Source organism: Demequina sp. NBRC 110056 (genome assembly GCF_002090155.1).
Classification (GTDB): Bacteria; Actinomycetota; Actinomycetes; order Actinomycetales; family Demequinaceae; genus Demequina.
In genome coordinates this window covers 114,013-224,621 of the sequence record NZ_BBRM01000004.1, presented here as the reverse complement: position 1 = coordinate 224,621, position 110,609 = coordinate 114,013, and the positions used below count along the sequence as shown (strand labels likewise).

At 70.4% G+C, this 110,609-nt stretch carries 119 protein-coding genes (2 of these 119 only partly in view); 91 read left to right on the top strand and 28 right to left on the bottom strand.

The features are described 5' to 3' along the window. Positions 1-618, bottom strand: partial view of an FHA domain-containing protein gene (locus B7K25_RS07440; protein ID WP_084105098.1) — the 5' portion only. It extends 591 nt beyond the left edge of the window; the window shows 618 of its 1,209 coding nt (coding positions 1-618); its start codon is at positions 616-618; its stop codon lies beyond the left edge, outside the window. Positions 619-870: 252 nt separating this feature from the next. On the opposite strand from B7K25_RS07440, the gene rpsL reads away from it, so the two are divergent. The 5 genes from rpsL (at position 871) to B7K25_RS07415 (ending at position 6,218) form a co-directional block, all read left to right on the top strand. Continuing rightward, complete coding sequence (gene rpsL / locus B7K25_RS07435; protein ID WP_061960979.1) at positions 871-1,245, top strand: 30S ribosomal protein S12; 375 nt, start codon at positions 871-873, stop codon at positions 1,243-1,245. Next, the gene (gene rpsG, locus B7K25_RS07430; RefSeq protein WP_084105097.1) at positions 1,245-1,715 is read left to right on the top strand and encodes a 30S ribosomal protein S7; all 471 of its coding nucleotides are present in this window, start codon (positions 1,245-1,247) and stop codon (positions 1,713-1,715) included. Before rpsL ends, rpsG begins: the two co-directional genes overlap by 1 nt. Before the next feature lie 38 nt (positions 1,716-1,753). Further along, a complete protein-coding gene (gene fusA / locus B7K25_RS07425; RefSeq protein ID WP_084105096.1) occupies positions 1,754-3,868 on the top strand; it encodes an elongation factor G in 2,115 nt (704 codons plus the stop codon). Positions 3,869-3,989: 121 nt separating this feature from the next. Next, positions 3,990-5,180, top strand: coding sequence for an elongation factor Tu (gene tuf / locus B7K25_RS07420; RefSeq protein WP_084105095.1), 1,191 nt, complete (start codon positions 3,990-3,992; stop codon positions 5,178-5,180). A 90-nt stretch (positions 5,181-5,270) separates the two neighbouring features. Further along, the gene (locus B7K25_RS07415; protein WP_144018919.1) at positions 5,271-6,218 is read left to right on the top strand and encodes a hypothetical protein; all 948 of its coding nucleotides are present in this window, start codon (positions 5,271-5,273) and stop codon (positions 6,216-6,218) included. A 2-nt stretch (positions 6,219-6,220) separates the two neighbouring features. Here B7K25_RS07415 and B7K25_RS07410 read toward each other — a convergent pair whose 3' ends face one another. Beyond that, positions 6,221-6,784 carry a hypothetical protein gene (locus tag B7K25_RS07410; protein WP_084105093.1) on the bottom strand — a complete coding sequence of 188 codons (564 nt, stop codon included), beginning with the start codon at positions 6,782-6,784 and terminating at the stop codon, positions 6,221-6,223. Between the two features lie 271 nt (positions 6,785-7,055). On the opposite strand from B7K25_RS07410, the gene rpsJ reads away from it, so the two are divergent. The 39 genes from rpsJ (at position 7,056) to B7K25_RS07215 (ending at position 30,167) form a co-directional block, all read left to right on the top strand. Next, complete coding sequence (gene rpsJ / locus B7K25_RS07405) at positions 7,056-7,364, top strand: 30S ribosomal protein S10 (RefSeq protein WP_042213186.1); 309 nt, start codon at positions 7,056-7,058, stop codon at positions 7,362-7,364. A 25-nt stretch (positions 7,365-7,389) separates the two neighbouring features. After that, positions 7,390-8,052, top strand: coding sequence for a 50S ribosomal protein L3 (gene rplC / locus B7K25_RS07400; RefSeq protein ID WP_084105092.1), 663 nt, complete (start codon positions 7,390-7,392; stop codon positions 8,050-8,052). Between the two features lie 4 nt (positions 8,053-8,056). Then, positions 8,057-8,743 (top strand): 50S ribosomal protein L4, encoded by a 687-nt coding sequence (rplD, locus tag B7K25_RS07395; RefSeq protein ID WP_084105091.1) that lies wholly within the window; start codon positions 8,057-8,059, stop codon positions 8,741-8,743. A 1-nt stretch (position 8,744) separates the two neighbouring features. Further along, complete coding sequence (gene rplW / locus B7K25_RS07390) at positions 8,745-9,050, top strand: 50S ribosomal protein L23 (protein WP_084105090.1); 306 nt, start codon at positions 8,745-8,747, stop codon at positions 9,048-9,050. Between the two features lie 17 nt (positions 9,051-9,067). After that, a complete protein-coding gene (gene rplB, locus B7K25_RS07385) occupies positions 9,068-9,904 on the top strand; it encodes a 50S ribosomal protein L2 (protein ID WP_084105089.1) in 837 nt (278 codons plus the stop codon). Between the two features lie 12 nt (positions 9,905-9,916). Further along, complete coding sequence (gene rpsS, locus B7K25_RS07380) at positions 9,917-10,195, top strand: 30S ribosomal protein S19 (protein ID WP_084105088.1); 279 nt, start codon at positions 9,917-9,919, stop codon at positions 10,193-10,195. A gap of 31 nt (positions 10,196-10,226) precedes the next feature. Further along, positions 10,227-10,592, top strand: a complete 366-nt coding sequence (gene rplV / locus B7K25_RS07375; RefSeq protein ID WP_084105087.1) for a 50S ribosomal protein L22 — start codon at positions 10,227-10,229, stop codon at positions 10,590-10,592. Then, entirely contained in the window at positions 10,592-11,410 is an 819-nt protein-coding gene (gene rpsC / locus B7K25_RS07370; RefSeq protein WP_084105086.1) for a 30S ribosomal protein S3, read from the top strand. Before rplV ends, rpsC begins: the two co-directional genes overlap by 1 nt. Positions 11,411-11,413: 3 nt before the next feature. Next, positions 11,414-11,833, top strand: a complete 420-nt coding sequence (gene rplP / locus B7K25_RS07365; RefSeq protein WP_084105085.1) for a 50S ribosomal protein L16 — start codon at positions 11,414-11,416, stop codon at positions 11,831-11,833. Beyond that, complete coding sequence (gene rpmC, locus B7K25_RS07360) at positions 11,833-12,075, top strand: 50S ribosomal protein L29 (RefSeq protein ID WP_084105084.1); 243 nt, start codon at positions 11,833-11,835, stop codon at positions 12,073-12,075. The genes rplP and rpmC overlap by 1 nt, the downstream gene beginning before the upstream one ends. 12 nt (positions 12,076-12,087) lie before the next feature. Continuing rightward, positions 12,088-12,375: a 30S ribosomal protein S17 gene (rpsQ, locus tag B7K25_RS07355; RefSeq protein WP_084105083.1), complete on the top strand. Its 288-nt coding sequence runs from the start codon at positions 12,088-12,090 to the stop codon at positions 12,373-12,375. Between the two features lie 60 nt (positions 12,376-12,435). Continuing rightward, a complete protein-coding gene (gene rplN, locus B7K25_RS07350; protein WP_084105082.1) occupies positions 12,436-12,807 on the top strand; it encodes a 50S ribosomal protein L14 in 372 nt (123 codons plus the stop codon). Continuing rightward, complete coding sequence (gene rplX, locus B7K25_RS07345; RefSeq protein WP_084105081.1) at positions 12,807-13,148, top strand: 50S ribosomal protein L24; 342 nt, start codon at positions 12,807-12,809, stop codon at positions 13,146-13,148. Before rplN ends, rplX begins: the two co-directional genes overlap by 1 nt. Next, positions 13,145-13,705, top strand: a complete 561-nt coding sequence (gene rplE / locus B7K25_RS07340; protein WP_084105080.1) for a 50S ribosomal protein L5 — start codon at positions 13,145-13,147, stop codon at positions 13,703-13,705. Before rplX ends, rplE begins: the two co-directional genes overlap by 4 nt. 3 nt (positions 13,706-13,708) lie before the next feature. Beyond that, a complete protein-coding gene (locus tag B7K25_RS07335) occupies positions 13,709-13,894 on the top strand; it encodes a type Z 30S ribosomal protein S14 (protein ID WP_084105079.1) in 186 nt (61 codons plus the stop codon). A 60-nt stretch (positions 13,895-13,954) separates the two neighbouring features. Then, positions 13,955-14,353 carry a 30S ribosomal protein S8 gene (rpsH, locus tag B7K25_RS07330; protein ID WP_084105078.1) on the top strand — a complete coding sequence of 133 codons (399 nt, stop codon included), beginning with the start codon at positions 13,955-13,957 and terminating at the stop codon, positions 14,351-14,353. Between the two features lie 16 nt (positions 14,354-14,369). Beyond that, on the top strand, positions 14,370-14,906 hold the full coding sequence (rplF, locus tag B7K25_RS07325; RefSeq protein ID WP_084105077.1) for a 50S ribosomal protein L6: 537 nt from the start codon (positions 14,370-14,372) through the stop codon (positions 14,904-14,906). A 3-nt stretch (positions 14,907-14,909) separates the two neighbouring features. Further along, positions 14,910-15,281 carry a 50S ribosomal protein L18 gene (gene rplR, locus B7K25_RS07320; protein ID WP_084105076.1) on the top strand — a complete coding sequence of 124 codons (372 nt, stop codon included), beginning with the start codon at positions 14,910-14,912 and terminating at the stop codon, positions 15,279-15,281. Positions 15,282-15,305: 24 nt separating this feature from the next. Next, positions 15,306-15,866, top strand: coding sequence for a 30S ribosomal protein S5 (gene rpsE, locus B7K25_RS07315; RefSeq protein WP_084038498.1), 561 nt, complete (start codon positions 15,306-15,308; stop codon positions 15,864-15,866). Beyond that, positions 15,866-16,048 (top strand): 50S ribosomal protein L30, encoded by a 183-nt coding sequence (gene rpmD, locus B7K25_RS07310; protein WP_084105075.1) that lies wholly within the window; start codon positions 15,866-15,868, stop codon positions 16,046-16,048. The genes rpsE and rpmD overlap by 1 nt, the downstream gene beginning before the upstream one ends. Further along, positions 16,048-16,740, top strand: a complete 693-nt coding sequence (gene rplO / locus B7K25_RS07305) for a 50S ribosomal protein L15 (protein WP_084105074.1) — start codon at positions 16,048-16,050, stop codon at positions 16,738-16,740. The genes rpmD and rplO overlap by 1 nt, the downstream gene beginning before the upstream one ends. 84 nt (positions 16,741-16,824) lie before the next feature. Next, a complete protein-coding gene (gene secY / locus B7K25_RS07300) occupies positions 16,825-18,120 on the top strand; it encodes a preprotein translocase subunit SecY (RefSeq protein WP_084105073.1) in 1,296 nt (431 codons plus the stop codon). Continuing rightward, entirely contained in the window at positions 18,120-18,686 is a 567-nt protein-coding gene (locus B7K25_RS07295) for an adenylate kinase (RefSeq protein ID WP_084105072.1), read from the top strand. Before secY ends, B7K25_RS07295 begins: the two co-directional genes overlap by 1 nt. Before the next feature lie 3 nt (positions 18,687-18,689). Next, complete coding sequence (gene map / locus B7K25_RS07290) at positions 18,690-19,499, top strand: type I methionyl aminopeptidase (RefSeq protein ID WP_084105071.1); 810 nt, start codon at positions 18,690-18,692, stop codon at positions 19,497-19,499. 214 nt (positions 19,500-19,713) lie between these two features. Next, on the top strand, positions 19,714-20,271 hold the full coding sequence (locus B7K25_RS07285) for a hypothetical protein (RefSeq protein ID WP_084105070.1): 558 nt from the start codon (positions 19,714-19,716) through the stop codon (positions 20,269-20,271). 107 nt (positions 20,272-20,378) lie between these two features. After that, positions 20,379-21,188 (top strand): hypothetical protein, encoded by an 810-nt coding sequence (locus B7K25_RS07280; protein WP_084105069.1) that lies wholly within the window; start codon positions 20,379-20,381, stop codon positions 21,186-21,188. A 144-nt stretch (positions 21,189-21,332) separates the two neighbouring features. Continuing rightward, positions 21,333-21,641 carry a hypothetical protein gene (locus B7K25_RS07275; RefSeq protein ID WP_084105068.1) on the top strand — a complete coding sequence of 103 codons (309 nt, stop codon included), beginning with the start codon at positions 21,333-21,335 and terminating at the stop codon, positions 21,639-21,641. Positions 21,642-21,748: 107 nt separating this feature from the next. Further along, complete coding sequence (infA, locus tag B7K25_RS07270; protein WP_061960952.1) at positions 21,749-21,970, top strand: translation initiation factor IF-1; 222 nt, start codon at positions 21,749-21,751, stop codon at positions 21,968-21,970. 52 nt (positions 21,971-22,022) lie between these two features. After that, positions 22,023-22,136: a 50S ribosomal protein L36 gene (rpmJ, locus tag B7K25_RS07265; RefSeq protein WP_061960951.1), complete on the top strand. Its 114-nt coding sequence runs from the start codon at positions 22,023-22,025 to the stop codon at positions 22,134-22,136. Between the two features lie 128 nt (positions 22,137-22,264). Then, complete coding sequence (gene rpsM / locus B7K25_RS07260; RefSeq protein WP_084105067.1) at positions 22,265-22,633, top strand: 30S ribosomal protein S13; 369 nt, start codon at positions 22,265-22,267, stop codon at positions 22,631-22,633. A 3-nt stretch (positions 22,634-22,636) separates the two neighbouring features. Then, positions 22,637-23,026, top strand: a complete 390-nt coding sequence (gene rpsK, locus B7K25_RS07255; protein WP_061963598.1) for a 30S ribosomal protein S11 — start codon at positions 22,637-22,639, stop codon at positions 23,024-23,026. A gap of 178 nt (positions 23,027-23,204) precedes the next feature. Further along, on the top strand, positions 23,205-24,194 hold the full coding sequence (locus B7K25_RS07250) for a DNA-directed RNA polymerase subunit alpha (protein ID WP_084105066.1): 990 nt from the start codon (positions 23,205-23,207) through the stop codon (positions 24,192-24,194). 18 nt (positions 24,195-24,212) lie between these two features. After that, positions 24,213-24,788, top strand: coding sequence for a 50S ribosomal protein L17 (gene rplQ, locus B7K25_RS07245; protein ID WP_084105065.1), 576 nt, complete (start codon positions 24,213-24,215; stop codon positions 24,786-24,788). A 57-nt stretch (positions 24,789-24,845) separates the two neighbouring features. After that, complete coding sequence (gene truA, locus B7K25_RS07240) at positions 24,846-25,727, top strand: tRNA pseudouridine(38-40) synthase TruA (RefSeq protein ID WP_084105064.1); 882 nt, start codon at positions 24,846-24,848, stop codon at positions 25,725-25,727. A gap of 164 nt (positions 25,728-25,891) precedes the next feature. Further along, on the top strand, positions 25,892-26,335 hold the full coding sequence (gene rplM / locus B7K25_RS07235; RefSeq protein WP_084105063.1) for a 50S ribosomal protein L13: 444 nt from the start codon (positions 25,892-25,894) through the stop codon (positions 26,333-26,335). Between the two features lie 20 nt (positions 26,336-26,355). Beyond that, positions 26,356-26,835, top strand: a complete 480-nt coding sequence (gene rpsI / locus B7K25_RS07230; RefSeq protein WP_084105062.1) for a 30S ribosomal protein S9 — start codon at positions 26,356-26,358, stop codon at positions 26,833-26,835. Positions 26,836-26,845: 10 nt separating this feature from the next. Further along, positions 26,846-28,207: a phosphoglucosamine mutase gene (gene glmM, locus B7K25_RS07225; RefSeq protein WP_084105061.1), complete on the top strand. Its 1,362-nt coding sequence runs from the start codon at positions 26,846-26,848 to the stop codon at positions 28,205-28,207. A 119-nt stretch (positions 28,208-28,326) separates the two neighbouring features. Next, positions 28,327-29,295, top strand: coding sequence for a DedA family protein (locus tag B7K25_RS07220; RefSeq protein WP_159450154.1), 969 nt, complete (start codon positions 28,327-28,329; stop codon positions 29,293-29,295). Continuing rightward, on the top strand, positions 29,292-30,167 hold the full coding sequence (locus tag B7K25_RS07215) for a bifunctional 2-polyprenyl-6-hydroxyphenol methylase/3-demethylubiquinol 3-O-methyltransferase UbiG (protein ID WP_234988116.1): 876 nt from the start codon (positions 29,292-29,294) through the stop codon (positions 30,165-30,167). The genes B7K25_RS07220 and B7K25_RS07215 overlap by 4 nt, the downstream gene beginning before the upstream one ends. Positions 30,168-30,178: 11 nt before the next feature. Here the strand turns inward: B7K25_RS07215 and coaA are convergent, their stop codons facing one another. Continuing rightward, entirely contained in the window at positions 30,179-31,153 is a 975-nt protein-coding gene (gene coaA, locus B7K25_RS07210; RefSeq protein ID WP_084105059.1) for a type I pantothenate kinase, read from the bottom strand. Positions 31,154-31,315: 162 nt separating this feature from the next. On the opposite strand from coaA, the gene glmS reads away from it, so the two are divergent. From glmS to rimI, 6 genes are read left to right on the top strand one after another with little or no spacing between them, the layout of a single operon-like run. Continuing rightward, a complete protein-coding gene (gene glmS, locus B7K25_RS07205) occupies positions 31,316-33,181 on the top strand; it encodes a glutamine--fructose-6-phosphate transaminase (isomerizing) (protein ID WP_084105058.1) in 1,866 nt (621 codons plus the stop codon). Between the two features lie 2 nt (positions 33,182-33,183). Continuing rightward, the gene (locus tag B7K25_RS07200) at positions 33,184-33,543 is read left to right on the top strand and encodes a holo-ACP synthase (RefSeq protein ID WP_084105057.1); all 360 of its coding nucleotides are present in this window, start codon (positions 33,184-33,186) and stop codon (positions 33,541-33,543) included. After that, on the top strand, positions 33,540-34,649 hold the full coding sequence (gene alr, locus B7K25_RS07195) for an alanine racemase (RefSeq protein WP_084105056.1): 1,110 nt from the start codon (positions 33,540-33,542) through the stop codon (positions 34,647-34,649). The genes B7K25_RS07200 and alr overlap by 4 nt, the downstream gene beginning before the upstream one ends. A 35-nt stretch (positions 34,650-34,684) precedes the next feature. Beyond that, on the top strand, positions 34,685-35,140 hold the full coding sequence (tsaE, locus tag B7K25_RS07190; protein WP_084105262.1) for a tRNA (adenosine(37)-N6)-threonylcarbamoyltransferase complex ATPase subunit type 1 TsaE: 456 nt from the start codon (positions 34,685-34,687) through the stop codon (positions 35,138-35,140). A 10-nt stretch (positions 35,141-35,150) separates the two neighbouring features. Then, positions 35,151-35,756 carry a tRNA (adenosine(37)-N6)-threonylcarbamoyltransferase complex dimerization subunit type 1 TsaB gene (tsaB, locus tag B7K25_RS07185; RefSeq protein WP_234988115.1) on the top strand — a complete coding sequence of 202 codons (606 nt, stop codon included), beginning with the start codon at positions 35,151-35,153 and terminating at the stop codon, positions 35,754-35,756. An 8-nt stretch (positions 35,757-35,764) separates the two neighbouring features. Beyond that, entirely contained in the window at positions 35,765-36,262 is a 498-nt protein-coding gene (rimI, locus tag B7K25_RS07180; protein WP_084105054.1) for a ribosomal protein S18-alanine N-acetyltransferase, read from the top strand. Positions 36,263-36,269: 7 nt separating this feature from the next. On the opposite strand, the gene B7K25_RS07175 is transcribed toward rimI, so the two are convergent. Together B7K25_RS07175 and B7K25_RS07170 are read right to left on the bottom strand one after the other, a co-directional pair. Beyond that, the gene (locus tag B7K25_RS07175; protein WP_234988114.1) at positions 36,270-36,644 is read right to left on the bottom strand and encodes a DUF3817 domain-containing protein; all 375 of its coding nucleotides are present in this window, start codon (positions 36,642-36,644) and stop codon (positions 36,270-36,272) included. Next, positions 36,641-37,246, bottom strand: a complete 606-nt coding sequence (locus tag B7K25_RS07170; protein ID WP_159450153.1) for a malonic semialdehyde reductase — start codon at positions 37,244-37,246, stop codon at positions 36,641-36,643. The genes B7K25_RS07175 and B7K25_RS07170 overlap by 4 nt, the downstream gene beginning before the upstream one ends. Before the next feature lie 56 nt (positions 37,247-37,302). Here B7K25_RS07170 and tsaD point away from each other — a divergent pair, with 56 nt between their 5' ends. Further along, positions 37,303-38,343, top strand: a complete 1,041-nt coding sequence (gene tsaD / locus B7K25_RS07165; RefSeq protein ID WP_234988113.1) for a tRNA (adenosine(37)-N6)-threonylcarbamoyltransferase complex transferase subunit TsaD — start codon at positions 37,303-37,305, stop codon at positions 38,341-38,343. A 22-nt stretch (positions 38,344-38,365) separates the two neighbouring features. Next, positions 38,366-39,988 carry a glycoside hydrolase family 3 N-terminal domain-containing protein gene (locus B7K25_RS07160; protein ID WP_144018917.1) on the top strand — a complete coding sequence of 541 codons (1,623 nt, stop codon included), beginning with the start codon at positions 38,366-38,368 and terminating at the stop codon, positions 39,986-39,988. On the opposite strand, the gene B7K25_RS07155 is transcribed toward B7K25_RS07160, so the two are convergent. Then, complete coding sequence (locus B7K25_RS07155) at positions 39,970-40,863, bottom strand: ArgP/LysG family DNA-binding transcriptional regulator (protein WP_084105051.1); 894 nt, start codon at positions 40,861-40,863, stop codon at positions 39,970-39,972. The genes B7K25_RS07160 and B7K25_RS07155 overlap by 19 nt on opposite strands. Before the next feature lie 71 nt (positions 40,864-40,934). On the opposite strand from B7K25_RS07155, the gene B7K25_RS07150 reads away from it, so the two are divergent. Together B7K25_RS07150 and B7K25_RS07145 are read left to right on the top strand one after the other, a co-directional pair. Next, positions 40,935-41,612: a LysE/ArgO family amino acid transporter gene (locus B7K25_RS07150; RefSeq protein WP_084105050.1), complete on the top strand. Its 678-nt coding sequence runs from the start codon at positions 40,935-40,937 to the stop codon at positions 41,610-41,612. Positions 41,613-41,652: 40 nt separating this feature from the next. Next, complete coding sequence (locus B7K25_RS07145) at positions 41,653-41,931, top strand: hypothetical protein (protein ID WP_084105049.1); 279 nt, start codon at positions 41,653-41,655, stop codon at positions 41,929-41,931. Positions 41,932-42,017: 86 nt separating this feature from the next. Here the strand turns inward: B7K25_RS07145 and B7K25_RS07140 are convergent, their stop codons facing one another. Then, on the bottom strand, positions 42,018-43,187 hold the full coding sequence (locus tag B7K25_RS07140) for an SAM-dependent methyltransferase (RefSeq protein ID WP_084105048.1): 1,170 nt from the start codon (positions 43,185-43,187) through the stop codon (positions 42,018-42,020). Between the two features lie 203 nt (positions 43,188-43,390). Here B7K25_RS07140 and groES point away from each other — a divergent pair, with 203 nt between their 5' ends. Beyond that, positions 43,391-43,684, top strand: coding sequence for a co-chaperone GroES (gene groES / locus B7K25_RS07135; RefSeq protein ID WP_084105047.1), 294 nt, complete (start codon positions 43,391-43,393; stop codon positions 43,682-43,684). A gap of 72 nt (positions 43,685-43,756) precedes the next feature. On the opposite strand, the gene B7K25_RS07130 is transcribed toward groES, so the two are convergent. Further along, positions 43,757-44,047: a WhiB family transcriptional regulator gene (locus B7K25_RS07130; protein ID WP_084105046.1), complete on the bottom strand. Its 291-nt coding sequence runs from the start codon at positions 44,045-44,047 to the stop codon at positions 43,757-43,759. Positions 44,048-44,303: 256 nt separating this feature from the next. Between B7K25_RS07130 and guaB the strand changes: the two genes are divergently transcribed. The 4 genes from guaB (at position 44,304) to B7K25_RS07115 (ending at position 49,343) form a co-directional block, all read left to right on the top strand. Beyond that, on the top strand, positions 44,304-45,812 hold the full coding sequence (guaB, locus tag B7K25_RS07125; protein WP_084105045.1) for an IMP dehydrogenase: 1,509 nt from the start codon (positions 44,304-44,306) through the stop codon (positions 45,810-45,812). A gap of 34 nt (positions 45,813-45,846) precedes the next feature. After that, entirely contained in the window at positions 45,847-46,596 is a 750-nt protein-coding gene (locus B7K25_RS07120; protein WP_084105044.1) for a TSUP family transporter, read from the top strand. A gap of 105 nt (positions 46,597-46,701) precedes the next feature. Continuing rightward, positions 46,702-47,883 carry a hypothetical protein gene (locus B7K25_RS13585; RefSeq protein ID WP_144018916.1) on the top strand — a complete coding sequence of 394 codons (1,182 nt, stop codon included), beginning with the start codon at positions 46,702-46,704 and terminating at the stop codon, positions 47,881-47,883. Beyond that, positions 47,847-49,343: a glycosyltransferase gene (locus tag B7K25_RS07115; protein WP_144018915.1), complete on the top strand. Its 1,497-nt coding sequence runs from the start codon at positions 47,847-47,849 to the stop codon at positions 49,341-49,343. The genes B7K25_RS13585 and B7K25_RS07115 overlap by 37 nt, the downstream gene beginning before the upstream one ends. 21 nt (positions 49,344-49,364) lie before the next feature. Here B7K25_RS07115 and B7K25_RS07110 read toward each other — a convergent pair whose 3' ends face one another. Together B7K25_RS07110 and B7K25_RS07105 are read right to left on the bottom strand one after the other, a co-directional pair. Then, positions 49,365-50,633 carry a Glu/Leu/Phe/Val dehydrogenase gene (locus tag B7K25_RS07110; protein WP_084105042.1) on the bottom strand — a complete coding sequence of 423 codons (1,269 nt, stop codon included), beginning with the start codon at positions 50,631-50,633 and terminating at the stop codon, positions 49,365-49,367. Positions 50,634-50,759: 126 nt separating this feature from the next. Further along, the gene (locus tag B7K25_RS07105) at positions 50,760-51,509 is read right to left on the bottom strand and encodes an exonuclease domain-containing protein (protein ID WP_084105041.1); all 750 of its coding nucleotides are present in this window, start codon (positions 51,507-51,509) and stop codon (positions 50,760-50,762) included. A gap of 87 nt (positions 51,510-51,596) precedes the next feature. On the opposite strand from B7K25_RS07105, the gene B7K25_RS07100 reads away from it, so the two are divergent. Then, complete coding sequence (locus tag B7K25_RS07100) at positions 51,597-52,721, top strand: GuaB3 family IMP dehydrogenase-related protein (protein ID WP_084105040.1); 1,125 nt, start codon at positions 51,597-51,599, stop codon at positions 52,719-52,721. A gap of 89 nt (positions 52,722-52,810) precedes the next feature. Here B7K25_RS07100 and B7K25_RS13950 read toward each other — a convergent pair whose 3' ends face one another. Beyond that, the gene (locus B7K25_RS13950; RefSeq protein WP_084105256.1) at positions 52,811-53,101 is read right to left on the bottom strand and encodes a hypothetical protein; all 291 of its coding nucleotides are present in this window, start codon (positions 53,099-53,101) and stop codon (positions 52,811-52,813) included. Between the two features lie 276 nt (positions 53,102-53,377). On the opposite strand from B7K25_RS13950, the gene B7K25_RS07090 reads away from it, so the two are divergent. Continuing rightward, positions 53,378-54,475 carry an alcohol dehydrogenase catalytic domain-containing protein gene (locus tag B7K25_RS07090; RefSeq protein ID WP_084105039.1) on the top strand — a complete coding sequence of 366 codons (1,098 nt, stop codon included), beginning with the start codon at positions 53,378-53,380 and terminating at the stop codon, positions 54,473-54,475. Positions 54,476-54,528: 53 nt separating this feature from the next. Here B7K25_RS07090 and B7K25_RS07085 read toward each other — a convergent pair whose 3' ends face one another. Then, positions 54,529-56,985 (bottom strand): phosphoketolase, encoded by a 2,457-nt coding sequence (locus B7K25_RS07085; protein ID WP_084105038.1) that lies wholly within the window; start codon positions 56,983-56,985, stop codon positions 54,529-54,531. A gap of 230 nt (positions 56,986-57,215) precedes the next feature. On the opposite strand from B7K25_RS07085, the gene B7K25_RS07080 reads away from it, so the two are divergent. The 4 genes from B7K25_RS07080 (at position 57,216) to B7K25_RS07065 (ending at position 61,001) form a co-directional block, all read left to right on the top strand. Then, positions 57,216-57,977 carry an SDR family NAD(P)-dependent oxidoreductase gene (locus B7K25_RS07080; RefSeq protein ID WP_084105037.1) on the top strand — a complete coding sequence of 254 codons (762 nt, stop codon included), beginning with the start codon at positions 57,216-57,218 and terminating at the stop codon, positions 57,975-57,977. Between the two features lie 10 nt (positions 57,978-57,987). Continuing rightward, entirely contained in the window at positions 57,988-58,830 is an 843-nt protein-coding gene (locus B7K25_RS07075) for a helix-turn-helix transcriptional regulator (protein WP_371328291.1), read from the top strand. Positions 58,831-58,923: 93 nt separating this feature from the next. Continuing rightward, complete coding sequence (locus tag B7K25_RS07070) at positions 58,924-59,823, top strand: ABC transporter ATP-binding protein (RefSeq protein ID WP_084105036.1); 900 nt, start codon at positions 58,924-58,926, stop codon at positions 59,821-59,823. After that, positions 59,820-61,001, top strand: a complete 1,182-nt coding sequence (locus B7K25_RS07065) for an ABC transporter permease (RefSeq protein WP_084105035.1) — start codon at positions 59,820-59,822, stop codon at positions 60,999-61,001. Before B7K25_RS07070 ends, B7K25_RS07065 begins: the two co-directional genes overlap by 4 nt. A 6-nt stretch (positions 61,002-61,007) precedes the next feature. Here the strand turns inward: B7K25_RS07065 and B7K25_RS07060 are convergent, their stop codons facing one another. Continuing rightward, on the bottom strand, positions 61,008-62,993 hold the full coding sequence (locus tag B7K25_RS07060; protein WP_084105034.1) for an ABC-F family ATP-binding cassette domain-containing protein: 1,986 nt from the start codon (positions 62,991-62,993) through the stop codon (positions 61,008-61,010). Positions 62,994-63,036: 43 nt separating this feature from the next. Between B7K25_RS07060 and B7K25_RS07055 the strand changes: the two genes are divergently transcribed. Beyond that, positions 63,037-63,726: a glutamine amidotransferase gene (locus B7K25_RS07055; RefSeq protein WP_084105033.1), complete on the top strand. Its 690-nt coding sequence runs from the start codon at positions 63,037-63,039 to the stop codon at positions 63,724-63,726. Positions 63,727-63,771: 45 nt separating this feature from the next. On the opposite strand, the gene B7K25_RS07050 is transcribed toward B7K25_RS07055, so the two are convergent. The 3 genes from B7K25_RS07050 to pta form a co-directional block, all read right to left on the bottom strand. Then, on the bottom strand, positions 63,772-64,566 hold the full coding sequence (locus B7K25_RS07050) for a hypothetical protein (protein WP_144018914.1): 795 nt from the start codon (positions 64,564-64,566) through the stop codon (positions 63,772-63,774). 176 nt (positions 64,567-64,742) lie between these two features. After that, positions 64,743-65,879: an acetate/propionate family kinase gene (locus B7K25_RS07045; RefSeq protein WP_084105031.1), complete on the bottom strand. Its 1,137-nt coding sequence runs from the start codon at positions 65,877-65,879 to the stop codon at positions 64,743-64,745. Positions 65,880-65,882: 3 nt separating this feature from the next. Next, complete coding sequence (gene pta / locus B7K25_RS07040) at positions 65,883-67,970, bottom strand: phosphate acetyltransferase (protein WP_084105252.1); 2,088 nt, start codon at positions 67,968-67,970, stop codon at positions 65,883-65,885. 230 nt (positions 67,971-68,200) lie between these two features. On the opposite strand from pta, the gene B7K25_RS07035 reads away from it, so the two are divergent. The 6 genes from B7K25_RS07035 (at position 68,201) to B7K25_RS07010 (ending at position 75,285) form a co-directional block, all read left to right on the top strand. Continuing rightward, positions 68,201-69,331 (top strand): GGDEF domain-containing protein, encoded by a 1,131-nt coding sequence (locus B7K25_RS07035; RefSeq protein ID WP_084105030.1) that lies wholly within the window; start codon positions 68,201-68,203, stop codon positions 69,329-69,331. Positions 69,332-69,530: 199 nt separating this feature from the next. Continuing rightward, positions 69,531-70,676, top strand: coding sequence for a diguanylate cyclase (locus B7K25_RS07030; protein WP_159450152.1), 1,146 nt, complete (start codon positions 69,531-69,533; stop codon positions 70,674-70,676). Further along, positions 70,673-71,515: an SURF1 family protein gene (locus B7K25_RS07025; RefSeq protein WP_144018913.1), complete on the top strand. Its 843-nt coding sequence runs from the start codon at positions 70,673-70,675 to the stop codon at positions 71,513-71,515. Before B7K25_RS07030 ends, B7K25_RS07025 begins: the two co-directional genes overlap by 4 nt. Further along, entirely contained in the window at positions 71,512-71,910 is a 399-nt protein-coding gene (locus tag B7K25_RS07020; protein ID WP_234988112.1) for a DUF3817 domain-containing protein, read from the top strand. Before B7K25_RS07025 ends, B7K25_RS07020 begins: the two co-directional genes overlap by 4 nt. Further along, positions 71,907-73,490 (top strand): glutamine-hydrolyzing GMP synthase, encoded by a 1,584-nt coding sequence (guaA, locus tag B7K25_RS07015; RefSeq protein WP_084105027.1) that lies wholly within the window; start codon positions 71,907-71,909, stop codon positions 73,488-73,490. The genes B7K25_RS07020 and guaA overlap by 4 nt, the downstream gene beginning before the upstream one ends. Positions 73,491-73,725: 235 nt before the next feature. Further along, positions 73,726-75,285 carry a stealth family protein gene (locus tag B7K25_RS07010; RefSeq protein ID WP_144018912.1) on the top strand — a complete coding sequence of 520 codons (1,560 nt, stop codon included), beginning with the start codon at positions 73,726-73,728 and terminating at the stop codon, positions 75,283-75,285. Positions 75,286-75,340: 55 nt separating this feature from the next. On the opposite strand, the gene B7K25_RS07005 is transcribed toward B7K25_RS07010, so the two are convergent. The 3 genes from B7K25_RS07005 to B7K25_RS06995 form a co-directional block, all read right to left on the bottom strand. Beyond that, a complete protein-coding gene (locus tag B7K25_RS07005; RefSeq protein ID WP_144018911.1) occupies positions 75,341-76,024 on the bottom strand; it encodes a hypothetical protein in 684 nt (227 codons plus the stop codon). Positions 76,025-76,105: 81 nt separating this feature from the next. Next, positions 76,106-76,651 (bottom strand): hypothetical protein, encoded by a 546-nt coding sequence (locus tag B7K25_RS07000; RefSeq protein WP_084105024.1) that lies wholly within the window; start codon positions 76,649-76,651, stop codon positions 76,106-76,108. Continuing rightward, positions 76,648-78,474 carry a PspC domain-containing protein gene (locus tag B7K25_RS06995; RefSeq protein WP_084105023.1) on the bottom strand — a complete coding sequence of 609 codons (1,827 nt, stop codon included), beginning with the start codon at positions 78,472-78,474 and terminating at the stop codon, positions 76,648-76,650. The genes B7K25_RS07000 and B7K25_RS06995 overlap by 4 nt, the downstream gene beginning before the upstream one ends. Before the next feature lie 194 nt (positions 78,475-78,668). Between B7K25_RS06995 and B7K25_RS06990 the strand changes: the two genes are divergently transcribed. From B7K25_RS06990 to B7K25_RS06965, 6 genes are all read left to right on the top strand, one after another. Then, entirely contained in the window at positions 78,669-79,691 is a 1,023-nt protein-coding gene (locus B7K25_RS06990) for a sensor histidine kinase (protein ID WP_084105022.1), read from the top strand. After that, the gene (locus B7K25_RS06985; RefSeq protein WP_084105021.1) at positions 79,688-80,338 is read left to right on the top strand and encodes a response regulator transcription factor; all 651 of its coding nucleotides are present in this window, start codon (positions 79,688-79,690) and stop codon (positions 80,336-80,338) included. Before B7K25_RS06990 ends, B7K25_RS06985 begins: the two co-directional genes overlap by 4 nt. Before the next feature lie 134 nt (positions 80,339-80,472). Further along, the gene (locus B7K25_RS06980) at positions 80,473-81,003 is read left to right on the top strand and encodes a hypothetical protein (protein ID WP_084105020.1); all 531 of its coding nucleotides are present in this window, start codon (positions 80,473-80,475) and stop codon (positions 81,001-81,003) included. Between the two features lie 75 nt (positions 81,004-81,078). After that, positions 81,079-81,498 carry a hypothetical protein gene (locus B7K25_RS06975; RefSeq protein WP_084105019.1) on the top strand — a complete coding sequence of 140 codons (420 nt, stop codon included), beginning with the start codon at positions 81,079-81,081 and terminating at the stop codon, positions 81,496-81,498. A 55-nt stretch (positions 81,499-81,553) separates the two neighbouring features. After that, complete coding sequence (locus B7K25_RS06970) at positions 81,554-83,935, top strand: UvrD-helicase domain-containing protein (RefSeq protein WP_084105018.1); 2,382 nt, start codon at positions 81,554-81,556, stop codon at positions 83,933-83,935. Between the two features lie 54 nt (positions 83,936-83,989). Further along, positions 83,990-84,628 (top strand): hypothetical protein, encoded by a 639-nt coding sequence (locus B7K25_RS06965; RefSeq protein WP_084105017.1) that lies wholly within the window; start codon positions 83,990-83,992, stop codon positions 84,626-84,628. A 12-nt stretch (positions 84,629-84,640) separates the two neighbouring features. On the opposite strand, the gene B7K25_RS06960 is transcribed toward B7K25_RS06965, so the two are convergent. Next, complete coding sequence (locus B7K25_RS06960; protein ID WP_084105016.1) at positions 84,641-86,086, bottom strand: hypothetical protein; 1,446 nt, start codon at positions 86,084-86,086, stop codon at positions 84,641-84,643. A 182-nt stretch (positions 86,087-86,268) separates the two neighbouring features. On the opposite strand from B7K25_RS06960, the gene B7K25_RS06955 reads away from it, so the two are divergent. Continuing rightward, a complete protein-coding gene (locus B7K25_RS06955; RefSeq protein WP_084105015.1) occupies positions 86,269-87,222 on the top strand; it encodes an L-lactate dehydrogenase in 954 nt (317 codons plus the stop codon). Positions 87,223-87,247: 25 nt separating this feature from the next. Here the strand turns inward: B7K25_RS06955 and B7K25_RS06950 are convergent, their stop codons facing one another. Both B7K25_RS06950 and B7K25_RS06945 read right to left on the bottom strand, forming a co-directional pair. Then, on the bottom strand, positions 87,248-87,682 hold the full coding sequence (locus B7K25_RS06950) for a DUF2510 domain-containing protein (protein WP_084105014.1): 435 nt from the start codon (positions 87,680-87,682) through the stop codon (positions 87,248-87,250). Positions 87,683-87,976: 294 nt separating this feature from the next. Beyond that, positions 87,977-90,166 carry an MMPL family transporter gene (locus B7K25_RS06945; protein ID WP_084105013.1) on the bottom strand — a complete coding sequence of 730 codons (2,190 nt, stop codon included), beginning with the start codon at positions 90,164-90,166 and terminating at the stop codon, positions 87,977-87,979. Positions 90,167-90,448: 282 nt separating this feature from the next. Here B7K25_RS06945 and B7K25_RS06940 point away from each other — a divergent pair, with 282 nt between their 5' ends. From B7K25_RS06940 to B7K25_RS06920, 5 genes are all read left to right on the top strand, one after another. Continuing rightward, positions 90,449-91,855 carry a sensor histidine kinase gene (locus B7K25_RS06940; protein ID WP_159450151.1) on the top strand — a complete coding sequence of 469 codons (1,407 nt, stop codon included), beginning with the start codon at positions 90,449-90,451 and terminating at the stop codon, positions 91,853-91,855. Beyond that, the gene (locus B7K25_RS06935) at positions 91,852-92,499 is read left to right on the top strand and encodes a response regulator transcription factor (RefSeq protein ID WP_084105011.1); all 648 of its coding nucleotides are present in this window, start codon (positions 91,852-91,854) and stop codon (positions 92,497-92,499) included. The genes B7K25_RS06940 and B7K25_RS06935 overlap by 4 nt, the downstream gene beginning before the upstream one ends. A gap of 213 nt (positions 92,500-92,712) precedes the next feature. Then, positions 92,713-93,915, top strand: a complete 1,203-nt coding sequence (gene sucC, locus B7K25_RS06930; RefSeq protein ID WP_255376132.1) for an ADP-forming succinate--CoA ligase subunit beta — start codon at positions 92,713-92,715, stop codon at positions 93,913-93,915. Between the two features lie 11 nt (positions 93,916-93,926). Then, positions 93,927-94,802, top strand: a complete 876-nt coding sequence (gene sucD, locus B7K25_RS06925; RefSeq protein ID WP_084105009.1) for a succinate--CoA ligase subunit alpha — start codon at positions 93,927-93,929, stop codon at positions 94,800-94,802. Positions 94,803-95,021: 219 nt separating this feature from the next. Next, positions 95,022-96,392 (top strand): DUF6350 family protein, encoded by a 1,371-nt coding sequence (locus B7K25_RS06920; RefSeq protein WP_084105008.1) that lies wholly within the window; start codon positions 95,022-95,024, stop codon positions 96,390-96,392. Positions 96,393-96,476: 84 nt separating this feature from the next. On the opposite strand, the gene B7K25_RS06915 is transcribed toward B7K25_RS06920, so the two are convergent. Further along, positions 96,477-97,043 (bottom strand): hypothetical protein, encoded by a 567-nt coding sequence (locus B7K25_RS06915; RefSeq protein WP_084105007.1) that lies wholly within the window; start codon positions 97,041-97,043, stop codon positions 96,477-96,479. Positions 97,044-97,093: 50 nt separating this feature from the next. On the opposite strand from B7K25_RS06915, the gene purN reads away from it, so the two are divergent. The 3 genes from purN to B7K25_RS06900 are packed head-to-tail and all read left to right on the top strand — an operon-like array spanning position 97,094 to position 99,566. Beyond that, entirely contained in the window at positions 97,094-97,732 is a 639-nt protein-coding gene (gene purN, locus B7K25_RS06910) for a phosphoribosylglycinamide formyltransferase (protein ID WP_084105006.1), read from the top strand. Beyond that, complete coding sequence (gene purH / locus B7K25_RS06905; RefSeq protein ID WP_084105005.1) at positions 97,678-99,288, top strand: bifunctional phosphoribosylaminoimidazolecarboxamide formyltransferase/IMP cyclohydrolase; 1,611 nt, start codon at positions 97,678-97,680, stop codon at positions 99,286-99,288. Before purN ends, purH begins: the two co-directional genes overlap by 55 nt. Before the next feature lie 11 nt (positions 99,289-99,299). Further along, positions 99,300-99,566: a hypothetical protein gene (locus B7K25_RS06900; protein ID WP_084105004.1), complete on the top strand. Its 267-nt coding sequence runs from the start codon at positions 99,300-99,302 to the stop codon at positions 99,564-99,566. Positions 99,567-99,714: 148 nt separating this feature from the next. Here B7K25_RS06900 and B7K25_RS06895 read toward each other — a convergent pair whose 3' ends face one another. The 3 genes from B7K25_RS06895 to B7K25_RS06885 all read right to left on the bottom strand — a co-directional run bounded on the left by B7K25_RS06895 (position 99,715) and on the right by B7K25_RS06885 (position 102,951). Next, the gene (locus B7K25_RS06895) at positions 99,715-100,581 is read right to left on the bottom strand and encodes an aquaporin (RefSeq protein WP_200807878.1); all 867 of its coding nucleotides are present in this window, start codon (positions 100,579-100,581) and stop codon (positions 99,715-99,717) included. A 124-nt stretch (positions 100,582-100,705) separates the two neighbouring features. Beyond that, on the bottom strand, positions 100,706-101,806 hold the full coding sequence (locus B7K25_RS06890) for an acyltransferase (RefSeq protein WP_084105003.1): 1,101 nt from the start codon (positions 101,804-101,806) through the stop codon (positions 100,706-100,708). A gap of 65 nt (positions 101,807-101,871) precedes the next feature. After that, complete coding sequence (locus B7K25_RS06885; protein ID WP_084105002.1) at positions 101,872-102,951, bottom strand: acyltransferase; 1,080 nt, start codon at positions 102,949-102,951, stop codon at positions 101,872-101,874. Positions 102,952-103,084: 133 nt separating this feature from the next. Here B7K25_RS06885 and B7K25_RS06880 point away from each other — a divergent pair, with 133 nt between their 5' ends. The 3 genes from B7K25_RS06880 to B7K25_RS06870 all read left to right on the top strand — a co-directional run bounded on the left by B7K25_RS06880 (position 103,085) and on the right by B7K25_RS06870 (position 106,513). Next, the gene (locus B7K25_RS06880) at positions 103,085-104,302 is read left to right on the top strand and encodes an NADP-dependent isocitrate dehydrogenase (RefSeq protein WP_084105001.1); all 1,218 of its coding nucleotides are present in this window, start codon (positions 103,085-103,087) and stop codon (positions 104,300-104,302) included. A gap of 15 nt (positions 104,303-104,317) precedes the next feature. Beyond that, on the top strand, positions 104,318-105,352 hold the full coding sequence (locus B7K25_RS06875; RefSeq protein WP_371328290.1) for a malate dehydrogenase: 1,035 nt from the start codon (positions 104,318-104,320) through the stop codon (positions 105,350-105,352). 147 nt (positions 105,353-105,499) lie between these two features. Continuing rightward, positions 105,500-106,513: a DUF563 domain-containing protein gene (locus tag B7K25_RS06870; RefSeq protein WP_159450150.1), complete on the top strand. Its 1,014-nt coding sequence runs from the start codon at positions 105,500-105,502 to the stop codon at positions 106,511-106,513. Positions 106,514-106,527: 14 nt separating this feature from the next. Here the strand turns inward: B7K25_RS06870 and B7K25_RS06865 are convergent, their stop codons facing one another. Further along, on the bottom strand, positions 106,528-107,532 hold the full coding sequence (locus tag B7K25_RS06865; RefSeq protein WP_084104998.1) for a GDP-L-fucose synthase: 1,005 nt from the start codon (positions 107,530-107,532) through the stop codon (positions 106,528-106,530). Positions 107,533-107,538: 6 nt separating this feature from the next. Next, positions 107,539-108,564, bottom strand: a complete 1,026-nt coding sequence (gmd, locus tag B7K25_RS06860; protein ID WP_200807876.1) for a GDP-mannose 4,6-dehydratase — start codon at positions 108,562-108,564, stop codon at positions 107,539-107,541. Positions 108,565-108,689: 125 nt separating this feature from the next. On the opposite strand from gmd, the gene B7K25_RS06855 reads away from it, so the two are divergent. Beyond that, positions 108,690-110,609 carry the 5' portion of a bifunctional glycosyltransferase family 2 protein/CDP-glycerol:glycerophosphate glycerophosphotransferase gene (locus B7K25_RS06855; protein ID WP_144018910.1) on the top strand. The gene runs 288 nt beyond the window's last position, so only the first 1,920 of its 2,208 coding nucleotides appear in the window; it begins with the start codon at positions 108,690-108,692; its stop codon lies beyond the right edge, outside the window.

The window sequence follows — 110,609 nt, the reverse complement described above, 5'->3', positions numbered from 1 at the left end:
CGCGTCTGCCGCGTCCGCAGCGCTCGCGGCGGCGTCGTCGCGAGGCGGCGCGGCCTTCGCGGGGCCGTGCCCGCCGGGAGCCGCGGCGCGCCCGCGCCGGCCGGTGCCGGGCTCGTCGGGCCGCGCGATGAGGGTGTCGTGGCTCGCCTCGGCGGCCTCCGCGTCCGCGCCGAGCGACATCGCGTCGAGGAAGATCGCGTTCGCGAGGACCGCCCCATGGCGCAGCGGAAGGCTGGCGGCCTCCGCCGGCACGTCGCTCAAGGCGAGGTGCAGCGTCTCCACGCCGTCCGCCTCGCCGGTCAGCAGCTCGTCGCCGTGGGGCCAGGTGAAGCGGGTCGTCGAGGCGCCGCCCATGTCGACCCGTACGTCGCCCCTCACCGAGACGTGGAACTCCTGGGTCCACGGGTCGACGATCTCGACCACGGCGAACCTGCTCGCGCCGTCCGCGGCTGACAGCCGCGCGATCGCGGCGGACGCCGACGCCGCAGGCGAGTCGAGGAGACGGTGCACGGCGCGCACGGTCTCCGCCGGCGCATCGGCGCTCAGCAGGACGAGGAAGCTGTCGGTGACGACGGCATATCCAGGGACGTCGGGTCCCCCGACGGCGTAGGCGAACACGCGGTCTACTATAGGGAGCGTCCCCACCGCGCGTGCAGGGCGGCGCGCGGGAGCCGCCGCGGCGAGCCCACCGCGGACCGCGGGGCGCTCTGCTTTGACGGAGCCGCGCCGTGCGGGTATCGTAGATATTCGTGCCCGCGCCGCCGGGCCCTCGTGCGTGCCCGTAGGGGCACGCGCCACACCAGTTCGACACGCCCGGGCGCGGGGGTCGGACCGCCACGAGTTTCGCAACACACAACAGACGGAGAAGTAGTGCCTACTATTCAGCAGCTGGTCAGGAAGGGCCGGCAGGACAAGCCGGGCAAGACCAAGACCCCGGCGCTCAAGTCGAGCCCCCAGCGTCGCGGTGTGTGCACCCGCGTCTACACCACCACCCCCAAGAAGCCGAACTCGGCGCTCCGCAAGGTCGCCCGTGTGCGCCTGTCGTCGGGCATCGAGGTCACGGCCTACATCCCGGGTGAGGGCCACAACCTCCAGGAGCACTCGATCGTGCTCGTCCGCGGCGGTCGTGTGAAGGACCTCCCCGGTGTCCGCTACAAGATCGTGCGCGGCTCGCTCGACACGCAGGGCGTGAAGGGCCGTCAGCAGGCTCGCAGCCGTTACGGCGCGAAGAGGGAGAAGAAGTAATGCCTCGCAAGGGACCGGCCCCCAAGCGGCCCATCATCAACGACCCGGTGTACGGCGCCCCCGTCGTCACCCAGCTGATCAACAAGGTGCTGCTCGACGGCAAGAAGTCGACCGCCGAGGCGATCGTCTACGGCGCCCTCGAGGGTGTCCGCGAGAAGTCCGGCCAGGACCCTGTGACCGTGCTCAAGCGCGCGCTCGACAACATCCGTCCCGCCCTCGAGGTCCGCAGCCGCCGTGTCGGTGGCGCGACCTACCAGGTGCCGGTCGACGTGCGTCCGACCCGCTCGACCACGCTCGCGCTGCGCTGGCTCGTCGACTTCTCGCGCGCCCGTCGTGAGAAGACCATGACCGAGCGCCTCATGAACGAGATCCTCGACGCTTCGAACGGCCTTGGCGCCGCGGTGAAGCGCCGTGAGGACATGCACAAGATGGCCGAGTCGAACAAGGCGTTCGCGCACTACCGCTGGTAGTCGCCGCCCGCTCGACGGAAACCCAAGGAGAACCACTCGTGGCACAGGACGTGCTCACGGACCTCACCAAGGTCCGCAACATCGGCATCATGGCCCACATCGATGCCGGCAAGACCACCACCACCGAGCGCATCCTGTTCTACACGGGTGTGAACTACAAGATCGGTGAGACCCACGACGGCGCGTCGACGACCGACTGGATGGAGCAGGAGCAGGAGCGCGGCATCACGATCACCTCGGCCGCGGTGACCTGCTTCTGGGACAAGAACCAGATCAACATCATCGACACCCCCGGTCACGTGGACTTCACGGTCGAGGTGGAGCGCTCGCTGCGCGTCCTCGACGGCGCGGTCGCGGTGTTCGACGGCAAGGAGGGCGTGGAGCCCCAGTCGGAGACCGTGTGGCGCCAGGCGGACAAGTACGACGTCCCCCGCATCTGCTTCGTCAACAAGATGGACAAGCTCGGCGCGGACTTCTACTTCACCGTCGACACCATCATCAACCGCCTCGGCGCCAAGCCGCTCGTCATCCAGCTGCCCATCGGCGCTGAGAACGACTTCGTGGGCATCGTCGACCTGGTCGAGATGAACGCGAAGGTGTGGCCCGGCGACGCCAAGGGCGACGTGACGATGGGTGCGACCTACGAGACCACCGAGATCCCGGCCGACCTTCAGGAGAAGGCCGAGGAGTACCGGGCTCAGCTGCTCGAGACCGTCGCCGAGTCGGACGACGACCTGCTCGAGAAGTACCTCGGCGGCGAGGAGCTGTCGCTGTCGGAGATCAAGGCCGCGATCCGCAAGATGACGATCGCCTCCGAGATCTACCCCGTGCTGTGCGGCTCGGCGTTCAAGAACCGCGGCGTGCAGCCGATGCTCGACGCGGTCATCGACTACCTGCCCGCGCCCGTCGACGTGCCTGCGATCAAGGGCCACGACGCCAACGACGAGACCATCGAGATCGAGCGCCACGCGGATGCCGAGGAGCCGTTCGCGGCCCTCGCGTTCAAGGTCGTCGCGCACCCGTTCTTCGGTCGCCTCACCTACGTTCGCGTGTACTCGGGTCACCTCGAGACCGGCGACCAGGTCATCAACTCGACCAAGGGCAAGAAGGAGCGCATCGGAAAGCTCTTCCAGATGCACGCCAACAAGGAGAACCCTGTCGAGACCATCCAGGCCGGCCACATCTACGCGGTCATCGGTCTGAAGGACACGACCACGGGTGACACCCTGTGCAACCCGAACCACCAGGTCGTCCTCGAGTCCATGACGTTCCCGGACCCGGTCATCGACGTGGCGATCGAGCCCAAGACCAAGGGTGACCAGGAGAAGCTGTCGACCGCGATCCAGAAGCTCGCCGAGGAGGACCCCACCTTCCGCGTGCGCCTGGACGAGGAGACCGGCCAGACCGTCATCGGCGGCATGGGCGAGCTCCACCTCGACATCCTCGTGGACCGCATGAAGCGCGAGTTCAAGGTCGACGCGAACGTCGGCAAGCCGCAGGTCGCGTACCGCGAGACCATCCGCAAGACGGTCGAGAAGTACGACTACACGCACAAGAAGCAGACCGGTGGCTCCGGCCAGTTCGCGAAGGTCCAGATCTCGCTCGAGGCTCTGCCTGCCGATTCCGAGGTCCAGTACGAGTTCTCGAACGCCGTCACCGGTGGCCGCGTGCCGCGTGAGTACATCCCGTCGGTCGACGCAGGTATCCAGAATGCGATGGAGCTGGGCATCCAGGCCGGCTACCCGGTCGTGGGTGTCAAGGCGACGCTGCTCGATGGTGCGTACCACGACGTCGACTCCTCGGAGATGGCGTTCAAGATCGCCGGCTCGATGGCCTTCAAGGAGGCCGCGCGCCTCGCGAAGCCCGTGCTGCTCGAGCCGATGATGGCCGTCGAGGTCCGCACGCCCGAGGAGTACATGGGCGACGTGATCGGCGACATCAACAGCCGCCGCGGCCAGATCCGCCAGATGACCGACGCGCAGGGCGTGAAGGTCGTCGACGCTCTGGTCCCGCTGTCGGAGATGTTCGGCTACGTCGGTGACCTGCGCTCGAAGACCTCGGGCCGCGCCGTCTACTCGATGTCGTTCGACAGCTACGCGGAGGTCCCGAAGGCGGTCGCCGACGAGATCATCGCGAAGACCCGGGGCGAGTAGTCCCCACCGGTTGAAAACAAGAAACAACAACGACCAGTAGGGATGAAGCCCCGAGTGGCCGCCGGCCACCCCACGGACTAGCATCTTTACCCGAGTCTCAAAAAATCAGGAGGAATCCCTCATGGCTAAGGCCAAGTTCGAGCGGAAGAAGCCGCACGTCAACATCGGCACCATCGGTCACGTCGACCACGGCAAGACGACGCTGACCGCTGCGATCTCGAAGGTCCTGCACGACCAGTACCCGGACCTCAACCCCTTCACGCCGTTCGAGGACATCGACAAGGCTCCGGAGGAGCGCGAGCGCGGTATCACCATCAACATCGCGCACATCGAGTACGAGACCGAGGCGCGCCACTACGCCCACGTCGACGCTCCGGGTCACGCCGACTACATCAAGAACATGATCACCGGTGCCGCCCAGATGGACGGCGCGATCCTGGTGGTCGCCGCGACCGACGGCCCCATGGCCCAGACGCGTGAGCACGTGCTGCTCGCCAAGCAGGTTGGCGTCCCCTACCTGCTGGTCGCGCTGAACAAGTCGGACATGGTCGACGACGAGGAGATCCTCGAGCTCGTCGAGGTCGAGGTCCGTGACCTCCTGTCCTCGCAGGGCTTCGACGGCGACAACGCTCCCGTCATCCAGGTCTCGGCGCTCAAGGCGCTCGAGGGCGACGAGAAGTGGGCGCAGTCCGTCAAGGACCTCATGACCGCTGTCGACGAGAACGTGCCGGAGCCCGTCCGCGACATGGACAAGCCCTTCCTCATGCCGATCGAGGACGTCTTCACGATCACCGGTCGTGGCACCGTCGTCACCGGCAAGGTCGAGCGCGGCAAGCTCGCGATCAACTCGGAGGTCGAGATCCTCGGCATCCGCGAGCCGCAGAAGACCACCGTCACCGGTATCGAGATGTTCCACAAGCAGATGGACGAGGCGTGGGCCGGCGAGAACTGTGGCCTCCTGCTCCGCGGTACCAAGCGTGAGGACGTCGAGCGCGGCCAGGTCGTGGTTGCCCCCGGCACCACCACCCCGCACACCTCGTTCGAGGGCAAGTGCTACATCCTCAACAAGGACGAGGGTGGCCGCCACAACCCCTTCTACACGAACTACCGTCCGCAGTTCTACATCCGCACCACGGACGTGACCGGCGTCATCTCGCTGCCCGAGGGCACCGACATGGTGATGCCCGGTGACACCACCGAGATGACGGTCGAGCTCATCCAGCCCATCGCCCTCGAGGAGGGCCAGGGCTTCGCGATCCGCGAGGGTGGCCGCACCGTTGGTTCCGGCACCGTCACCAAGATCCTGAAGTAAGGAACCTCTTCCTTCGCGCGAGCGGGGGTCCGGCCTCGGCCGGACCCCCGCTTTCGCTTTCCCCCTCTGAGGCGCTGGTAGCCTGACGCGGTGCCAGCCATCCCCGACCGCGTCCTACGCGTGGCGCGTTCCGTCGCGTTGTGGGATCCCCATCACGACGTCCAGCACGCTGCGCTGCTCAGCGGCTCCGGCCGGTCCGGCACCACCTGGCTGCTCGAGGCCTACTCGCGAGCCGGGCGTCTGCGCCCCATCTTCGAGCCGATCCGCCCCGACCTCGATCCACGTTTCGAGGGGCTGCGCCCCGGGCGGTACGTTCCTGCGGACGCGGCGCACCTGCCGGGGGAGCAGGCGGTGCTCGAGGTCCTGACGGGCCGCTACCGGCACCCGTGGGCCGACCAACAGGCCACGCTGAACCCGTTCCTGCGCTACCGCGGACGCCTGATCAAGGAGATCCGCTTCCCCACCTGGGCAGGCTGGCTGGCTCGCCGCCACCCTGACGTGCCCATCGTCCACGTGATCCGGCACCCGCTCGCGACCCTGTCCAGCCAGTCGGTGCTGGGCTGGTCGCCGGAGCGCTTCCACTACATGCTCAGCCAGGAGGCCCTGGTCGACGGGCTGCTGGGCGACGTGCCGCTGAGGAGCCTGCCGATCGACGACGCCTCGACGGCGCTCGTGGCGAGATGGGCCGTCGAGAACACCGTCGCCGCCCGCACGTACGGTGGCGAGCGGTCGGCGCTCGTCAGCTACGACCGGGCGGTCGCGGATCCGCGCGAGCTCCACGCGGGGGCGGCACAACTGGGGATCGAGCCGTCGTCGCTGCGCGACCTCGACAGGCCGTCGAGCATGACGCACGCGAAGGGCGCGAACGCGCACGCGTCGAAGGACCCGCTCGCCTGGGTCGCGCGCATCAGCGACGAGCAACGTGCGGCCGCCGCACAGGTGCTCGACGCGTTCGAGATGCGCGCACCCTTCCTCGACACCGGCGAGGTCGACGGCGGCGCGCTCCAGGCCTGGTGGTCAGCCCAGGCACAGCGCTAGGGTCACGTCCACCCCTCGCCCTCGTCGGGAGGCGTGACGAGGATCGCCACGGTGCGATCGTGACCGCCGATGACGGTCGTGCTCGCCGCCTCCAGCCCGGCGGCGAGCGGTACGACCGCGGCGACCACCGCATCGGCCGTCTGCCCCGGAGCGAGCCGCGCGTGCGCGACGACTCCACCCTCGTGCTCGGTGATGCCCACGAGCGAGAGGCCGCCATAGGTCCATCGGTCGTCGACGAACCGACCGAGGCCGGCGTTGACGCACGAGTCCTCCCACCGCCACCGCAGGCCGGCGGCCAGCGCCCGAGCGCGGGCGGAGGTCACGACGACAGGCACCGGATCGTGCTCGCGCGGCGTCCACGGCGACACCGTCGTCCCTCGTAGACGAAGGGAGAGTGCCGTCACGGCGCCCGCCGCGACGATCCCCAGCACCGGATGCAGGACCCAGCCGACGCCCACCACCACGGCCGTCGCGACGCCTGCCGCGAGCGGGCGTCGCCACGCCCGGACCTCGTCCCCACGGGTGCGGGGGGCCGATGCAGGGGCCACGATGGTCTCGAACGTCACGGTGTCTCCTCCCGCGCCGCGTCAGTGGGGTGACGCAGGCGCGATCCCACGATAGCCTGGAGCGGTTGGTGCCGCCCGGGGCCCGTGTTGCGAGTGACCCGCGGATCTGGCACAATATTCAGGTTGCCTATTGCGGGCAGCCGCACACTCACCCACGACGACTCGAGCGATCGAGCAGCGCGCCAGTGCGTCGCCACCACGCGACACGCCCGAGCGCGGGGGTCGGGGGTGGGAGACCACAGTCGTCCGAGAGAAAAGGCAGAACAACGCCATGGCGGGACAGAAGATCCGCATTCGGCTGAAGAGCTATGACCACGAGGTCATCGACTCCTCGGCCCGCAAGATCGTCGAGACGGTCACGCGCGCCGGCGCCTCGGTTGTCGGCCCCGTGCCGCTCCCGACGGAGAAGAACGTGTTCTGTGTGATCCGTTCGCCCCACAAGTACAAGGACTCCCGCGAGCACTTCGAGATGCGCACCCACAAGCGCCTCATCGACATCGTGGACCCCACGCCCAAGGCTGTCGACTCGCTCATGCGTCTCGACCTGCCCGCGGACGTGAACATCGAGATCAAGCTCTAGAGCTGACGTAAGGAATCCAAGCACCATGACTACGACTTCCAATGCCCAGCGCACCGTCCGTGCGCTGCTGGGTACGAAGCTGGGCATGACGCAGGTGTGGGACGACGAGGGCCGGGTCATCCCGGTGACCGTCGTCCAGGTCGACACCAACGTCGTGACCCAGGTGCGCAACGTCGAGCGTGACGGCTACGAGGCCGTCCAGCTCGCGTTCGGCGCCGTCGACCCCCGTCGCGTGACGGACCCCCTCAAGGGCCACTTCGAGGCTGCCGGCGTGACGCCGCGTCGCCACGTGGCCGAGGTCCGCACCGCTGACGCCGCCGAGTTCTCGCTGGGCCAGGAGCTCACCGCCGAGATCTTCGAGGCCGGCCAGAAGGTCGACGTCACCGGCACCACCAAGGGAAAGGGCACCGCCGGTGTCATGAAGCGCCACGGCTTCGCCGGCGTCGGCGCCTCCCACGGTGCTCACCGCAACCACCGCAAGCCCGGTTCGATCGGCGGCGCCTCGACGCCGTCGCGCGTCTTCCGCGGCCTCAAGATGGCCGGTCGCATGGGTAACGCCCGCAAGACCGTCCAGAACCTCACCGTCCACTCGGTCGACGCCGACAAGGGCCTGCTGCTCGTCAAGGGCGCGGTTCCCGGCAACAAGGGCGGGGTCGTCCTCATCCGCTCCGCCGTGAAGGGTGCGTGACACCATGGCTGATGCACAGACCGTCGACGTGCTCGACGCCGCAGGCAAGAAGGCCGGCACCGCCGAGCTTCCCGCCGAGGTGTTCGACGTCGTCACGAACGTCCCCCTGATCCACCAGGTCGTGGTCGCGCAGCGCGCCGCCGCGCGCCAGGGCACCCACGCCACCAAGACCCGCGGCCAGGTCGCGGGCGGTGGCAAGAAGCCCTACAAGCAGAAGGGCACCGGCCGCGCTCGTCAGGGCTCGATCCGTGCTCCCCAGTTCACCGGCGGTGGCACCGTTCACGGCCCGCAGCCGCGTGACTACTCGCAGCGCACCCCCAAGAAGATGAAGGCCGCAGCCCTCCGTGGCGCGCTCTCGGACCGCGCCCGCGCGGGCCGCGTGCACGTGGTCGAGTCGCTCGTGAAGGGTGACGCCCCGTCCACCAAGACGGCGCTGACCGCGCTCGACACGATCACCTCGGGCCGCAGCGCCCTCGTGGTCCTCGAGCGCACGGACGCCATCGCCTGGAAGTCGCTGCGCAACGCTGCCGACGTCCACGTCCTCGCTGTGGACCAGCTGAACACCTACGACGTGCTCGTGAACGACGACACCGTCTTCACGTCGGGCGCCCTCGAGGCCTTCCTCGCAGGACCGGCCAAGGGCAAGTCGGCGACCGCCGTCGCGACCGAGTCCGAGGCGGAGGAGAACTAACGTGACCACGCTGAACAAGAACCCCCGCGACATCCTGATCCGACCCATCGTGTCGGAGAAGAGCTACTCGCTCATGGATGAGGGCAAGTACACCTTCGAGGTGGACCCCCGCGCCAACAAGACCGAGATCAAGATCGCGGTCGAGCAGATCTTCGGCGTCAAGGTCACCTCCGTCAACACCATCAACCGCAAGGGCAAGGCGCGCCGCACCCGCTTCGGGATGGGCAAGCGCAAGGACGTCAAGCGCGCGATCGTCACCGTGGGTGACGGCGAGGCCCTCGACGTCTTCTCCGGCCACGTGGGCTAAGCAAGGACAGGAATCTCATGGCTATTCGCAAGTACAAGCCGACGACGCCGGGCCGCCGTGGCTCGTCCGTCGCCGACTTCGTCGAGGTCACCCGTTCGGAGCCCGAGAAGTCGCTGACGCGTCCGCTGCACAAGAAGGGCGGCCGCAACAACACCGGCCGCATCACCACCCGTCACCAGGGCGGCGGCCACAAGCGTGCGTACCGCGTGATCGACTTCCGTCGTCACGACAAGGACGGCGTCCCCGCGACTGTCGCTCACATCGAGTACGACCCCAACCGCACCGCGCGCATCGCGCTGCTGCACTACGCGGACGGCGAGAAGCGCTACATCATCGCCCCCGAGAAGCTGTCGCAGGGCACCGTTGTCGAGGCCGGCCCCGGCGCCGACATCAAGCCCGGCAACAACCTGCCGCTGCGCAACATCCCGGTCGGTACGGTCATCCACGCCATCGAGCTGAAGCCGGGCGGCGGCGCCAAGATCGCCCGCTCCGCCGGTGCCTCGGTGCAGCTGGTGGCCAAGGAGGGCCGTTTCGCGCAGCTGCGCATGCCCTCCGGCGAGATCCGCAACGTCGACGCGCGCTGCCGCGCGACCGTCGGCGAGGTCGGCAACGCCGAGCAGTCCAACATCAACTGGGGCAAGGCCGGCCGCATGCGCTGGAAGGGCAAGCGCCCGACCGTGCGTGGTGTCGTCATGAACCCCGTCGACCACCCGCACGGTGGTGGAGAGGGCAAGACCTCGGGTGGACGCCACCCGGTCTCGCCGTGGGGCAAGCCCGAGGGCCGCACCCGCAAGCCGGGCAAGGAGTCCGACAAGCTCATCGTCCGCCGCCGTCGTACTGGCAAGAAGCGCTAAGGAGGCTCTGGAATGCCGCGCAGTCTGAAGAAGGGCCCCTTCGTCGACGACCACCTGCTCAAGAAGGTGGATGCTCAGAACGAGGCGGGTACGAAGAACGTCATCAAGACCTGGTCCCGTCGGTCGGTCATCACCCCCGACTTCCTGGGTCACACCTTTGCCGTGCACGACGGCCGCAAGCACGTCCCGGTGTTCGTCACCGAGGCGATGGTCGGCCACAAGCTGGGCGAGTTCGCGCCCACCCGCACGTTCAAGGGCCACGTGAAGGACGACCGCAAGGGCCGCCGCTAAGGCGCCCGGGCGTAGGTAAGAGGAGTTTCAGATGGAAGCCAAGGCGCAGACGCGATACGTTCGCGTGACCGCCCAGAAGGCTCGCCGCGTCGTGAACCTGGTCCGTGGGCAGAACGCCACCGAGGCGATCTCGTCCCTGCGGTTCCAGCCGCAGGCCGTCGCGACCGATGTGCGCAAGCTCATCGAGTCCGCCGTGGCCAACGCGCGAGTGAAGGCCGACGCTGCCGGTGAGCGCTTCGACGAGTCCGAGCTCGTGATCACCTCGATCACGGTCGACGAGGGCCCGACGATGAAGCGCATCCAGCCGCGTGCACAGGGCCGTGCGAATCGCATTCTCAAGCGCACGAGCCACATCAACGTGACGGTGGCGACGCCTGTCAAGGAAGGGGCCAAGTAATGGGTCAGAAGATCAACCCGCACGGCTACCGCCTGGGTATCACCACCGACCACCGCAGCCGCTGGTTCGCCGACTCGACCAAGCCGGGCGAGCGCTACCGCGACTACGTGGACGAGGACGTCAAGATCCGCAAGCTCATGTCGGAGGGCCTCGAGCGCGCCGGCGTGTCCAAGGTCGAGATCGAGCGCACCCGCGAGCGCGTGCGTGTGGACCTGCACACCGCGCGTCCGGGCATCGTCATCGGCCGCCGTGGCGCCGAGGCCGACAAGCTGCGCGCCAACCTCGAGAAGCTGACCGGCAAGCAGGTCCAGCTCAACATCCTCGAGGTCAAGAACGCCGAGGTCGACGCCCAGCTCGTCGCCCAGGGCATCGCCGAGCAGCTCGCGTCGCGCGTGTCGTTCCGTCGTGCCATGCGCAAGGGCATCCAGTCCGCGCTGCGCGCCGGCGCCAAGGGCATCCGTGTCCAGTGCGCGGGCCGCCTCGGTGGCGCGGAGATGTCGCGCTCGGAGTTCTACCGCGAGGGTCGTGTGCCCCTGCACACCCTCCGCGCGAACATCGACTACGGCTTCTTCGAGGCCAAGACCACCTTCGGCATCATCGGTGTGAAGGTGTGGATCTACAAGGGCGACATGACGGAGAAGGAGTGGGCCGCCGAGCAGGCGAAGGCCCCCCGCCCGCAGCGTGGCCGTGGTCGTGGCGACCGCGGCGGCGACCGTGGCCCCCGTCGTGACGGCGCCCCCCGTCAGTCCGCCGAGGCCCGTGCCGAGGCGCCTGCCGCTGCCGAGGCCCCCAAGGCTGACGCAGGGAAGGAAGGCTAAGCCATGCTCATTCCCCGTCGAGTGAAGCACCGTAAGCAGCACCACCCGAAGCGTTCGGGCGCTGCCAAGGGCGGCACCCAGGTCACGTTCGGCGACTTCGGCATCCAGGCTCTCGAGCCCGCCTACGTCACCAACCGTCAGATCGAGGCCGCTCGTATCGCGATGACCCGCCACATCAAGCGTGGCGGAAAGGTGTGGATCAACATCTACCCCGACCGTCCGCTGACGAAGAAGCCTGCCGAGGTCCGCATGGGCTCCGGTAAGGGCTCGCCCGAGTGGTGGGTCGCCAACGTCAAGCCGGGTCGCGTGATGTTCGAGCTCGCAGGCGTCGACGAGCCCCTGGCTCGCGAGGCCCTCCGCCGTGCTCAGCACAAGCTGCCCATGAAGACCCGTTTCGTGACCCGTGAGGGTGGTGACATCTGATGGCTATCGGGACCAAGAACCTGAGCCCCACCGAGCTGGACGCCATGGAGGACGAGCGCCTCGTGGACGAGCTGAAGAAGGCCAAGGAGGAGCTGTTCAACCTGCGCTTCCAGTCGGCCACCGGTCAGCTCGAGAACCACGGCCGCCTCAAGGCCGTCAAGCGCGACATCGCCCGCATCTACACGATCCTGCGCGAGCGCGAGCTCGGCATCCGGACGGCGCCGACGGCGTCGGCCGAGTAAGGAAGAACGACTATGTCGAGTAACAAGCACGCGACGGCCACGGCCGAGCACCGCGCGTACCGCAAGACGCGTCGTGGCTATGTCGTCAGCGACAAGATGGACAAGACCATCACCGTCGAGGTCGAGGACCGCGTCAAGCACCCCCTCTACGGCAAGGTCCTGCGCCGCAACAGCAAGATCAAGGCCCACGACGAGCTCAACACCGCCGGCATCGGCGACCTCGTCGTCGTGATGGAGACCCGCCCGCTGTCCGCCTCGAAGCGGTGGCGCCTGGTCGAGATCGTCGAGAAGGCCAAGTAACCAACGTTCGACCAGGCTCGTCGCCCCGGTGGCGAGAACCAGACGACAGGAGAAGAAGACATGATTCAGCAGGAGTCGCGGCTGCGCGTCGCCGACAACACCGGTGCCAAGGAGATCCTTGTCATCCGCGTGCTCGGTGGCTCCAAGCGCCGCTACGCCGGCATCGGTGACACCATCGTCGCCACCGTCAAGGACGCGATCCCCGGCGGCAACGTGAAGAAGGGCGACGTCGTCAAGGCGGTCGTCGTGCGCACCGCCAAGGAGCGCCGTCGTCCCGACGGCTCGTACATCAAGTTCGACGAGAACGCCGCGGTGATCCTCAAGGGCGACGCGGGCGAGCCCCGTGGAACGCGCATCTTCGGCCCCGTGGGCCGCGAGCTGCGCGACAAGAAGTTCATGAAGATCATCTCGCTGGCACCGGAGGTCATCTGATGGCGAAGATCAAGAAGGGCGACCTGGTGGTCGTCATCGCCGGGCGCGACCGTGGCCAGGAGGGCCGCGTGCTCGAGGTCCTCACCGAGAACGACCGCGTGATCGTCGAGGGCGTCCAGCGCGTCACGAAGCACATCAAGCCGGGCACCCGTCGGGACAACCAGTCGGGCGGCATCGTCACCACCGAGGCGTCGCTGCACATCTCGAACGTGATGCTCGTCGACCCGGAGACCAAGAAGGGCACCCGTGTGGGCTACCGCACGGAGGAGGTCGAGCAGGACGGCCGCACCCGCAACAAGCGCGTGCGCGTCGCCAAGCGCTCGGGTAAGGACGTCGAATGAGCACCGCCACCGCTCAGCCGCGGCTCAAGGAGAAGTACCGCGGCGAGATCATCGCCAGCCTCGTCGAGGAGTTCGGGCACGAGAACGTCAACCAGGTTGCCGGTCTGACCAAGATCGTCGTCAACATGGGTGTCGGTGACGCCGCCAAGGACTCGAAGCTCATCGAAGGCGCGATCGCGGATCTCACCGCGATCACCGGCCAGAAGCCGCAGGTCACGAAGGCCCGCAAGTCCATCGCGCAGTTCAAGCTGCGCGAGGGTCAGCCGATCGGCGCGCACGTCACGCTGCGCGGCGACCGCATGTGGGAGTTCCTCGACCGTCTGCTGTCGCTCGCGCTGCCGCGCATCCGCGACTTCCGCGGCCTGAGCCCCAAGCAGTTCGACGGCAACGGCAACTACACCTTCGGTCTCACGGAGCAGTCGATGTTCCACGAGATCGACCAGGACAAGATCGACCGCGTGCGCGGCATGGACATCACCATCGTCACGACCGCGACCACGGACGACGAGGGCCGCTCGCTGCTGAAGCAGCTGGGCTTCCCGTTCAAGGAGAAGTGACCCATGGCCAAGACTGCGCTGAAGAACAAGGCCAACCGCAAGCCCAAGTTCGCGGTCCGCGCCTACACCCGGTGCCAGAAGTGCGGACGTCCGCACTCGGTGTACCGCAAGTTCGGCCTCTGCCGCGTGTGCTTCCGCGAGATGGCTCACGCTGGTGAGCTTCCCGGAATCACCAAGAGCAGCTGGTAAAACCACTACGCCACAGGTCCTCGGCTCGAGGAAACCACGGCGAGGAAGAGTTCAACACTCATGACGATGACTGATCCCATCGCAGACATGCTGACGCGTCTGCGCAACGCGAACGCGGCGTACCACGAGACCGTGTCCATGCCGCACTCCAAGCTCAAGGCGTCCATCGCGACGATCCTCGAGTCCGAGGGCTACATCACCGGCTCGGAGACCACCGACGCCGAGGTGGGCAAGACCCTCACCCTGACCCTGAAGTACGGCCCCAACCGTGAGCGCTCGCTCGCGGGTGTGCGCCGCGTGTCCAAGCCCGGCCTCCGCGTCTACGCGAAGTCGACGAACCTCCCGAAGGTTCTCGGCGGCCTGGGCGTGGCTATCCTGTCCACCTCCTCCGGTCTGCTGACGGACCGCGAGGCCGAGAAGAAGGGCGTCGGCGGCGAGGTCGTCGCGTTCGTCTGGTAAGGGAAGGAGTCAGCACATGTCACGCATCGGCAAGTACCCCGTCTCCATCCCCTCGGGTGTGGACGTCACCATCGATGGCGCGGTCGTCACGGTCAAGGGCCCCAAGGGCTCGCTGACCCACACCGTCGCCTCCCCCATCACCGTGGAGAAGGGTGACGAGGGCATCGCCGTCAAGCGACCGAACGACGAGCGCGTCGCGAAGTCGCTGCACGGCCTCACCCGCACCCTGATCGCCAACATGGTCGAGGGCGTCACCAACGGCTACGAGAAGAAGCTCGAGATCGTCGGCACCGGTTACCGTGTCGCGCTCAAGGGCCAGGAGCTCGAGTTCGCGCTCGGCTTCTCGCACCCGGTCGTCATCGCGCCGCCGGAGGGCATCACCTTCGCGGTCGAGGGCCCGACCAAGTTCTCGGTCGCCGGCATCGACAAGCAGCAGGTCGGAGAGGTCGCCGCGAACATCCGCAAGGTGCGCCCGCCGGAGCCCTACAAGGGCAAGGGTGTGCGCTACGCGGGTGAGCACGTGCGCCGCAAGGCCGGAAAGACGGGTAAGTAAGCCATGAGCATCACTGTCAAGGGCAAGGGGAAGTCGGTCGCGCGCAAGCGCCGCCACTTCCGCCTGCGCAAGAAGATCTCGGGCACGACCGCGCGTCCGCGCCTGGTCGTGACCCGCTCGGCCCGCCACATGGTCGCGCAGATCGTCGACGACACCGTGGGCAAGACCCTCGTGTCCGCCTCGAGCCTCGAGGCCGACGTCCGCAAGCTGGACGGCGACAAGACGGCCAAGGCGACCAAGGTGGGCGAGCTCGTCGCCGAGCGCGCCAAGGCCGCTGGCATCGACACCGTGGTGTTCGACCGCGGAGGCAACAAGTACCACGGTCGTGTGGCCGCGGTCGCAGACGGCGCCCGAGAGGGTGGCCTGGCTCTGTAGCCGGGACACAGATAAGGAATTCGCATGGCTGACAACAACCGCCGCGACAACCGCCGCGGCAACGAGCCTGACAACAAGTTCATCGAGCGCGTGGTGACCATCAACCGCGTGTCCAAGGTCGTCAAGGGCGGCCGTCGCTTCAGCTTCACGGCGCTCGTCGTCGTGGGTGACGGCGAGGGCAACGTGGGCGTGGGCTACGGCAAGGCCAAGGAGGTCCCCGCAGCGATCTCCAAGGGTGTCGAGGAGGCGAAGCGCAACTTCTTCCGCGTCCCCCGCATCCAGGGCACCATCCCGCACGTCGTGCAGGGTGAGGCCGCTGCCGGCGTCGTCTACCTTCGTCCCGCCGCCCCCGGTACCGGTGTCATCGCCGGTGGTCCGGTGCGCGCCGTCCTCGAGTGCGCTGGCGTCCACGACATCCTGTCGAAGTCGCTGGGCTCCTCGAACGCGATCAACATCGTGCACGCGACCGTCGACGCCCTCAAGCGCCTCGAGCGCCCCGAGGCCGTCGCCGCTCGCCGCGGCAAGGCCGTGGAGGACGTGGCTCCGGCCGCGATGCTCCGCGCGCAGGCTGCAGGGGTGAAGTGATGGCTCGCCTCAAGGTTCAGCAGAAGAAGTCGACGATCGGCGTGAAGCCGCAGCACCGCGAGACCCTGCGGACGCTCGGCCTGAAGCGCATCGGCGACATCGTCGTCAAGGAGGACCGTCCCGAGATCCGCGGGATGGTCAAGGCGGTCGACCACCTGGTCACCGTCGAGGAGGTTGACTGATGGCCGAGGACAAGAAGGCCACCGAAGAGAAGGCTGCCAAGAAGCCTGCCGCCAAGAAGCCCGCTGCTTCGAAGGCTGCTGCCGCTGACAAGCCCGCCGCGAAGAAGCCTGCCGCCAAGAAGTCGGCAGCTTCGACGGCGAGCGCTGAGAAGGTGACCGCCGAGAAGGAGACCGCCGCCAAGGCGCCGGCCAAGAAGGCTCCCGCCAAGAAGGCTGCGGAGAAGAAGGCCGAGCCCGAGGCGAAGGTGACCACCCTCAAGGTGCACCACCTCCGTCCCGCCGCTGGCGCGCACACCAAGAAGACCCGCGTGGGTCGTGGTGAGGCGTCGAAGGGCAAGACGGCCGGTCGCGGTACCAAGGGCACCGGTGCTCGCTATCAGGTTCCCGCACGCTTCGAGGGTGGCCAGACGCCCATCCACATGCGCATCCCCAAGCTGCCCGGCTTCAAGAACCCGTTCAAGACCACCTATCAGGTCGTGAACGTCGGTGACATCGCCGAGCTGTTCCCCAAGGGCGGGAAGGTCACCAAGGCCGACCTCGTCGAGAAGGGCGCGGTGCGCAAGAACGAGCTCGTCAAGGTCCTGGGCGACGGCGACATCGCCGTCAAGGTCCAGATCGTGGACGCGGACAAGGTTTCGCAGTCCGCGAAGACCAAGATCGAGGCCGCAGGCGGCTCGGTCAACGAGGGCTAGAGTCGTGGGCGGGCCGCGCGGTGACGTGCGGCCCGCCTCGACGCGTCTGGAGGGCCCTCGAGGGCCCTTGAAACTGGAGGATCAATGCTGAGTGGCTTCATGAACGCCTTCCGCACCCCTGACCTGCGGAACAAGCTGCTCTTCACCCTGGGGATCATCGCGATCTACCGCATGGGTGTGGCCATCCCGACTCCCGGTGTCGACTACGGCAACGTGCAGCAGTGCCTCGGGACCGAGACGAACACGGCGTTCCAGGTCCTCAACCTGTTCTCCGGCGGCGCTCTCCTGCAGCTGTCGATCTTCGCGCTGGGCATCATGCCGTACATCACGGCGTCGATCATGGTCCAGCTGCTGCGCGTGCTCATCCCGCGCTTCGAGGCCCTCTACAAGGAGGGCCAGGAGGGCCAGGCGAAGCTCACGCAGTACACGCGGTACATCACCGTCGGCTTCGCCGCCCTGCAGTCGGCTTCGTACATCACGATGGCCCGCAACAACGTCTTCTTCCCCGGCTGCGATCTCCCGATCGTCCCCGACGACTCGTGGTACGTCATCGCCGTCATGGTGCTCACCATGACCGCGGGCACCGTGCTCATCATGTGGCTCGGCGAGCGCATCACCGAGCGCGGTGTCGGCAACGGCATGTCGCTGCTGATCTTCACCTCGATCGCCGCCTCGTTCCCCGGCGTCGCCTCGGCGATCTGGAACTCCTCGAACGGGCTGTCCAACACGATCATCGTCGCGATCGTGGTGCTGCTGGTGATCGCGGCCGTGGTGTTCGTCGAGCAGTCGCAGCGACGCATCCCGGTGCAGTACGCCAAGCGCATGGTCGGACGTCGCATGCTCGGAGGCTCGTCGACCTACATCCCGATCAAGATCAACATGGCGGGCATCATCCCCGTGATCTTCGCGTCGTCGCTGCTGATGCTGCCGCAGGTGATCATCCAGTTCGCCGGCGAGGACTCGAGCGACTGGCTGATCTGGATGCGCGACCACGTCGCGAACCCCGCGTCGCCGCTCAACATCGCGCTGTACATCCTGCTGATCATCTTCTTCGCGTACTTCTACACCGCGATCACGTTCAACCCGAACGACGTCGCGGACAACATGAAGAAGTACGGCGGGTTCATCCCGGGCATCCGCCCGGGCCAGCCCACGGCCGACTTCCTGTCGTACGTGCTGTCGCGCATCACCGCCGCAGGGTCGCTCTACCTGGCTGCCGTGGCGCTGATCCCCACGATCACCTTCGTGGCGCTGGGCCTCAGCACCTCCATCCCGTTCGGCGGCGCGTCGGTCCTCATCCTCGTGGGTGTGGGACTCGACACCGTCAAGCGCATCCAGTCGCAGCTGGAGCAGCGCCACTACGAAGGGTTCCTCAAGTAATGCGCACCGTTCTCCTCGGCCCCCCCGGAGCGGGCAAGGGCACCCAGGCCGCTCGCCTCGCCGAGCGGTGGGGCATCCCCGCGATCTCGACGGGTGACATCTTCCGCGCGAACGTGCAGGGCGGGACCGACCTGGGTCGCAAGGCTCAGGAGTACATGTCCGCCGGCGCGCTCGTGCCCGACGAGGTCACCAACGCGATGGTCCGCGATCGCCTCGCCCAGGACGACGTCGCCTCCGGCTTCCTCCTCGACGGCTACCCGCGCAATCCCGACCAGGCCGTCGAGCTCGAGGGCATGCTGGCCGACCTCGGCGTCGACCTCGACGTCGCGATCGAGATCACGGCCGACGCCGACGCCGTCACCGCGCGACTCCTGAGGCGCGCGGAGATCGAGGGGCGCGCCGATGACACGGAGCCCGTCATCCGCAAGCGTCTCGAGGTCTACGCGCTCCAGACCGCTCCGGTCTCCGCGTACTACGAGGGTCGGGGCCTGCTGGTCCAGATCGATGGCCTCGGCGAGATCGAGGACGTGACCGAGCGCATCGTCGCTGCGGCCGAGGCCCGCTGAGGCGTGTCAGGACGGATCCAGCTCAAGACCCGCGAGCAGATGCGGGTCATGGCTCGCGCCGGGGTGATCGTCGAGCGGGCCCTCGCTGCGGCCCGCACCGCAGCCGTCGCGGGCGCGACCACGCGTGACATCGATGCGGCCGCCGCCGCGGTGATCGCCGACGCGGGCGCGACCTCGAACTTCCTCGGCTATCACGGCTTCCCCGCGACCACCTGCATCTCGGTCAACGAGGAGGTCGTCCACGGCATCCCCGGCGACCGCGTGCTCGCCGCCGGCGACGTCGTGTCCATCGACTGCGGCGCGATCGTGGACGGCTGGCACGGCGACTCGGCGTTGTCCTTCATCGTGGGCGAGCCGCTCGACGCTGCCGACGTGCGCCTCGTCGAGGGAACGCGCGACGCGCTCTGGGCCGGGATCGCGGCGCTCGCGACGGCGACGCGGCTGGACGACGTCTCCGCGGCCATCGAGGACGCCGGCGACGCCGCGGGCCTGCATCCGCTCGTCGGGTTCGTCGGCCACGGCATCGGCACGGAGATGCACCAGGCGCCGGACGTGATGAACTACCGCACCCGCGGACGCCACCCCAAGGTGCGCCCCGGGCTGTGCGTCGCGATCGAGCCGATGCTCGTGCTCGGCACGTCGGAGTCTCGCGTCTTGGATGACGACTGGACCGTCGTCTCGGCGGATGGCTCGCGCAGCGCGCACTGGGAGCACTCGATCGCCGTCCACGACGACGGCATCTGGGTGCTGACGGCCGCCGATGGCGGCGCCGCCGGCCTCGCGCCGTTCGGCATCACGCCCGTTCCGCTCTGACCGACGAACCCGTTCGTGAGAATGGGGAGCTACCAGTGGGGACGCGTGCGACCTCGGACGCATCGTTTCGACACGCTCGCGCTGTGACATATCCGACGGCGCGTTACGAAGCGGTGACACGCGAGCCATTCGGAGGCAACGCGGCGAGCGTAGCGTGAGCTGTGCGGGGCAGGCCCGATGCGCGGGCCTCGGCCCCGCTCGGATGGAGTGGACCATGGCACGCGGATTCTCCTACGCGGACGGCGCGAGCGAAGAGGTCGAGATGGCCCGGCGCGCCGACCTGAGCCGCGCGCAGGTGCAGGCCCTCGCTGGCGGCAAGAACGCCGTCGTGCGTGAGCTCATGGCGCAGCGCGGCGATCTTCCCCTGGGCACGATGGTCTCGCTCGCGCACGACCGCAGCGTCGAGGTGCGCGCTGCGATGGCCGGCAACCGTGCGGCGACGGCGTCGATCCTCGAGCACCTGTCGGGCGATCGACACCAGCCGGTGCTCCACGCCCTGCTCGACAACCCGACCGTGGAGCGTGCGATCATCGAGCGCCTCGCGTTCCACAAGCGCGACGAGATCCGCGCTCACGCGGTGCGCAGGCTCGACGATGCCGAGGCTGCGTCTGCCCGGACGGACGACAGGGGAGTGCCGGAGCTCCGCGAACGCGGCACCTACGCCGACGTGGTCGAGCTGCCGGTGCAGCCGGTCCGGCTCCACGACGACCTGCCGGTCAGGCCCACGCGCACGGCGCCGGTGCGCGGCTTCCGCCCCGCCGAGGAGGCCTGACGTCGTCAGCCGGCGCGAGGCCGACGTTCATCTCGCGGCAAGCGAGTCGCAAGCCCTGTTTCACCTCGGCTCCGTAACGTCGGTGCGCACACGATCGGAGGTGGCGCATGGCGGACGGCAGGGCCGACGATGCCTCCTGGTCCCGCGCCTACCTCGCGAGCTCCGGACTGGGCACGGCCCGAGTGCGGCAGCGCCAGGTGAGCGCCGAGTGGCACGAGGCATCTGGCGCTGATCTCGCCCGCCCGCGGTTCGCGGAGCTCGCTCACCACCGCGACGTGGACGTGCGCGAGGTGCTCGCTCGCCGGCCCGACTGCCCGCTCGCCGTGCTCGCCTCACTCGCGCATGACGCGAGGGCGGCGGTCAGGGTCGCCGTGGCCGCCAATCCCACCGCCAACCCCTCGGTGCTCGCGCAGCTCGGGCGGGACCGCGACGCCGCCGTGCTGAAGGCGGTCGCCCGCAACCGCGCCACCCCGGCCGACACGCGGGCTCGACTCGCCACGCACCGGCGCCCCGAGGTGCGCCGGGCGGCCGAGCGCGCCACGGCGGAGCTCGCCGCAGCACCTGTGGTCCAGGACTCGGGCGAGGGGCTGCGGGGCGTGACCCTGCCGCCCGAGCTGCGCGATCGCGCGGCTGCCACTCATGCGGCGCTCGGCCACCCCGCACCCACCGACGCAGGGTCCATGCACGGAGCGCCCGTCCCGGCGGGGCCCGACGGCGGCGCGACCGATCGAGGAGCCCCCACACGACGCACGTCGCTGCGCGCGTACGCACCGCGACCGGCGGTCGGCCGCGACCGTGCGGGGGACGCCGAGACCGGGCGAGGTGGGGCCCCGACGATGCCAGGCATGGGCCGTCGCACGCCGGCGGTGAGCGCGGAGGCATTCTTCCCCGAGGGGCCCCGGCCCGCGACGGGCTGACGCCCGACGAGGCGACCGCGAAACGCCCGGGGGGAGTTTGTCGGGTTCGCCACAGCGGGCGCCCATTACCAGGGGTGCTTCCCTAGAGTGTGCGACACGGTGGCACGTGCGGGTGTCGCGTGCGCCGCGAGGGAGGATGGCATCGTGGGCATCTCGCCGGCACGTCGCGCCGCGGAGGACGTCGAGAGGGCGCGGGACCCGCGGCTCGCGCCGCCGGACCTTCTGCGTCTTGCGGTCCATCGCAGCGCATCGGTGCGCGCGACGGTGGCGGGGCGTGCCGACTGTCCGGTCGGCGCGCTCATCTCGCTCGGGCATGACACCGACCACGCTGTGCTGCGCGCCCTCATCGACAACCCCCGCACGCCCGCGTCGGTGGTGAGATCCCTCGCTGACCACCGATCCACCGCGATCTCGGATGCCGCGGTGCAACGCCTGCGCAACGGCTACAGGTGACGTCGGTCGCGCCGACGGTCGCGGTTGAACGGCGGGGCCGGGTGGCGTATAGTTGTTCGTCGGGCGTTTTTGCGCGCCCGCGCAACCAACCAACGTGAGTGGAGTCCATGGCCAAGAAAGACGGCGTCATCGAGGTCGAGGGCACGGTCGTGGAGGCGCTTCCCAACGCCTCCTTCCGTGTGGAGCTGACCAACGGTCATCTCGTCCTCGCACACATCTCGGGCAAGATGCGACAGCACTACATCCGAATCCTCCCTGAGGACCGGGTGGTTGTCGAGCTCAGCCCGTACGACCTGTCCCGCGGCCGTATCGTCTACCGCTACAAGTGAGCGTCACCGGCACGCACCGGCGTTCCGCGTGCCGCGACGCAAGGAAAGAAGCATGAAGGTTAAGCCGAGCGTCAAGCCGATCTGCGACAAGTGCAAGGTGATCCGTCGCAATGGCCGAGTCATGGTCATCTGCGACAACCTGCGCCACAAGCAGCGTCAGGGCTAGACAACAACACACGACCTCGTTCAGGCAGCCACACAGCAACCCCCGGCTCGGAGGCCGGGGCCCGCACCACAATCCCGCGGGAAGCCTGAGCGTCAGACCTCCGACTACTGAGGAGTAGAAGACAGACAATGGCACGCATCGTTGGCGTCGACCTCCCGCGCGAGAAGCGCATGGAGATCGCGCTCACCTACATCTACGGGATCGGCCGCACTCGTGCGCAGCAGATCCTCGCCGCCACCGGCGTCAGCCCGGACCTCCGCGTCAAGGACGCGGGCGACCAGGAGCTCGTCGCCATCCGTGACTTCATCGAGGCCAACTTCGAGGTCGAGGGCGACCTGCGCCGCACGGTGCAGGGCGACATCCGCCGCAAGGTGGAGATCGGCAACTACCAGGGTCTGCGCCACCGTCGTGGCATGCCGGTCCGCGGTCAGCGCACCAAGACCAACGCCCGCACGCGCAAGGGCCCCAAGAAGACCGTCGCCGGAAAGAAGAAGTAAGCCATGGCAGCTCCCACGCGCAAGCCGCGCAAGAAGATCAAGAAGACCGTCGCGCACGGTCAGGCTCACATCAAGTCGACCTTCAACAACACGATCATCTCGATCACGGACCCCTCGGGTGCCGTCGTGTCGTGGTCGTCGTCGGGCCAGGTCGGCTTCAAGGGCTCCCGCAAGTCCACGCCGTACGCCGCGCAGATGGCCGCCGAGGCCGCTGCCCGTCGCGCGCAGGACGCGGGCATGTCCAAGGTCGACGTGTTCGTCAAGGGGCCCGGCTCGGGTCGCGACACCGCGATCCGTTCGCTGACCGCCGCCGGCCTCGAGGTCACCTCCATCAAGGACGTGACCCCGCAGGCGCACAACGGCTGCCGTCCGCCCAAGCGCCGCCGCAACTAGCGAACGGGGGCCGCGCGCCTCGCCCCCGGGCGAGCCGCGCGCGACCCCGCCCCCGGGCGGCCGGCGCCCAGCGCATCGGCCCTCCGCACTCCTTTCAACTTCACACCTCCACCCTGACGGACCATTCCGGCAGGACTTGCGAGCATCAAATAGCGGGTGCTCGGAAAGGATATGAACAGTGCTCATCGCACAGCGTCCCCAGCTGACCGAGAAGGTCATCTCGGACAACCGTTCGCAGTTCTCGCTCAAGCCGCTCGAGCCTGGCTTCGGCTACACGCTCGGCAACTCGCTCCGCCGCACCCTGCTGTCGTCCATCCCGGGCGCCGCGATCACCTCGGTGCGCTTCGAGGGCGTCCTCCACGAGTTCACGACCATCGAGGGCGTGAAGGAGGACGTGACCGAGATCCTGCTCAACCTCAAGAACCTCGTGGTCTCGTCGCAGCACGATGAGCCCGTCGTGATGTACCTGCGCAAGTCGGGTGCCGGCGCCGTGACCGGTGCCGACGTCGCCCCGCCCGCGGGCGTCGAGGTCCACAACCCCGACCTGCACATCGCGACCCTCAACTCGAAGGCCAAGTTCGAGGTCGAGCTGACCGTCGAGCGCGGCCGCGGCTACGTGCCCGCCTCGATGAACAAGGGCTACGACGCGGAGATCGGCCAGATCCCCGTCGACTCGATCTACTCGCCGGTGCTCAAGGTCACGTACAAGGTCCAGGCGACCCGTGTGGCCCAGCGCACCGACTTCGACGAGCTGATCATCGACGTCGAGACCAAGAACTCGATCTCGCCCGCCGACGCGCTGGCCTCCGCCGGCTCGACGCTGGTCGAGCTGTTCTCGCTCGCGAAGGGCCTGAACGAGGCCGCTGAGGGCATCGAGATCGGCCCCTCGGACTCGGAGGACTCCATCGAGGAGGACTACAACCAGCCGATCGAGGAGCTCAACCTCACCCAGCGCTCGTACAACTGCCTCAAGCGCGAGGGCATCCACACCGTGGGCGAGCTGACCGCCCGCTCGGAGGCGGATCTCATGGACATCCGCAACTTCGGGCAGAAGTCGATCACCGAGGTCAAGGAGAAGCTCGCAGAGCTGGGCTTCTCGCTCAAGGACGGCGCCGTCGAGTACGACGGCGGGTCCGCGGGCGTGTACTTCTCGGGCAGCGAAGAGTAACAAGGAGAACCTGCAACCATGCCTACCCCCACCAAGGGAGCGCGCCTGGGCGGCGGTCCTGCGCACGAGCGTCAGATCCTGGCGAACCTCGCGCAGAGCCTGTTCGAGCACGGCCGCATCACCACCACCGTCGCCAAGGCCAAGCGCCTGCGCCCCTACGCCGAGCGCGTCGTCACCCTTGCCAAGCGTGGCGACCTCGCCTCGCGCCGCAAGGTGCTCGGTCTGCTGTCGGACAAGGGCGTCGTGCACGCGCTGTTCGCGGAGATCGCGCCCGGCTTCGCCGAGCGTGACGGCGGCTACACCCGCATCACCAAGATCGGCCCCCGCAAGGGCGACAACGCGCCGATGGCCGTGATCGAGCTCGTCGAGTTCGGTGCGCCTGCCAAGAAGGCCGTCGCCAAGGAGGCCGAGAAGGCCACCAAGAAGGCCGCCCCGAAGAAGACCGAGAAGGTCGAGGAGGCGCCGGTCGAGGAGGCCGCCGCCACCGACGCCGAGGCCACCGAGCCCGAGGTCAAGCCGGAGGAGGTCGAGGGCGAGCACGCCGAGGCCCCCGCCGAGGGCGCCGACGAGGCTGCCGAGGACGACAAGAAGTAACGACGGCCGATGCGCGGGCTGAGACCCGCGTGACGGTCGCCTTCGAGGCGGGCTCTCATGACGGATCTGCACAGCAGTGACGTCGTGAGGGCCCGCCTCGACTTCTCTTACGACGGCACCGACTTCTCCGGGTGGGCGACGCAGCCAGGGCTGAGGACCGTGCAGGGCGAGATGGAAGTGGCGCTCGCGCGCATCATCAGGGATCCCGCGACGGGCGAGGCTGTGCCGGTGCGGCTCACCGTCGCCGGCCGCACCGACGCCGGCGTGCACGCTCGTCACCAGGTCGCCCATGCCGACATCCCTGCCGCGTCCTGGGGTCGCATGCCAGGGCGCTGTGTGCGCGCGCCGGAGGAGGGCCTCCGCGATCGTCTCGACGGCCTCCTCCCTGACGACGTCACCGTTCGACAGGTGACGCTGGCACCCGCTGGCTTCGACGCGCGCTTCGCCGCGATGGAACGCCGCTACGCCTATCGGGTGTGCGACCGACGCGAGCTGCGTGACCCGCTCACGAGGCGCCACGTCCTGTGGCACGACAACCCGCTCGACATCGACGACCTCAACGCCGCGTCGGCGACCCTCATCGGCCTGCGCGACTTCGCGGCGTTCTGCCGCGCACGCGACGGTGCGACCACGATCCGCGATCTGACGGACCTGTCGTGGGATCGCGTGACCGAGGGGCCCGACGCGGGGCTCGTGGTGGCCACGGTGCGGGCAGACGCGTTCTGCCACTCGATGGTGCGGTCGCTCGTCGGCGCGCTGCTGGCGGTGGGCCAGGGGCGCCGAGACCTCGCGTGGCTCGCTTCCGTCGCCGACGAGACCTCGCGGTCCCAGGCGATCGCCGTGGCCCCCGCTCACGGGCTGACGCTCGAGCAGGTCTCGTATCCCGCAGACGAGCACCTCGCGGCGCGTGCCGAGCAGACCCGCGCCAGGCGAGCATGACGGACTCAGGTCCGAATTGACCGTCAAGCCCCCACGCCGGTAGAATCGTCTGTCGTTGTGCGTTCCGGCTGGAAGTGCCTCCCACTCGCCTCCGCAGGACCCGCCGACCGAACCCCGTGGCGCCCACGCGCCGCACCATCGTTAACGAGTAAGAAGGCTTCACAGTGCGTACGTATTCTCCCAAGCCGGGTGACGTCACCAAGAACTGGTACGTCATCGACGCTACTGACGTGGTTCTCGGTCGTCTGGCCTCTCAGGCCGCTTCGCTGCTCCGCGGCAAGCACAAGGCGACCTTCGCGCCCCACGTCGACGGCGGTGACTTCGTCATCGTCATCAATGCCGAGAAGATCTCTCTGTCCGGCACCAAGGCGACCGACAAGATGGTCTACCGCCACTCCGGTTACCCGGGCGGCCTGAGCGCCGTCCCGATCGGCGAGCTCCTCGAGAAGAACCCCCAGCGGGTCATCGAGAACGCGGTCCGCGGCATGCTGCCCAAGACCAAGCTCGGCCGTGCCCAGCTGTCCAAGCTCAAGGTCTACGCGGGCCCCGAGCACCCCCACGCCGCGCAGCAGCCGCAGGCGTTCGAGATCTCGCAGGTGGCGCAGTAAGCGCCCCGGACCCCCAAGGATTGATTGACGTGACTGAGACCGTCGAGAACGACACCCCCACCGAGTACACCTCCGAGTCCGCGCCCGAGCGCGGCAAGGGAGCTTCGGCCATCGCCCCCGGCGCCGGCCTCGGCCGCCGCAAGGAGGCGATCGCCCGCGTCCGCCTGGTGCCCGGCACCGGCGAGTGGAAGATCAACGGCCGCTCGCTCGAGGACTACTTCCCCAACAAGGTGCACCAGCAGCTCGTGAACTCGCCGTTCGCGCTGCTCGACATCGAGGGCAAGTTCGACGTGCACGCCCGCATCACCGGCGGTGGCCCCTCGGGCCAGGCCGGCGCGCTGCGCCTGGGCGTGTCCCGCGCCCTCAACGAGATCGACGCGGACACCAACCGCGGCACTCTCAAGAAGGCGGGCTTCCTGACCCGCGACGCGCGCGTCGTCGAGCGCAAGAAGGCCGGCCTCAAGAAGGCCCGCCGCGCCCCGCAGTACTCGAAGCGCTAACCTCGCGCCTATGGCGCGACTCTTCGGCACGGACGGGGTCCGCGGCCTGGCTAACCGTGACATCACGGCAGAGCTGGCCGTGGACCTCGCCGTCGCCGCGGCCCACGTCTTCGCCGACCGAGGCGAGTTCACGGGCCACCGACCCCGCGCGGTCATCGGCCGCGACACTCGCGTCTCCGGCCAGTTCCTGAGCGCCGCGGTGTCCGCGGGCCTCGCGTCCGCGGGGGTCGACGTGCTCGATGCCGGCGTCGTGCCGACGCCCGGGATCGCGTATCTGACCGCCTCGACCGAGGCGGACCTCGGCGTGGTGATCTCGGCGTCGCACAACCCCATGCCGGACAACGGCATCAAATTCTTCGGCCGCGGTGGCCACAAGCTGGACGACTCGGTCGAGGATGCGATCGAGGAGCGTCTCGCCGAGCCCTGGGAGCGCCCCACGGGCGCGGAGGTGGGCACCATCACCGACGCGTCCGACCTCGTCGACGGGTATGTCGACCACGTGGTCGCCGCCGTGCGCTCGTTCGCGGGCTCCGAGCGGCCCCTCGATGGCCTGTCGATCGTCGTCGACGGCGCCCACGGTGCTGCTAGCTCGGCCGGTCCCGCCGCTCTTCGCGCCGCCGGCGCCACCGTCCACGCGATCAACGTGTCGCCCGACGGCCTCAACATCAACGATGGCGTCGGGTCGACCCACCTCGACAGCCTCCAGGCCGCCGTGGTGGACACGGGCTCGGACCTCGGCGTGGCGTTCGACGGGGACGCCGACCGCTGCCTGGCCGTGGACCACACCGGCGAGGTCGTCAACGGCGACGCGATCATGGGCCTGCTCGCCCTCGCCCTCAAGGACGCCGGCGCCCTCTACCACGACACCCTCGTCGCGACCGTGATGAGCAACCTGGGCCTGCACCGCGCGATGACGGCCGCGGGCATCGCCGTCATCGAGGCGGCCGTCGGCGACCGCTACGTCCTCGAGGCCATGCGCGAGGGCGGCTACTCGCTCGGCGGCGAGCAGTCCGGGCACATCATCGTCTCCGAGTACGCGACCACCGGTGACGGCATCCTCAGCTCGCTGCTCGTGGCGGCACGGGTCAATGCTGGCGCTTCGCTGCGCGACCAGTGCGCGGGCATCGAGACGTTGCCGCAGGTGCTCGTCAACGTCAAGGGCGTCGACCGCACCCGGGTGTACTCGGACGCGCGGCTCCAGCAGGCGGTGGGCGCCGCCCGGTCCGCGCTGGGCTCCGAGGGGCGCGTGCTGCTGCGGCCCTCCGGCACCGAGCCCGTGGTTCGGGTGATGGTCGAGGCGGCGACCGCCGAGCTCGCGCAGGCCTACGCGGATGAGCTGGCCGCCGCGGTGCGGTCCCACCTGCCCCTCTGACGCCCCAGCGGGCGGCGACGGTGATGCCCGTCGATGCGCGCGCATCGGCCGTACGGACGACCGCGATATCAGCGTGATGCCCCATCGCGCCGCCCGTGCCCACCTGCCAGACTGAGCCCGTGACCGACGAGCGCACCTTCAGCGACTGGATCCTGCACTTCTCCTCGACCGTCGAGGAGTGGGTGCTCGAGCTCAGCGAGTCCCTGTGGATCTACCCGGGGGTGTTCTTCCTGTCGCTGATCGACGGGATCTTCCCGGTCCTCCCGAGCGAGTCCGTGATCATCGCGACGTCGACCGCCTCGTTCCAGACCGGCAGCCCCATCCTGGTGCTGATCTTCCTGTGCGGCGCGGTCGGAGCGTGGTGCGGCGACCAGATCGCGTACCTCGTCGGATCTCGCGTCGACGTCCGGCACTGGCGCCTGTTCAAGCGCGACCGCTGGCGCCACAGCCTGGACTGGGCGGAGTCCCAGCTCGAGCGCCGCGGCACCACGTTCATCATCGCGGCGCGGTTCATCCCCATGGGACGCGTCATCGTGAACCTCACCGCAGGCGCGCTGCGCTTCCCGCACCGGCGGTTCATGGGCGTCGACGCCGTCGCCGTGAGCATCTGGGCCGCGTGGGGCATCCTCCTGGGCACGGCCGCGGGGGCGATCTTCCCCAAGGACAACCTGCTGCTGTCGATCATCGTCGGCGTCGTCGCCGGCGTGCTGCTCGGGCTCGTCGTCGACAAGGTCCTCGGGTGGTTCGGCCTCACCGAACCCGAGCTTCCGGATCTGGCGGGCGACATCGAGGAGTCCCTCACGCCCGAGGACAGGGAGCGCCAGGCCGAGATCGAGCGTCACCGCGCGGAGCGCAAGGAGGAGCGGACCGGGCGCAAGGAGGAGCGCGTCGCCCACCGTGCCGAGCGGCGTGCGGGGGCGACCGGTCAGATCCCCGAGGTGCGCCGCACGAGCGGCGCCGATGCGCCGGACGGCGCCGGCGTCACCGGCCCGGTGCGCGCCGACGGCGCGGAGGCGGACCGCGGCACCGACGCCCAGGCCGCCACGGACTCGGAGCCGACCAAGGCCGGCGACGAGGACCGTCCGTGACGGCACACGGCGACGACGTCGCTGTCTCCTGGGAGGAGGCGCGGGCGGCGAACCTCGCCAACTGGGACGAGCGCGTCGCGATGCATGTCGAGGCCTACGGGCTCGACAGGTACCGCGAGGATCCGTCGTACCTGTCGGCCGTCATCAGGCATGACCTCGCCGCGCTCGCGACGCACCTGCCGCAGGGCGTGGCCGGCCTCGACGTCTGCCACCTCCAGTGCCACATCGGCACGGACACCCTGTCGCTCGCCCGCGCGGGGGCGACGGTCACCGGCGTCGACTTCTCGCGGCCGGCCCTGGACGCGGCCGCGGACCTCGCGCAGTCCCTCGGTCTCGACGCGACCTGGGTGCACACGGACGTGCTCTCCGCCCGCGACGCCGTGACCGCGGTGATGGGCGAGGAGGCGGCGTTCGACCTCGTCTACACGAGCATCGGCGCCATCGGCTGGCTCGCCGACCTCGACCGGTGGGCGGCTCAGGTGGCCGCGCTGCTGCGACCCGGCGGGCTGCTCTACCTTCGCGACGGGCACCCGGCCCTCTACGCGCTCGACGAGGAGGCGGAGGGGCTCGTCACCCGCTACCGGTACTTCCCCAACGGCCGCGCGCAGGCATGGGACGAGGCCACGACCTACGTGGGCGACGGGACCATCGCGTCGACGAGAACCTACGAGTTCCCGCATCCGCTGTCCGAGACCGTCAACGCGGTGCTCGGCGCGGGGCTGGAGCTCCTGCGGCTCGACGAGGGCGACACCCTTCCGTGGCGCTTCTCGGAGGCGATGGTCGAGCTCGGTGACGACGGCTTCGCGTACCCGGCGCCGCTGCGAGAGCGCGTGCCCACGACGTTCACGGTGGTGGCGCGCAAGCGTCCCTGAGGATCTCGCGCTCAGAGCTTGCGCATCTGCACGGTCTCGACCTGGTGGTCGGGGCCCTTGTTGAGGATGATGGTCGCCCGCGAGCGCGTGGGCGCGATGTTGCGCGCGAGGTTCGGGGCGTTGATCGAGTCCCAGATCTCGCCGGCGCGCTCCGTCGCCTGGGCATCCGTCAGGTCCGAGTAGTTGCGGAAGTACGAGTCCGGGCGCGAGAACGCCGTGCCGCGCAGCGCGAGGAAGCGCTCGATGTACCAGCGCCGCACGTCGGTCGGCTGCGCGTCGACGTAGATGGACACGTCGAAGTAGTCCGACACCGCCAGAGCCGTCTCGTCGAGGTCGCGCGGGCTCGCGGGCTGCAGCACGTTGAGGCCCTCGACGATGAGCACGTCCGGCGAGCGCACCGTGATGGACTCGTCCGGCACGATGTCGTAGGTGATGTGGGAGTACACCGGCGCGTGGACCTCGCGCCGCCCCGACTTCACGTCCGCGATGAACTGGCGCAGTGCACGCCGGTCATAGGACTCGGGGAAGCCCTTGCGCCCGAGCAGGCCCCGAGCCTCGAGGACCGCATTGGGGTGCAGGAAGCCGTCGGTGGTCACCAGCTCGACGCGCGGGGAGCGCGGCCAGCGCGCCATGAGCTCGCGCAGCACGCGCGCGGTGGTCGACTTGCCGACCGCGACGGAGCCCGCGATGCCGATGACGAACGGCGTGCGGGAGGCACGCTCGCCCAGGAACTCGCTCGTCGCGGAGTGCAGGCCCTCGACCGCACCCGAGTACAGATCGAGCAGCCGCGACAGCGGACGGTAGATCTGGTCGACCTCCTCGAGGTCGATGGGGTCGCCCAGGCCGCGGACGCGGGCGATGTCCTCCTCGGTCAGCGGCAGCGGCGTCGCCGTCGCGAGCGCGGACCACTCGGGCCGCGTCAGGGTGACGAAGGGACTGTCGACGTCCTCCGGGGAGACCTCGTTCACGCGACCATTCAACCGCATCGGCCGAGGCGCCCGGTCCCCGCGCGCACGGTCGGACGCCTTCGAGGCACCGCTCCACCGTGCCCGATGCGGTCGCGCGCGGGCGCCGCCGCCCGCATCCGAGGGCACGGGGAGAGCGCCGATGCGTGGGCTGGCGGGGCGCCTGCACGTAGACTTCCCAGCATGTGCGGAATCGTCGGATACGTGGGCTCGCGTGAGCCGGGGGAGCGTCCCGAGGGCGTCATCATGGGAGGCCTCGCGCGCCTCGAGTATCGCGGCTACGACTCCGCGGGCATCGCGCTCGTGGGCTCCGACCGCGAGCGCGTGGCCGTGGCGAAGCGGGCGGGCAAGCTCGAGCGCCTCGCGAAGGCGATCGCCGAGGAGCCGCTGCCGCCGTCCACCGCAGCCATCGGGCACACCCGCTGGGCGACCCACGGCGCCCCGACGGACGTCAACGCGCACCCGCACCTCGCGGGCGGCGGGCGCCTGGCCATCATCCACAACGGGATCATCGAGAACCACGGAGAGCTGCGCGACGAGCTCGCGGCCACGGGAGTCGACTTCCTGTCCGACACCGACACCGAGGTCGCCGGGCACCTGCTCGCGCACTACGTCGATCAGGGCCTGGGCCTCGCGGACGCGATGCGCACGGTGGCCGGCAGGCTCGAGGGCGCGTTCACGCTCCTCGCCGTCGACGCACACGATCCCCGCACCGTCGTCGGGGCGCGTCGCAACTCGCCGCTCGTCGTCGGGCTGGGGGACGGGGAGAACTACCTCGGCTCCGACGTCGTCGCGTTCATCGAGCACACCCGCACCGCCCTCGAGCTGGGCCAGGACGAGGTCGTCGAGATCACGCCCGAGTCCGTCGTCGTGACCGACGCCAAGGGCGAGGTCGTCGAGCGCGAGCCGTACGCGATCGACTGGGACGCCGCGGCCGCCGAGAAGGGCGGCTTCGCCACGTTCATGGACAAGGAGATCCACGACCAGCCCGCCGCCGTCGCGGACACCCTGCGTGGCCGGCTCGACAGCCAGGGCCGGCTCAAGCTCGACGAGGGCATGGTCGACGAGTACGTGCTGAAGTCGATCGACAAGATCATCGTCATCGCGTGCGGCACCGCCTCGTACGCGGGACTCGCTGCTCGGTACGCCATCGAGCACTGGACGCGCATCCCGGTCGAGGTCGAGCTCGCGCACGAGTTCCGCTACCGCGACCCCATCGTGTCGGTGAAGACCCTCGTCGTGGCGATCAGCCAGTCCGGCGAGACGATGGACACGATCATGGCCGTGCGCCACGCCCAGAGCCAGGGCGCGACGGTGATCGGCATCGTCAACGCCCAGGGCTCCACCATCGCGCGCGAGGCGAACGCGGTGCTCTACACGCGCGCCGGACCCGAGATCGCGGTGGCGTCCACCAAGGCGTTCCTCGCGCAGATCACCGCAGGCTTCCTCCTGGGCATCTACCTCGCCGAGCTGCGCGGCAACAAGTTCCCGGACGAGATCGAGGCGCTGCTGCGCGAACTCGACCAGATCCCGTCCAAGATCCAGCGGGTGCTCGACACCTCGGCGCCCATCCGCGAGGTCGCACGGACCATGGCCGACGAGCGCACCGTGCTGTTCCTCGGGCGCCATGTGGGGTACCCCGTCGCGCTCGAGGGCGCGCTCAAGCTCAAGGAGCTCGCCTACATCCACGCCGAGGGCTTCGCCGCGGGCGAGCTCAAGCACGGACCGATCGCGCTCGTCGAGCAGGACCAGCCCGTGTTCGTCGTCGTGCCGAGCCCGCGTGGACGCGAGTCGTTGCACGCGAAGGTGCTCTCGAACGTCCAGGAGGTGCGGGCGCGCGGCGCGCGCACCCTGGTCATCGCCGAGGAGGGCGACGTCGTCGCCGCCAAGCACGCCGACGAGATCTTCTACGTTCCGCCGGCCCCCGTCCTCATGACGCCCCTGCTGAAGGTCATCCCGCTGCAGATCTTCGCTCTCGAGCTCGCGGCGGCGAAGGGGTACGACGTGGACCAGCCGCGCAACCTCGCGAAGTCGGTCACGGTCGAGTAGCCGTGGCGGTCGTGGGTGTGGGGATCGACGTGGTCGCGATCTCGCGGTTCGAGGAGTCCGTCGAGCGCTCGCCGAGCTTCCTCGAGCGTGTCTTCACGCCACTCGAGCGCGAGCTCGGTCCGCACAGCCTCGCCGCGCGGTGGGCGGCGAAGGAGGCGCTCGCGAAGGCGCTCGGCGCCCCCGCTGGCCTGCACTGGCACGACGCGGAGATCAGGCGCGAGGAGGGCGGGCGGCCCCAGCTCGAGGTCCGCGGCACCGTCGCGGCGCGCGCGGCCGAGCTCGGCATCGATCGCTTCCACCTCTCGCTGTCGCACGACGCGGGCATCGCCTCGGCCGTCGTGATCGCGGAGTCCGACGCATGAGCGCGCTCGACGTGACCGTCGACTACGGCGCCATCACGCACAACGTCGAGGTGTTGCGCTCGCGGGCGTCGGGAGCGGACGTCATGGCTGTCGTCAAGGCGGACGCCTACGGCCACGGTCTCGCCGCAGCGGCCGAGGCTGCGCGTCGCGGCGGCGCCGCGTGGCTCGGCGTCGCCCAGCCCGGCGAGGCGCTCGCGCTGCGCGCGGCAGGGGACACCGGCCGCATCCTCACCTGGCTCTACGGTCCCGAGCTGCCGGCCCGCGAGCTCATCATCGCCGAGGTCGACCTGTCGGCGTCGTCGCCTGACGTGCTCGGAGCGATCGTCGCCGCGGCACGCGACCTCGGCGTCGCGCCGCGCGTCCACCTGTGCGTCGACACCGGGCTCGGCCGCGAGGGCGTGCCGCTGCGCGAGCTCGGGGCCCTGCTCGACCTCGCGGTGGCGGCGCAGGCCGAGGGGCTCGTGCGGATCGTCGGCATGTGGTCCCACCTCGCCTGGGCCGACGCGCCCGGGCACGCGACCATCGACGCCCAGGCGACCGCGTTCCGTGAGGCGCTTGCCATGGCCCAGGAGCGCGAGATCGCGCTCGAGGTCCGTCACCTCGCCAACTCGGCCTGCACGCTGACCCGCCCCGACCTGCACTTCGACCTGGTCCGGCCCGGCATCGCCGTGTACGGCCTGCCGCCTGTCCCGGACCCCGCTGGCGAGCGCTTCGGTCTCAGGGCGGCGATGGCGGTGCGGTCCGAGGTGATCCTCGTGAAGAACGTCGGAGCGGGCCAAGGAGTGAGCTACGGCCACGACTACGTCACGCCGTATCCCACCACGCTCGGCCTCATCAGCGCGGGCTACGCGGACGGAGTCTTCCGGCGGGCGGGCAACCGCGCCGAGGTGTCGATCCGCGGCCGCCGCTTCCGCATCGCCGGCCGCGTGTGCATGGACCAGTTCGTCGTCGACCTCGGCCCGGTCACGGACGTCGTCGCGGGAGACGTGGCGACCCTGATCGGCCCTGACGGTCCGACCGCGACGGAGTGGGCTGACGCGATCGAGACCATCGACTACGAGGTGGTGTGCCGCTTCGGCGTGCTGCGCAGGAAGGGAGCCGCGTGATCGATCGCACAGTGACCGTCGCCGACGAGGAGACGATGCGCAGGCTCGGCTCCGCGGTGATCGCTCCGGCGCTGCGCGCGGGAGACCTGGTGATCCTCACCGGAGACCTCGGCGCGGGCAAGACCACCTTGACGCAGGGCCTCGGCGCGGCCCTGGGCGTGCGAGGCGACGTGGCGAGCCCGACGTTCATCATCGCCCGCACGCACCCGTCGCTGGGCGACGGTCCCGACCTGGTCCACGTGGACGCCTACCGGCTCGGCTCGCTCGCCGAGCTCGACGACCTCGACCTCGACACGTCGCTCGACGACGCGGTGACGGTGGTCGAGTGGGGCGACGCGGCCGCGACCCTGTCGGAAGACCGCCTCCACCTGACGATCCTGCGCGAGCGGGGCGGCGAGGTGGACATGGACGATCCGTCCGGCGGTGAGCGCACGGTGCGCATCACCTCGCATGGTGCGCGGTGGGACGCCGTCGACCTGCCCGAGCTCTAGGCTGGTGCGCGTGATCCTCGCCATCGACACGTCCGCAGCGGTCGCCGTCGCCCTCGTGCGCGGCGGCGAGACCGTCGCCTCGCGCGCCGAGTTCGCGCCCCGCGGCCACGCCGAGCTGTTGGCGGGGTTCATCGAGGCCGTGCTCGCCGAGGCGGGCGCCGCCACCGCGGACGTCGAGTCGATCGTCGTCGGCACCGGCCCAGCGCCGTTCACCGGGCTGCGCGTCGGGCTCGTCACCGCGCGCACCCTCGGGTACGCCTTGGGCGTTCCGGTGCGGGGCGTGTGCTCTCTCGATGCCCTCGGCGTCGAGCACGGCACCGCCACCGTGGTGGCGGACGCGCGCCGCAAGGAGGTCTACTGGGCGCGCTACGAGGACGGCGTCCGCGTCGCGGGTCCCTCCGTGAGCGCCCCCGCGGACGTCGAGTCGGCCGGCGTCGTGGTCGGACGCGGCGCGGCCCTCTACGCCGAGGCGTTTCCCGGCGCCGTGCCCGCCGACCCCGACCCGGCGGCGCTCGCGCGGGTCGTCGATGCCGCCCTCGCGGGCGGGCAGACGGACTTCCCGCTCGAGCCGCTGTACCTGCGCCGTCCGGACGTGCACGGCGTCCCCGGAGCCTGAGCCGCGTCATGGGCGCAGGCGACGGCGCCGACGGGCCCGAGCGCGCATCGGCCCCCTCCGGACCGCCCGAGGTGCGCGACCTGGGAGAGGCCGATCTCGGCCGGCTCGCAGCGCTCGAGCAGCAGATCTTCGGACGCTCCGCCTGGTCCCGGTCGCTCATCCGTGACGAGCTGCTGTGGGGGCTGTCGCGCTGGCGGGGCATCGACGGCGCGGGCGACCTCATCGCCTACGCCGTGTACGGATTCGAAGGGGACGCCTTCCACCTCATGAACCTCGCGGTCGCTCCCGAGGCGCGCGGCGGCGGACTCGCCCGGGTCCTGATGGCGGACCTGATGTCCGAGGCGACGCGCCTCGAGGCGCCGGACGTGTGGCTCGAGGTCGCGGTCACGAACGACGCGGCGCTGGCGCTGTACCGCGACCACGGGTTCGAGGACGTGCGGGTGCGCCGGAGGTACTACCAGCCCGAGGGCATCGACGCGCTCGTCATGCGCCGCGCGCTGAGCTGACCGAGGCTCAGGCGGCTGCCGGCAAGTCGGGTCGGCCGAGGCGCTCCCGGCGCCGCAGCCAGCGCTCCATCGGGATGGTGGTGAGCGGCGGCACGGCAGCGATCAGCGTCACGAGGGTGAGGCCGAGCCCCCACCGGAAGCGGACGGCGCACGCGAGCGCGAGCGCCCCATAGATCAGGAACGCGACGCCGTGGAGCGGTCCGAACACGCTCACGCCGAGCTCGGTGACATCGAGGACGTGCTCGAGCAGCATGCCGATCAGCAGGCCGGTCCAGGTGACGGCCTCGACCACCGAGATCGCGACGAACGCCCGGCCGAGACGGCTCGCCGGCATCGACAGGCCGGGCGCGACGGCCACGGCGCTCGCGGACCGGGCCCTCACAGCGCCATCACCGCGGCCTCCGCGGCGATGCGTCCGCGCCGCTCGCCCGCGCCGTGGTCGCCCTCCGCGGGCCAGCCGACGCCGAACAGCACCTCGGAGCGCCACGAGGTGCCGCTCAAGAGCGCCTCGTCCATGGCCGCCTTGTCGAAGCCGCCGTACGGCCGCACGGCGAGGCCCGCGGCGCGCAGGCCGATGATGAGGTAGCCCGCCTGGAGCAGGGTGCCGGTGTGCGCCATGCGCTCGCGCCGCTCCGGTTCGGTCTCGAGCCGCTCGTACGTCGAGGCGCTGCCCCCGCCGGTCACCTCGAAGGTGTCGTGGAAGCGGTCGTCGCGCGCGGCCACCATGAGCAGCGGCGCCTGCTCGAGCTTGTGGCGGTTGCCCTCGAGCGCCGCGGCGATGGTCGCTGCGCGCGCCTCCGGGGTGCGCGCGACCGCGAGCCGCATCGGCACGGTGTTGTTGCCGGTGGGACCCCACTTGATCATGTCCCACACGTCGTGGATCACCTCGAGGGGCACCTCGCGGTCCGCGAAGCGGGTGTTGGAACGTGCCTCGGTGAACAGCGCTGCACGCGTGCGGGCATCGACGGAGAAGGAGGTGGACATGTCAACCATTCTCACCCGCTTCGAGGGGTGGCCGTGACCGCGGCTAGGCTGGTCGCGTGAATCCGCTGGTGTTGGGCATCGAGAGCACGTGCGACGAGACGGGCGTGGCGCTCGTCGAGGGCACGGACCTGCTCGTCGACGTCACCGCGTCCTCCATGGACGAGCACGCGCGCTTCGGCGGCATCGTGCCCGAGGTCGCCTCCCGCGCCCACCTCGAGGCGTTCCTGCCGACGCTCGAGGAGGCGCTGTCCCGCGCGGATCGGACGCTGAGCGACGTCGACGCGGTGGCCGTCGCCGCGGGTCCCGGGCTGGTCGGCTCGCTCACCGTCGGCAACGCCGCCGCCAAGGCCCTCGCGCTCGCGATCGACCGCCCGCTGTACGGCGTCAACCACGTGATCGGCCACGCGGCGGTCGACGAGCTCGTGCATGGGGAGTTCCCGGACCGCACGATGGCCCTCGTGGTGTCCGGCGGGCACACGTCGCTGCTGCTCATCGACGACGTCGCGACCGCCGTCACCGAGCTCGGCCACACCCTCGACGACGCCGCGGGGGAGGCCTTCGACAAGGTCGGACGGCTGCTGGGACTTCCGTACCCCGGCGGGCCTCACATCGACCGGCTCGCCCGGGAGGGAGACCCGACGGCGATCCCGTTCCCGAGGGCGCTGACCGCCCCCAAGTTCCAGGAGCGGCACGCGTACGACTTCTCCTTCTCGGGGCTCAAGACGGCCGTCGCGCGCTGGGTGGAGCGCGAGCGTGACGCCGGGCGCGAGATCCCCCTCGCCGACGTCGCGGCCTCGTTCGCGGACGCGGTCGCGGACGTCCTCGTCATGAAGACCCTCAACGCGTGCCGCGAGCACGGAGTCGAGACCCTCGTCATCGGCGGCGGGTTCTCGGCCAACTCGCAGCTGCGCGAGATGGCGACCGCCCGCGGGGAGGCCGCGGGCATCGACGTCCGCATCCCCCCGATCCGCTACTGCACCGACAACGGCGCGATGATCGCGGCCCTCGGGTCTGCGGTGGTCCGGCGCGAGGTCGCCCCCAGCTCGCTCGGCTACGGCGTGGACTCGTCGATGCCGCTGACCCAGGTCACGGCCTGAGCTGATGCCAGGGCGCACGGCCGTGGCCGCACTCTCGGGCGCGGTGATGGTCGTGGTCGGCGCCGGAGCGTGGTGGCTCCTTGGCCAACGCGACGACGCGACGCCCGCGACCGTGGCGACGCCGTCGCCGAGCGCATCGGCCCCCTCTCCCGGACCCACGGCGACGCCCTCACCCTCACCCACGGCGGCGCCTGCTCTCGCATGGGGGCCGCCGGCCGAGCTCTGGGAGCAGTCCCTCGCGGACGCCCGGCAGCTGACGGTCGAGGAGGCCGCCGGACAGGTGATCGTCGCGGCGATCGGCTCGCCCGACCCTGCCGCCGCCGATCGCCTGGTGTCGGACCTCTCGCTCGGCGGCGTGATCGTCATGGGCGACGCCGTGACCGACGCGGCCGGGGTGCGCGCCCTCACCAGCGCGGTGCGGTCCGGCGCCTCCGGGCGCGACTGGCCAGCGATCGTCAGCGTCGACCAGGAGGGCGGGGTCGTGTCGCGCCTGCGGGCCGTGCTCCCCGACCTGCCAGGATTCATGGCTGCGGGCGCCGCGCGGGACAAGGAGGCGGTGCGCGCCGCGTACGGCTCCGCGGCGGCTGACATGCGTGCCCTCGGGTTCACCGTCGACTTCGCGCCGGTCGCCGACGTCACCATCGGCCTCGACGACCCCACCATCCGCACGCGGTCGGCCGGCGGCGACCCCACGGCGGTCGCCGACACGGTGGTGGCGTCCTCGGCCGGGTACGTCGAGGGCGGCATCGTGCCCGTCATCAAGCACTTCCCGGGGCACGGCTCGGTCACCGTCGACTCGCACCTCGGCCTGCCGCGCCAGGACACCGCGGTGGCGGCCCTCGCCGATCGGGACCTGGTGCCCTTCGCCGCCGCGATCGGCGCTGGGCTTCCCGTCATCATGATGGGCCACATCGCCGTGCCTGAGTGGGGGGACGAGGCCGCGACCCTCGAGCCTGCGTCGTACGCCTACCTCCGCGACGAGCTGGGGTTCGGGGGCGTCATCGTCACGGATGCGATGAACATGGGGGCGATCCAGGAGACCAGCGAGCCCGGGGTCGCCTCGGCGCGTGCGCTCGCCGCCGGCGCCGACATCATCCTCCTGCCGCCCGACCCGCGCGCTGCGCGCGACGCGATCGTGGCCGCGGTGGAGTCAGGCGACGTGCCGCGAGAGCGCCTCGATGAGGCGGCCGCGCGAGCGATCACGCTGGCGCGCTGGCAGGAGTCCTTCGCGCCGAGCCCGGAACCGTCGGAGGGCTACGCGAGCGCGCTCGCCGCCGCCGGCGCCACGGTCGCCGCGAAGGACTGCGAGGCGCCGTTCGTCTCAGGGTCCGTGTCGATCTCGGGCGGCTTCGACGCGGACAGGGCGGCGCTGGCCGCGGCGCTCGAGGAGCGCGGCGTCGCGATCGGCACCGGCGGCACCGCGGTGGTGCTCATGGGCGGCGACGCGGCGAGCGGCAGCGGTGACGTGGTGGTCGCGATGGGCGGACCCTGGGGGCTGAGCGCCTCCACGGCGGACGTCTACGTCGGGCTCTACGGGCGCAGCGCCGATGCGCTCGCCGGGTTGGCGGACGTCCTCACCGGGGCCGTCGCGCCAGGGGGTGAGTGGCCCGTCGAGGTCGACGTCCCCTACCCGACCTGCGGGTGAGGAGCGGCGAGCACGGCGCCGGCGGCCGCACGCACCTCTGTCGCGACCGTGTCGAGCAGGGCCGATCGCACGCGCCATTGCTGCCAGTGGAGCGCGACCGCGATGGTGGGGCCGCCGAGCGCGACGAGGTCGCGATCGAGCTCGGAGCGCTGCGCCGGGGGCATGAGCCCCCACCCCATGCCCAGGGCGATGGCCTCGTTGAACTCGCTCGAGGAGGGGATGCGGTGGCGCGGAGGCTGGGCCTCGGGTGCCACCGCATGCAACCACCGGCTCTGGATGTCGTCGGAGCGGTCGAAGTCGACGACGGGTGCGACCGCGAGCGCCGCGGGCGTCGGTCCCTCGGGCAACCAGCGCTCGACGAACGCGGGCGTCGCCACGGCCTCGTAGGTCATCGTCCCCAGCGGTGTGCTCGAGCAGCCGCTCACGGCCGTGGCCCTGGTCGTGACGGCGGCCGAGACGTCGCCGCGGGAGAGCAGGTCGGCGGTGCGCGACTCGTCCTCTCGCTGCACCTCGACCATGATGCCGTGCACGGTGGCGAGAACCGCGAGCGCGGGCATGAGCCACGCGGACATCGAATCCGCGTTGGCGGCGAGCCTGACGGTGGCCCGCCCGGCCTCGTCGCGGCGGAGCGCGCCGTTGAGATCCGCCTCGAGGTGCGCCACCTGGCGCGAGAACTGCAGCACGGCCTCGCCCGCGGGGGTGGGTCGGACCGGCCGCGAGCGGACGAGCACCGCCTGACCGGCGATCCGCTCGAGCGTCGCGATCCGCTGGCTCACAGCAGATTGCGTGACGTGCAGCCGCCGCGCCGCGGCGTCGAGCGAGCCCTCCTCGACGACCGCCGTGAGGGTGTGGGCGAGCTCTGCGGGGATCCTCATATCAGCAAGTCTAATGAAACATGAGAAACACTCGCTGGTGCTGAAGCCGGTTCGGTCCTACCGTCGATGCCATGACCACCTTCCTTGCAGGCCTCGGACTCGGGCTGTCCCTCATCGTCGCCATCGGCGCCCAGAACGTCTTCGTGCTACGTCAGGGGATCCGGCGCGAGCACGTGGCCCTCGTCGTGGTCATCTGCGCGGCGTCCGATGCGGTGCTGATCGCCGCGGGCATCGGAGGTCTCGGCGCCGCGGTCACCGCGCATCCGGGTCTCGTCACGGCGGCGAGGATCGGCGGCGCCGCGTTCCTCCTGGGCTATGCCGTCCTCGCGGCGAGGCGCGCCTGGCGTCCCGCACCTGAGGCGCTGGAGGTAGCGGAGGTCTCGTCCGCCGGGCGCGATGCCGGCAGTCCGCCGTCTGAGCCCGGCCCGGTGCGGACGCAGGAGCGGTCAGCGCTCGGCACCTCGGCGCGCGCCGTCGCCGTGACCGCGCTCGCGCTCACCTGGCTCAACCCGCACGTGTACCTCGACACGGTGCTCCTGCTCGGCACGGTGGGCGCATCGCAGGGGGACGCGGCGTGGGTGTTCGGCGCTGGTGCGATGGTGGGCAGCGTGCTGTGGTTCTCCGCGCTCGGCTACGGGTCGCGCCTCCTCTCGGGGGTGCTCGCGCGCCCGCGTGCCTGGCGCGTGCTGGACGGGGTGATCGCGGTGATCATGGTGGTGCTCGCGATCTCGCTTCTTGCGGGGGCGTGAGCGGGACCGCTGTGGGACCCCTGGCGCCTACGCTGGCGGGATGGCACGGATCACGCAGGACCAGGTCGCCGAGGTGCGCCGGCGCGTCGAGGCGGGCGAACGGCGCGTCGAGATCGCCGCGGCGGTCGGCATCTCCCGCGCGAGCGTGGACTCGATCATGACGGGCAGGCGGGGAGGGCCGTCCCGGCGCGCAGGGACGCTGACGGACGACCAGAAGGACCGGATCCGCGCGCTCGCGGAGACGGGCGTGTCGCAGTCCGCCATCGCCCGGGAGGTCGGCACCAGCCAGCAGATGGTGTCCAAGGTCCTGCGCGGTTGACGGCTGGCGGCGGCGCTCGACCGTGACGTGGGGAGAAGGCGTTCCCCCAGGACGCACGGCGATGGCGAAGCGCGCAGAGGACCTTCCTACAGGGGGTCGGCGAGGAGCGCGAGGCGGCGTGAGCCGACGCGCGTCAGGATCAGCGTCGCGCGCTCGTCGCCGCGCAGCTTGAGCTGCGGCCGGAGCTGCTCGGGCGTCACGTCGACGCCTCGCTTCTTGATGTCGACGGTCCCGATGCCGCGCGCTCGGAGCGCGGAGGCGAGGGCCTTGACCTTGAAGGGCAGCACCTCGCGGATCCGATAGCCGCGCGCGAAGGGCGTCGTGACGGGCGCGGCAGTCGTGAGGTACGCGATTGACGGGTCGAGGAGGTGCGCCCCGAGCTCGGCCGCGAGGACGCCGATCAGGCCCGCGCGGATCACCGCGCCATCGGGCTCGTACACGTGCTCGGCCAGCGCGCCCGCCTCCGCGCGCTCCGTCGACCCCGCGAGGCGGTGAGCTCCGCTGCCGTCGATGACGAGCGCCGCATGACCAACTGCCGCCGCGAGCGGCCCGCACCACAGCCCCGCCTCGACCACCGACCCGTCGACGCTCACCCACTCGGCCTCGGCGCCCTCCGGCACCGCCTCGTGCGGGATCGCGGGCCCGACCTTCACCCCGAGCGCGGGTACGCGGTCGCGCAGGGCGAGCACGGCATCCAGCGGCGGGGAGTAGTCGCGGGGGTCGTGACGCCGCCCGCGCGCGCCGCGCCGTGCCGGGTCCGCGAAGATCCCATCGACGTCGAGCGCGTGGGCGACCTCGAGGGCGTCCGCATGCACGACCCGGGCGTTGTCCCAGTGGCGGAGATTGTGGTCGGCGAGCAGCGCGGTGGCCTCGTCGAGCTCGCACGCCGTCACGTCGAGACTGAGCGCCGCGGCCGCCATCGCGTCGGATCCGATGCCACTGGTGAGGTCCGCGAGGCGCGTGACGCCCGCGGCGCGGAAGCGCTGCGCATGCAGCGCTGCCACCTGGAGGCGGGTCGCCTGCTCGAGCCCGTCCTGCGTCAGGAGCATGCCCGACGCGAACTCCCCGAACTTGGCGCGCGCATCGGCCCTCAGGCGTGACTGGGTGAGCACGGCGGCGACCAGGTCGGGATCGATGCCGCCCGCGCGGAGCTCTCGGCCCACACGATCGGCCTCCGCGGGCGAGTATGGCGGGAGGGCGTCGAGGAGCGCGACCCCCTCGTTCGAGGTCAAGGCGCGGGCGATCGCGACGTCCATGGGGCGATCCTTTCACGCGGCGGTTTCACGGTCGGCGAACCGCGCGCAGTCGGTTAGCACTCGCCGGTCGTGAGTGCTAAATTGGGCACTGCTCCGAACGGAGTGCGCGGCATCCGCCTGACGCTCTGACCCCCGCGACGGCAGGGTGTGAGACGGCCGCGATCCACGTGCAGAACTTGGATGAATGGAAGGTGAGGTCCGCAGTGTCGGTCTCTATCAAGCCTCTTGAGGACAAGGTCGTGGTGAAGCCGGCAGCAGCCGAGCAGACCACCGCCTCCGGCCTCGTGATCCCGGACACCGCGAAGGAGAAGCCCCAGGAGGGCGAGGTCCTCGCGGTGGGCCCCGGTCGCGTCGACGACAACGGCAACCGCATCCCGCTCGACGTCGCGGTGGGTGACAAGGTCATCTACAGCAAGTACGGCGGCACGGAGGTCAAGTACGGCGGCGAGGATCTGCTGATCCTCTCGGCCCGCGACCTGCTGGGCGTCGTCGGCTGATCCAGCCCCACGACAGGACGAAGGCCCCGGAGAATGCTCTCCGGGGCCTTCGTGCGTCTGCGGGCGAGAGGGTCAGCTCGCCTTCTTGAAGCGGCCGGCGAGCATCGCGTGGCGCTCGTCCTCGCTCATGCCGCCCCACACGCCGAAGGGCTCGCGCGCCATGAGGGAGCGCTCGCGACAGGTCTCGAGCACCGGGCAGCGCTCGCAGTACTCCTTGGCGGCCTCGGCGCGGCGTCGGCGGGCGGCGCCGCGCTCGCCCTCCGGATGGAAGAACAGGTCGGGATCGGCGTCCCGACAGGCTCCTTCGTACTGCCACTCCCACTGGTCCTGCGTCGGTGCCGGAAGTTTCGCTACCGAATCCATCGCGCCCCCATCCTTGGTGTCGGGAATCGGTTCCGACTCGCCGTTGAGCCGGACCCCGGGTGGTGCACTTCACCGTAATTCGGAAATATCGGAGAGGTCAAGAGTCGATAACATCCGTCGTACAGATTGCGCACTCCTCCATTCATACCTGGAAGTTCAGGCCTTGGGAAGGGCGGATCTCGAGCCTTCACCGGGCCGTCACCCAGCCGCCACGCAGCCGTCCCGCGGGGGCGCGGATGTTCCGTAGAATCGAGCAATGGCGCCCGTTGACAACAACCCCTTCGGCTTCACCGGACTCACCTACGACGACGTCCTGCTGCTCCCCGGGCAGAGCGACGTCATCCCCTCCGAGGTCGACACCTCGACCCGCCTGACGCGCGACATCCGCATCTCGATCCCGCTGCTGAGCGCTGCGATGGACACCGTCACCGAGGCCCGCATGGCGATCGCGATGGCGCGCCAGGGCGGCATCGGCGTCCTCCACCGCAACCTCTCGATCGAGGACCAGGCCCACCAGGTCCAGATCGTCAAGCGCTCCGAGTCCGGGATGATCTCGGACCCGGTCACCGTCGGCCCCGACGCGACGCTCGCCGAGCTCGACGCGCTGTGCGGCAAGTACCGCGTGTCCGGGCTGCCGGTCGTGGACGAGGACCGCACCCTGCTGGGCATCATCACCAACCGCGACCTGCGGTTCGTGGACCATCAGGACTTCGAGTCGCGCAAGGTCCGCGATGCCATGACTCCCATGCCCCTGGTCACCGGACGCGAGGGCATGCCCAACGCTGAGGCAGCCGCGCTGCTGGGCCAGCACAAGATCGAGAAGCTGCCGCTCGTGGACGAGCATGGCAAGCTCACGGGTCTCATCACCGTCAAGGACTTCGTCAAGTCCGAGCAGTATCCCAAGGCGACCAAGGACGAGCACGGGCGACTGCGGGTGGCGGCCGCCGTCGGCTTCTTCGGCGACGCGTGGGAGCGCGCCGTCGCGCTGGTCGAGGCGGGCGTCGACGCGCTGGTGGTCGACACCGCGCACGGCCACGCGCAGGCCATGATCGACATGATCCGGCGTCTCAAGTCGGACCCGGCCACCTCGCACGTGCAGGTGATCGGCGGGAACGTCGCCACGCGGGAAGGCGCCCAGGCGCTCGTCGACGCGGGCGTCGACGCCGTCAAGGTCGGCGTCGGGCCAGGGTCGATCTGCACGACCCGCGTCGTCGCTGGCGTGGGAGTGCCGCAGGTCACCGCCGTGCACGAGGCTTCGAAGGCGGCCGGCCCCGCCGGTGTCCCGGTCATCGCGGACGGCGGACTGCAGTACTCGGGGGACATCGCGAAGGCGCTCGTCGCCGGAGCCGAGTCCGTCATGCTCGGGTCCCTGTTCGCCGGTTGCGCCGAGGCGCCCGGCGACCTCGTCCTCGTCGGCGGCAAGCAGTTCAAGCTCTACCGCGGCATGGGCTCGATGGGAGCGATGGCCTCGCGCGGCCGGGTGTCGTATTCGAAGGACCGCTACTTCCAGTCCGACGCACCGAGCGACGACGACATCATCCCCGAGGGCATCGAGGGGCGAGTTCCGTTCAAGGGGTCTCTGCACGACGTGTCCCGACAGCTCGTGGGCGGCCTCGGCCAGTCGATGTTCTACGTCGGCGCTCGCACCATCGACGAGCTGCGCGAGAAGGGCACCTTCGTGCGCATCACCCCGGCGGGCCTGAAGGAGTCGCACCCGCACGACATCCAGATGACCGTCGAGGCGCCCAACTACTCGGGTCGCTGAGGCGCGCCCGCGCGCGGGGAACGGCGGCTGACGCGTGGAGATCACCTGGCAGCTGCTCGCGGTCCTCGCGCTCGTCGCGCTCGTCGCGGGGTGCCTCGACACTCTCGCGGGCGGCGGCGGGCTGCTGACCGTTCCCGCGCTCCTGCTGGCGGGGGTGCCGCCCCTGCAGGCGCTCGGGACCAACAAGCTCCAGGCACCGGCCGGCACGGGGATGGCCACCTACCAGGTGCTGCGCAAGCACGGCGTGAGGTGGACGGACGTCCGATGGCCGATGCTGTGGGCCTTCCTCGGCTCGATCGCCGGCTCGATCGCGATCCTCTTCGTGTCCCCCGACGCGCTCGAGATCGTCATCCCGATCGTGCTGGCACTCATCGCCGCGTACTTCCTGTTCGTGCCCAAGGCCCACCACCCACCGGCGAAGCCGCGGATGGCCGATCCCGCCTACGAGGCGACGGTGGTTCCGGCGATCGGCGCCTATGACGGGGCGTTCGGACCCGGCACGGGATCGCTGTTCGCCCTGTCCGGAGTCGCGCTGCGGGCCCTGCCCCTGCGGCGTGCCACGGCTGTGGCGAAGACGCTGAACTTCGCGACCAACGTCGCCTCGCTCATCGTGTTCATCATCGCGGGCAAGGTCGTGTGGGTGATCGGCGGCGTCATGATCGTCGGACAGCTCATCGGGGCCTACATCGGCTCGCACATCCTGCTGCGCGTCAACCCGCTCGTGCTGCGCGTGCTCATCGTGGTGGTGTCGGTCACGATGCTCTGGCGCGTGCTCGCGTCCTAAGTCGCACGCTGCCCGCCGAGCGGCGCGGCCTTGAGAGCTGCCGCGCTCGCGACACGGCCGAGGGCGGTGGGGCATCGTTTCTGCGGTGATGTGAGGATGGGCTGTATGTCCCATGTCTCCCCCTCACTCGCGGCTGAGGCGGCGCGACCAGTCCGTCGCGAGGGCCTCGGTCGCGGCCCGCTCCCCAAGTACCCGGGTCGGCGGCTCGCGCGCTGGGCGCTACGGCTCCTGCTCGCAGCTCCGTTCCTGCTCATCACCGCCGTGCTCGCGGCGGACCATGACGGCTACTTCTTCACGGACACGCCGAACGCGGCGCTCGTCGCACAGGTCGATGCCCTTGCCGACCGGCCTCTGGATGTGGACGTGCTCGTCGCGCTGTACCCGCCGGTGACCACGGTGACGGCCCTCGTCGTACCTGGCGGGGTGGTTGGGCTCGCGGTGCTCGGCTCGCTCGTGGCCGGGTTCTTCCTGCAGCGTGTGCTCGAGTGGCTCCGGCGACAGGAGTATCGCTGGCCCGAGCGAGCCGTGCTGCTGGTCATGCTCGCCGCCACGCCGCTCTTCGCGGTCACCGTCACCACCAACCTGGAGATCACGCTCGCCCTCGCGTTGTTCGGCCTCGGGTTCATCGACGTGGTGCGCTTCATCGTCTTCGCGAACACGCAGGCCGGGTTCCGCGCAGGCATCCTCTTCGCCGCGGCCGCGCTGGCGGCACCCGCGTTCCTGTTCTCTGTCGTGATCGCGGGCTGCGTGGTGCCGTTCCTCGTCCACTCGAGGCGCGGTGCCACCGTGGCCAACGCGCTCGTCCTGGTGTTCCCGACGATCGCGGCCTTCGGTGCGGTATCGATCCTGGGGCTGGTGTTCCGCTCTGACCTGTTCTTCGTGTTCGGTGGGGAGGGCTTGCAGTTCGACCTCGATCGAGCTGCTCTGGTGCGCGAGGTGCTCACGGGTCCCTGGGGATGGCTGTACTTCGCGCCCGCCGTCGCGGGCGTGGCGTTCGCGTTCGCGGTCCGACGACCGGTCCTCGCGCTCATGCCGCCGCTCGTGACCGCGTCGATCCTCCTCTCCGTGGTGCTCGGCGCCACCCCGAGTGGCTCGGCCGGCGTCACCTTCTTGTTGCTGCTCGTGATCGGGATCGCTCTGCTGCCTCGCCGTCCGCGCGGGGGTGTGCTGGCGCTGATCCTCGTGCTGGCCATGAGCCAAGCCGTCGTGGCTTGGGTGACGGCGTTCGTGCTCTATCCAGCCTCGCAGGCATGGATGGACTCCTTGGCAGCGGGGTGGGCGGCATGAGCAGGATCCGCATCGCTGACGAGCACACCGCCCACGAGGCGACCTACGGCCTCTGGGAGCGCGACCCGCGGCTCTCCGCGCGTCGGGTCCTGCTGCGTTCGCAGAAGGTCGTCGTGGCGGTGGCCGTGATCGCCCTCGGGGTCGCGCTCGTGCTGGCACCCGTCGGCACCATCATCGCCATCCTCGGCGTCTCGAGCGTGGTGTTCCTGGCGTCGACGGCATTCAAGTTCTGGGTGTCGCTGCGTGGGGCACGTTACGACCTGGTCGACCACATCGCACCCGCGGAACTGGACGCGCTCCAGGACGACGAGCTGCCGATCTACACCGTGCTCGTGCCGGTGTTCCGTGAGGCGAACATCGTGCATCGCCTCGTGACGAACCTGGGTGCCCTGGACTATCCGAGCGAGAAGCTTGAGGTGCTGATCCTCGTCGAAGAGGAGGACGACGAGACCCGGGACGCGATCGAGGCGTCCGGCACGCCGGACTACATGACGGTGGTGGTGGTCCCGAAGGGCGTGCCGCAGACCAAGCCTCGTGCCTGCAACGTCGGCCTCGCGATGTGCACCGGCGAGTTCGTCGTGATCTACGACGCCGAGGACGCGCCCGACCCTCTGCAGCTCAAGAAGGCGTACCTCGCGTTCCGTCGGGCCGGCGAGCGGACCGCCGTGGTCCAGGCACAGCTCAACTACTTCAATGCTCGCGAGAACCTCTTGACGCGCATGTTCACGCTCGAGTACTCGTACTGGTTCGACTACATGCTCCCGGGACTCGACGTGGATACCCTCCCGATCCCGTTGGGCGGCACCTCGAACCACTTCCGCACGAGCATGCTCCAGGAGCTCGGCGGGTGGGACCCCTTCAACGTCACCGAGGACGCCGACCTGGGCATTCGTGCAGGCGCTCTCGGGTATCGCGTCGGGATCGTCGACTCCGTGACGTGGGAGGAGGCCAACACCTCGATCCCGAACTTCGTCCGCCAGCGCAGCCGTTGGATCAAGGGCTACATGCAGACCTCGTTGGTCCACGCTCGATCGCCCCGGCGCCTCATCCGTGAGCTGGGGTGGCGCAGGTTCTGGGGCTTCGCGCTGCTCATCGGCGGCACGCCGCTCACGTTCTTGGGGGTGCTGCCGTTCACGGTGATCACCTTCGTCACGTGGATGACCCCGGTCGACGTGCTCGACCAGTACTTCCCTCCGGCGGTGCTCGCGGTGTGTCTGCTGAACTTCTTGTTGGGCAACGGCCTGATCATCTACCTCAACATGATGGGCCCGTTCAAGCGCGGTGCGTTCTGGTTGGTGCCGTGGGCGCTCGTGAACCCTCTCTATTGGATCCTGCACTCGATCGCTGCGTACAAGGGGCTGTGGCAGCTGATCGTCCGCCCGCACTACTGGGAGAAGACCGAGCACGGACTCAGCGCGCAGGAGGGGCCTGAGCCGAGCCCCGTCGGGAAGGCCGTGTAGGCGAGCCGGCGGGCGTCCGCGTCAGGGGTACAGCCCGCGCAGCTCGTGGGCCTCGATGACGCGCCGCACGGCGAGCGCGGTCGCCGCCTGTCGGTAGGACAGGTCGTGGGCGCTCGCATACGCCACGACGTCGTGCCAGGCGCGCGTCATGCGCTCCTCGAGGCGCTCGTTCACCTCGCGCTCGGACCATTGGTACGCCTGGTTGGCCTGCACCCACTCGAAGTACGACACGATCACGCCGCCCGCGTTCGCAAGGATGTCGGGCACGATCAGCACGTCCATGTCCGCGAGGATCGCGTCCGCCTCGTTGGTGGTCGGGCCGTTCGCACCCTCGACGATGATGCGCGCCTTGACGTCCGCCGCGTTGTCGGCGGTGATCACGCCCTCCACCGCCGCCGGCACGACGACGTCGACGTCGAGCGTCACGAGAATGGAGGCGTCGATGGCCTCCGCTCCGGAGAAGCCGGCGACGGAGCCCGTCTCGTCAACGTGCTCGCCGAGCCTGGCGATGTCGAGCCCTCCGTCCGCCCACACGGCGCCGTCCACATCGCTGACCGCCTGCACGCGGACGCCGGACTCGGCGAGCAGGCGCGCGGCGCCCCGGCCCACCTTGCCGAAGCCCTGCACCACGGCGGTGGCGCCCGCGGGGTCGACGCCGCGGCTCGCCATGGCCATGAGCGCGACGTGCGCGACGCCCCGCGAGGTCGCCATGGCGCGGCCGAGCGAGCCGCCCAGGCTGATGGGCTTTCCCGTCACCACGCCGGGCACGGTGTGGCCCACGGACGCGGAGTAGGTGTCCATGATCCACGCCATGGTGCGCTCGTCGGTGCCGATGTCCGGCGCCGGGATGTCCACCTCCGGCCCGATGATGGGCAGGATCTCGGACGTGTAGCGGCGCGTGACCCGCTCCAGTTCGGCCGCGGAGTGCTCGCGCGGGTCGATCGCGACGCCGCCCTTCGCGCCGCCGTAGGGGACGTCGACGAGCGCGCACTTCCAGCTCATCCACATCGCGAGCGCGCGCACCTCGTCGAGGTCGACGGCGGTCGAGAAGCGCAGTCCCCCCTTCGCGGGGCCGCGGGAGAAGTTGTGCTGCACGCGGAAGCCCTCGTAGGTGGCGATCGACCCATCGTCGCGCCGCAGCGGCACGGACACGGCCATCTCCCGGCGGCTCGTCGCCAGCATCCGGTGCGTGCCTGCATCGACGCCCAGGTGGGCGATCGCCTCGGCGAGCTGGGCCCGCGCATCGGTGAGCGGACCTGAGGCGGGCAGCGCGGGCGCGTCAGTGGACATGAGACCTCCTCGTCGTCATGTCCTCACGCTATCCCCGGCGGGGTGTCGCGGCGCGCCACGGCGTGCCTGCAGAGTCGCGATTCTTGAGGCGTCAGGCGCCCCCGGTCCGTGCGCGGGTGCGCGAGGTCAGAACAGCGGCGCTGTTGCGGCGTCCGTCGCACCCTCCGCGGTGGACCGCGCGACGGGCCACTCGGGACGCGGGAGGTCGTCGGTGCGTCCGCGGGACGTGAGCCAGGCCGCGAACCCGACGGCCCAATCACGGTGCGCCGCGACCTGCTGGTCGTGCAGGGAGTCGAGGTCGACGGTGGCGATGGTGGGATACGCCGCGGCCAGCGCGTGGACCAGGTCGAGCGTCGCGAGCACGTCGGCGTCGGCGGCGTGCAGATCGTCGGCGACGACCGGGACGGCGTAGAGCGTGCACAGGTCGATCAGCTTGCGCTTGCCCTTGCGGTAGCGGTCGAGGTGGCGGTCGAGCACGTACGGGTCGACGATCGGACGCACGCCGCGCGGGCTGCGCGACTCGAGCGAGGCGAGCCCGTGACGCTCGAGCTCGGACTCGAGGATCGACAGGTCGAACTGGACGTTGAAGCCCACGACCGGGATGCCCGCCCCGAGCGCGTCGGCAAGCGTCGAGGCGATCTCCTCGAGCGCATCGGCCGGTCGCACGCCCTCGGCGCGCGCCTGCTCCGTCGTGATGCCGTGCACCGCTGTGGCGCCCGCGGGGATCTCGACGCCCGGGTCGATGAGCCAGGTGCGCGTGCGCACCTCGTCGCCCGACCGCGTGATGATTGCCGCGGTGACGATGCGGTCGTTGTCGGTCGAGATGCCCGTGGTCTCCGTGTCGAAGCCCACCAAGGTCGCGTCTAGCCAGCTCATGGTGACACTCTCCCACGTGCGGGTGACATCGACGGGCGACGTCGCCTCGCCGGCACCGGGCGTGAGCGGGGCCGATAGGCTGGGCGGGTGAGCAACGAGATCGAGATCGGGCGCGGCAAGCGTGGACGCCGCGCATACTCCTTCGACGACATCGCGGTGGTGCCCTCGCGCCGCACGCGGGCGCCCGAGCAGGTGAGCCTGTCCTGGCAGATCGACGCGTTCCAGTTCGACATCCCGGTGATCTCCGCCCCCATGGACTCGGTCATGAGCCCCGCCACGGCCATCGCGCTGGGGAAGCACGGAGGCCTCGGCGTGCTCGACCTCGAGGGCCTGTGGACCCGCTACGAGGACCCGGAGCCCCTGCTCAAGCAGATCGCGGGCTTCGACGCTGCCGACGCGACCGGCCGCCTTCAGGAGATGTACCGCGAGCCCATCAAGGACGAGCTGATCGCCGCGCGGCTGCAGGAGGTGCGCGCCGCGGGCGTGCCCGTCGCGGGCGCGCTGAGTCCTCAGCGCACGCAGGAGCACTACCAGACGGTGCTGAAGGCGGGCGTCGACCTGTTCGTCATCCGCGGCACCACGGTGAGCGCGGAGCACGTCTCTGGTGACGCCGAGGCGCTCAACCTCAAGAAGTTCATCTACGACCTCGACGTGCCCGTCATCGTCGGCGGCGCCTCGACCTACCAGGCCGCGCTGCACCTCATGCGCACGGGAGCCGCCGGAGTGCTCGTCGGCTTCGGCGGAGGCTCCGCGCAGCGCACGCGCACGACGCTCGGCATCCACGCGCCGATGGCCACCGCGGTGTCCGACGTCGCCGCCGCCCGCCGCGACTACCTCGACGAGTCCGGCGGCCGCTACGTCCACGTCATCGCCGACGGCGGCCTGGGCCGCGCCGGCGACCTCGTCAAGGCCTTCGCCTGCGGCGCCGACGCCGTCATGCTGGGCGCCGCGCTGGCCCGCTCCACCGAGGCGCCGGGCAAGGGCTTCCACTGGGGCCAGGAGGCGTACCACGCCGAGCTGCCGCGCGGCGAGCGGGTCGAGGTGGGCACGACGGGCACCCTCGAGGAGATCCTCCACGGGCCCGGCCACCGGGCCGACGGCACCACCAACATCATGGGAGCGCTGCGTCGCTCGATGGCGACGACCGGCTACTCGGACCTCAAGGAGTTCCAGCGGGTCGACGTGGTCGTCTCGCCGTACCACCCGGCGTAGCTCGCCCGGAGGGCCGATGCGCGCTCGGCCCGCGCGGCGTCGTCACCCTGCGTGCCGGTCGCCGGCCGTGCAGGTCAGAGCACGTCGTGTCAGTGCTCGTCGTAGTGGCCCGCGTGCTCCGCGTGGCGGTGGCCGTCGTGGACGTAGTCGGTGTGATCGCCGTGCTCGACCGTCTCGTGACCGCAGTCGGCGCCGTGGAGATGCGCGTGCTCCTCGGCGACGGCGTGGACGCCGTCGTGCTCGTCCACATGCCCCTCATGAGGATGGTGGACGTGGCCGTCATGCACATAGTCGGTGTGGCCGTCGTGCTCGACCGCCGCGTGGCCGCAGTCGGGGCCGTGGTCATGCGCGTGGTCGTCGTGCGTCGCGTGGTCGCTCATGCGTGCCTCCCGGGCGTCGTCCTCCCAGGCTAGGGCGAGCCGCTCGATGGCGCGCGCCGAGATGGAGGCACGGCGACGGTCGGCGTCCACAGCGCCTAGCCGCGCTCGAGGAGGGTGTCGCAGCATTCACTCCAACGCGTCACGTCTCATGGGAGATTTGTGAACTGCGGTTCACATCATGCCAGGTCCTGTGCCATGCTCGGGAGGTGCACGCGGCGAGCAACGGCGCCCGCTTCGCGTGAACCCTGTCGCAGGGCGCCGGTTGAGGAGCATCCGATGAAGGCTGTGCGGTTCACCCAGTGGAAGACGAGGCCCTCGCTGAGCGAGGTGGACAAGCCGGTGCCGGGGCCCGGCGAGGTCCTGCTCAAGGTCGCGGGCTCCGGCGCGTGCCACTCCGACGTGGCCCTCTACGCGGTCTTCGACGCGGACATCGCCATGCCGCAGCTGTCGCCTGAGTACGTGCTCGGGCACGAGGTCACGGGATGGGTCGAGGAATGCGGCCCGGGCGTGACCGGGCTCGAGCTCGGCTCCGCGCACATGGTCTACGCGGCGCGCGGGTGCGGGCACTGCGCTGCCTGCTCGCGCGGTGAGGACACGCTGTGCGACAACGTCGCGTCCATGTCCACGCTGGGAAGCGGGCTCGGACTCGATGGCGGGATGGCGGAGTACATGACGGTGCCGGTGCGCAACCTGGTGCCCCTGGGCGACGCCGACCCGGTCGCGGCGGCGCCCCTCGTCGACGCCGGCCTCACGGCGTACCACGCGATCAAGCTGGCATTGCCGCGACTCGGGGCCGGCGGTCGCACCGCATTGGTCATCGGCCTCGGCGGGGTGGGGCAGTTCGCGGTCCAGCTGCTCGCGGGCATGACCTCTGCGACCGTCCTCGCGACCGACATCAAGCCGGAGGCCAGCGCGCTCGCGGCACGGCGCGGCGCGACCGTCGTCGACGGCGAGGACCAGGCGACCCGGATCCGCGAGCTCACGGGCGGTCGGGGCGTCGACGCCGTGTTCGACATGGTCGGCACGGCGGAGACCATTGCCCTCGCGCAGTCCGTCGTCGCGGTGCGCGGACGGATCACCGTCGTGGGTCTCGCCGGAGGCCGCACGGACTGGGGCTTCTACACGACGCCCTTCGAGGCGGAGCTCACCGGCACCTACATGGGCACGCTCGAGGAGCTTCACGAGCTCGCGGCGCTCTATCGCGCCGGAACGCTCGAGGTCGACGTCACGCCCTTCGCCCTCGACGACGCGATGGACGCGTACGCGCGTCTCGAGACGGGCACGATGCTCGGGCGCGCGGTGATCGTGCCGCATCCCGACGCTGCAGGCGTGACGATCGAGCGCACGGCTGCGGAGGTGCCGGCAACCGCCTGAGGTGAGGGCCGATGCGCGGCCCAGCGCGCGCATCGGCCCTTCGTCAGGAGGGGCTACTCGTTGTCGCCGCCCGTCGCGAGGGCGCCCTCGGCCTTCTCGTAGGCGCCGCCTGCGGCGTCGGGCCACACCCAGTCGCGGACGACCGGGATGTCGGCGCCGTGCTCGCGCGCGTACCGGCGCGCGGCGAGGCGGCGGTCGAAGAGGTCCTGGCGCAGCGCCGCCGCACGAGTGCCCAGACCCGGCACGCGATCGATGACGTCCATCACCAGGTGGTAGCGGTCGATGTCGTTGAGCATCGCCATGTCGAAGGGCGTCGTGGTGGTGCCCTCCTCCTTGTAGCCGCGCACGTGCCAGTTGGCGTGGCCATTGCGACGGTAGGTGAGGCGGTGGATCAGCCACGGGTAGCCGTGGTAGTTGAAGATCACGGGCTTGTCCGTGGTGAACAGGTGGTCGAACTCGCGGTCGGCCATGCCGTGCGGGTGCTCCTCCTCAGGCTGGAGCCGCATGAGGTCGACGACGTTGATCATCCGCACCTTGAGGTCGGGCAGCTCGCGACGGATGATGTCGACGGCCGCGAGCACCTCGATCGTGGGCACGTCGCCGGCGGCGGCGAGCACCACGTCCGGCTCCTCGCCCAGCGGCACGTTCGACGCGAAGTCCCAGATCCCGAGGCCGCGCGTGCAGTGGTCGATCGCCTGATCCATGGTGAGCCACTGCGCCTGCGGCTGCTTGCCGGCGATCACGACGTTGACGTAGTCACGCGAGCGCAGGCAGTGGTCGTAGGTCGACAGGAGGGTGTTGGCGTCAGCCGGCAGGTAGACGCGGACCACCTCCGCCTTCTTGTTGACCACGTGGTCGATGAAGCCCGGGTCCTGGTGGGAGAAGCCGTTGTGGTCCTGGCGCCACACGTGGCTCGACAGCAGGTAGTTCAGGGAGCCGATGGGCTGACGCCACGGGAGCTCGCGCGACACCTTCAGCCACTTGGCGTGCTGGTTGAACATCGAGTCGACGATGTGGATGAAGGCCTCGTAGGACGTGAACAGACCATGGCGCCCGGTGAGGAGGTAGCCCTCGAGCCAGCCCTGGCACTGGTGCTCGGAGAGCATCTCGATGACACGGCCGGACGGCCCGGTGTGAGCGCCGTCGTCCTCGCGGCGGGCCTCCCAGACCTTGTCCGTCACCTCGAGCACGTCCTGGAGGCGGTTGGAGGCGAGCTCGTCCGGCGCGAAGATCCGGAAGTTGTCGGGGTTGTTGCGCATGACCTCGCGCAGGAACGTGCCCAGCTGCTTGGTGCCCTGCTCGGGACCGGCGCCGGGAGAGGGCACATCGACCGCGAAGTCGCGGAAGTCGGGCATCTTGAGGTCGCGCAGCACGCGCCCGCCGTTGGCCTCCGGCCGGGCGGACATGCGCAGCTCGCCCTCGGGCGCGATCGCGTTGGTCTCGGGGCGCGGTGCGCCGTCCTCGTCGAACAGCTCGTCGGGGCCGTAGGACTGGAGCCACGCCTCGAGCGTGTGCAGGTGCTCGTCGGTGTCGCGGGCGTTGGACAGCGGCACCTGGTGGGCGCGCCAGGAGCCCTCGGTGCGGTTCCCGTCGATCTCGTCGGGGCACGTCCATCCCTTGGGCGTGCGGAAGACGATCATGGGCCACATCGGCCGGTCCATCTCCGGGTTCTCGGATGCCTCGGCCTTGATCGCGGCGATCTCGTCCATGACGTCGTCCAGGAGGGCCGCGAAGCGGCCGTGGATCGACTCGTGCGACTCGTCGTCGAAGCCCGCGACGAACACGTGGGGCTTGTGCCCGTAGCCGCGCATGAGCGCGTCGAGCTCCTCGTCGCTGATGCGGCTCAGGACGGTCGGGTTGGCGATCTTGTAGCCGTTGAGGTGGAGGATCGGCAGGACCACGCCGTCGGTGGCGGGGTTGATGAACTTGTTCGAGTGCCAGCTGGTGGCGAGCGGACCCGTCTCCGCCTCGCCGTCGCCCACGATCGTCGCGACCAGGAGGTCCGGGTTGTCGAACGCCGCCCCGTACGCGTGGCTCAGGGCGTAGCCGAGCTCGCCGCCCTCGTGGATGGAGCCGGGGGTCTCCGGTGCCACGTGCGACGGGATGCCGCCGGGGAAGGAGAACTGCTTGAACAGCCGCTGGATGCCTCGCTCATCCGTCGAGATGTCCGGGTAGGTGTCCGAGTAGGTGCCCTCGAGGAAGCTCGATGCGACCAGTCCGGGGCCGCCGTGGCCCGGGCCGATGATGTACATCGTCGGCTGCTGCCGCGCGCGGATCATGCGATTGAGGTGCGCGTACAGGAAGTTGAGGCCGGGGGTGGTGCCCCAGTGCCCGACGAGACGCGGCTTGACGTGGTCGCGGTGCAGCGGCTCGCGGAGCAGGGGATTGCCGAGCAGGTAGATCTGCCCCACGCTCAGGTAGTTCGAGGCCCTCCACCACCGGTCGACGGCGTCGAGCTCCTCGCCCGTCGCCGCATCGGTCGTCCGCTTGCCCCACGCCGTGTCCGTCATCGTGACCTCCGTGTTGTCGCTGGTGCTTCCAGCATTCCACTGCCAGGGCCGATGCGCTCGGGCTAAGGTCCCGGCGTCACCCGGTCTTCACCTGGCACGCCGACGCGGACGGGGCGCCCACGGCTGCCGCCCCATCCTGGCCTTCTGGATCCCTGGTTGAGCGCGGCCTTCATCCGCATCGCTCGATCCGTGAGGGTGGAGCCACCGGAACCCCTACCCCTGGAGGCATCATGACCACCGGACCTCTCGCCCTCGTCACCGGCGGCAGCCGCGGCCTGGGACGCTCGACCGCGCTCGCCCTGGCCCGCCACGGGGCCGATGCGATCATCACCTACCGCTCCGGCCACGACCTCGCCGCGGAGGTCGTGGCCGAGGCGGCCGACCTCGGCGCGACAGTCGTCGCGCTGCCGCTGGACGTCAGCGACCCGGCGGCGATCGATGCCTTCGCGACCGACCTGCCGGCCGTGCTGCGTGACTCGTTCGGCCGGGAGAGCGTCGACTACCTGGTGAACAACGCCGGCCACGGCACGGTCACGCCGCTCGGCGACACCGCGCCCGAGGTTCTCGACGAGCTCTACGCGGTGCACTTCCGGGGGCCGTACCTGCTGACGCAGGCGCTCCTCCCTGTCCTCGCGGATGGCGGCGCGATCGTCAACCTGTCGAGCGGGCTCGCGCGCTTCGCCGTGCCGGGCCAGTCGGCGTACGGCGCGCTCAAGGCCGGCGTCGAGCACCTGTCGTACTCCTGGGCCAAGGAGCTGGGATCCCGTGGCATCCGCGTCAACACCGTGGCGCCCGGGCCCGTGGCGACCGACTTCGGAGGGGGCCGCAACCGTGACAACGAGGACTCCCGTGCCTACCTGTCCGCACAGACGGCGATGGGTCGTGTGGGTGAGCCCGAGGACATCGGACCGCTGATCGCCGCCCTGCTCACCGGCCCCACGGGCTGGGTGACCGCGCAGCGCATCGAGGCCTCCGGCGGAATCTTCCTGTAGGCGTGCGACGATGACCGGCATGGACCGCGAGCAGCTCGCCCACTTCCTGCGCACCCGCCGCGAGGCGCTCGCGCCGGAGGACGTCGGCATGCCTCGCGGTCCACGCCGGCGCACGTCCGGCCTGCGCCGCGAGGAGGTCGCGACGCTCGCCCAGATGTCGGTGGACTACTACTCGCGGCTCGAGCAGGGGCGCGGCCCGCAGCCGTCCGAGCCGATGCTCGCGGCGATCTCGCGCGCGCTGCGTCTGAGCTTGGACGAGCGCGACCACCTGTTCCGGCTCGCCGGTCACGGCACCCCGTCGCGGGTCGTGCGCTTCGACCACATCTCACCCGGCCTGATGCGGGTTCTCGACCGGCTGCAGGACACGCCGGCGCAGGTGATGAACGTGCTGGGCGAGACGCTCGTGCAGACGCCGGCGGCGGTCGCGCTGCTCGGCGACCAGGTCGCGCGCACGGGGCTCGAGCGCAACGCGACCTATCGCTTCTTCGCGGTGCCGGGGCAGCGCGACATCTACCCCGCCGAGGACCAGGAGTCGCTCGCACGAACCTTCGCCTCCGACCTGCGCGAGTCCGTGACGCGGGTCCCGGACGAGCCCCGGGTGACCGCCGTGGTCGAGGCGCTGCTGGACGCCAGCGAGGAGTTCGCGGCGATCTGGGAGCGTCACGAGGTGGGCCGCCACCACGACGAGAAGCGTCTGGTGCATCCGGAGGTCGGCGTCATCGACGTCCACTGTCAGCACCTGCACGATCCGTCGCAGCTGCAGAACCTGTTGGTGTTCACGGCGGTGCCCGGCTCGCCCAGCGCGGAGAAGCTCGCCTTCCTCGACGTCGCCGGCCGCCAGCTCCTGGGCTGAGGCGCGCCGCCGTCCTCCTCTCGGACGATGCCGCCCTCAGGCGCGAGTGCTTAGGGTGGTGCGAGTCCGCCCCGCGACGCAGGAGGAACCCGCGTGACCACGCTCGAGATCGACGGCCTGACCAAGTCCTACGGAGCCGTGAAGGCGCTGCAGGACGTGTCCTTCGACGTGGCCGGCGGGGAGCTGTTCGGCTTCGTCGGGTCGAACGGCGCCGGCAAGACCACGACCATGCGGATCATCCTCGGAGTGCTGCGTCCCGACGCCGGCGCCGTCCGGTGGAACGGCTCAGCGGTCGACCTCGCGGTCCGCAAGCGCATCGGCTACATGCCTGAGGAGCGCGGGCTCTACCCGCGCATGAAGGTGGGCGAGCAGCTGATCTACCTCGCGCGTCTCCACGGGCTGAGCCGGGCCGATGCGGTCGCGGCCATGGAGCATTGGACCGACGTGCTCGGGGTGTCCGAGCGCCGCGGCGACGAGGTCGAGAAGCTGTCGCTGGGCAACCAGCAGCGCGTGCAGCTCGCGTCGGCGCTCGTGCACGACCCCGCGATCCTGGTGCTCGACGAGCCCTTCTCCGGCCTGGACCCCGTCGCGGTAGGCGTCATGAGCGACGTGCTGCGCGGCCAAGCCGACAAGGGTGTCCCTGTCATCTTCTCCTCCCACCAGCTCGAGCTCGTGGAGCGCCTGTGCGACCGGGTGGGCATCGTCAAGTCCGGCCGCCTCGTCGCCTCGGGCACCATCGACGAGCTGCGCGCGACGGACCAGGTCGCCTGGACGCTGGCGGCCGAGGGCGGCGCTCCGGAGTCGCCGCCCGGCGTCACCCTCACGCCCGACGGACCCGGGCGGTGGCGCGTCGACGCACCGTCGGCGGCGGACGTGCAGGCCGTGCTGGCCGCCGCGGTCGCCGCCGGGCCCGTCACGGAGTTCGCTCCGGTGCTGCCCTCGCTCACGGACCTCTTCCGCGACGTCGTGTCCGAGCCGAACGAGGAGGCATGACCATGGTGTGGCTGATCGCGAAGCGGGAGTTCCGCACCCGCACGCTGTCCAAGGCGAACATCATCTCCAGCGCGATCATGATCGTGCTGATCGTCGCCGCGGCGCTCGTCCTCAAGCCGTTCCTCACCGGTGACGACGAGGCTGCGCTCGTCGAGGTCGACGCCGCGACGGCCGAGCTCATCCCGTACCTCGAGGGAGCGGCCGAGGCGCAGGAGGCTGACTACGCCTTCGTCGAGGCGGACGCCGTGCCCGCGCTCGACGTCGATGGTGAGATGCCCGAAGGGGTCCACGCGATCATCTCCGGCGAGCCCGCCACGCCGGAGATCACGCTCTCCGGCAACGACGGCACCCTCGTGGGCCTGGTGCAGGGCGCCGCCCAGGCCGTGGCGCTCGATGCCGAGGTGTCCGCGCTCGGCGGCGACCCGGACGCGGTGAGCGCGGCGCTGTCGCAAGCCACGCCGACCGTGACGATGGTGGGCGACGACGGCGAGTTCGACGGCGGCACGTTCTTCGCAGGGCTCGTCGTCATCGTCGTGCTGTTCATCATCCTCATCCAGAGCGCCTCGGTGATCATGATGGGCGTGGTCGAGGAGAAGTCCTCGCGAGTGGTGGAGATCCTGCTCGCGACGGTGCGGCCGGCGACCCTGCTGGGCGGCAAGGTCCTGGGTGTGGGCCTCTACGCGCTGGTGCAGGCGGCCTCCACGGTGCTGCCCATCGTCTTCGCGGCGTGGTACCTCGACCTGTACGCGACGCTCGACATCGAGATGGGGACGCTGCTGTCCACCTTCGCCGTGTGGTTCGTCCTCGGCTTCGCGGTCTACATCGTGTTCTTCGGCGGGCTCGCCGCGCTCGTGTCTCGGCAGGAGGACATCGGCGCGGTCACGACGCCGATGATGCTGCTCATGATGGTGCCGCTGTACCTCGCGATCTACCTGGTGCCCAACAACCCCGACGGCACCATCACCCAGGTGCTCACGCAGATCCCGTTCTTCGCGCCGTTCATGGTGCCCATGCGCTCGGCCTTCGGCACGATCTCGACCGCCGAGACGGTGCTCGCGATCGTCATCTGCCTGGTGACGGTGCCGCTCCTCACCTGGATCGCCGGGCGCGTCTACGCGGGCGCGGTGCTCAACACCGGCGGGCGCATGAAGCTGGGGGACGCGCTCCGCCGCGGCTAGGACAGGTCAGCCGAGCTGCTCGCCGAGCTCCAGCCAGCGCTCCTCGAGCTCGGCGGTCTCAGCCGCGTTCGTGCGGAGCCGATCGTTCAGCGTCGCGAGCCCTGCGTAGTCGGCGTGGTCGTGCGTCGCCATCTTGGCGTGGATCTGCTCGTCCTCGCGCTCGAGACGCGCCATCCGCCGCTCGACGGAGGCGAGCTCCTTCTCGAGCGCACGCCGCTCGGCTCCCGAGAGCCCCGGCGACGTGGGCGCGGAGCCAGCGCGCGCATCGGCGCCCTGTCCGCTCGCCTCTCCAGCCCCGACAGTCTCGAACGACCCATGGCTCGACACGCCGGGCGCGCCGGGTGCTCGGCCCTCAGCGCGCGGCGTGTCGGGACCAGCATGTTCGGAACTGTCGGAGGGGGTCGTCGCGCGGGTGGGAGTGGTGCCGGCCGATGCGGCCGCCGAGCCCGTCCCGAACGTCCCCAGGCCGCCCGTGCCGGCGCGGCGGTCGCGCGACATCCGCACGTACTCGTCGACGCCGCCGGGCAGGTGGCGCACGCCACCATCGACGACGGCGAACTGCTGGTCGGTCACGCGCTCCATGAGGTAGCGATCGTGGCTGACCACCACCAGGGTTCCCGGCCACGAGTCCAGCAGGTCCTCCATGGCGGCGAGGATGTCGGTGTCGAGGTCGTTCGTCGGCTCGTCGAGCACCAGCACGTTGGGCTCGCTGAGGAGCACGAGCAGGAGCTGCAGGCGCCGACGCTGACCGCCGGACAGGCGGCCCACCTGGGTCTTGAGCTGCGCGCTCGTGAAGCCCAGCCGCTCGAGGAGCTGCGTGGGAGTCATCTCCTGGCCGTCGGACAGCTCGATCGACCGGAAGCGCTTCACGACGCCGGACACCCGCTCGTTCGCGTGCTCCTCGAGCTCGGCGAGCTGCTGCGAGAGCGTCGCGACGCGCACCGTCATGCCGGTCTTGACCCGGCCGCTCGTGGGCTCGAGGTCGCCCGTGATGAGTCGCAGGAGCGTGGACTTGCCCGCGCCGTTCTCTCCCAGGATCCCGAACCGGTCGCCCGGGCCGATGTTCCAGTCCACGCCGTCGAGCACCGGCCGGTCGGTGCCGGGATACTGCACCGAGCAGCGGATGAGCTCGACCACGTCCTTGCCCAGGCGGGCGGTCGCCATGCGGGCGAGCTGCACCTGGTCACGCACCGGCGGCACGTCGGCGATCAGCGCGTTGGCGGCATCGATGCGGAACTTGGGCTTCGACGTCCGGGCGGGGGCGCCGCGCTGGAGCCACGCGAGCTCCTTGCGCAGGAGGTTCTGGCGCTTGGCCTCGGTGGCCGCTGCGATCCGATCACGCTCCACGCGCTGGAGCACGTAGGCCGCGTACCCGCCTTCGTACTGCTCGACGCCGCCGCCGACGACCTCCCAGGTGCGCTCGGTCACGGCGTCGAGGAACCAGCGGTCGTGGGTCACCACCGCGAGGGCGCCTCTGCCGCGCGCCCAGCGGCGCCTGAGGTGGTCGGCGAGCCACGCGACCCCCTCGACGTCGAGGTGGTTGGTGGGCTCGTCCAGGAACACCACGTCGTGGTCGTCGACTAGCACGTGGGCGAGCGCGACGCGGCGCTGCTGGCCGCCCGACAGGCTCGAGACCACGGCGTCCGCGTCGAGGTCGGGCACCAGGCCGGACATCACCTCGCGGATGCGCGGGTCGGAGGCCCACTCGTGGTCGTCGGCGGCGCCGACGATCGCCTCGCGCACGGTGAGGGAGCCATCGACGTGGTCGGACTGGTCGAGGACGCCGATGCGCGTGCCGCGGGAGACGGTCACCTGGCCCCCGTGCGGGGCGAGGCGGCCGGCGAGGATCTTCAGCAGGCTCGACTTGCCGGCGCCGTTGGAGCCGACGATGCCGATGCGGTCGCCGTCCTCGAGGCCGATCGTCACCTCATCGAGGACGGTGCCGGTGCCGAAGTCGAGGTGCAGCGACTGAGCGCCGAGGAGGTGAGCCACCCATCAAGGGTAGTCGCGCGCACCCGCGGCTAGGCTCGCGGCCATGAGATGCGTCGCCGTCCGTCACGTGGCCTTCGAGGACCTCGGCGTGTGGGAGGCCGAGATCCGTGCGCACGGCTACGAGGTCGCGTACCTCGACGCCGGGGTCGAGGACCTCTCGCCGGTCCTCGCCGCCGAGCTGGTGATCGTGCTCGGCGGACCGATCGGCGTGGGCGACGCGGCGTCGCACCCCGTCCTCGCTGAGGAGATGGCGCTGCTACGCGAGCGTCAGGCTGCCGGCCGGCCGACGCTCGGCGTGTGCCTGGGCGCGCAGCTCATCGCCGAGGCGATGGGCGGCTCGGTGGCTCCCGGCGCTCCCGAGATCGGGTGGTGGCCGGTGGATCTCGACGCGGCCGCGAGCGCGACTCCGTTGAGCCACCTCGACGGCGCCCCAGTGCTGCACTGGCACGGCGACGCGATCACGCCGCCGCCGGGCGCGACGGTCCTGGCCTCCACCGCGGCGACGCCGTGCCAGGCGTTCGCACTCGGTTCCGCGCTGGCGCTGCAGTTCCACGCGGAGGCCGACGGTGAACGCATCGAGCAGTGGCTCATCGGCCACAGCGTCGAGCTCGCCGCGCGCGGGGTGGACATCGCCGAGCTACGCGCCCGCACCGCACAGGTCGGCGACGACGCCGCGGTCGCCGGCGTGCTGCTGATGCGCGGCTGGTTGCGGTCGTTGCGCACGCGCGACTGACGTCGGGCCCGAGGCAGACGGTCCGGTGTCCGGGGTGCCGTGGGGTCAGCCGTGCGACGAGCCGGACGGCTCGGTCGTCGCAGCGTCGACGCCGGGTGCGTCGGCCGCGCCGCGGGGCGTGGGGTCCCAGGTATCCGGTGCGCGCACGACGATCAGGGGCCACAGCGCGCCGTGCGGCGCGACGTGCGCCTCGGCGTCCGCCTTGAGGTGCGCGATCTCGTCGAGGACGTCCTCCATCAGCGCCGCGAGGTTGCGGTGGACCGCGACCGGGTCGTCGCCCATCGCGCTGGCGTCGACCGTGTAGGTCGAGTAGCCGTTCGCGCGCAGCAGGTCCTCACGCTCCCAGGCGTCGTCCTCGGTCTCCTCGGACGCGGCGTACACGAAGGGGACGACGGCGCCGTGGGAGCCGGGCCGCAGGAGGGCGCCGGAGTGGTCGTCGAACGTGTCGATGGCGACGAACTGCGCCTCGGTGATGACGGCCGTGGCGAGGAGGTGGCGGTCGTCCTTCGCGGCGGCGATCGCCGCGGCGAGCGGCGAGGCGTCGCCGGTGTGGGTCACCTCGAGGCACTCGGGCCCGTACATGTCACCGGGGATGAGGTCGGACATCGGGGTGAAGCCGTGCGAGTCGGCGTCGCACGCACCGGCGGCGAAGTAGCGGGTGCGCAGGCGGCGCTTGTGGACCGCGCGGTCCAGGTGGAGCAGCACGAGCGCGTGCAGTCGGCACTGACCCCACGCGCACGCGGTGGAAGGGGAGGCGAGGCCGTCCCTCCAGCGGCGATCCATCGCCGTGAGAAAGGTGTCTGCGGGCTCGCGGGTGGCGTGCACGGTCCAGGTGGTCACGTCGATCACTGAGGGGTTCTGCCTTGCCTTTTCGTCCTGGTCTGAGGGCGTTCACGCCACGATACGTGGGCCCTTCTCAGGCTCTGGAACGTACACGTGTGACATTTGCCACACACTGCGCATGGCGGCGGAAACCGGCATCGAGCCCGCCTCTCCGGGAGCCCGCCGGCGCCGCGTCAGGACACGGCTGCGACCGACTGCAGGGCGATCTCGCGCTCCTCGTTGGTGGGCACGACCCAGACCTGGACGCGCGAGTCGGGGGCGCTGACGAGCGTCGGCTCCTTCTTCCGCCCGGCGTTGCGCTCGGGGTCCATGACGATGCCGAGCGCCTCGAGCCCCTGGAGGGCACCCAGGCGCACGCCGTCGTCGTTCTCCCCGACGCCAGCCGTGAACGTGATCGCGTCGAGCGCACCCATCTGCGCGAAGTACTGGCCGACGTATCCGCGGATCCGCCGGCAGTACACCTCGAGCCCGAGCTCGGCCTCGCGCGAGCCCTCGCCGGCGGCCTTCCAGACGTCGCGCATGTCCGAGTAGCCGGTCAGCCCGAGCATGCCGGACTGCCGGTTGAGGAGGGCGTCGACCTCGTCGATCGTCATCCCCGCGGTGCGCGCGAGGTGGAGGGTGACCGCGGGGTCGATGTCGCCCGACCGGGTGCCCATGACGAGCCCCTCGAGGGGCGTGAGGCCCATGGACGTGTCGACCGACACGCCGCCATGGACGGCCGTCGCGGAGGCGCCGTTGCCGAGGTGCAGGACGACCATGGCGAGCTCGCTCGGGTCGCGGTCCATCAGACGGGCGGTCTCGCGCGCGACGTAGCTGTGGGAGGTGCCGTGGAAGCCGTACCGGCGCACGCCGTGCTCCTGCGCGACGCGGCGATCGATCGCGTAGGTGTAGGCGGCCTCGGGCAGGGTCGAGTGGAATGCGGTGTCGAACACCGCGACGTGCGGCAGGTTCGGGAAGGCCGACCGGGCGGCCGTGATGCCTGCGAGGTTGGGCGGGTTGTGCAGAGGGGCGAGGGTCGACAGCAGCGCGATCTGGCGCTCGACCTCGTCGTCGATGATGGTGGGGGCCGAGAACTCGGCGCCGCCCTGCACGACGCGGTGGCCGACGACGGTCAGCGTCGACAGGTCCACGCCTGAGCCGGGCTCGGACAGCGACGCGATGATCTCCTTGATCGCCTCCGAGTGGTGCGTGACGCGCTCGACGAGGCCCGACGCGAGCGGCTCGTCCTGAGTGGTGTCCACCACCTGGTACTTCACGGAGCTCGAGCCGCAGTTGAGCACCAGGGCGAGTCCTGCGTAGTTGACGGTCACGGGCTATCCCTCCTGCGTCGCCTCGGCCGGCGAGTCCTGGCCCTGTGCCTGGATGGCCGTGATGGCGACGGTGTTGACGATGTCCTGGACGAGCGCTCCGCGCGACAGGTCGTTGACGGGCTTGCGCAGTCCCTGCAGCACGGGGCCGACGGCGACCGCGCCGGCGGAGCGCTGCACGGCCTTGTAGGTGTTGTTGCCCGTGTTGAGGTCGGGGAAGACGAGCACGGTCGCCTGCCCCGCGACGGGGGAGTCGGGGGCCTTCGAGCGCGCCACGGACGGCTCGACGGCGGCGTCGTACTGCATCGGTCCGTCGACGAGCAGGTCGGGCCGCCGCTCGCGCACCAGTCGGGTGGCCTCGCGCACCTTGTCGACGTCCGACCCGGATCCCGACTCTCCGGTCGAGTAGGACAGCATGGCGACGCGGGGCTCGATGTGGAACTGCAGCGCGGTCTCCGCCGAGGAGATGGCGATGTCCGCGAGCTGCTCGGCGGTCGGGTCCGGGTTGACGGCGCAGTCGCCGTACACGAGCACACGGTCCGCGAGGCACATGAAGAACACCGACGACACGATCGACGTGCCGGGCACGGTCTTGATGACTTGGAACGACGGCGAGATGGTGTGCGCCGTGGTGTGCGCGGCGCCGGAGACCATGCCGTCCGCGAGACCGAGCTGCACCATCATCGTGCCGAAGTAGCTGACGTCCTGGACGCGGTCGCGCGCAGCGTCGAGGGTCGCGCCCTTGTGCTTGCGCAGCTCGTAGTACTCGCCAGCGAAGCGCTCGACCAGCTCCGGGTCGTGAGGGGACACGATCGCGGCGGCGTCGATCTCGAGGCCGAGCTCGGCCGCGCGACTGCGGATGGTCGTCTCGTTGCCGAGGATCGTGAGGTCGCACACGTCGCGCGTCAACAGCGTCGAGGCCGCGCGGAGGATGCGGTCGTCCTCGCCTTCGGGAAGCACGATCCGCTGGCGCTTGACGCGCGCACGGTCGATGAGGTCGTACTCGAACATGAGCGGCGTGATGACGTCGGTCCTCGCGAGGTCGAGGAGCTCGGTGAGCGCGTCGGTGTCGACGTGTCGGTCGAACATCGACAGCGCGAGGTCGACCTTGAGCTGCGACTCGCGCGACAGCCGTCCGCGGGCGCCCCAGGCGCGCCGTGCGGTGCCGTAGGTGCCGTGCGGCGTCGCGATGATCGGCAGCGACGAGCCGAGGCCCGAGACGAGCCGGGAGACGGGGTCGGGGGTCGCGAAGCCGCCGTTGAGGATGATGCCGGCGAGCGACGGGAAGCCCTCGGCGGCGTGGGCTGCGAGGAGCGTCATCACCGCGTCCGAGCGATCCCCGGGCGTGATCACCACGGCGCCCTCGACGAGGTGCTCGAGAAGGTGCTCGGGCGTCATCGCGCCGATGAGCACGGCGCGCACCTCGCGCGACAGCAGCGATTCGTCACCCGACAGCAGGGTGCCGTCGACCGCGGTGACGAGCGCGGACAGGAGCGGCGCGACGAGGACGGGGTCCTCCGGCAGCGCCCCCATGCCGATGCCCGCGGGAAGCACGTCTCGCACGGCGTCGAGCTGCTCCGGATCGCAGCGGTTCGCGAAGACCGCGGCCACGCGGGCGTGGCTCTCCTCGAGCTCCGCGCGACTCTGCTCGACGACGCGGGCGATGTCCTCGGGGGTGCGGTCGCGTCCGTGCACGACGAGCGCCACCGGGGCGCCGAGGTTGGCCGCGATCCGGGCGTTGAACTCGAACTCCGCCGCACCGGAGATGTCGGTGTAGTCCGTGCCGACGATGACGACGGCATCGGACTTCGCGGCGACGGCGTGGTAGCGCGACAGGATCGTGGCGAGCGCGCGCTCGGGGTCGTCGTGGACGTCCTCGTAGGTGACGCCGACGGCCTCCTCGTACGTGAGGTCGACCGCGTCGTGCCCGATGAGCAGGTCGAGCACGTAGTCCGAGCCGTCCGCGACGCGCGCGACGGGTCGGAACACCCCCACGCGCCCGACGGTGCGAGCGAGGAGGTTGGTGATCCCGAGCGCGACCGTGGACTTGCCACTGTCGCCCTCAGCCGACGCGATGTAGATGCTCCGTGCCACGGCGACCATCCTTCCACGCGGCGCGTGCGCACGCCTGCGACGGAGGTCCCGCACGGTCGTGGGTGCGGTCTGCCAGCGTGGCGCGACTGTGCAGCGCGCCACACTTCATTCCCTGGCGTCGGACCCCTCGCCTAGACTCGGGTGACTCCCCACGAGAGGGAGGCGTACCAGGGGGAACGCAGTCTCGACGCGGGCCCTGGCGCGTTCAGGAGCGAACCCGAGGCGGCGCCATGACGACTCCCCGTGCCCGCGGGCCGGTGTCGCGCGCCGTCACGGGCGTGGTGAATGCCGGCGTCACGCCTCTCAACCGCATGCGGGCGCGTTCGGTCATGGGCGCGAACCGCTTCTTCCTCCTGTCCAGCGTGGTGTCGCTACCGTGGGTGTTCGCGATCGCGCTCGCGGCGCCGCCCGCCACCCTCGCGCCCGGGCTCACCCATCTCGCGATGATCTGCGTGTGGGTCATCTGCATCGACCTCAACCGACGTCAGCTGTTCCTGAGCGCCGCGACGGCAGGTCTGCTGGTGCCGATCGCGCAGTTCACCTACCTCGCCTCGGTGTTCTCCGTCGACGCCGGCTTCCAGCTCCCGCTGCTCACCGTGGGGGCGCTCGCGTTCGTGTTCTTCACGCCGCGCGAGTGGCCTGCCGCGGTAGGGATGACGACCCTTGCCACCGCTGCGCTCATGTGGACCTACGGAGGTTCGGCCTTCGAGCAGGCCAGCGTCGAGCTGAGCGCCGGCCACCTGCGAGCGTTCGCCGTCGCCAACGTCGCGGTGGTGGTGCTGATCGTGTCCGTGCTCGCATGGTTCAACAACTACTTCTTCGTGCGGGAACGCCGGCGCAACGAGCGCCTTCTCGCGGAGGCCGAGGTCGCCGCGCGCACGGACTCGCTGACCGAGGTCTACAACCGGCGAGGCATCGCGCCAGTCCTGTCGCAGACGGCTCGCGAGGGCGAGTACTGCGTGGCGCTCGCGGACCTCGACCGGTTCAAGCGCATCAACGACCGGCTCGGCCACGGCGCGGGCGACGTGGTGCTCTCGCACGTCGCGCGGACGCTCGTCGATGCCGTCCAGGATCGCGGGTCGGTGGCGCGCTGGGGCGGCGAGGAGTTCCTGGTGGTCCTGCCCGGCATGACCCTCGAGCGCGGCGTGGAATGCATGGACGCCGCACGCGAGGCGCTCGAGCGGGAGTTCGGGCACGACGGGGTTCTCGACGCCGTGACGATGTCCGTCGGCGTCGCCCACGCCCCGCGCCACACGAGCAAGGACGAGGTGCTGCGTCTGGCGGACTCCAAGCTGTACGAGGCCAAGGCGTCGGGGCGCAACCTCGTCGTGGGCGCCTCGATGGGCGACCCCGTCCCGTAGCGCCGATGCGCGGGCTGGGTCCCGCGGTGCGTGCCGCTTCCCCTCCCGAGGGCGTCGTGCGGCCCCTCCCTACCGGCGCGGGGGAACGCTGAGTAGGCTGGGGATTCGGCCGGGGGCCGCGCGCGTCACGAGTCGCGCGCGGGGGCCGAGCGGAGGGAGATCCCGGGTGGACCAGGGGGAGCGCGCGCGGGCGCACCAGTTGAGCGACGTCGTCGACCGCATGCTCGACCGCCGGGTCGGCCGGCTCGGGGGAGCAGCGGGGCGAGCGGTGTCGACCACCCACGCGGTGGCGATCTTCGCGCTCGTCGTCACGCTGTCGTACACGGCGTTCTTCATGACCTACGACCTCGCCGCCTTCGGGACTCTGGTCGCGGTCAACACCGGCTTCTCGATCGCGTACGTCGTGATCGTCCTCCTCGCGCGACTGGGGCGCCAGCTCATCGCGGCGCTCGCGATGCTCACCGCGGCCATCGCGCAGCTCCTGCACGTCACCCTGTGGGTCGGGTGGGAGGCGGGCCTGCACCTGTACCTGCTGCTGGCCGGACAGCTCGTGTTCCTCATGCTCACCGAGCGGCAGCGCGCACTGCGGTGGGTCTACGCGGCGCTCGCCCTCGCGGGCTTCCTCTACGCGCAGCTGCAGCTTCCGGCGTCGTCCGCAGTCGTCGAGATGCCTGACGTCGTCCTCACCACGATGTTCTCCGTCAACGCTCTGCTCGCGGCGAGCACCCTCTTCATCCTCGCCGCGTACAGCCACTTCCGTGCCGAGCAGGCACGGTCGGAGGCGGCGGAGAGCGCGGCGCGCGCCGAGTACCTGGCGAACACCGATGCGCTCACGGGCCTCGCGACGCGACGTCCGGTCATGGAGCGCCTCGAGGTCCTGAGCGGCCCCGCGCACGAGCCGTTCTGCCTCGCGATCGCCGACCTCGACCGGTTCAAGCTCATCAACGACGAGTACGGCCACGGCTGCGGCGACACCGTCCTCGCGGCCATCGGCGCGCGACTCAGGGGCGCGCTGCGGGTCAGCGATTCCGTGGGACGCTGGGGTGGTGAGGAGTTCATCTTCGTCCTGCCCGGTGCGTCGCTCGGGGACTCGAGCATCATGATGGAGCGCGTCCGCTCGCGCGTGGGATCGTCGCCGGTGGCCTGCGGCGACCACGAGCACGCCATCACCGTGTCGATCGGGCTCACGGACGGCGACGGCTCCGGTACGCCGCACCACGCCATCCTGCGCGCCGACGAGGCCCTGTACGAGGCGAAGGACCGCGGCCGCGACCGGGTGTGCACCCGGCGCAGCGCGACCAGCGAGCCCTCGCAGCCCAGCCCCGCCACCCGCTCCGCTCGATGAGCCCCGCGCAGGGCGAAGCAGGGGCTGACGCGACGGGCTCCGACGCTCGCGGCCCCATCCGCTGGGGTCACGTCATCCCCGCCGTCGCGCTGGGGCTCGCGGCCCTCGTGGTGTGCGGCGCGCTGGGACTGTGGCAGTGGAACAGGGCCTCGGAGCAGGGCGAGGTGCGACAGCCCGACCCCGCGGTGGCGATCGCCGAGGTCGTGGCGCCGGCGTCGAACGCGGACACGGCCATCGGCCGAGCGGTGTGGGCGGACGGAGGGTGGGCCGACGCGGAGGTCGCGCTCGTGCCGTTCCGCGAGGTCGACGGCGAGGAGGCGGTCATGGTCGTCCGCGCCTTCACGGTGAGCGCCGACGCGACGGGCACGGGCGCGGACGCGACGCTCCCCGTGGTGGTCGGGTGGCTTCCGCCCGCGGACGTGGCGGACTTCGACACGGCGGTGCCGGCGACGACGCGGATCGATGGGCTCGTGCGCTCGGCCGAGGGCGCCGCGCCTGCCTCGAGTCCGGACCAGTCACCGCCCGACGGCGCCTTCTGGGCCGACCGCCTGTCGCCCGCGGTGCTCGCGCAGCACTGGGACAGCCCGCTGTACTCGGCGCTGCTGACCGCCGACGAGCCGGGCCCGGGGCTGCGGGCGCTTCCCGAGCCGGAGCCCGAGCGCTCGCTGGACTTCCGGTCGCTGACCTACGCGCTCGAGTGGTGGCTGTTCGGCGCGTTCTTCGTGTTCGTGGGGGGCCGATGGATACGGGACAATGGACGCGCACGGCCGCAGGCTTCGCCTGAGGAGCCGCGTGACGCCGCCTCGACCGCAGACGCCCAGCCCGGAGGATCCCCGTGACGGAACCCGAGACCGCACCCGACCCGAGCGCGACCTCAGCGAGCCAGACGTCGCCGACTCGCGCATCGGCCGTCACCGCGGGAGCGCTGCTGCGGTATCGCGTGATGGCGATCATCACGGGCACGCTGCTGATCCTCGTGTTCGTCGGCATGCTGCGGTACGTCGGCGTGTTCGAGGCGACCGAGACGATCGAGCTGTGGCTCGGGATCCTCGCGCAGGTCCACGGATTCGTCTACATCGTCTACGTCGTGACGGTCCTGCAGCTGTGGCTCCAGGCGCGCTGGGGCTACGGCCGCCTCGCGACCATGTTCCTCGGCGGCATCGTGCCGCTGCTGTCGTTCTTCATCGAGCACCGCGTGACGCGCGAGGTGCGCGCCGGCCAGGAGGCATCGTGACCCAGGCATCGACCCCGACCCTGCACCGCCCCGTGCTCGTCGTCGACTGTGGCGCGCAGTACGCGCAGCTCATCGCCCGCCGCGTGCGCGAGGCTAGCGTCTACTCCGAGATCGTGCCGCACTCGATGAGCGCCGCCGACATGCTGGCGAAGGATCCGGCGGCCGTGATCCTGTCCGGTGGGCCCTGCTCCGTCTATGCCGATGGAGCCCCCACGATCGACCCGGCGCTGTTCGACGCCGGCGTGCCGGTCATGGGCATCTGCTACGGGTTCCAGGCAATGGCGCAGGCGCTCGGCGGGACGGTCGCGCAGACCGGCCTGCGCGAGTACGGCCGCACCCAGGCGACGGTCGCCGATGCCGGCACCGCCCTCGCGGGCAGCCCCGCCGTGCAGGAGGTGTGGATGAGCCACGGCGACGCCGTGCACGCCGCGCCGCCCGGCTTCGACGTGCTCGCGACCACGGAGGGCGCGCCCGTCGCGGCGTTCGAGGACCTCGAGCGGCGGATGTGCGGCGTGCAGTGGCACCCCGAGGTCAAGCACTCGCCGCTGGGCCAGGCCGCGATCGAGAACTTCCTGTACAACGTGGCCGGCCTGCAGCCCGACTGGACCAGCGAGAACGTCATCGAGGAGCAGGTCGAGCGGATTCGTGCGCAGGTGGGCTCCAAGCGCGTGATCTGCGCGCTGTCGGGCGGCGTCGACTCGGCGGTCGCCGCGGCGATCGTCCAGAAGGCCGTCGGGGACCAGCTCACCTGCATCCACGTCGACCACGGGCTGATGCGCGCGGGCGAGGTCGAGCAGATCGAGAAGGACTTCGTGGCCTCGACCGGGGTGCGCCTCATCATCCGCGACGAGAAGGAGCGCTTCCTCACGGCCCTCGCCGGGGTGTCCGACCCCGAGACCAAGCGCAAGATCATCGGCCGCGAGTTCATCCGCGTCTTCGAGGACTCGGCGCGCCAGGTGGTCGAGGAGGCTGGGGCCCACGGCGAGGAGGTCGAGTTCCTCGTGCAGGGCACGCTGTACCCCGACGTCGTCGAGTCCGGCGGCGGCGAGGGCGCGGCGAACATCAAGAGCCACCACAACGTGGGCGGGCTGCCCGACGACCTGCAGTTCTCGCTCGTCGAGCCGCTGCGCACGCTGTTCAAGGACGAGGTTCGCGCCGTGGGCCGCGAGCTGGGCATCCCCGAGGAGATCGTGGGACGCCAGCCGTTCCCTGGACCGGGTCTCGGCATCCGCATCATCGGCGAGGTGACGTGGAAGCGGCTCGAGATCCTGCGCCGCGCCGACGCGATCGCGCGCGAGGAGCTCACCAAGGCGGGCCTGGACCAGGAGATCTGGCAGTGCCCTGTGGTGCTTCTCGCCGACGTGCGCTCGGTGGGCGTCCAGGGCGACGGCCGCACCTACGGCCACCCCATCGTGCTGCGCCCGGTGTCCTCCGAGGACGCCATGACCGCCGACTGGTCGCGCCTGCCGTACGACGTCCTCGCGCACATCTCGAACCGCATCACCAACGAGGTCGCGGAGGTCAACCGAGTGGTCGTGGACGTGACGTCCAAGCCCCCGGGCACCATCGAGTGGGAGTGACGCAGGAGGTGCCACGGCGCGCACCCCGCTCCGCGTTTCCTTCGCCTTAGCGTCCTGATGGTGGCTGAGCGTCGCTTCTGACGTCCGCGTGTCAGGCGCTGGTGCCTAAGCGTCGCTCGCCTGTGTCGAACGGCTGCGATGCACCCGGCGTGGGTAGCATGCCGAGGTAGGACCGAACGAAGGCGTGCGGGTGGACAAGCGACTGATCCGAGCGCGACGGCGCGTGGCGGAGCACATGACGGTCGATCAGCTCGCGCGCTATCTCGACTGGAAGTGGGAGCGCCTGCGCGCGCGCGAGTCGAAGTCGCCGTCGGTGCCCGCGCGTCGTGGATACTCCTCGGGTGATGTGGTCCGCGAGAACCTCGCTCAGGTGAGGGCCGCCCTGGACGACGCTCATGTCCGCCACCTCGTCATGCCCGAGTTGGACAGCTTCCGGCCGATCCTCGTCGTCAGCGAGAGGGATGGCGACACGGTGAGGGGAGTGCTCGAGGCGCTGCCGGCCGATGAGGGCTGGGTCGTGCGCACGCGAGAGGCGAAGCTCGTGCGATCCGATGTAGCGGTCGCCGGCAATCGTGAAGGGGGCCTGCTGTCGGCGCGCGTGTACCGCAACGTGGACGGTCCCGATCGCAGGCTGACCACCAGGGCGGAGACGGTGACAGTCCTGGTGTTCACCCGGTTGGACGCAGGGGTGCTGAGAGCGGATGGAGATGAGTTCCAGCCCGGCACGCTCCATCGCCACCCGCAGCACCCGACGACGCCGATCGCCTACTTCGAACCTCAAGAATGGGCGACGTGGTCAGGCGACGGTGAGTTCGATCCGGATTGGCCGCCTCTCATCGGCGCGGTCATCGATCCGATCGACGTGGTCTACACGTGGGTGGACGGCAGCGATCCGGCGTGGCTCGCGCGGAAGGCGCGGCGCACCGGAGACGTGGCGGCACAGGAGTACAGCGAGGCCGCCGACGTTCCGTCGCGCTACGCCAGCCGCGACGAGCTGCGCTACTCGCTCAGGTCGCTCGAGATGTACGCGCCATGGGTGCGCCACATCTACCTGGTGACCGACCGACAGCGACCAGCGTGGCTCGTCGAGGATCACCCGCGCATCACGGTGGTCGACCATAGCGAGATCTTCTCGGATCCCACCGTGCTGCCGGTCTTTAACTCCCATGCGATCGAGTCGCAGCTGCACCACGTGCCGGGTCTCAGCGACCGCTACCTCTACCTCAACGACGACATCATGTTCGCGCGGCCCGTGTCACCGAGGGTGTTCTTTGGACCGGGGGGCGTCACCAAGTTCTTCCGGTCGAAGGCGGTGCTCGATGTCGCGCCTCCGACGCCGCGGGACCTGCCCGTCCTCTCAGCGGCGAAGAACAACCGCCAACTGGTCCTCGATCGCTTCCGACTCGCCGTGACGCAGAAGTTCAAGCACACGCCGCATCCCCAGCGCAAGGACGTCTTGGAGGAGATGGAGGCGGAGATCCCGGAGCTGTTCGAGCAGACGCAGCGCTCCGCGCTTCGACATCCCCACGACATCTCGATCGCCTCCGCGCTGCATCACTACTGGGCCTACGCGTCCGGGCGGGCGCACGAGGGCGAGATCCGGTACGGCTACATCGACCTTGCGCGCGAGGACGTCGACCTGCAGCTCGCTCGCCTCCGGCATCGCCGGGACCTCGATGTGTTCTGTCTCAACGAGACGAACGCCTCGAGCGAGCAGGCGGCGCACCTCGACGCAGCCCTGCCCGCGTTCCTCGAGAGCATGTTTCCCGTGCCGAGCACCTTCGAGCGCCCCTAGCCTCGGCGGCTCTCGTCGAGCAGCGTCTCCCCACGCCGATGGTGCCTGAGCGTCGCTACGCGATCTCCGACTCGTCGAGCAACGCGACGAGGATCGGCACGTCCTCGCCGTCGACGTAGCCCTCGACGTCGACGTTCGACGGCCGCGCCAGGATCCACAGGTCGCCGTGGCGCGCGAACAGCTCATCTACACGACGGCCGTCGTCGTCCTCGGCGACCAGGTGCACGAGGGCGACACCGCGTCCGTCCACGACGGTCGCATCGCCGTCCCGACGCTCGGCGGCCGTCGCCGCGAGTTCGGCGGGGTCCTCGGGCATGGTGCCCCAGGGGGACTCCGCGCCGATGCGATACGTCTCGACCTGCACCCATACCGAGTCGCGGTATGCCTCCGAGCCGGGTTCGGACAGGTCGAAGGGCTGCGAGGCGTCGACGAGCACGGCATACGGGACCGTGCCGTCGCCGTAGGTGCCCTCGTACTGCCAGCCATCGGGAAGCACGACGGTCACCGTGGCGGCGGCCGTGCCGAGCGACGCCGCTCCGCCAGCATCCTGCGCGTCGGCGGTCGGGTCTCCGCCCGAGTCCACGTCGATCGACGCGCCGCTACCGGTGCTCTCGGACTCGGTGGTCGCCGGTGCCATGGTCCCCTCCGACGTCGCCGGCTGGTCGCCGTCTGCGTCCCCGGTGCATCCGGCGAGCAGCAGGGCAGCGAGGAGGGGAGCGGTCCAGCGTGACGAGGTCATGGCGAGCTCCATCGGTCGGGTCCGTCGGTCCTCATCGTGAACGCCGGCGCCGCGGAGGGCGTTCCCCCACGGCGCGACGAGTCAGCGGGAACGGCCCTCGTCATCGGCCTTGCCAGCGTCGACGTCGCCGTCGGCTCCAACGTCCTCGGTCTCCGCGTCTGCGTCGCTCGGGGCGACATCGCTGTCCTCGACGGGCTCCGGCGCGCTCGGCGCATCGGGAGCAGCCCCGTCCCCCGTCGCGTCATCGGCATGATCGGCCGAGCGCGTGAACGGCTCGGCGACCTCGGCGACGCTGCGGCGGACCTCCTCGGCGGCGTCGGTCACTGCAGCGTCGGCATCCGCGATCGCCGTCGCCACCGCGGCCTCCACGCTGGCCTCGGTGGTCTCCTCGACGGTGGGTGCGGTGGCCGCGGCGATCTCTCGCTTGCGTCCCAGTCCCGACAGCGCGGCGGACAGCAGCATCCATCCGCCGACGGCGGCGAGCAGGATGATGGCGGCGAGCTCGAGGTCGATCTCGGCACCGGAGTAGGCGACGATCGACAAGGCGCCGGCGCCGATCACGAGCAGCGCCCAGAGGGCGGCTGAGAGACGTTGGCCGGCTCGGCGGCGGGGGGCGGCGGTGGTCACTGGACGACCTCCTCGAGGTAGATGACGGCGCCGTCGCGGCTCGTCAGGGTCAGCACGGGCTCGTCCGCGTTGGACGCTCGCAGCACGGTGGTGGCCTCGGCCCCGGTGGGCTCGCCCCACTCGTCCTCGACCATCTCGCTCCAGTCGTAGCACCGCACGTCGCGGTCCTCCCACACGATGGTGGTCTCGCCGGATCCCTGGATCTCCAGGCCGGTGCCCGCGGGGAAGGCCACGCGGGTGTACGTGGCGGACAGCTCGATGTCGGTGTCGGCGGTCACGGCGTCGAGGCGCATGGTCGCCGTGTCGTCGCCCCACAGGGAGACGTCCTCCCACGACTCCATGAGCACGGGAGTGGTGCACGCGCCCGCGGCGTAGATCGACCCGTACTGGCCGTCGAGCTCGTCGGTCAGGTCGATGGGGGTGGTCTCGGGCTCGGGCTCCGCCTCCTCGGCTTCGACTGGCTCCCAGCTCGGCTGGTCGTCCCACCAGCCCCACGCGCCGTCGTAGTTCTCGCGGATCTCGGAGGCGTTGCCCGCGAGGATCACGCTGAGCAGGACCGCGACGACGGACAGGAACCCGAGGAAGCCCAGGCGGCGCCCTGACAGCGCGACGATGAGCAGGATCGCACCGAGCCCGATCGTGACGCCGGCGCCCCACGCAAGGATGGGGCTCACGGCGAGCTGCCCGGCACGCTCGATGCTGAACACCACGGCGCCCGCCAGCAGGATGACGCCGAGGAACGCGAGCCACGCGCCCTTGCCCGGGCCGGGGGTGCGCGCCGGGCGCCGCGGCGCGGGAGGCGCAGGCGGCGGCGTGGGTGGGCCCGCACTCCACGTGGACGGAGCAGGGCCACCGAGCGCGGGGTCGTACACCGAGCCCGAGGCCGGAGCGTCGGTCCGACCCGAGCCCTGCCACGCCGTGCCCTGGTGGGCTGAGGTGGAGGTCGCGCCGAGCGCCGATGCGGTCGCCAGGCCGGCGGAGGCGCCCTTCGAGGGCGCGGCTCCGGCGCGCGGGTCGCCGGGGAGCAGCGCGGGCTCCCACGGCTGCGGCGCGCCGCCAGCGGGCACCTCCGCGGTCGAGGGGGCCACGGCAGCGGCCGTGGCCCCGCCCGCGGACAGCGCGGCGGTGGGCGCGGCGGTGCGGTCGCCCTCGACGGCGTCGGCCTCGTCGTCTGGAGCGGTGGTGACGTCGTCGCCCGACGCGGCGGGTGCATCGGCCGCCTCGGATGACGGGGAGGCGTCCGTGTCGCCCACCGGCGCCGCGGGAGCCGGTGCGGCGGGCGCGTAGGGGCCGCCCGACCCCGGCGGACGGTTGCCGCGCGAGCGCCGGACCAGCACGAAGATCAGCACGCCGATGCCTGCGACGACGGCGAGTGGAATGGCGATCGACAGGATCCTCGCGAGCAGCTCGAACGGGTTGGAGACCTGGCCGAGGTTGTCCCACGGGAACGGGTCGCCGTCCCAGCCGAACAGGTTGAAGATCGGGCCGCCGTTGAGGCCCCCGAGCCCGAACAGGGTCAGGACCGCGATGCCCAGCAGCGCGCCCACATTCGTGACGCCACGGCCGAAGTTCTGGACGATGATGTTGCCCTTGCGATCCGGCAGCAGGCCCCAGGCGGCCGCGTAGCCGAGCATGACGAGGCCCGGCAGGAGCAGCCACGCGAGCACGGTGATGAGGCGTGCCGGCACCCGGGCCATGCCCACGCGCTCCCCGAGCCCCTCGACGACGCCGCCGACGACGCCGTTGTCCCCGCGCATCAGCCCCCACTCGCGGATCGAGGTGAAGAACGCGGCCTCCTTCTGAGGCTGCGGTGTGTCGCTCATGGCTCTCCCTGTCAGTCGTCGCGCCCTGCGCCGAGGAGTCGGCCGGGCCAGGTGATGCCTCCAGTCTCGGCGCCACCGCGGCGCAGCCGCTATGAGGTATCCCCCTGATACGCCCCCTGAACTTCCCGCGCGGGCGCCCCTGATATCGGCCGATGCGCGCGTGGGAGCGGGTGGCGCTGTGTGACGATGACTCCATGACCGCTCAGGCACGGGGACCGCTGGCGCGCCCGCTCGCGCGTCGCTCCGGCGTGCCCATGGTGTGGAGGGTCCTCGCCGGGGGAGCGCTCCTCGTGGTCGCCGGCGTGCTCGCCGTCGACCGCTGGGGCACGGACCAGCTGGCGCCGTGGGCCATCCCCCTCGTGATCTACCTCGCGGGTCTCGGGCTGGTCTGGAGCCCGCTCGACGGCGCGTTCGGCCAGGACGCGCGACGCCTCGACGTCGCGGGGCTGTTCCGCCGCGACGCCTGGGTGCGCCTGCTCGTCGGGCTCGCGCTCGGCATCGGCGCCCTGTGGTGGTTCGCCGCCTGGGAGTACACCGATGCGCTGGTGGTGCGGGCCATCGTCACGCCGCTGGTGGTCGCCGTCGGAGCGGCGCTGCTGCTCGCGCCGTGGTGGATGCGGCTGATCCGCCAGGTCGGCATCGAGCGGGAGGAGCGGGTGCGCGAGCACGAGCGCGCCGAGATCGCCGCGCACCTGCACGACTCGGTGCTGCAGACGCTGACCCTCATCCGGGCGCGGGCGAACGACCCCGACGCGGTCGCGCGCCTCGCCCGCGCGCAGGAGCGCGACCTGCGCTCGTACCTCTACCAGGACCGTCCGAGCGTCGAGGAGTCGGTGGCGCAGGCGCTCCAGGATGCCGTCGCGGAGGTCGAGGACGCACACGGCGTCGCGATCGAGGTGGTGTGCGTGGGCGACGCGCCGACGACGGAGCGGCTATGGGCGGCGGTGCAGGCGTCGCGCGAGGCGGTCGCGAACGCCGCCCGCCACGGCGAGGCCCCCGTCAGCGTCTACGCCGAGCTCGCCGCCGGAGAGTACGAGGTGTTCGTGCGCGACTCGGGCCCCGGATTCGATCCCGACGCGGTGCCTGAGGATCGCCTCGGCATCCGCCAGTCGATCATGGGGCGCGTGGAGCGCCACGGCGGCAGCGCCGAGATCCGCAGCGCGCCCGGGGCGCGCACCGAGGTGTCCATCCACATGCCGACAGGAGGCTCGCGATGAGCGTGACAGTGGTGATCGTCGACGACCATGACGTGATCAGGGTGGGGGTCCGCGAGTCCCTCGACGACGACATCGAGGTGCTCGGGGAGGCGCGCGACGTCGAGTCCGCGGTCGCGGAGGTGCTCGCGACACGGCCCCAGGTGGTCATCCTCGACGTCCACCTGCCGGGCGGCGAGGGCGGCGGGGCGCTCGACGTGCTCGCCGAGCTCCAGGGGCGCGTCGACGGCACGCGGGTGCTCGCGCTCTCGGTCTCCGATGCCGCCGAGGACGTGGTCTCGGTGATCCGCGCGGGTGCGCGCGGCTACGTGACCAAGTCGATCTCGGGTCTTGAGCTGTCGGATGCGGTGCGCAGGGTCGCGTCCGGGGACGCCGTGTTCTCGCCCCGGCTCGCGGGCTTCGTGCTCGACGCGTTCGGCGCCGCGGGCGGCGAGGTCGCCGCGGCCGACGAGGACCTCGACAAGCTCACCGCGCGCGAGCAGGAGGTCATGCGCCTCATCGCCCGCGGCTACACCTACCGCGAGGTGGGAGAGAAGCTGTTCATCTCCATCAAGACCGTCGAGACGCACGTGGGCAAGGTGCTCCACAAGCTGCAGCTCACCAACCGCCACGAGCTCGCCCACTGGGCCGCCCAGCGCCGCATCGTCTGACGCGGAGGTCCACGACCCGGCTCGCGCATCGGCGCTCCTTCCGGCCCGACGGCGCGTGAGGCCGAGCCTGAACGCAGGGTGAACGCGGCCGGCTCGACAGGACGAGCGCGTCCCTTCTGTGTAGAACAGGAGGTATGAGCGTGCCTTTCGTGGAGCGCGGCCGGTCCCGTCGGCTGCGAGCGGAGCTCCCTGAGATCGCGACCGAGCCCTCGGCTCGGCGGGTCTACCGAGCGATGCTCGACGTGCAGGTGGCGCCGATGCTCGAGTCGTGGGGGTTCGTGCGGGAGGCCGATGCGTTCCGGTGGCCGAGCGAGGTCTGGCACCTCGGTCTGGGGTTCGCGCCGCTCGCGTGGGGGACGGTGGGAGCGCTCCGCTTCGACGTGCACGTCCTCGCCGTGCCACGGGAGGCGTGGGCGCAGTGGCGGGGACTCGAGGCGGGGCTGCCGGAGACGCCGGACCCCACCGTCTACGTCCCGCGCGATGTCGCCTCCGTCGGCGGGGTCCGAGCCCGCCTGCGCGAGCTCCTGGGCACACCCGACCTGCGGTGGTCCGTGCATGCGGGCGCGGACCCGACGCAGGTCGCGGCCGAGGTCCTGACCGGCGTCCAGCGACGCGTGCTGCCCGCCTTCGCTGGGCGCTCGGAGGTCCCGCGCATCGCGTCCTGATCGCCCCTTGCGGCGCGGGGCATTTGGGGTATTTTGGTGCCTCAGGAGCGGGCGCCATGGGCGCGCCCGAATCACATGAGCACGATGGCAGGCGCGGCGACGCGCCACGACGAGGACGCGCGCCTGCGCGCGCTCGCGTTCTGGGTGGGACACCACCAGGCGGGCCAGCCCGCACCGCGGATCGGACCCGCGCACGCGGTGACGCCCGACGCCGCCGCGCGGTCGGCCGCCCGCAACGAGCGCATCGGCGATCTGGTGCGGATGATCCCCCAGCTGAAGGCGCTCGCCCGCGACGGACGCCCGCAGGTGCGAGCGACGGTGGCGCGCTGCTTCGCGATCCTCGCGACCGCTCGCCAGGCGCCGGCCGATCGCGAGGTGTGGCGCATGCTGCTCGGCCTGTCGAAGTACGACGAGGACGCGGACGTGCGCGCTGCCGCCGACGCCGCGCTCGCGGCGCTCGAGCGCTACGGGACGGTCGCCGCCAAGGCCTCCTGACAGCCCTGTGGAGGGGTCCCCGCGTGTCGGCGTCACCGCCTAGACTCGTCGGGTCATGGATGCGCTGTTCGATATCGACGATTCCCCCCACTCGCCGCTTGTGGAGGGGTTGAACCCCTCCCAGGCGGAGGCCGTGCTGCACGAGGGTGAGGCGCTGCTCATCATCGCGGGCGCCGGATCGGGCAAGACCCGCGTCCTGACCCACCGCATCGCCCACCTCCTGGAGTCGGGCCGCGCGCGGCCCCACGAGATCCTCGCGATCACCTTCACCAACAAGGCTGCGGGCGAGATGCGCGAGCGCGTCGAGCAGCTCGTCGGACCCGAGGCGCGGCGCATGTGGGTGGCGACCTTCCACTCCGCGTGCGTGCGCATCCTGCGCGCCGACCACGAGGCGGCCGGGCTCAAGTCCTCGTTCTCGATCTACGACTCGTCCGACTCCCAGAACCTCATGAAGCTGGTCATGAAGGAGCTGGACATCGACCCCAAGAAGTTCACCGCGAAGGCGCTGCTGAACCGCATCGGGACGTTCAAGGACGAGCTCATCGACCCCGCGGCTGCGCTCGCGGCGACCGAGATGGCGTCGCGCTTCTCGATCGAGCACGCCGCAGGCCGCGCGTACGGCGAGTACCAGCGCCGACTCGAGGCGGCCAACGCCGTCGACTTCGACGACATCATCGTCAAGACCGTGCGTCTGCTGCAGGACAACCCCGCCATCGCGCGCACGTACCGGGAGCGCTTCCGCCACATCCTGGTCGACGAGTACCAGGACACCAACCACGCGCAGTACGTCCTCGTGCGCGAGTTGGTGGGCCCCGCCGACGATGCGTCCCTGCCTCCCGGCGAGCTGACCGTGGTCGGCGACTCGGACCAGTCGATCTACGCGTTCCGCGGCGCGACGATCCGCAACATCCTGGAGTTCGAGAAGGACTATCCCCGAGCGCACACGGTGCGGCTGGAGCAGAACTACCGCTCGACGCAGAACATCCTGTCCGCCGCGAACGCCGTGATCTCCAACAACGACGGCCGCCTGCCCAAGAACCTCTGGACCGACTCGGGCGCGGGGGAGAAGATCCGCGGCTACGCCGGCGAGACGGAGCAGGAGGAGGCGAAGTTCGTTGCGGACGAGATCGCGCGCCTCATGCGCGAGGACGAGGTCGCTCCGGCCGACGTCGCCATCATGTACCGCGCCAACGCGCAGTCGCGCGTGATCGAGGAGCGCTTCATGCGCGCGGACATCCCGTACAAGGTCGTGGGCGGCACGCGCTTCTACGAGCGCAAGGAGATCAAGGACATGCTCGCCTACCTGGCGGCTGTCGTGAACGAGGCCGACGACGTCGCGACGCGACGCATCGTCAACACGCCCAAGCGCGCCATCGGGGACACCTCGGTCGAGGCGATCGACCGGGTGCGTCGGGAGCGCACCACGGCCGATGCGCCCGTCAGCTTCGGAGGTGCGCTGCGGTTCGCGGCCGACGCGGGTCTGCAGGCACGCGCGGTCCGGGCGATCGAGCAGTTCGTCTCGCTCATGGACGACTTGAGGTCCCTCGCTGCCGACAACGGTCCGGCAGGGGTGCTCGACGCGATCGCGGACCGCTCCGGGATGCTCGCCGCGTACCGCTCGTCCGACGACCCGCAGGACGCTTCTCGCGTCGAGAACATCATGGAGCTCGTCGCCGTGGGGCGCGAGTTCTCCGAGGAGAACCCCGACGGGACCCTCGCGGACTTCCTCGAGAAGGTCGCGCTCGTCGCCGACGCGGACCAGCTTCCGGACGCGGACGGGTCGGGAGGAGTCGTGACGCTCATGACGCTGCACACCGCCAAGGGGCTGGAGTTCCCGGTGGTGTTCCTCACCGGCATGGAGGACGGCACCTTCCCGCACATGCGCTCCATCGAGTCCGGCCTCCCTAAGGACATGGAGGAGGAGCGGCGGCTCGCCTACGTGGGGCTGACGCGCGCCCGCGAGCGGCTCTACCTCACGCGTGCGCAGGTGCGCGCGAGCTGGGGCGCACCGCAGTACTTCGGCGCCTCGCGCTTCTGCGAGGAGATCCCGGCGGAGCTCGTCGAGTGGACCGTGTCCGAGACATCGTCGCTCGGCTCGCGCGGTCGCGGCGACCGCCGCGGGTCGGGGTCCTGGTCCGGCATGGGCTACGGCTCCGGCGGTTCGTCGGGCGGCTACGGGGGATCGCAGGACCGCGACGACGGCAACTCGTACGCGCGCGCCGGAGCGGTGCGCACGCGGCGCGTGCCGCCGTCGCCGCCCGGCGGCTCGGGCGACGTGGGCTTCGAGGCGGGCGAGCGCGTGGTGTCGGACAAGTTCGGCATGGGCAAGGTCGTGGGCACCGAGGGCGTCGGCCGCAACGCCGTCGCCGTGGTCGACTTCGGCGACGGCGGCGTCAAGCGCCTGGTGCTCCGCTTCAACAACCTCGAGAAGCTGTAGCGCGGGAGGGCGTCGCGCCCTACTGTTCCCTCAGGGGTAGGGATCGGGGGGACGATGCGCTGGTGGGTCGTGGGCGGCACTCTCGCCGTCATCGCGGCGGTCGCGGTGACGACGGTGGTGCCCGTGCGCGCTGGGGCGACGACCGTGCACGCGGTGGAGTCGCCGGCCACGGACGACGCCGTGTGCGGCCGGGTCGTGCTGCGCGGAGACCTGGTCGTCACGCGGCGGGTGCCGCTGATCGACACGCAGACTGTCGTGAGCCTCGACGTGGTTCTCACCGACCCCTCGCTGTCGGTCGAGTCGACGGCCGCGTGTGACGACAGCGTCGAGGCGCTCGAGGGTGGAGTCCTGGTGTGGAACCCGCGATGCCCGAATCCCTTCGAGCAGGGTCAGGACGAGGAGCTCGATGAGTTCATCCTGGGGTCGCCGGGTTCCCAGCTCGCGACGCGGTGCGGCGGCGAGGCCGTGCGGATGCGTGTCATGGGAGAGGGCCCGCAGGGCGCGACGTCGCGCTGGGAAGGCGAGTACGGCCTCGGCTCCTCCGGTGCCGAGGTCATCGGCGGGGACATGGTGTGGTGCGTCGAGACGGCGTTCTCGGTGACGACCGTCGAGTCGGAGGGCGCCACCGGCGCGGCCATCACCCGCGCGGTCGAGCCGCTCGCGCCGACCTGCGTTCCGCTCCTGGCGTCCTGACGCGCCGTCGCGCTAGATGGCGATCGACGGATCGCGATCCGCGGCGCCCTCGACGGCAGCGGGCGACGAGTCCTCGCCGTCGGCGTCGGCAGCCGCGCCGCGCGACGTGGTCTCCGTGCCGCGGAGGATCGCGTACAGCAGTGCCGCGACGCCAAGGATGACCGTGCCGAGCAGGACCCCGCCGGGGGTGAGGGGGCGCAACGTCGCCGCGAGGACCACGAAGATCGCTCCCAGCCACACCCACAGCACCCAGGTCTGTCGCTGGAGCAGTAGCGAGAGCTCCGAGGGGCGCCATCCGTGGGCGTCGAGCCAGCCGGACACGCGAGAGATCGGCCGCGAGCCTGCCGCGCGAGCGCGGGCGGCCGCGAGGCTCGAGCCCGCGAGCAGGCCAGCGATGATCGCGACGACGCCGATGACCACGTAAGCGAGCATGACCGCCGCGACCTCGGCGGTGAGCGCCTGGTACACGACCATGGTGGCGGCGGTCGGCACCTGCGACGCGATGAACGCCGCCGCGACGGAGCCGCCCAGCGCGATCGCGCTGCCGAGCAAAGCGCCCTCGATCAGCACCAACGTGCCAGCGAGGACGACCGCCCTCGAGGAGCGCGGGTGCATCGCGACGCCGATGACCAGAAGCCCGATCGCGATCCAGGGGAGGACCTGAGCGATCGTGAGCAGCAGCGCGTACCCGAGCCGGGCCTGGGCGATCTGCGGGATCTCCGCGACGACGATGGTCGCGTCGACCTCGGGGATCGAGTCCGCGAGACTGAAGCCGGCGTCCACCAGGGCGGGCTTGAGCTGCGCGATGATCGGCTGGAGCTGGATCGCGACGACGCCGGAATCGTCGATCGTCACCGCGCCCTCCTCGTCCGCCTCGAGCACGCCGACCATCTGCACGTGGGTGAGCTGCAGGGCCTGCTCCCAGATCGCCGGGAACGCATCCGACTCGACGACCCGTGTGAGCGCGCTGCGCGTCGCCGTCCGCGCTTGGTCCGCGAGGAGCGGTCCCAGGCGCTCGGAGGCGACAGCGAGGCGCGGCCGCTCGTCCTCGTCGATGATCGAGTCGAGCAGATCTGCCACGAGCGCGTCGGTGTCGAGCGCCTCGTCGATGGCCGTGGCGGCCTCGTCGATGATCAGCTGCTGCACGGCGGGCTCGTCCGCGAGCGGAGCGAGCGTGTCGACGAAGACGTCGGTGTCCGACAGCTGGCGCGCGGTGAACGCGGCCACGGTAGCGAGCGGGGCCACCAGCGCGCCGATGACGATCAGCGTGACGGCCACGGCGGCTCGGCCACGCGAGCGCCGAGCGCGCGGCGCGGGCGCCTCGTCGACGGGCGGAGCCGGCTCGACCTCGGTGGCGGCCGAGGCGCGTGCCTCCTCCGCGGCCGCGCGCAGCTGAGCGTTCTCCGCCTCGAGCTCGAGCAGGCGGGCCTCGATCTCGGCCTTCGTGGGTCTGGGCATGGCGTCCCCTTGTGTCGTGCGCTTGTCGTGCGGTCGTCGAGCTGGTGCGGCGAGTGGCGGTGCCTTCGCTCCTCCACTGGACGAGCCTAGACGGTGAGCCGCGACCCGCGGGGAACTTCCGATCCCCATGCACCCGCCGCGCTCGCTAGGCTGATCGGGTCCGTTCGATCGCTGGAGGAGATGTGGAAGCCAAGACCTCGAAGGTGTCCATCGTCGGCGCGGGTGCCGTCGGCGCGACCCTCGCCTACGCAGGCCTGATGCGTGGCTTCGCGCGCACCGTCGCGCTGTACGACATCAACAAGGCGAAGGTGGAGGCGGAGGCGCTTGACCTCGCCCAGGGCATCCAGTTCATGCCCGAGGCGACGGTGCTCGGCTCCGATGACATCGGCGTGGTCGAGGGCTCGGACGTCGTGGTCATCACGGCCGGCGCCAAGCAGCAGCCAGGCCAGTCCCGCATGGACCTCGCAGGCGCGACGATCAGCCTCATGGACAAGGTCCTGCCCCCGCTCATCAAGGCCGCGCCCGACGCGATCTACATCCTCGTCACCAATCCGGTCGACGTCGTCACGCTCGCCTCGCTGAAGAAGTCGGGCATGGATCCGGCGCAGATGTTCGGCTCGGGCACGGCGCTCGACACGTCGCGGCTGCGTCACCAGATCGCGGCCAAGTGCGATGTCGCCGTCGGCAACGTGCACGCCTACATCGCGGGCGAGCACGGCGACTCCGAGGTTGCGCTGTGGTCGTCCGCGTCGATCGGCGGCCAGCCGCTCAAGGAGTTCCGAGGCCGCGACGGCGAGATCGTGATGGACGAGGCTGCGCGCGAGCAGATCCACCACGACGTGATGCGCTCCGCCTACACGATCATCGAGGGCAAGGGCGCGACCAACTACGCGGTCGGCGCCGCGGGCGCCCGGATCGTGGAGGCGGTCCTGGGCGATCAGCGCCGCATCATGCCAGTGTCGACCCTCATCGACTACCCGGGCGTCGGCGAGGTCTGCATGTCGCTCCCCGCCATCGTCGGCCGCAACGGCATCGAGCACGTGCTCGAGATGCCCATGGACGACGAGGAGCGCGCGGCGCTCGAGGCCTCGGCGCGCTCGATCCGCGAGACCGCGGAGCGCTTCGACGCCGTCTGAGACCTGCCCTGCGGGTCGGGTGCGGTCAGCTGGTCAGCAGGAACGAGACCAGGCCGCCCGTCGTGATCAGCCCGATGATCGCGCCGATCCCGCCGAGCACGATGCCCACCACGGCGCGTCCGGTGCCGTGGCCGCCGTCGCGCGCCCTGCGAAGGGCCATGATGCTGATGACGATCGCGAGGACGCCGAGCGCCAGCCCGATCACTGGTGCCCAGCACATCACGAGCGCCGCCAGGCCGATCCACGGTGCCGCGATGGCGAGCCCCGACCTTCCCACCGGCACCAGGTAGTGCAGGGGTGAGCCGGGCCCGTAGTCCTCGCTGGCCACGGAGGTCGCGGGCGGTGGCGGCGGCACCGACGGATGGGGCGTCACGTGCTGCGTCCATGCCGCGCCGTCCCAGTACCTCAGGTGGGCGGGACTGGATGGGTCGGCGTACCAGCCGGCGGCGAACTCGGTCATCGGTGTCCCCTCGTCAGTGAGGCCGACGCTAGCGGTGCCGGCACGGCCGGCCCCGGCGACACGCTCACGGCGACATGTCGGCAGCGCGACGGTGTTCGCCGCCCGGACCCTCGTTCACGCCCCGACCCCAGCTCACGCCCCGATCCCGCCGACGACCACGTCCCCGACCCGCCCACGCCCGGATCCCAGCCCACACCCACATCCCCGACCCCAGCCGACGCCACGGCAGCCGAGCCCGCGCACGGACTCGGCTGCCGCATCGGCGCTGCGGACGGAGCGGGTGGACCAGGTGCGTTACCGGCGCCCGGCCGGCACCAGCGCCGGCTCCCTCTCGGCCTCGGGAGCCGCTGACGGTCCCTCGACGCTGACGCGGGGGAGCCACTCGAGCCACCCCGGCAGGTACCAGTTGTGGCGCCCGAGGAGCGTCATGACCGACGGGACGACGATCGACCTCACGACCGTGGCGTCCAAGATGACGGCCGCCGCCAGCCCGAAGCCCATCTGGGCGAACTCGGACAGGTCGCCGAGCGCGAAGCCGCCGAACACCGCGACCATGATGAGCGCGGCGCCCGTGATGAGCAGCCCCGTCCTGGTCAGACCGTAGGAGATCGCCTCGCGCGTGGGGGCGCCCTGGTCGTGCCGCTCGCGGATCCGGCTGAGGAGGAACACGTGGTAGTCCATGGACAGTCCGAACAGCACGGCGAAGGTGAAGAGCGGGATCCACGGCGCGATGCCGTCGACCTGGGCGAAGCCCAGCAGCTCTGCGCCCCAGCCCCATTGGAAGACCACGACGAGCAGGCCGAACGCCGCGCCGGCTGAGAGAAGGTTCAGCACGATCGCCATCGCGGGGACCACGACGGAACGGAACGCGACGAGCAGCAGCAGGAAGCTCGCGCCGAGCACGATGAGCAGGACCCACGGCGTCATGCCGGTGATCACGTCCGTGAAGTCGATGGAGCCCGCCTGCTCGCCGCCGACGTGCGCGACCGCGCCCGTGCTGTCGAGAGCCTCGGGAACCGTGCTGTCGCGAAGCCGGTCGATGGCCTCTTCCGCGCGCGGGTCGGCGGCGTCGAAGGTGTCGCGCGTGTCGATGAAGGCGACATCTCCGTGCCACTCCACGGTGGTCTCGGCGAAGGCCGGGTCGGCCTCGATGGAGGCCGCGAGAGCGTCGACCTGCGCACGCGCGTCGGCCGCGTCCTCGACGACCACCACGGTCTCCGACTGACCCTGACCGAACTCTGAGGTGAGCGCCTCGATGCCCGCGCGGAACTGGTTGTCCTCGGGCAGCGCATCGATCCCGGGGAACGTGAGCCGCATCTGCGTTGCGGGAGCGGCGAGGAGCACCAGCACGGCAAGCCCCGCCGTCGCCCACAGCGCCGGGCGCCCGGTGACGGTGCGGGCGATGGCCTGCCAGCGGCGCGGCTCGCCGTCGGGGCGACGGAACGGCACGCGACCCTTGTTCACGCGGTGGCCGAGCAGCCGCAGCACGGCCGGCAGCAGCGTGAGCGAGGTGATGACGGCCATGATCGCCACGATGATCGCGCCAGCGCCGAGCGAGCGCATGATCGTCGAAGGAACCACGAGCAGGCCTAGCAGGGCGATGACGACGGTGATCCCGGAGAACAGCACCGCACGGTTCGCCGTGCTGCCGGCAGTCTCGACCGCGTCCGACACCGTGCGGCCCTGGTGCAGCTCCTCGCGGAAGCGCTGGACCATGACGAGCGAGTAGTCGATTCCCAGGGCCAGCCCCATCATCGTGATCATGTTGACGACGAAGAAGGACAGCTCGAAGGCCTGACCGACCAGCGCGGTGGCGCCCACCGCCATCGTGATCGACACGATCGCGACCACGAGCGGGATGCCGGCGGCGACGAGGGCCCCGAACACGACCAGCAGGATGACGAGCGCGACGCCGATGCCGATCGCCTCGCCGCGGATGAGGCCCTCCTCCGCCAGGGTGTCGAACATCTGCTCTCCCGACAGCTCCCCGACCGAGGCGAAGGTGAATCCCTCGAGCTCGGCGCCGTCGAGCGCGTCGAGGTATGCGGCGGCGGCATCCTCGCTCACGGTCGGCACGAAGGCGACCTGCACGAGCGCTGTCGCGCCGTCCTCGGACACGGGCGCGGGCTGCTCGGCCGTCGGCACCGTGACCGAGGCGACGTCCTCCAAGGCGCCGACGGCGCCTGCGAGCGACGACAGCGCGGCGTCGAAGGCCGGCTCCCCGAACGTCTCGGACTGCGACCGCACGACGACGGTCTCCTCGTGGCTCGTGGTGCCGTCCCCGTCGGAGCGCAGGCGCTCCTCGATCTCGGCTGCCCTGTCGGACTCGACGGCGACGAGGACCCGCTCGTCTTGCGTGAGTGCGTCGCCCAGTCCCCCGGCCGCGACGATCGCTCCCGCGAGCGCGACGATCCAGACCCCGATGGTCACCCACGGCCGTGCGGCCGTGGCGCGGGCGATGCGCCCGGTGATTCCCCTGGTCATGCTTCCTCCCCGAAGGCGATGCGACGTCGTCGGAGGTGTCGTCCCGCCACGACGGCGGCACCCATGCGTCGCATCGATTCGACGCTAGGAACGGCGGGTGGGCTCGGTCTGCCCGCTGCAGAGCGAAGTCAGCGCGGGCGGGAGGGAACTGCATCGTGGCTGGGGGTGACGAGGAGGGAACCGCCGGGGGAGCAGCGCCGATGCGCGCTCACCCGCGCGAGGGAGGCACCTTTGGCCGTGCGAGTGTGGGCGCCTGGGCGCGCTGCCAGGCACGATGAGGGCATGAGAGCCATCGGTCGCTACTTCGCCGTCACGTGGTCTCCGCGCACCTGGCGCGAGATCGCCTACCTGCTGCTGGGGTTGCCGTTCGCGATCGTGTGGTTCACGTACGCCGTGACCATGTACGCGGTGGGCATCGGCCTCATCATCGTGTGGGTCGGCGTGGTGATCCTCGCCGTCATGCAGTGGACCCTCCGGCCGATCGGCGAGCTCGAGCGGGGGATGGCCAACGCCATCGTGGACGCCGACATCGAGGCTCCGCCCCCGCGGGGCTACCGCATCCACGAGAAGGGGTCCTCGCCGACGCTGTCCGACTGGGGGACCTGGGGGCATGCGCTCCTCCACGACGGCCAGAGCTGGCGGGTGCTGGCGTGGGTGATGTCGCGCATCGTGCTGGGACCCGTGGGCTTCGCGCTCGCTCTCTGCGCGATCGTGGTGCCGGTGACGCTCATCGCGGCGTGGATCATCGCGGCCGGGTACGTCGTGGGGATCCTCCCCGGTCCGGGGCCCGGCGAGGAGACGGCGCAGCAGGTCGTGGACATCGTGGCCTTCTGGACGCTGGTCGGCACGCCCGTGGTGGCCTTCGCGGTCCCGATGTTCGCGTGGGTCAGCCACCACTTCACGGCGCTGACGACCGCATTCGCGCGGTGGGCGCTGGGGCCCTGCGACGAGGACCGCGTCGCGCACGCGACGGAGCGTGCCGAGCTTGCCGAGACGCAGGTGCGCATCGACCAGGAGCTGCACGACAGCATCGGCCACATGATCACCATGAACATCGTCCAAGCCGGCGCCGGCGCGCACGTCTTCGACTCGGACCCGGAGTTCGCGCGGCAGGCGCTGCGCAACATCGAGGAGCGCGGTCGGGTCGCGATGGGCGAGCTCGACCGCATCATCGCCGCGATCCGCGGCGACGACGCCGAGCCGCGTGCTCCGCTTCCCACGCTGGACGACGTGCCGTCGCTGCTCGCGCAGGCGAGCGCCGCGGGGCTGGAGATCGAGCGGCGGCTCGACGCGCGGACGGTGCCGGTGGCGCTGTCGCGTGCCGGCTACGCGATCATCCGGGAGGGGGTGACGAACGCCGCGAAGCATGCGCCTGGCGCGGTCATCCATGTGCACACCGCGACGCTCGGCGACGCGCTCGCGATCGGGGTCACCAACGGAGCGGCCGGCGCGGGCGCGGAGCCGATCGCGGCCGTGCGGCATGCGCGTCCGGGGATTCGCCACGGCATCGCGGGCATCCGCGATCGTGCAGCGCTGCTGGGCGGCACGAGCGTCATCGGCGATCGCGGCGACGGCGGGTACGAGGTGATGGTGCTCATCCCGCTCGAGCTCGCGCTGGGGCCCGGCGACGCTGCCGAGGACGCCTCGTGCTGCCGGTGGAGCAGGGCTCGTGCCAAGGTGAGCGCATGAGGATCGTGATCGTCGACGACGACCCGCTGGTCCGGATGGGTCTCAAGGCCATCCTGCAGTCGGAGGACGACTGGGAGGTGGTGGCCGAGGCAGGCGACGGCGCCGCCGCCGTCGCGGAGGTCCGCCGCGCGGCACCGGACGTGGTGCTCATGGACGTGCGCATGCCCGGCATGGACGGGCTCGAGGCGACTCGCCTGATCTCGGAGTCGGGCTCGGCGGCGAAGGTGCTCGTGCTCACCACCTTCGAGGTCGACGAGTACGTCTTCGAGGCGATGCGCGCCGGCGCCGCCGGGTTCGTCCTCAAGCGCGTGCCGCCGCCCGAGCTGATCGAGGCCGTGCGCGTGGTCGCGTCGGGGGAGTCTCTGCTGTTCCCCGCGTCGACGCGTGCCGTCATCGAGCGCTTCTCCGCCGCGGACGGCTACGAGCTGCCCGACCTCACCGAACGCGAGCAGGACGTGCTGCGGGAGCTCGCGCGGGGTCGCTCCAACCAGGAGATCGCGGCCAGCCTGTTCGTGTCCGTCGAGACCGTGAAGTCGCACGTCGCGTCGATCCTCACCAAGCTGGGCGTGAGGGACCGGACCCAGGCGGTCATCGTCGCGTACGAGTCCGGGTTCGTGCGGCCAGGCGACGCGGCAGAGCTCTGAGCGGCCGCATCGTCCCTGCGGAGCGTTCTCGCTCCGCTCAGCGGTGAGAGCAGCGAAAGGGATCCCTTTCGCTGATCGCAGGGGCGCGACCGACGAGAACCCACCGCCAGGGCGAGGCAAGATTCACGCTTCTTCTCGCCCGCGCATCGGCCTCTCGTCATCTTGTGGACACACACGGCGACTAGGCTGAGCGAACCGAACCACAAGGGCGCGCTGACCCGGCGCGCCCACGCGACAGCAAGGACGCACATGGACCTGTACGAGTACCAGGCGCGCGACATGTTCGAGAAGCACGGAGTGCCCGTGCTGCCCGGCATCGTGGCCGAGACCCCCGCGGAGGCCAAGGCCGCCGCCGAGAAGCTGGGAGGCGGCACCGTCGTCGTCAAGGCCCAGGTGAAGACCGGGGGACGCGGCAAGGCCGGCGGCGTGAAGCTCGCCCACTCGCCCGAGGAGGCTGAGGCTGCCGCCGAGGCGATCCTCGGCATGGACATCAAGGGCCACACCGTGCACCGCGTGATGATCGCCGCGGGTGCCAAGATCGCCGAGGAGTTCTACTTCTCCGTGCTCCTGGACCGCGCCGAGCGCCGCTACCTGGCCATGTGCTCGGTCGAGGGCGGCATGGAGATCGAGCAGCTCGCCGTCGAGCGCCCCGAGGCCCTCGCCCGCGTCGCGGTCGACCCGCTCACCGGCATCGACGCCGCCAAGGCCGAGGAGATCGTCGACGAGGCGAACTTCCCCGAGGAGCTCAAGGCGCCGGTCGCGGAGACCATCGAGAAGCTCTGGACCGTCTACGCGAACGAGGACGCGACCCTCGTCGAGGTGAACCCCCTCGTCCGCACCGAGGACGGCCAGATCATCGCCCTCGACGGCAAGGTCACGCTCGACGAGAACGCCGGCTTCCGGCACGAGGACCACGAGGCCCTCGAGGACAAGGCTGCTGCCGACCCGCTCGAGGCGAAGGCGAAGGCGTTGGACCTCAACTACGTGAAGCTCGACGGTTCCGTCGGCATCATCGGCAACGGCGCGGGCCTGGTGATGTCGACCCTCGACGTCGTCGCCTACGCGGGCGAGGCCCACGGCGGCGTGAAGCCCGCCAACTTCCTCGACATCGGTGGCGGCGCGTCCGCCGCCGTGATGGCCAACGGCCTCGACGTGATCCTCAACGACCCGCAGGTCAAGAGCGTGTTCGTCAACGTGTTCGGCGGCATCACGAGCTGCATCGAGGTCGCCAACGGCATCGTCGGCGCGCTCGAGACGCTCGGCGACGCGGCGACCAAGCCGCTCGTCGTGCGCCTGGACGGCAACTCGGTGGACGAGGGCCGCGAGATCCTCGCCGCCGCGAACCACCCGCTCGTGACCATCGTCGAGACCATGGACGGCGCCGCGGCCAAGGCCGCCGAGCTGGCCAACTCCTAAGGAGCCTGCACATGTCGATCTTCATCAACAAGGACTCCAAGGTCATCGTCCAGGGCATGACCGGCTCGGAGGGCATGAAGCACACCACGCGCATGCTCGCCTCGGGCACGCAGATCGTGGGCGGCGTGAACCCTCGCAAGGCGGGCACCTCCGTCGAGATCGAGGGCGCCACCATCCCCGTGTACGGCTCGGTCGCCGATGCGATGGCTGAGACCGGCGCCGACGTCACCGTGCTGTTCGTTCCCCCGGCCTTCACGAAGGCGGCGGTCATCGAGGCCGTGGACGCCGGGATCCCGCTCGCGGTGATCATCACCGAGGGCGTTCCCGTCGCGGACACCGCGGAGTTCTTCGCGTACGCGCAGTCGAAGGGCACCCGGCTCATCGGCCCCAACTGCCCCGGGCTCATCACGCCCGGCCAGTCGAACGTGGGCATCACGCCGGCGAACATTACCGGCCCCGGCAAGATCGGCCTGGTGTCGAAGTCGGGCACGCTGACCTACCAGATGATGTTCGAGCTGCGCGACATCGGCTTCTCGACCGCGGTGGGCATCGGCGGCGACCCCGTCATCGGCACCACGCACATCGACTGCCTCGAGGCGTTCGAGAACGACCCCGAGACCGCCGCGATCGTCATGATCGGCGAGATCGGCGGCGACGCCGAGGAGCGTGCGGCCGCCTACATCAAGGAGCACGTCACCAAGCCGGTCGTGGGCTACGTGGCGGGGTTCGAGGCGCCCGAGGGCAAGACGATGGGCCACGCCGGCGCCATCGTCTCCGGCTCGGCCGGCACCGCGCAGGCGAAGAAGGAGGCCCTCGAGGCCGCCGGCGTCAAGGTGGGCAAGACGCCCACGGAGACCGCCGAGCTCATGCGCGAGATCCTCAGCTAGCTCAGTCTCACCGGCGAAGGCCCGGCACCGGAAGTCTCCGGCGCCGGGCCTTCGCGCGTTCGCCCGCTGACAGTGCGAACCACTCGTCAGCGCGACACCCCGCTGCAGGAGGGGCACGAGGGCACATCGCCGGGGTGTCGCGCGGAAAAGTGGTGCGTAGTGTCGCCGGTGGGCGAGGCGATCCGCCGATAACGTCCGCCGGCGAGCGACCATGGACCCATGTCCACCCGCTCCCTTGCCTCCGACCTGCGCGCGCTCGGTCGCCGCGGGATCGCCGCGGTGATGGCTGCGCCCGCGTGGCTCGGAGGAATCCTCACGGGGCTCCAGGGCGCGGTGCTGTCGTACCTGCTGGTCCTGGCGCCGACGATGGCCGTGGTCGCGGCCTCCCCGGAGGCGAGCACGACCACCGGTGTCGACTGGGGTGTCCCTGCCGTCGCCGCCGCGCGGGTGTGGCTGCTGGGCCACGGATTGCCCGTCGAGATCGGCGGCGCCACCGTGTCGCTGGTGCCCCTCGGGCTCACGCTCGTGTGCGGCGCGATCATCGCGGCGATCGCCCGACGCTTCGCCGCGCGCACGTGGGGCAGCTGGGGGCTCGCGGTCGCGACCTATGCGGCCCTCGTGACGGTCGCCACGAGCGCCGTCCTGCTGCCCGAGGAGCGTGACGCGGCGCCTGTCGTCACCGTGGTCGCGGTCGCGCTCGCGGGCGTCGCCACCGCGATCGGCGTGTGGCGCGCCCACGGAGTCGAGCTGGGCTGGCTCGCGCGCGTGCCCGAGGTCGTGCGCGCGGGGCTCCGTCGTGGCGCCGGGGTGTCGGCCCTTGCCCTGTGCGTCGCCGCCGCCGTCCAGACGGTGTGGGCGGTGCAGGGGCGCCTCGAGATCGGTGCGGCCGCCACGGCGCTCGACACCGACGTCGTCGGCGCCGCCGTCCTCGCGGCGGGGGAGACCGTCTACGCGCCGACGATGGTCGTCTGGGCGCTCGCGTGGCTCACCGGACAGGGATTCTCCGTCGGCACGGGCACCGCCTACGCACCGGACGCTCTCACGGTCGACGCGCTGCCGAGCGTCCCGATCCTCGGCGCCCTCCCCTCGGCCTCGGGAGGTCTGCTCGTCTGGGCGCCGGTGCTGCTGGTCGTCACGGCGGCCGCGGTGCGGGTCGTGCTCGCGCGCCGGTCGCTCGGCTGGCGCGACGAGGCGCTCGCGGACCTCGTCGCGCTCGGCACGGTCGCGGCGATCGGCGCGGGCATGGCTGTCGCCGCGACCGGCTCGGCGGGGCCCGGGCGGTTCGCCGAGGTCGGGCCCGATCCCCTCCCGGTGGCCGCCGCGCTCGTCGGACTGACCGCCGCTGGACTTGTCGTGGGCACCTTCGTCGCACTGGCCATGCGATTCGTCCGCGGACTCGTGGCGCCATCGCGGCCCGCTGCGCCCGTCAGCGCCACGGTGCGCACGCCGGCTCGAGACGGCGCGAAGGTGAGCGCTGGCGCGGCCGGGACGCGCGCATCGGCGCCGATGGCGGACGGCGACGACGCGAGCGACACGGGCGACGCCACGAGCGCTCAGGCAGGCGAGCGCCGCTCAGCCACCATCAGGTGACGCGCGAGCCGCAGAACCGACGCCGAGGCACCACCACCGCGCTCAGGAAGCGAACGGAGCTCGACGGCGCCCCCGCGCGGCAGGCTACGACGTGCCGCCGACGGCCAGGCGGTCGAGGATGTCCTGCACGCGGTCGTTGAGGCCCTGCTCGTAGTCCGACTGGCAGGTCGCCTGGGCCTGCTGGCTGACCGCACGCTCCATGCACGAGCCGTAGTCGCTGAGGACCCCAGCGAAGATCATGAACGACATCGCGATCAGCACGGAGAACAGCGACATCACCACGCCGATCGACACCGACAGGCGATAGCCGAACAGCCCCGGCAGGCGCCGCGAGCGCCACAGCGCCAGCGCTCCGAACGCGGCGCCGACGGGACCCGTGACGATCATCGCGTAGGCCCAGGGTGCGGCCAGCGCGTAGAGGAGCACGGTGACGCCCAGCATCGCGAGGAAGATCGCCGTCGCGCGCCGCGCCTCCGCGGGGATCGGCCCGGACCGCTGAGGCTCGTCGCCATCTGCGCCGGAGCCCGCGCCGGAGTCGCGCGCACCACCGTGCTTGAGCGTGTCCGCCGGCCGTGTCGAGGGCTCCGTCGCCTCCGAGTCAGGGGACGTCTGATCGTCGTGCGTGGACGGCTCACGCGTCGAGTCGGGCACGGCTCTCCTCACGTAGGTACGGGGTCCAGCATGCCTATAGGCTCGGGGCCGTGACAAACCCGCCCCCCGAGAGCCGGCTCGTCGTGCTCATCTCCGGCGCTGGCTCGACCATGCGTGCGCTGCTCGAGGCCACCGCGGAGGAGGGCTACGGTGCGCGCATCGTCGCCGTGATCTCGGACAAGGCAGACGCGCCGGGACTCGCCATCGCCGAGGCTGCGGGCATCGCGACGGACGTGGTGGACCTCGCGGACTTCGACGACCGCGCGGCGTGGGACCTCGCGCTCGCGGCCGTCATCGCGCGTCACGAGCCGGACATGGTGATCTGCGCCGGGTTCATGCGGCTGATCGGCGCCCCGACGCTGGCGACGTTCGGCGGCCGCATCGTCAACACGCACCCGGCGCTGTTGCCCTCGTACCCGGGCGCTCACGGCGTGCGGGACGCGCTCGCGGGCGGCGCGAAGGTCACCGGCTGCACAGTGATGCTGGTCGACGAGGGCGTCGATACGGGGCCGATCATCGCTCAGGCGGCCGTCGAGGTCTGGGACACTGATGACGAGGCCACGCTCCACGAGCGGATCAAGCAGGTCGAGCGCGCGCTCGTCGCCACGACGGTGGGACGCATGGCGCGCGACGGATGGGCCGTCGACGGACGGCGAGTGACGATAGGCAAGCAGGAGGAGCGCGCGTGAGCGAGCGACAGGCGGTGCGACGGGCACTGATCTCGGTGTACGACAAGACGGGGATCGAGGACTTCGCCCGGGGCCTGGCCGATGCGGGGGTCGAGATCGTCTCGACAGGCTCGACGGCCGCTCGGATCGCCGATGCCGGGGTCGCGGTCACGCCCGTCGAGGAGGTCACGGGTTTCCCCGAGTGCCTCGACGGCCGCGTCAAGACCCTCCACCCGCGCGTGCACGCCGGGATCCTCGCCGACCGCCGCCTCGAGTCCCACCGCGCGCAGCTCGACGAGCTGGACATCGCGCCGTTCGACCTCGTCGCCGTGAACCTCTACCCGTTCGCGGCGACCGTCGCCTCGGGTGCGTCCCAGGACGAGGTGATTGAGCAGATCGACATCGGCGGTCCGTCGATGGTCCGTGCCGCGGCCAAGAACCACCCGTCCGTCGCGGTGCTCGTGGACCCGGCCGGCTACGCCGATGCGCTCGAGGCCGTGCGCGGCGGGGGCTTCACCCTCGGTCAGCGCCAGGCGCTCGCGGCGGCGGCGTTCCGCCACACCGCCGACTACGACATCGCCGTCGCCTCGTGGATGACCACCGAGGTCGTGGAGGACGAGGTCTCCGACCTGCCGCTGTGGGCCGCGGAGTCCTTCGACCGGCTCGCGACGCTGCGCTACGGCGAGAATCCGCACCAGGCCGCCGCGGTCTACGCCGACCGGACCTCGGGCGGCTCAGGCCTGGCCAACGCGCGCCAGCTGCACGGCAAGGAGATGTCGTACAACAACTACGTCGACACCGACGCGGCGCTGCGCGCGGCGTGGGACCAGGACCGACCTGCCGTCGCCGTCATCAAGCACGCCAACCCGTGCGGCATCGCCGTGGGCGAGGACATCGCCGAGGCGCATGCACGCGCCCACGCCACGGACCCGGTGTCGGCCTTCGGAGGCGTGATCGCCGCCAACCGCCCGCTGTCCGTCGCCGCCGCCGAGCAGATCTCGCAGATCTTCACCGAGGTCGTCGCCGCCCCGGCCTTCGAGGACGGCGCGCTCGAGGTGCTGCAGTCCAAGAAGAACGTGCGCGTGCTTGAGGTCGACCACAGCGGCTTCGACCAGGAGTGGCGCCGCATCAGCGGCGGCCTGCTGATCCAGTCAGCCGATCACTTCCAGGCGCCCGGCGACCCGGCCGACTCGTGGCAGCTGGTCGCGGGTGAGGCCGCCGACGCGGCGACCCTCGCCGACCTGCAGTTCGCCTGGATCGCGTGCCGCGCCGTGAAGTCCAACGCGATCCTGCTCGCCAAGGACGGCGCCGCGGTCGGCATCGGCATGGGCCAGGTCAACCGCGTCGACTCGTGCCGCCTCGCGGTCGAGCGCGCTGGCGCCGAGCGTGCGACCGGTTCCGTCGCCGCATCGGACGCCTTCTTCCCGTTCGCCGACGGCCTCCAGGTCCTGGCCGACGCCGGCGTCAAGGCGATCGCCTCGCCGGGCGGCTCGGTCCGGGACGGCGAGGTCATCGAGGCCGCGAACGCCGCCGGGATCACGCTCTATCACACGGGCACGCGCCACTTCTTCCACTAGGGAGACCACCGATGCGTGCCGAGACTCCGCAGACGACGCTGGTCGTCGCCGCGATCGCGCTGTCCGTGGTGGGCGCCACCGTTGCGTTCGGCGCGATGGTGAGCGTGCAGGCGGCGGTTTTGCTGCTCGCCGGCATCGCCTTCCTGGGCGCCGCGGCGCGCCTCGCGCTGCCCGCCACACGCGTGTTCGCTGTGCGCCGCCGGGCGGTCGACGTCGGCATCCTGCTGAGCTTCGCCGTCGCGCTGGCGTACCTCGGGCTCACCACCCCCCTCGGCTGAGCGCGCGGCGAGCCCTCGGCGCGACCAGGTGACACGGTCGCGGAGGAGCCAGCCAGCGCATCGGCCCTCCGCGGGCGACACAGCGAACGGCCCGGCCCCGCGGCGTCGATGACGCCGCGCGACCGGGCCGCGCGCCCGTGAGCGAGCGTCAGTCCTGGATGACCTCGACGGTCTCGACGCGCTCGATGATGATGAGGTCCTCCTCGGGCCCGAAGGCGCGGTACAGCAGGCCGCTGATCGCCGCGCCGATGATCGGGGCGACCCAGAACAGCCACAGCTGCTGCAGCGCCCACGGGTCGGACCAGATCGCGGTGCCGGTCGCGCGAGCGGGGTTGAGCGCTCCGTTGGTGAACGGGATCGCGACGAGGACGAGGAAGCCGACGGTGAGGCCGATCGCGAACGGCGCCGCGGCGGCGCCCGCCTTGTTGGTGACGGACGTGGCCGCCAGCACGACGCCCACGAGCAGCGCGGCGATGATGATCTCGATGATGCCCGCGGGCAGCCAGTCGAACTGCGTGGGGGAGTGCTCGCCGTAGCCGTTCGACGCGGTGCCGATGAACTCGCGCGTGGTGCCGAGCTGGTCGTAGAGCTCGTTGGTCGACACGAGCAGCGAGAACAGGCCCGCGGCGGCGGCCGCTCCCACGACCTGGCCGATGATGTACGGCGCGACGTCGCGGCCGGAGAAGCGACCGGCGAGCCAGACGCCCACCGTGACGGCCGGGTTCAGGTGCGCGCCGGAGATGCCGCCGAAGATGACCGCGGCGATCATGACGCCCAGCGCGAAGCCGAAGGCGACGCCCAGGGTTCCCCAGCCGATCACCGACGAGAACAGCGCCGCGCCCACACCCATGAAGACGAGGATGAAGGTGCCGCCGGCCTCGGCGATCATGCGGGCGACGACGGAGGGTCCAGACGCCTCCTCGACCCAGACGTCCTCCTCCAGCTCCTCCTCGAAGGCGACGTCGTCGGCGGTGGTGAGCTCCTCATCCACCGGGTTCTTGTCGGGCTCGCTCATCGCGGTTCTCCTTACGTTCCGGGGTCGCGCGTGCGCGCGTCCGGTTCGATCTTGGCAGGGACGGGCGGCCGATGCGCGGTGGCGCGACGAGGCGATGCGCTTTGCGGCGAGTCCGGTCGTGCTGTCATGTGAGCCCGGCAGCAGGCGGATGCTCGTCGTGTGGAGACCGGAGGCGCCGCTCAACCCTGAGACGCAGCGCCTCTGTTGCGCGATGACTCCAACGAAACACCGTGCGCTGAAGCACGAACACCACCAAGGTGCACCCGACGTACACGGCGAGGGTGCCCGCGACGAAGTGCAGGGGAAGCCACCACTGCCCGGCTGCGCTGGCGGCGTCGACGACGTCGGGCCAGAGCCACCGCCGGAGCATGCGGTTGTCGTGGATGAGGTAGACGGCGAACGTCGCTCCGGCCCAGGTGTTGATGACGCGTGACGACCATGGTCGCCCCTTGACTGCCCACACGAACGTGCAGGCCGCGGCGACGAGTGTCGGCAGGGATTGCTTCGATGCGAACTCATCGCGTGGCCATGTCATGGCGGTGGAGACATCGAGGATGGCGTATCTGACCGAGCCCACCGCGAGCAGAAGCACGAAGAGCGCCGCGATCGATGACAGCGCAGCCGCGAGCCACGCGCGAGCCGAGCCTGGTACTCCGTGAAGCCGGACGTACGCGGCGGCGAAGAAGAGGAGCACGAACCACGCGAGATCGCTGAGGACGAGCGTCACCCCGTCGATCATGGTGAGCACGCTCCACATGACGACTCCGCCCAGGACGAGACGGCGCAGTTGGACGGCCGTGAGAGACCTCGCGACGATCGCCAGGTAGGGAGCGATGAGGATGAGCAGGACGTACGTCGTGACGAACCACCACTGTCCGAAGATCACGGGAGCGAGGCCGTCGCGGATCTCCGTGGGCGTGGGAACGACGAAGCCAGTGGTCAGCGCGAGTGCGAGGATGATCCAGGACACCGGGAGAGCCTGGGAGTAGATCGAGGACAGTGCCTTGCCGCGCCGGGGACGGTCGACCATGAAGTAGGCGCCGACCAGGACGAAGAGGTCGACGCCGAAGTTGCCGAAGCCGCCCGCGCTGAGCAGGAACAGGTCCGTGTTTCGGGATTCGGTGTGGTACATCACGCCGCTGTGGATCGCGTAGTGGTGGCCCACTATCGCGAGCATCGCGACGACGCGCAGGAGCTCGAAACGAGAGTTCCGCGCCGTGGACATGTCACGAGACACTAGCCGCCACCCGTCCTGCACTCGCCCTCGCGTGCACGGCCGCAGGGCCCGCGTCAGACCCGGGAATCGTGCTCGGCGAGCGCACGCTCCACACGGGTGCGGATCGCGGTCGTCGCCTTCAACGCCGGGTTCAGGACGATCGGCTGCAGGATGAAGATGATGACGGAGCACGCGACGTAGACCGCGATGGAGGCCCCGATCGCGTGGAGCGCGAGCCAGTCCTGCGCGGCCGCTCGCGGCGTGTCGACCAGGTCGCTCCAGATCCAGCCACGCACGAGCGGGTTGTCGTGGATGAGGTAGACGCCGAACGCGGCGGCGGCCCAGTAGTTCACGACGCGAGAGTGGCGTTCGCGGCTCTTGAGGACGGCACCGAAGAGCGCGACGGCGAAGGCGAGCGCCACGGGCGAGTACTGGCCCGAGATGAGCCAGCGGGGCCATCCGAGATCCTCGGGAAGTCCCGTGGCGTTCCACCGCAGCGTCGTCGCAGCAGCCATGCCCGCGGTGAGCAGCATGCCGGTAACGAGCGTTGCCCCGATCCACGCTCGTCGAGTGCCGGGAAGCGGGTGGAGCCGCATGTAGGCCGCGATGAAGAACAACAGCACGAACCAGCCGAGATCCGAGACGTTGAGCCACACGCCGTCGATCATCGTCAGGAGGCTCCAGAGCACGACGCCCACCGCGATGAGCCGGCCGAGCTGCACCCTCGTGATGGCTGTGGCAACGATCGCGAGGTAGGGCGCGATGAGGACGAGGATGACGTACGCCGTCACGAACCAGTACTGCCCGAAGATCACCGGGAGCACGGATCGCTTGATGTCGTGCAGCCCGACGGTCTCGGGCGCAGCGACGAGGAATGCGGCGAGGATGAGCAGCGAGATCGGCAGCACCTGCGCATAGATGCTTGCGAGGGCCTTCCCCCGCGAGGGGCTGCGCACCATGAAGTACGCGCCGACGAGGACGAAGAGGTCGACGCCCCACTTGCCGAAGGCGCTCACGACGCTGAGCGTCACCGCCGCATCCTTGTCGAAGGTGACGCTCATGACACCGCCGTGCACCGCGTAATGGTGGGCGACGATCCCGAGCATCGCCACGATGCGCAGCGCTTCGATGGAGCTGTTTCGGCGAGCGGCCATGTGCGCCAGCGTAGCCGTCACAACATTGGCGATTCTTAAGGGTGGCGGGGACCGGTGCCCGCGACCTGCCCGTGTGGCGAGTGGACTAGGCTCGACCCCGAACCCGGACCCCTAGACGGACGTGAGGCACCCCATGGCGAAGATCAAGGTCGAAGGCAAGGTCGTCGAGCTCGACGGCGACGAGATGACGCGGATCATCTGGCAGTTCATCAAGGACCGCCTGATCCACCCCTACCTCGACGTGGACCTCGAGTACTACGACCTCGGCATCGAGTCGCGCGACGCGACGGACGACCAGATCACCATCGACGCCGCGAACGCCATCAAGCAGCACGGTGTCGGCGTCAAGTGCGCGACGATCACGCCGGACGAGGCGCGCGTCGAGGAGTTCGGGCTCAAGAAGATGTGGGTGAGCCCCAACGGCACGATCCGCAACATCCTTGGCGGCGTCGTGTTCCGTGAGCCGATCATCATCTCGAACATCCCGCGCCTGGTGCCCGGATGGACCAAGCCGATCATCATCGGACGCCACGCCCACGGCGACCAGTACAAGGCCACCAACTTCAAGGTGCCCGGCGCCGGTCAGCTCACCGTCACCTTCACTCCCGAGGACGGCTCCGAGCCCATCGAGCATGTGGTCGCGAACTACGGTCCCGACGGCGGCGTCGCGATGGGCATGTACAACTACAACAAGTCCATCGAGGACTTCGCGCGCGCGTCCTTCTCGTACGGCCTGCAGCGCGGCTACCCCGTGTACATGTCGACCAAGAACACCATCCTCAAGGCCTACGACGGCGCCTTCAAGGACATCTTCGCCGACGTCTTCGAGCGCGAGTTCAAGGCCGAGTTCGAGGCCGCGGGGCTCACCTACGAGCACCGCCTCATCGACGACATGGTCGCCGCGGCCATGAAGTGGGAGGGCGGCTACGTCTGGGCGTGCAAGAACTACGACGGCGATGTCCAGTCCGACACCGTCGCGCAGGGCTTCGGCTCGCTCGGCCTCATGACCTCGGTGCTCATGACCCCGGACGGCAAGACCGTCGAGGCCGAGGCTGCGCACGGCACCGTGACCCGTCACTTCCGCCAGCACCAGGCGGGCAAGCCCACCTCGACCAACCCGATCGCGTCGATCTTCGCCTGGACCGGTGGCCTCAAGCACCGCGGCAAGCTCGACGGCACCCCCGAGGTCACCGGCTTCGCCGAGACCCTCGAGGACGTCATCGTGAAGTCCGTCGAGTCGGGCGCGATGACCAAGGACCTCGCCCTGCTCGTCGGCCCCGACCAGGAGTGGCAGACCACCGAGGAGTTCCTCGCGACCCTCGACCAGAACCTGGCCGCGCGCCTGGCCTGAGCCAGCGCATCGGCCATGTTCGACACCGCAACCGCAGATCCCACAAGGAGTCACACCGACGTGAGCACCACCCCTGTCACCGTCACCGTCACCGGCGCCGCGGGCCAGATCGGCTACGCCCTTCTGTTCCGGATCGCCTCGGGCCAGATGCTCGGGCCGGACACGCCCGTGAAGCTCAACCTGCTGGAGATCCCGCAGGGTGTGAAGGCCGCCGAGGGCACCGCCATGGAGCTCGACGACTGCGCGTTCCCGCTGCTGTCCGGCATCGACATCTACGACGACGCCAAGGCGGCCTTCGACGGCGTCAACGTCGGCCTGCTCGTAGGCGCTCGTCCCCGTGGACCGGGCATGGAGCGAGGCGACCTTCTCGCGGCGAACGGCGGCATCTTCGGGCCGCAGGGCGAGGCGATCAATGCCGGCGCGGCTGACGACGTGCGGATCCTCGTGGTCGGCAACCCCGCGAACACCAACGCGCTCATCGCCTCGGCCCACGCCCCCGACGTGCCCGCCGAGCGCTTCAACGCGATGATGCGCCTGGACCACAACCGCGCGCTCGCGCAGCTCGCGGCCAAGACCGGCACCACCGTGGCGGACGTCAAGAAGGTCGCGATCTGGGGCAACCACTCCGCGAAGCAGTACCCGGACATCGCCCACGCTGAGATCGGTGGGCGCCCGGCGAATGACGTGATCGGCGATGCCGCGTGGGTCACCGACACGTTCATCCCCACCGTCGCCAAGCGTGGCGCGGCGATCATCGACGCGCGCGGCGCATCCTCCGCAGCCTCGGCCGCGAACGCCGCGATCGACCACGTGCGTGACTGGGTCCACGGAACGCCTGAGGGCGACTGGACCTCTGTGGCGCTGCCGTCGGACGGCTCCTACGGCGTTCCTGAGGGGCTGCTGTCCTCGTTCCCCGCGGTGTCGCGCGGCGGTGCCTGGGAGATCGTGCAGGGGCTCGAGATCGCCGACGACGCGCGTGCCGGGATCGATGTCTCTGTGGCAGAGTTGGCTGAGGAGCGGGACGCCGTCCAGGGACTCGGCCTGCTGTAGGGCGACCGTCGGTCGTCACTGCGCCGCTCACTCGAGTCGAGAGGGACGTCCATGCGCGCGCTCATGAGGCGGGACACTGGTCCGCGCCGCCGCCCGAGCATCTCCGGCGGCAGGGCTCATCGTCCGTCGAGCGCGACGCGCCTGTCGATGGTCGCCGAAGGTCGCTACACCAAGGTCGAGGCCGCTGGCCGGCGCGACTGGACCTCCCTCACGTACTTTGACGGTGCCCCGATCCCGTTCAAGCGTGGGCTGCGGTGGCAGTTCCCAGATCTCGGCTTCGCGGTGGTCAAGGGAGCACGTGTCTATGGGCGCCAGGGCTACGTCCAGACACGCGCTGGAGAGTTCATCGTGGATGCGCAGCTGCTGCATCTGGAGCCTCGGTTCAAGTACTACGCCGAGACTATGGCCGTGCGTCCCGTCGAACGAGTCGACGGTCGTGTCCTCAACCTTGCGACGACCTTCGCGTGGAAGGGCAACTACGGCCACGGTCTCCTCGATGGGCTCGGCCGGATCGGGCTTCTGATCGAGGCGGGTTTCCCGCTCGACACGATCGACCGGGTGCTCGCGCCCCAGTTCTACCCGAAGTCCTTCGGCCGCCTCCTCTCAGGCCTGGGCATCGACCCTCGCATCGTCACGCCGGTCGATGAACGAACGAACGTGGAGTGCGCGGAGCTGGTGCAGACGACCCTTCCTGGAGTGTTCCGCCACTACTCCCGTCACCCAGCGGTCATGATGCGGGCGGCTGGCATCGAACCTCGCGGGTCGGGTCGTCGTCTGCTGATGCTGCGCACTGGCGAAGAGAGGGCGGTCGACAACCTCGAGGAGTTGCAGCCGGTCGTCGACGAGTATGGACTCGAGGTGTACGAGCCGCGCTCTTCGGACTTCCCTCCGGCGGACTTCGCTGGCGCCGACGTGGTGATCGGCGCTCACGGGTCGAACCTCGCCGATCTCGGGGTCTGCGCTCCTGGTGCGGCGCTGATCGAGCTGATGCCCACGGGCCAGACCATGCCGTACTTCGCGACGTTGGCCGTGTCGAGCGGAATGTCGTTCACCGGGGTGCGCGGTCAGTCCGTCACGAACGACTGGCGAGCAAACTTCACCATCGACCCGGCGCACCTACGAGGTGCGCTCCAGGTCAGCGGGGTCGAACCTGCACGGTGACCTGGAGGACGACGTCAGCTGCGGTAGTTGTCCTGGTGGTCGAGGAACCACTGGTAGGTCTGCTGGAGTCCGTCTTCGAGGGTGATGTTGGCGGTCCAGCTGGCGTTGGCGAGTTTGGACACGTCGAGGAGCTTTTGGGGTGTGCCGTCGGGCTTTGACGTGTCCCACGAGGTGGTGCCGGTGTAGCCGGTGACGTTTGCGATGGTGGCGGCGATGTCGTGGATGGTGACGTCGGTGCCGGTGCCGACGTTGACTTGTTGGGGTCCGTCGTAGTGTTCGAGCAGGTGCAGGCAGGCGTCGGCCATGTCGTCGACGTGGAGGAATTCACGGCGGGGGGTGCCGGTGCCCCAGTTGGTGACCTCGCTCGCGCCGGTCTGGACCGCTTCGTGGTAGCGGCGGATCAGTGCGGGTAGGACGTGGGAGCCGGTGGGGGAGAAGTTGTCGTTGGGGCCATACAGGTTGGTGGGCATGGCGGAGATCCATGCTTTGCCGTACTGGCGTCTGGCGGCTTGGATGTGCATGATGCCGGCGATCTTCGCGATCGCGTAGGCGTCGTTGGTGTGCTCCAGATACCCGGTGTGGAGGGCGTCTTCGGTGATGGGCTGGGTCGCCATCTTGGGGTAGATGCACGAGGAGCCCAGGAACAGCAGCCGCTCCACGTCGGTGTCCAGCGCGGCGTCGATGACGTTGGTTTGGATGCGGATGTTGTCCGAGAGGAACTCGACGGGGTAGGTGTTGTTCGCGAGGATCCCGCCGACCTTCGCTGCGGCCAGGACCACGTAGCGGGGCTGGATGTCGCGCATGAAGGCGAACACCTGCTCGCGGTCTTTGAGGTCGAGCTCTGTGGAGGTGCGGCCGATGATGGTGGTGAACCCGGCTGCCTCGAGGCGGCGCACGATCGCCGAGCCGACGAGGCCGCGGTGGCCGGCGACATAGACGGCCGCAGAGCGGTCCAGGGGGCCGGGGGTGAAGGTCACGTCGTCGCTGAGGCGCGGCCCATCATCGATGCGGTCAGCCATGGATGCCTACTTGTAGGTGTCGAGCTGCACGGTGTCGATCCAGGGCTTGCCTTCATGGGCTAGGGCCTGGATGTCAGCGTCGACCATGAGGCGGGCCAAGTCTGCCGAGTGGACGGTGGCCTTCCAACCCAGGTTCTTCTCCGCCTTGGTCGGGTCACCGATGAGAGCGTCGACCTCGGTGGGGCGTAGGTAGCGCTCGTCGAACTTGACGTGGTCCTGCCAGTTCAGCCCCACGTGCTCGAACGAGGCATCCAAGAAGTCGCGCACCGTGATGCCGACGCCGGTGGCCAGCACGTAGTCCTCGGGCTCGTCGACCTGCAGCATGCGCCACATGCCCTCGGCATATTCGGCGGCGTAGCCCCAGTCACGGATCGCATCGAGGTTGCCCAGCCACAGCTCGTTCTGGACGCCGGCCTTGATGCGTGCCACCGCGCGAGTGATCTTGCGGGTCACGAACGTCTCACCACGACGGGGAGACTCGTGGTTGAACAAGATGCCGTTGACGGCGAACATCCCGTAACCCTCACGGTAGTTCTTGGTGACCCAGTACGAGTACACCTTCGCGGCACCATAAGGACTGCGGGGGTAGAACGGGGTGTCCTCACCTTGCGGCGGCGGCGTCGCACCAAACATCTCCGAGGTCGACGCCTGATAGAACCGGCAGTGAATACCCGCCTTACGCACCGCCTCCAGCATCCGCATCGAACCGATACCGGTCACATCACCGGTGTGCTCAGGCTCATCAAAGCTCACCCGCACATGCGACTGCGCGGCAAGGTTGTACACCTCGTCAGGGTTGATGTCATGCAGCAGAGACACCAGACGCGAACCATCAGACAGGTCGCCGTAGTGGAGGAAGAACTTCGCATCCGGATTGTGCGGATCGGTATACAGGTGATCGATCCGCGACGTGTTGAACGTCGACGCACGACGAATCAGACCATGAACCTCATAGCCCTTCGCGAGCAGCAACTCCGCCAGATACGAACCATCCTGACCCGTCACACCAGTGATGAACGCCTTCTTTGTCACAACAGCTCCTTGCACGTACGCGATCGATTCGTCGGTCAACTTCTGCCAAGCAAGCATAGGCGTCACGGGGGCGAGCGGCGTGCTCGCATCGGGCTGGCGAGGGTTTCTCGACTACTGTGAACGCCATGCCTAACCTGTCCATCGTCGTCCCTGCCTACAATGTCGAGCCCTATCTGCGGGAGTGCCTGCAGTCGCTCGTCGACATCGAGGGCGACGACATCGACGTGATCGTCGTCGATGACTGCTCCACCGATCACACCGGTGCGATCGCCGAGGAGCTGGCTCAGACTCTGGGGGGCATCCGGGTCGTTCGTCCGGAGAAGAACGGCGGGCTTGGCGCGGCGCGGAACTTCGGGCTCGCGCAGGTCGAGACCGACTACGTGATGTTCGTCGACTCGGACGACTACCTGAACCGCGGAGCCCTCGCGCGCATCGAGGCGGAGCTCGATGAGGGAGACGTCGACCTCATCGTCTTCAACCATGAGCTCCTCTATCCGCACCGCACCCGAACGGCCTCCAACAAGCTCGATGGGCTGGCCGCGCGCGGCAACACCACGCTCGAGGCGTCACCAGAGCTCCTTGAAGTTCTCAACGTCGCGTGGAACAAGGTGTATCGAACGGCGTTCCTGCGCGAGAACCAGCTCAGCTTTCCGGTCGGCTACTACGAAGATGTTCCCGTCACGTATCCGGCCCTCGCCCTCGCCGAGCGCATCCGGGTGATCGAGGAGCCCCTCTACGCCTACCGTCAGCGGCTTTCTGGGTCGATCCTCCGCTCGACCGATGCGCGCCACCTTCAGCTCATCGATCAGGTCGAGCTGCTCATGGAGCGGCTTGAGGCCCGCGACGAGATCAGCTCGGACATGCGTGATGCGATCCTGCGGCGGGCGCTGCAGAATGTCGTGTTCCTCCTTGAGGAGGGCTCGTACCGCCTGCCCAAGGGGTCGCACCGCGCGTACTACGAGAGCGCTCGACAGTGGTTGCGCAAGCACGCGGGTCCGGCGTTCATCTCGGCTCTCCCAGAAGAACCGCAGATCGTGCGAGACCTGTGGGACCGGTCCTATGCGGGCACGCGCCGCGCGGAGCGGTTGCGTGGCCTGCGACCCGACACGCCGAACCTCAAGAAGTGGTTGCTGGAGGTGCCGCGCGACAAGGCCCGCGAGTTCTACCACCATCAGCGCTTCTACAACTACTACCGACGGTGGACTCGCGTCGATCCCAAGCTCGTCGTGTTCTCCTCCATGTGGGGGCTCGCACCCCAGCTCAACCCGCTCGCGGTGGCGCGCGCTCTCGAGCGGATCGATCCGTCGTACCGGCAGGTATGGATCGTCAAGGCGGACCAGGCCGGGCGCGTTCCGAAGGGCGTCGAGTATGCGGTCATCGGTTCGAACAAGTACTACGAGATGCTCGCCCGCGGAGCCTTCTTCTTCGACGACGTCAACTTCCCCGGCTGGTTCACCAAGCGGCCAGGGCAGAAGGTCATCCAGATGCAGCACGGCACTCCGCTCAAGCACATGGGCGTGGACACACCCGGCAAGTCAAACGAGCGGTGGTGGCTGCTGGGTCGTTGCGCGAAGTGGGACTACGAGCTCGTGTCCAACACGTACTCGCGCGAGATCTGGGGGCACGCGTTCCCATCGGCGGTGACCATCCTCGACTCCGGATACCCGCGCAATGACGTGTTGGTGAACCCGGCGCCCGCCTCGGTCGCCGCCGCACGCCGCGCACTCGGGATCGATGAGGACAAGCGGGTCGTCCTCTACATGCCGACTCACCGCGACAACCAGAAGACGATGTCGTGGTCGATCGACCTCGCCGCTCTCGAGGCGGCCACGGACGAGAACACCGTGATCCTCACCCGCGGACATCACTTCTATGGGACGACGAGCCGCGCGCTGGGGCTCTCGCGAGTGAAGGACGTCTCGGGTGTGCGGGAGGTGGAGGAGCTCTACCTCGCGGCCGACGTCCTGATCACGGACTACTCGAGCGCGATGTTCGACTTCGCCAACTTGGGCCGCCCCATCATCATCTTCGCCGCCGACTGGGAC

What these genes read in the sequence shown, in the direction of transcription:
- infA (WP_061960952.1), top strand. Translation starts at nt 21,749, where the DNA reads ATGGCCAAGAAAGACGGCGTCATCGAGGTCGAGGGCACGGTCGTGGAG.
- B7K25_RS07335 (WP_084105079.1), top strand. Translation starts at nt 13,709, where the DNA reads ATGGCCAAGACTGCGCTGAAGAACAAGGCCAACCGCAAGCCCAAGTTC.
- B7K25_RS13950 (WP_084105256.1), bottom strand. Translation starts at nt 53,101, where the DNA reads ATGAGCGACCACGCGACGCACGACGACCACGCGCATGACCACGGCCCC.
- rpsE (WP_084038498.1), top strand. Translation starts at nt 15,306, where the DNA reads ATGGCTGACAACAACCGCCGCGACAACCGCCGCGGCAACGAGCCTGAC.
- B7K25_RS06970 (WP_084105018.1), top strand. Translation starts at nt 81,554, where the DNA reads ATGGATGCGCTGTTCGATATCGACGATTCCCCCCACTCGCCGCTTGTG.
- secY (WP_084105073.1), top strand. Translation starts at nt 16,825, where the DNA reads ATGCTGAGTGGCTTCATGAACGCCTTCCGCACCCCTGACCTGCGGAAC.
- B7K25_RS07150 (WP_084105050.1), top strand. Translation starts at nt 40,935, where the DNA reads ATGACCACCTTCCTTGCAGGCCTCGGACTCGGGCTGTCCCTCATCGTC.
- B7K25_RS06900 (WP_084105004.1), top strand. Translation starts at nt 99,300, where the DNA reads ATGCGTGCCGAGACTCCGCAGACGACGCTGGTCGTCGCCGCGATCGCG.
- B7K25_RS06870 (WP_159450150.1), top strand. Translation starts at nt 105,500, where the DNA reads ATGGTCGCCGAAGGTCGCTACACCAAGGTCGAGGCCGCTGGCCGGCGC.
- B7K25_RS07080 (WP_084105037.1), top strand. Translation starts at nt 57,216, where the DNA reads ATGACCACCGGACCTCTCGCCCTCGTCACCGGCGGCAGCCGCGGCCTG.
- B7K25_RS07005 (WP_144018911.1), bottom strand. Translation starts at nt 76,024, where the DNA reads ATGACCTCGTCACGCTGGACCGCTCCCCTCCTCGCTGCCCTGCTGCTC.
- rpsJ (WP_042213186.1), top strand. Translation starts at nt 7,056, where the DNA reads ATGGCGGGACAGAAGATCCGCATTCGGCTGAAGAGCTATGACCACGAG.
- sucD (WP_084105009.1), top strand. Translation starts at nt 93,927, where the DNA reads ATGTCGATCTTCATCAACAAGGACTCCAAGGTCATCGTCCAGGGCATG.
- tsaE (WP_084105262.1), top strand. Translation starts at nt 34,685, where the DNA reads ATGCGCAGGCTCGGCTCCGCGGTGATCGCTCCGGCGCTGCGCGCGGGA.
- B7K25_RS07155 (WP_084105051.1), bottom strand. Translation starts at nt 40,863, where the DNA reads ATGAGGATCCCCGCAGAGCTCGCCCACACCCTCACGGCGGTCGTCGAG.
- B7K25_RS07170 (WP_159450153.1), bottom strand. Translation starts at nt 37,246, where the DNA reads ATGTCCACCTCCTTCTCCGTCGATGCCCGCACGCGTGCAGCGCTGTTC.
- B7K25_RS06940 (WP_159450151.1), top strand. Translation starts at nt 90,449, where the DNA reads ATGAGAGCCATCGGTCGCTACTTCGCCGTCACGTGGTCTCCGCGCACC.
- B7K25_RS06885 (WP_084105002.1), bottom strand. Translation starts at nt 102,951, where the DNA reads ATGGCCGCTCGCCGAAACAGCTCCATCGAAGCGCTGCGCATCGTGGCG.
- B7K25_RS07065 (WP_084105035.1), top strand. Translation starts at nt 59,820, where the DNA reads ATGACCATGGTGTGGCTGATCGCGAAGCGGGAGTTCCGCACCCGCACG.
- B7K25_RS07140 (WP_084105048.1), bottom strand. Translation starts at nt 43,187, where the DNA reads ATGGACGTCGCGATCGCCCGCGCCTTGACCTCGAACGAGGGGGTCGCG.
- rpsQ (WP_084105083.1), top strand. Translation starts at nt 12,088, where the DNA reads ATGTCGAGTAACAAGCACGCGACGGCCACGGCCGAGCACCGCGCGTAC.
- B7K25_RS06985 (WP_084105021.1), top strand. Translation starts at nt 79,688, where the DNA reads ATGAGCGTGACAGTGGTGATCGTCGACGACCATGACGTGATCAGGGTG.
- B7K25_RS07025 (WP_144018913.1), top strand. Translation starts at nt 70,673, where the DNA reads ATGAGCCCCGCGCAGGGCGAAGCAGGGGCTGACGCGACGGGCTCCGAC.
- B7K25_RS07075 (WP_371328291.1), top strand. Translation starts at nt 57,988, where the DNA reads ATGACCGGCATGGACCGCGAGCAGCTCGCCCACTTCCTGCGCACCCGC.
- B7K25_RS06935 (WP_084105011.1), top strand. Translation starts at nt 91,852, where the DNA reads ATGAGGATCGTGATCGTCGACGACGACCCGCTGGTCCGGATGGGTCTC.
- alr (WP_084105056.1), top strand. Translation starts at nt 33,540, where the DNA reads ATGAGCGCGCTCGACGTGACCGTCGACTACGGCGCCATCACGCACAAC.
- B7K25_RS07280 (WP_084105069.1), top strand. Translation starts at nt 20,379, where the DNA reads ATGGCGGACGGCAGGGCCGACGATGCCTCCTGGTCCCGCGCCTACCTC.
- coaA (WP_084105059.1), bottom strand. Translation starts at nt 31,153, where the DNA reads ATGCGGTTGAATGGTCGCGTGAACGAGGTCTCCCCGGAGGACGTCGAC.
- guaB (WP_084105045.1), top strand. Translation starts at nt 44,304, where the DNA reads ATGGCGCCCGTTGACAACAACCCCTTCGGCTTCACCGGACTCACCTAC.
- B7K25_RS06950 (WP_084105014.1), bottom strand. Translation starts at nt 87,682, where the DNA reads ATGACCGAGTTCGCCGCCGGCTGGTACGCCGACCCATCCAGTCCCGCC.
- truA (WP_084105064.1), top strand. Translation starts at nt 24,846, where the DNA reads ATGACGGATCTGCACAGCAGTGACGTCGTGAGGGCCCGCCTCGACTTC.
- B7K25_RS06960 (WP_084105016.1), bottom strand. Translation starts at nt 86,086, where the DNA reads ATGCCCAGACCCACGAAGGCCGAGATCGAGGCCCGCCTGCTCGAGCTC.
- rplD (WP_084105091.1), top strand. Translation starts at nt 8,057, where the DNA reads ATGGCTGATGCACAGACCGTCGACGTGCTCGACGCCGCAGGCAAGAAG.
- B7K25_RS07105 (WP_084105041.1), bottom strand. Translation starts at nt 51,509, where the DNA reads ATGAGCTGGCTAGACGCGACCTTGGTGGGCTTCGACACGGAGACCACG.
- rplF (WP_084105077.1), top strand. Translation starts at nt 14,370, where the DNA reads ATGTCACGCATCGGCAAGTACCCCGTCTCCATCCCCTCGGGTGTGGAC.
- B7K25_RS07145 (WP_084105049.1), top strand. Translation starts at nt 41,653, where the DNA reads ATGGCACGGATCACGCAGGACCAGGTCGCCGAGGTGCGCCGGCGCGTC.
- rplE (WP_084105080.1), top strand. Translation starts at nt 13,145, where the DNA reads ATGAGCACCGCCACCGCTCAGCCGCGGCTCAAGGAGAAGTACCGCGGC.
- B7K25_RS07295 (WP_084105072.1), top strand. Translation starts at nt 18,120, where the DNA reads ATGCGCACCGTTCTCCTCGGCCCCCCCGGAGCGGGCAAGGGCACCCAG.
- B7K25_RS07130 (WP_084105046.1), bottom strand. Translation starts at nt 44,047, where the DNA reads ATGGATTCGGTAGCGAAACTTCCGGCACCGACGCAGGACCAGTGGGAG.
- B7K25_RS06865 (WP_084104998.1), bottom strand. Translation starts at nt 107,532, where the DNA reads ATGGCTGACCGCATCGATGATGGGCCGCGCCTCAGCGACGACGTGACC.
- B7K25_RS06965 (WP_084105017.1), top strand. Translation starts at nt 83,990, where the DNA reads ATGCGCTGGTGGGTCGTGGGCGGCACTCTCGCCGTCATCGCGGCGGTC.
- B7K25_RS07085 (WP_084105038.1), bottom strand. Translation starts at nt 56,985, where the DNA reads ATGACGGACACGGCGTGGGGCAAGCGGACGACCGATGCGGCGACGGGC.
- rpmD (WP_084105075.1), top strand. Translation starts at nt 15,866, where the DNA reads ATGGCTCGCCTCAAGGTTCAGCAGAAGAAGTCGACGATCGGCGTGAAG.
- B7K25_RS13585 (WP_144018916.1), top strand. Translation starts at nt 46,702, where the DNA reads ATGTCCCATGTCTCCCCCTCACTCGCGGCTGAGGCGGCGCGACCAGTC.
- B7K25_RS07090 (WP_084105039.1), top strand. Translation starts at nt 53,378, where the DNA reads ATGAAGGCTGTGCGGTTCACCCAGTGGAAGACGAGGCCCTCGCTGAGC.
- rpsS (WP_084105088.1), top strand. Translation starts at nt 9,917, where the DNA reads ATGCCGCGCAGTCTGAAGAAGGGCCCCTTCGTCGACGACCACCTGCTC.
- rplN (WP_084105082.1), top strand. Translation starts at nt 12,436, where the DNA reads ATGATTCAGCAGGAGTCGCGGCTGCGCGTCGCCGACAACACCGGTGCC.
- rpsC (WP_084105086.1), top strand. Translation starts at nt 10,592, where the DNA reads ATGGGTCAGAAGATCAACCCGCACGGCTACCGCCTGGGTATCACCACC.
- tuf (WP_084105095.1), top strand. Translation starts at nt 3,990, where the DNA reads ATGGCTAAGGCCAAGTTCGAGCGGAAGAAGCCGCACGTCAACATCGGC.
- rplC (WP_084105092.1), top strand. Translation starts at nt 7,390, where the DNA reads ATGACTACGACTTCCAATGCCCAGCGCACCGTCCGTGCGCTGCTGGGT.
- B7K25_RS07010 (WP_144018912.1), top strand. Translation starts at nt 73,726, where the DNA reads ATGACGGTCGATCAGCTCGCGCGCTATCTCGACTGGAAGTGGGAGCGC.
- purH (WP_084105005.1), top strand. Translation starts at nt 97,678, where the DNA reads ATGGGCCGTCGACGGACGGCGAGTGACGATAGGCAAGCAGGAGGAGCG.
- B7K25_RS07285 (WP_084105070.1), top strand. Translation starts at nt 19,714, where the DNA reads ATGGCACGCGGATTCTCCTACGCGGACGGCGCGAGCGAAGAGGTCGAG.
- glmS (WP_084105058.1), top strand. Translation starts at nt 31,316, where the DNA reads ATGTGCGGAATCGTCGGATACGTGGGCTCGCGTGAGCCGGGGGAGCGT.
- B7K25_RS06975 (WP_084105019.1), top strand. Translation starts at nt 81,079, where the DNA reads ATGAGCACGATGGCAGGCGCGGCGACGCGCCACGACGAGGACGCGCGC.
- B7K25_RS07055 (WP_084105033.1), top strand. Translation starts at nt 63,037, where the DNA reads ATGAGATGCGTCGCCGTCCGTCACGTGGCCTTCGAGGACCTCGGCGTG.
- rpsH (WP_084105078.1), top strand. Translation starts at nt 13,955, where the DNA reads ATGACGATGACTGATCCCATCGCAGACATGCTGACGCGTCTGCGCAAC.
- B7K25_RS06990 (WP_084105022.1), top strand. Translation starts at nt 78,669, where the DNA reads ATGACCGCTCAGGCACGGGGACCGCTGGCGCGCCCGCTCGCGCGTCGC.
- B7K25_RS07035 (WP_084105030.1), top strand. Translation starts at nt 68,201, where the DNA reads ATGACGACTCCCCGTGCCCGCGGGCCGGTGTCGCGCGCCGTCACGGGC.
- B7K25_RS07115 (WP_144018915.1), top strand. Translation starts at nt 47,847, where the DNA reads ATGGATGGACTCCTTGGCAGCGGGGTGGGCGGCATGAGCAGGATCCGC.
- rpmJ (WP_061960951.1), top strand. Translation starts at nt 22,023, where the DNA reads ATGAAGGTTAAGCCGAGCGTCAAGCCGATCTGCGACAAGTGCAAGGTG.
- B7K25_RS06890 (WP_084105003.1), bottom strand. Translation starts at nt 101,806, where the DNA reads ATGTCCACGGCGCGGAACTCTCGTTTCGAGCTCCTGCGCGTCGTCGCG.
- rplB (WP_084105089.1), top strand. Translation starts at nt 9,068, where the DNA reads ATGGCTATTCGCAAGTACAAGCCGACGACGCCGGGCCGCCGTGGCTCG.
- glmM (WP_084105061.1), top strand. Translation starts at nt 26,846, where the DNA reads ATGGCGCGACTCTTCGGCACGGACGGGGTCCGCGGCCTGGCTAACCGT.
- rpsM (WP_084105067.1), top strand. Translation starts at nt 22,265, where the DNA reads ATGGCACGCATCGTTGGCGTCGACCTCCCGCGCGAGAAGCGCATGGAG.
- rplO (WP_084105074.1), top strand. Translation starts at nt 16,048, where the DNA reads ATGGCCGAGGACAAGAAGGCCACCGAAGAGAAGGCTGCCAAGAAGCCT.
- rpmC (WP_084105084.1), top strand. Translation starts at nt 11,833, where the DNA reads ATGGCTATCGGGACCAAGAACCTGAGCCCCACCGAGCTGGACGCCATG.
- B7K25_RS06995 (WP_084105023.1), bottom strand. Translation starts at nt 78,474, where the DNA reads ATGAGCGACACACCGCAGCCTCAGAAGGAGGCCGCGTTCTTCACCTCG.
- rpsK (WP_061963598.1), top strand. Translation starts at nt 22,637, where the DNA reads ATGGCAGCTCCCACGCGCAAGCCGCGCAAGAAGATCAAGAAGACCGTC.
- rplR (WP_084105076.1), top strand. Translation starts at nt 14,910, where the DNA reads ATGAGCATCACTGTCAAGGGCAAGGGGAAGTCGGTCGCGCGCAAGCGC.
- B7K25_RS06880 (WP_084105001.1), top strand. Translation starts at nt 103,085, where the DNA reads ATGGCGAAGATCAAGGTCGAAGGCAAGGTCGTCGAGCTCGACGGCGAC.
- rimI (WP_084105054.1), top strand. Translation starts at nt 35,765, where the DNA reads ATGGGCGCAGGCGACGGCGCCGACGGGCCCGAGCGCGCATCGGCCCCC.
- rplQ (WP_084105065.1), top strand. Translation starts at nt 24,213, where the DNA reads ATGCCTACCCCCACCAAGGGAGCGCGCCTGGGCGGCGGTCCTGCGCAC.
- rpsG (WP_084105097.1), top strand. Translation starts at nt 1,245, where the DNA reads ATGCCTCGCAAGGGACCGGCCCCCAAGCGGCCCATCATCAACGACCCG.
- B7K25_RS06875 (WP_371328290.1), top strand. Translation starts at nt 104,318, where the DNA reads ATGTTCGACACCGCAACCGCAGATCCCACAAGGAGTCACACCGACGTG.
- B7K25_RS07110 (WP_084105042.1), bottom strand. Translation starts at nt 50,633, where the DNA reads ATGTCCACTGACGCGCCCGCGCTGCCCGCCTCAGGTCCGCTCACCGAT.
- B7K25_RS06945 (WP_084105013.1), bottom strand. Translation starts at nt 90,166, where the DNA reads ATGACCAGGGGAATCACCGGGCGCATCGCCCGCGCCACGGCCGCACGG.
- rplP (WP_084105085.1), top strand. Translation starts at nt 11,414, where the DNA reads ATGCTCATTCCCCGTCGAGTGAAGCACCGTAAGCAGCACCACCCGAAG.
- rplV (WP_084105087.1), top strand. Translation starts at nt 10,227, where the DNA reads ATGGAAGCCAAGGCGCAGACGCGATACGTTCGCGTGACCGCCCAGAAG.
- B7K25_RS06920 (WP_084105008.1), top strand. Translation starts at nt 95,022, where the DNA reads ATGTCCACCCGCTCCCTTGCCTCCGACCTGCGCGCGCTCGGTCGCCGC.
- rplX (WP_084105081.1), top strand. Translation starts at nt 12,807, where the DNA reads ATGGCGAAGATCAAGAAGGGCGACCTGGTGGTCGTCATCGCCGGGCGC.
- B7K25_RS06980 (WP_084105020.1), top strand. Translation starts at nt 80,473, where the DNA reads ATGAGCGTGCCTTTCGTGGAGCGCGGCCGGTCCCGTCGGCTGCGAGCG.
- B7K25_RS06895 (WP_200807878.1), bottom strand. Translation starts at nt 100,581, where the DNA reads ATGAGCGAGCCCGACAAGAACCCGGTGGATGAGGAGCTCACCACCGCC.